We start from the raw sequence: 112,580 nt of genomic DNA on the forward strand, positions 1-112,580 counted from the left end.
GATTCACCCCAAAATCTCGAACGCCCCTTCCGCCAGTACCTCACCATTGACGATCAGTTCCACCGCATGTCGGCCGGGGTAATGCACGCGCGTGGTGAAATCTCGGATGGCGCGGCTGATGGAAAGGTCGATACCGGCACCAGCATGCAGCGTGATCTCCTTCCATTTGAACACCTTTTTCGAGGTGCCGCTTGCTTTCTTCACGTAATGCACCGCGTAATCGACCACGAGCTTTTGTGATGCCTCCGACGTCGAAACGAGATGTGTGGAAATCTTCACCGCGCCGCCGAGTTTCAGAGATGACGGTGTCACCGAGAAATTGTCGACCACCACCTCGGCCTTGTGGCCGGCACCCAGAACATGCAGGGCGCGGGCATCTCCCTTCTTGATCAGCGTGCGCAGGGCCTGCCGGATGATCCAATTGCTGTGCACATTCGTCTGGTCCCAGCCGGCAATCTTTTGCAGCACCCAATCCGGGTGGTCCTTGGTGATGTCGTTCAGATGGTTGGCGACGGATTTGCGGACATAGAGCGCCGGGTCGCTTTTCAGGTTTTCAAGGATGTTTGATACCGGTGCGGGATCGGCGATCAGTTCCTTGAGCTGAAACGACCATGGCAGGCGCGGGCGGCAGCCTTCCGAGGCGAGGCGGCGGACATGCTCGTTGTCATCCTTTGACCAGCCTTCCATGACTTTCAGCGTGCGAAAAAAATCCTTTTGCAGGAAGTGGCGGATGGCGAATTCCGACGAGCCGAACTGCGTGAAGAACGCGAGCGCCTGCATGGAGAGGTCGAAATGATCGTGACCGTAAAGCGCCACATATTCCGGCGGCGTGATCGAGGCAAAGCCGTGGTTGATGCGTGGCGCCAGTGCCCGCAGGATCTCGATATTCTTTTCGTAAGGGCCGGGCAGGGTGGCGTGAAAGGACACGGCGATCTGCCGCAGGCGCTGCATAATGCTGAGACCGTCCAGCCCTTCGGATGCCAGCGCCAGAAACCGTTCGCGGTCGAAGCCCGGATGGATGGCGGCTGTCTCGTTGGCAAAATGCTGCAACCGGTCGCGGTTGAAGATTTCCTTGAGGAGTGGGGCGGGTTCGGGCGAGGTGTCAGTCATCAAGGTGTCCGCAGGTTATGGCAAGGGGCGTTATCCATCTCTCCTCCGTCATCCTAGGGCTTGTCCCTAGGATCCAACCACGTCTGACAATGAAGCTCGGCAGACCCTCGGGACAGGCCCGAGGGTGACGTCGAGAGTGAGGAGAGGCTGTTGTCACCAACTCGCCAATGTTCACTCTTTGTTTTCGTATGCCATTCCCCTCACGCACACAAGCCCAAAACAAAACGGCCGGAGTTTTCACTCCGGCCGTCCCGTCATTCACATGAGGCTGGTGGATCAGCTCATCTGGCTGACATACTTGGTTTCGAGATAGGCCTGAACGGCTTCCGAACCACCTTCCGTGCCATAACCCGAATCCTTGATGCCGCCGAACGGCACTTCCGGCAGGGCAAGGCCGTTGTGGTTGATGGTCAGCATGCCGGCCTCGACCTGACGGCCGAGTTCGTGCGCGGTCTTGACCGAGCCGGTGAAGGCATAGGATGCGAGGCCGAAGGGCAGGCGGTTGGCTTCTGCAACGGCATCCTCGAAGGTCGAGAAACGGTTGACGATGGCGACCGGGCCAAACGGCTCGTCGTTCATGATTTTCGCCGAGGTCGGAACATTGGCGAGAACGGTCGGCTCGAAGAAATTGCCCTTGTTGCCGATGCGCTTGCCGCCGGTCTTCAGCTCGCCGCCGGCAGAGACGGCGTCCTGAATGAGGGCTTCCATGGCCGGGATGCGGCGCTCGTTGGCGAGTGGTCCCATGACCGTGTCGGCTTCAAGACCGTTGCCGACCTTGATGGCGGCGGCCGCCTTGACAAAACCGTCAAGGAACTTGTCGGCGATGCCATCCTGAATGAGGAAGCGGGTCGGCGATACGCAGACCTGACCGGCATTGCGGAATTTCGAAAGCGCCGTGACTTCGATTGCCTTTTCCAGATCGGCATCGTCAAAAATCATCACCGGTGCATGGCCGCCGAGTTCCATCGTGGCGCGCTTCATGTGCTTGCCGGCAAGCGCTGCGAGATGCTTGCCGATCGGCGTCGAGCCGGTGAACGAAATTTTGCGGATGACCGGATGCGGGATCAGGTATTCCGACACTTCGGCCGGCACGCCATAAACCAGACCGATGACACCGGCCGGAACGCCGGCATCGGCGAAGGCGCGGATCAGTTCGGCAGGCGATGCAGGCGTCTCTTCCGGTGCCTTGACGATGATCGAGCAGCCGGCTGCAAGAGCAGCCGAAAGCTTGCGGACGATCTGGTTGATCGGGAAGTTCCACGGCGTGAATGCGGCAACCGGGCCGACCGGCAGCTTGATCGCCATCTGCGAGACGCCGGTGAAACGGGCCGGGATGATCTGGCCATAGGTGCGGCGTGCTTCTTCGGCGAACCAGTCGATCGTGTCGGCGGCGCCGAGCACTTCCATCTTGGACTGGGCGAGCGGTTTACCCTGTTCGCGGGTCATCATGTAGGCGATCGCATCGGCGCGTTCGCGCAGGTTATCGGCGGCCTTGCGCATGATCTTCGAGCGTTCGAAGGCCGACGTGTCACGCCAGATCTTGAAACCCTTGTCGGCAGCTTCCAGCGCCAGATCAAGGTCGGCCTTGCGGGCATGGGCGATCTTGCCGATCACTTCGTCGGTCGCCGGATCGGTCACTTCGATGGTCTCGCCCGCGACGGCATCGCGCCATTCGCCGGCAATGAAAAGCTTGACGTCGGGATAGGTAGTCATGGTGTCCACTTTCGTTCTCAGAAGGGAGGGTCGGCAAGGGCCGGCGCTAGGCCGGCAAATGGAATAGCGGTCTTGAGGTAGGATAGATGGGACCGACAATCAACAGCTTGATGAAAAGTAATACTAAATGATTTCACCGAGGCGACATCGAACGAATCTGCTGCCATGCCGAACAGAAAGTGCAGTTTTTGATGCGCCGCACAAAATAATCAGCAATCCAACTAATTTCGTAAGACATTGTTTATCGCTAAGAATCATATCGAGGCTGCGGCCTGCACATCCGATTTTGATTCATGACACCGGCCCTGGTCGTCTCTCGTTCTGTCTCGGTCAAACACGATGCGCCGCTTCCCAATGACTGGGTAAAAACGTGCTCTGCCAAATCTGAAACCGATGACCTTCGGCACGGGAAGGGAACGGCTCATCTCTTTTGGATCAAAAATGACCATTTTGGAAAAGACCGGAATTCGAACGAAGATCCTTGCGATCATTCTTCTTCTCTGTGCCGCCGGCCTTGGCGCCGTCGCTTATCTGTCCGCTGAGTTCAAGGCATCCGACGAAGCCTATTTCGACTTCATCAGCCGGGATAACCGTGCCACGCTGGAGGTGGCGCGCGCCAACCGCAACCTTATCGGCCTGACGCTGACCGCCTACCAGACCACGTTTTATGACCCGCAGCACCCAATGTACAAGTTTGCGGCCGACGACTACGTTTCCACCAAGGAATATGTGCTGACGCAGCTTGGTCGGGCACGCAATCTGCTGCCGCAGCATGCGCAGCAACTGGATGGCCTTATCACCAGAATGCGTGCCGTTATCGCGCAGACGGATCAGGCGATCGATTTTGCCGCCCGTTCGCAGGATGCGCAGGCGAAAGTGGCGCTGGAAAAGGCTGACGCGCTGGTCAATCCGCTCAGCGACGATATCCTCTCCTTCCTGCTGGCGCGGATGAGCGATGTCGAAGACCGCAGCAAGGCGCTGACCGCAAACAACAGTTCGCTGATCATATCTACGCTGGTTGCCGTCGTCGCCATGTTCCTGGCTGTCATCGGTGCGGCGCTGTTCGTGACGTCTCGGGGTATCACCACGCCTATCGTGCGTCTTCGCGAGCGCATGCTGTCCCTCGCGGCCGGTGATACGGCATCCGAGATCGACGGTATGGACCGCAAGGATGAAGTCGGTGAAATGGCACAGGCCGTGCAGGTCTTCCGCCAGAACGCGGTCGAGCGCGCGCAGTTGGCGCGGGAAACCGAGGCGAACCGTTCGCTCTCTGAAAAGGAACGTATCGAGCGCGAAAAGCAGAAGGCGCAGGAAGCAGCCGATGTGCAGTTCGCCGTCGACAGCCTGGCCGGCGGGCTTGCAAAGCTTTCCGATGGCGATGTGGCCTATCGCATCACCCAGCCCTTCACGCAGAACCTCGACAGCGTCCGTGGCGATTTCAACCAGTCGGCCGAAAAGCTGCAGTCAGCGCTTGTGCAGGTGTCGCAGAATGCCCGCGGCATCAATGCCGGCACGAACGAGATCAAGGCTGCAGCCGACGATCTGGCCAAGCGCACCGAACAGCAGGCCGCCGCCGTGGAAGAAACGGCTGCCGCTCTCGAAGAGATCACCACCACTGTGAAGGATTCGACCAAGCGCGCGCAGGAAGCCGGTGCGCTGGTGTCGCGCACCCGTCAGGAAGCCGAGCATTCCGGTGAAGTCGTTCGCCGCGCCGTCATCGCCATGGAAAAGATCGAACAGTCTTCCGGCGAGATCGGCAATATTATCGGCGTGATCGACGACATCGCCTTCCAGACCAACCTGCTGGCACTGAATGCCGGTGTGGAAGCGGCGCGCGCCGGTGAAGCCGGAAAGGGTTTCGCTGTCGTTGCCCAGGAAGTGCGTGAGCTTGCCCAGCGTTCGGCCAATGCGGCCAAGGAGATCAAGACGCTGATCACCACCTCGAACGAACAGGTTCAGGAAGGTGTCGACCTGGTCGGTGCGACCGGCACCGCGCTGGAAAAGATCGTCGTCGAAGTGCAGGAGATCAACCGCCACGTGGCGGCGATCGTCGAAAGTGCGCAGGAGCAGTCGTCAGGCCTTCAGCAGATCAACACCGCCGTCAACCAGATGGATCAGGATACGCAGAAGAATGCGGCCATGGTCGAAGAATCCACGGCAGCAAGCCATGGTCTGGCCCGCGAGGTGGCGTCGCTCAACCAGTTGCTCGGCCAGTTCAAGCTTGGCTCCGAGATGATTGCATCCGCCCGTCTTGCCCGCCCGGCCGAAAAACCGGTGGCATCACCGGCGCGCGCACTCGGTCGCAAGATCGCCTCAGCCTTCTCCGGCAATGCCGCGATCGATACAGCCAGGGACGAGTGGCAGGAATTTTGACACCTGTCGCATGATCTGAATGGAAAAAAATCCGGGCGCCCATCGCGCCCGGAACTGTTTGCGGGATCAGAAAAACGCCTGAATGCCCGTCTGCGCGCGGCCCAGGATCAGCGCATGGACATCATGTGTGCCTTCATACGTGTTCACCGTCTCGAGGTTCTGCGCGTGGCGCATGACATGGTATTCGATCTGGATGCCGTTGCCGCCATGCATGTCGCGGGCCTGACGGGCGATGTCGAGCGCCTTGCCGCAATTGTTGCGCTTGACGATGGAGATCATTTCCGGCGCCATCTTGTGCGCATCCATCAACTCGCCGACGCGCAAGCTCGCCTGCAGGCCAAGGGTGATTTCCGTCTGCATGTCGGCGAGTTTCTTCTGGTAAAGCTGCATGCCGGCCAGCGGCTTGCCGAACTGTTTTCTGTCGAGCCCGTATTGGCGGGCGCGGAACCAGCAGTCTTCGGCAGCCCCCAGCACACCCCAGGAAATGCCGTAGCGGGCGCGGTTGAGGCAGCCGAACGGACCCTTGAGGCCCGAGACATTCGGCAGAAGCGCATCCTCGGTGACTTCCACGCCATCCAGCACGATCTCGCCGGTGATCGAGGCGCGCAGCGAAAGCTTGCCGCCGATTTTTGGCGCCGACAGGCCCTTCATGCCCTTTTCCAGCACGAAGCCACGGATCTCGTTGTTATGCGCTTCCGACTTGGCCCAGACGACGAACACGTCGGCGATCGGTGCGTTGGAAATCCACGTCTTTGAACCGCGCAGGCGGTAACCGCCCTCGATCTTTTCGGCGCGGGTCTTCATGCCGCCGGGGTCGGAGCCGGCATCCGGCTCGGTCAGGCCAAAACAGCCGATCAGATCGCCGGAGACGAGGCCGGGCAGATATTTCTGTTTCTGCTCATCGGAGCCGTAGGCGAAGATCGGGTAGATGACGAGAGAGGATTGCACGCTCATCATCGAGCGGTAGCCACTGTCGATGCGTTCGATCTCTCGGGCGACGAGGCCATAGGCAACATAGGAGGCGTTGGCGGCGCCAAATTCTTCCGGCAGGGTGACGCCGAGAAGGCCGGTCTGGCCCATCAGCTTGAACAGGCCCTTGTCGGTGGTTTCGTCCAGATAGGCTTCCTGCACACGCGGCAGAAGCTCCGATTTCGCGAAGGCTGCGGCAGTGTCGCGGATCATCCGCTCGTCTTCGCTGATCTGCTCGTCAAGCAGAAACGGGTCTTCCCAGGAAAATGCGGTACGCGTGCTCACGATCATGCCTCCAATATCGTTGTGAGCTTCATTGTCCGCGAGGGTTTGATGATCGGCAAGCGTTGTTTACTCATTTCGCCATGAGGTATAGGAATGGCGGATGATCACTGCGAGCCGCAGATTGCTGCCTTCCACCGGTGCGCTTGCCGCTTTCGATGCGGTGGCGCGGCTCGGCAGTTTTTCCGCAGCCGCCGAAGAACTTTCCCTGACGCAAGGGGCTGTCAGCCGCCAGATTTCCGGGCTTGAGGACCAGTTGGGCGTCATGCTGTTCGAGCGCAGCAGCCGTGGCGTCGGATTGACGGTGGCGGGTGTGGATTACGCCAAATCGATCGGCAATGCGCTGTCGCTGATCCGTTCGGCCTCTCTCAAGGCCATGACGAAAACGCATAATGATCAGCTCAATCTCGCCATCCTGCCGACTTTTGGCACGCGCTGGCTGATGCCGCGCATTCCGCGCTTTGTCGAGCGCCACCCGGAAATCACGCTGAATTTTGCCACCCGTATAGGTGTCTTTGATTTCGAGAAGGATGGGCTGGATATGGCCATCCATATCGGCCTGCCGGACTGGCCGGGGGCGGAATGCACCTTTCTGATGGACGAAATGGTGGCGCCGGTCGCAAGCCCCGCGTTTCTGGCTGCCCATCCCGTTACGGGGGCGGAAGATCTGCGGGCGCTGCCGCTTCTGCACATGGCGTCGCGGCCGGGGGCGTGGAACCACTGGTTCCAGAGCCTCGGGCTTCGGGATGCGCCGTCGCAGGGCATGCGGTTTGAACAGTTTTCCAGCGTCGCGCAGGCCTGTATTGCCGGGCTTGGCGTTGCCTTGATGCCGCTGTTCCTGATCTCATCCGAATTGCGCAATGGCGAGATCACGCAAGCATTTCCGCATCAGGTGCGTAGCCCGAGCGCCTATTATGCGGTAGCACCCGTCGCCAAGACCGATTCCCGTCCTGTCAGCGTTTTTCGCGAATGGCTGGTCGAGGAGATCGGTCGTTACCGCGACGAACCCTATTTCGCGTGACCCGTTTTTCCGGTTGATGGAGAGCCGCATGCAGCCGCACGATTTCTGGCAGGAAGTCTATCCCGCCGACACATTTGACCCGGCAGGCCCGTTCGACACCTTTTATCCGGCGGTGCTGGAGGATGGCCGGCAGATCATGTTGCCGATCCGGCATCTGTCCAACGGCGAAAATGCGCTGGCCTCGCTGATCATCAACCAGGCGAGTTTTGCCGTCCAGGATGCGCTGGCCGATGCGCTTGCGGCCAAGCTGAAACCGTTCGATCCGGAGATCATCGTCGGCCTGCCGACCTTGGGATTGACGCTTGCCGCGGCCGTTGCCCGCCGTCTCGGCCATGGCCGTTACGTGCCGCTCGGGACCTCGCGAAAATTCTGGTACGACGATGCGCTCTCGGTGCCGATGTCGTCGATCACCACGCCGGAATACAGCAAACGGCTCTATGCCGATCCGCGCATGCTGCCGCTTTTGCGTGGCAGCCGTATCGCGCTGGTCGATGACGTGATTTCCAGCGGCTCATCCATTCTCGCTGGTCTGTCGCTGATGTCGGCGATCGGTATCGAGCCGGTCGTCATCGGTGCCGCCATGCTGCAATCGGAGCGCTGGCGCGACACGATCGCCGATATCGATCCCAAATGGCGCGACCATATCGTCGGCGTGTTCAAGACGCCGATGCTTAGCCGAACGGATGATGGTCACTGGACCAAATAAGATGATTTTTTCCGGCTTGCCGAGTGTGTGGAGTTCTGAATAGGATCAGCGCTTCGCATTTGCAGCAGAGATCTGGAAAATTCATGGAACTGGTGTTCGACGGCCATAACGACGTGCTTCTCCGGCTTTGGAGGACCATGAAGGGGGGCGGCGATCCGGTCGCCGAGTTTTTCAAGGGAACCTCCCAGGGGCATATCGATGCGCCGCGCTCGAAAATCGGCGGTCTGGCCGGCGGTATCTGCGCCATCTACATTCCCTCCGGCGACCTGATCCTCAAGGAACCGGATGCCGACGGCCATTACGAAACGCCGCTGGCGGCCCCGCTCGACCATCTGCCATCGCTCAACATCGCCATGGAAAAGGCCTCGATAGCGCTGCGTCTGGAGCGTGCCGGTGCATGGCGTTTGTGCCGCTCGACGGCGGATATCCGCAAGGCGATGGAAGACGGCGTGTTTGCCGCCGTGCTGCATATGGAAGGCTGCGAGGCGATCAGCGCCGATCTCGCCGAACTCGACGTGTTCTACGCTAGCGGCCTGCGTTCGCTCGGCCCCGTCTGGAGCCGTCACAACATTTTCGGGCATGGCGTGCCGTTTGCCTATCCGATGTCGCCGGATACCGGGCCGGGTCTCACCGATCTCGGTTTCGAACTGGTCCGTGAATGCAACAGGCTCGGCATCCTGATCGATCTCGCCCACATCACCGAAAAGGGTTTCTGGGATGTGGCAAAAACCACCGACCAGCCACTGATCGCCAGCCATTCCAACGCGCATGCGCTGACGCAGGTTGCCCGCAACCTTACCGACAAGCAGATGGACGCCATCAAGGAGAGCCGCGGTCTCGCCGGTCTCAACTACGCCGTCACCATGCTGCGGCCGGATGCGCGCGACAATGCCGCCACGCCGCTCTCCGACATGGTGCGCCATATCGATTACATGGTGGAGCGCATGGGCATCGATTGCGTGGCGCTCGGATCCGACTTTGACGGTGCAACCGTACCGGCCGACATTCACGATGCGGCCGGCAACCAGAAACTGGTTGCGGCCCTTCGGGACGCGGGCTACGCTCCTGAAGAAATTGCCAAATTGTGCCGGGAGAACTGGTTGCGCGTGCTGGGAGAAGCCTGGCACGAGAAGGCCTGACCAGCCGAGATTTTCGATCCAAAAAAACAAAGACAATAACGGGCAACAAAACAACGGGACGACCATCATGATGAACTCTCTCAACACACGCATGCGCATTCTGTCCGCAGGCGCCGCCCTTTCGCTGATCACGCTTCTCGCACCGCAGGCCTTTGCCGCGACGCCGGCCGACACGCTGGTCGAAGGTTTTGCCATCGACGACATCATCACGCTCGATCCGGGCGAGGCCTTCGAGCTTTCGACCGCCGAAGTGACCGCCAACAGCTACAGCAAGCTGGTCGGTCTCGATCCGGCAGATACGTCCAAGGTCGTCGGTGATCTCGCCGCCAGCTGGACCGTATCCGATGACGGCCTGACCTATACGTTCAAGCTGAAGCCCGACCTGAAATTCGCTTCCGGCAACCCGGTTACCGCCGAGGATGTGGCTTTCTCGTTCGAACGCGCCGTCAAGCTCGACAAGTCGCCGGCCTTCCTGCTCACCCAGTTCGGCCTGACCGGCGACAACGTGACCGAAAAGGCCAAGGCCACTGACGCCACGACCTTCACCTTCACCGTCGACAAGGCCTATGCGCCGAGCTTCGTCCTCAACGTGCTGACGGCAACGGTTGCTTCCGTCCTCGACAAGAAGCTGGTTTCGGAACATGCCAAGCCGGCAACGCCGAGCGCCGAATACAAATACGATACCGATTTCGGCAATGAATGGCTGAAGACCGGTTATGCCGGTTCCGGCCCGTTCAAGGTGCTGACATGGCGCGCCAACGAGGCCGTCATTCTGGAAGCCAACCCGAATTATTACGGCGAAAAGCCAAAGCTGAAGCGCGTCATCTATCGCCACATGAAGGAAAGCTCGGGCCAGCGCCTGGCGCTTGAAAACGGCGATATCGACGTTGCCCGCAACCTCGAGCCGAACGACCTGAAGGCCATCGAAGGCAAGGACGGCCTGTCGAGCACATCGGCGCCGAAGGGCACGATCTATTATTTCAGCCTCAACCAGAAGAACAAGAACCTCGCCAAGCCGGAAGTGGCCGAGGCGATGAAATATCTGGTCGATTACGATGCGATCGGCGCAACGCTGATCAAGGGTATCGGCGAGATCCACCAGAACTTTCTGCCCAAGGGCCAGCTCGGTGCCAGCACCGAAAACCCTTACAAGCTCGACGTTGCCAAGGCCAAGGAACTGCTGGCCAAGGCCGGCCTGAAGGATGGTTTCACCGTCACCATGGACGTACGCAACACGCAGCCGGTGACCGGCATTGCCGAAAGCGTGCAGCAGACGCTGGCGCAGGCCGGCATCAAGCTGGAAATCATTCCCGGCGACGGCAAGCAGACGCTGACGAAATTCCGCGCCCGCACCCACGACATCTATATCGGCCAGTGGGGTTCGGACTATTTCGACCCGAACTCGAATGCCGAGACCTTTACCGTCAACCCGGACAATTCCGACGAAGGCAAGAACAAGACGCTGGCCTGGCGTAATGCTTGGGACGTGCCGAAGGAACTGTCGGACGCCGGCAAGGGCGCGCTTCTGGAAAAGGACGCCGAAAAACGCGCTGCCATCTATCAGGACCTGCAGAAGAAGGTGGCGGCGGTCAGCCCGTTCGTGATCGTCTTTCAGCAGACGGAAGTGGCAGGTTTCTCGTCGAAGCTGAAGGGCTACAAGCTTGGCCCGAGCTTTGATACGAACTTTGTGTATACGGTCTCCAAGGACTGATTGTAGGGGGATTTTAGCGCGGAAGGCTTGGCGAAGTTATCTTCTCCCCAAGGGGGAGAAGGTGGCCCGAAGGGCCGGATGAGGGGGAGCGAAGCCACTGATATGTGGTGTCGTGTGGCCCCCTCATCGCCTCGCTGACGCTCCGGCACTTCTCCCCGGTGGTGAGAAGATGCTGGCGGCAGTCTTTCGTGTCCCATCGACCATTCGCCTAACGTTCAGACGACGGGCATTCGGCAGTCCTCGCAATACACTCAGGAGATCTTCTTGACTCTCACCGATACGACGGCCGTGACGCGGCGCAACCGGCGCCGTGCTTCCTCATCGGGAAAGGCGATCTTTCGTTTCCTGGTGACGGTCGTCACGACTTTCTTAGGCCTGCTCGCCGTCACCTTTTTCATCGGCCGCGTCATTCCCATCGATCCGGCGCTTGCCATTGTCGGTGACCGGGCGCCCGCCCATGTGGTGGAACGCGTGCGCGAGCAGCTGGGGCTGAACCTGCCGCTTTACCAGCAGTTCTATTTCTATGTGCGCGATGCGCTGACCGGCAATTTCGGCACGTCCGTTCTCACCACCAATCCTGTGATGGACGATATCCGCCGCGTGTTTCCGGCAACCATGGAGCTGGCGACGATCGGCACCATTTTCGGCTCGCTGATCGGCATTCCTCTCGGTGTGCTCGCCGCCGTCAAGCGCGGCTCGATTGCCGACCAGATCGTCCGCGTTGTCGGGTTGATCGGCTATTCGGTGCCGATCTTCTGGCTCGGGCTTCTGTCGCTGGTGCTGTTTTACGCAAAACTGCGCTGGGTGGCCTATCCCGGCCGGCTCGATATCGTCTACGAATTCACGTTTACGCCGATCACCGGTTTCTTCCTGTTCGACAGCGCCATTCTGGGCCAGTGGGACGTCTTCTGGGATGCGTTCCGCCACATCATCCTGCCCGGCGCGCTGCTCGGCTATTTTTCGCTCGCCTATATCAGCCGCATGACACGCTCCTTCATGCTCAACGAGCTGCAACAGGAATATATCGTTGCCGCCCGCGCCAAAGGCCTGTCGGAAACGCGGATCATCTGGTTTCACGCGCTGCGCAATGCAGCCGTGCCGCTGATCACCGTGATCGCGCTTTCCTATGCAGGCCTGCTGGAAGGATCGGTGCTGACCGAAACCATCTTCTCATGGCCGGGGCTCGGCCTTTACATCACCAATTCGCTGCAGAATGCGGACATGAACGCGGTTTTGGGCGGAACGATCATTGTCGGTTCCGTCTTCATCGCCATCAACCTCCTGTCCGACCTTCTTTACCGCACGCTTGATCCAAGGACACGCAGCCGATGAGCGCGACGGTCGATACATTGAAACCCTACAGCCGGGAATGGCTGCTTTCCGACCGTCCCACCTCGCGCCATCAGGCACGGCTTGGCCGCGCCTATGTGATATGGCGGCGGTTTTCCGAGAATCGGCTGGCGCTGCTCGGCCTCGGCATCATCATCCTGCTGCTGTTCGTCGCCGCCTTTGCCGATGTGCTGGCGCCGTATAATCCGGTGCAGGGCGATCTGATGAACTCCCGGCTGTTAGCCCCGGGATCGCCCGGTTACTGGCTCGGCACCGACGATCAGGGCCGCGATATTCTCTCGCGCCTGATCCACGGTTCGCGCCTCACATTGATGGTGATCGTGCTCGTTGCTGTCATTGCAGCGCCGATCGGTCTGATCGTCGGCACCGTTTCCGGTTATGCCGGTGGCTGGGTGGATGCGATCCTGATGCGCATCACCGACATCTTTCTGGCCTTTCCAAAGCTGGTTCTGGCGCTGGCGCTGGTGGCTGCACTCGGCCCCGGCATCGAGAACGCCATTCTGGCCATCGCCGTCACCTCATGGCCGCCCTATGCGCGCATTGCCCGCGCCGAAACGCTGACATTCCGCAATTCGGAGTTCATCTCGGCTGTAAAACTGATGGGCGCTTCGCCTTTCCGCATCGTGCTGCGTCATGTCATGCCGCTCTGCCTGTCATCGCTGATCGTGCGCGTGACGCTGGACATGGCCGGCATCATTCTGACCGCCGCCGGTCTCGGGTTCCTCGGGCTGGGCGCACAGCCGCCGTTGCCGGAATGGGGTGCGATGATCGCCTCCGGTCGCCGCTTCATTCTCGACCAGTGGTGGGTTGCGGCCATGCCGGGTTTTGCCATCCTGATCGTCAGCCTCGGTTTCAACCTGTTGGGCGACGGCCTGCGTGATGCGCTCGATCCGAAGGAGGCCGGCCAATGACGGCTCCTCTCCTGACGGTTGACGACCTGCGCGTCACCTTTCCCACCCGCACCGGCGAGATCCAGGCCGTGCGCGGCGTCTCGTTCACGCTCGGCAAGGAACGCCTTGGCATTGTCGGCGAAAGCGGATCGGGCAAATCACAGACCGGCCGCGCCATCATGGGCCTGACGCCGGGCCATGCCAGGATCACCGCATCGAAGCTGGAATTCGATGGTATCGACCTGTTGAAGGTAACGCCGAAACAGCGTCGGGACCTGCGCGGCAAGCGCATCGGCATGATCCTGCAGGACCCGAAATATTCGCTGAACCCGGTGATGACGATCGGCAAACAGATCATCGAAACGCTGCTGGCGCACGAAAAGATCAGTCGTTCGGAGGCGCGTGATCGTGCGCTAAAAATGCTGGAGCAGGTGCAGATCCGCGATCCGGAGCGCGTGTTCGGGCTTTATCCGAACGAGGTTTCGGGCGGTATGGGCCAGCGGGTGATGATCGCCATGATGCTGATCTGCGGGCCGGAACTGCTGATCGCCGACGAGCCGACCTCGGCGCTCGATGTGACGGTGCAGCTCGACGTGCTCTCGATCCTCGACAAGCTGGTGGCCGAGCGCGGCATGGGGCTGGTGTTCATCAGCCACGATCTGCGGCTCGTCTCGTCATTCTGTGACCGCGTCATCGTCATGTATGCCGGCCGTATCGTCGAGGAACTGCCGTCCGCCGATCTGGCGCAGGCGAAACATCCTTATACGCAAGGCCTGCTCAACTGCCTGCCGACCATCGGCACCGATCGGCATCCGCTGCCAGTTCTGGAGCGCAAGGTGGAGTGGTCGGCGTGATGACTGGAATTATGACAGAGAAAACAGCGCTTTCCGTCCGCGACATGATCGTGACGTTTGATGAATATGTGGCGCTCGATCACGTGAGCGTCGATGTGGCGACGGGCGAGAGCTTTGGCATCGTCGGTGAATCCGGTTCCGGCAAATCCACGCTTTTGCGCGCCGTGGCCGGTCTCAATCGCTTTGACAGTGGCGCGCTCGCTGTCGATGGTCGCAGCTATTCGAGCGGGCGTCGCGACAAGGAATTTTACCGCACCGTGCAGATGGTGTTTCAGGATCCTTACGGTTCGCTGCATCCGCGCCAGACGGTGGACCGGTTGCTGCTTGAACCGCTGGTGATCCACGGTTTCGACGATATCGATGTGCGCATTGCCCGTGCACTGGATGAGGTGGGTCTGGGGGCGGGTTTTCGTTTCCGTTATTCGCACCAGCTTTCCGGCGGCCAGCGCCAGCGCATCGCCATTGCCCGCGCGCTGATCCTCGAGCCAAAGATCCTGCTGCTGGACGAACCGACCTCGGCGCTCGATGCCTCCATCCAGGCGGAAATCCTCAATCTGCTGGAACAGGCGCGCAAGGATCGGAACCTCACCTTCGTCATGGTCAGCCATGATCTCGGTGTCATCAGCCATATGTGCGAGCGCGTGGCGGTGATGAAAAGCGGGAAGATTGTCGAGACGGTACCGGTCGAGGCACTGGAAAAGCGCGAATTTTCCGCCGATTATACGCGGCAATTGCTGGTCGCCAGCGAAGGGTTTCGTCGCGGCTGATTTTGGCCGCGACAGATATTGGATTTTCCGCATGCAGCTTCGCGCCCTGATGTATTTTGACGAGCTGGTGCGCACCAATTCCATGCGTGCGGCGGCGGAAAATATGGGCGTTGCCGCCACCGCCGTCAGCCGCCAGATCGAGAACCTCGAGCACTATTTCGGCACGCCGCTGGTGGAGCGCAACAATCGCGGCATCCGCCTGACGGCTGCCGGCGAATTGCTGGCGGCGCGGGCGGGCAAGACGTTGCGTGAGCTGGAACATGTGCACCAGCTGATCGATGATCTGCAGGGCCTGCAGCGCGGCAAGGTGGTGATCTACGCCAATGGCGCGACGGTGGCGAACCTGCTGGCGCCGGTGCTTGCCGAGTTCAGTCTGAAATATCCAAAGCTTCGGTTCGAGGTGGCGATCACTTCCGCGCGCGAGGCGGTGGAGGCGCTGGCTGCTGCCGAGGCGGATCTGGTGGTGGCGCTGTTTGCGCCCAAAAATTCCGGCCTAAAAGTGCGTGTGCGCTCCGAACTCACCTATGATGTCATCCTGTCTGCCGATCATCCGGCAGCGGGCGCCAAGGAATTCACCCTGCGCGATCTGGTGCAGATGCCACTTGCTCTGCCGGACAAGAGTTTCAGCGCCCGGCAGGCTTTCGAGGACGTGTTCGGCAAGGCCGGACTGGAGCTTGACCCGGTCTTTGTCACCGGTTCACTGGAAATGTTGAAGGAACTGGTGCTGCGGCGTTCGGCCGTGACGCTGCTGCCGGCGCTGTCGGTCAAGCGCGAAATCGATGCCGGGCAGTTGGTGGCGGTGCCGGTCGGTGGCGGCAAGGCGGTAAAAACCTCGATGGAACTCTGCGTTGCGCCGGACCGGCAGCCGTCCTATGCCACGGCAAAGCTGGTCGATTTCATCGAAGGCTTCATGCGTGGTGTCGTGCCGAAAAAGTCGGTCGCCAAAAAGACGCCCTGACAAAATGCCTTGTGTAGCGATTTCGGCTACACAGAGACCACAAAAATCTGCATTGTGTGTGCACTCGCAACATGACACTCTTTTCGTCAATTGCAGGCAGCGGCGGACCTGATCTCCCGGATGACCTGCGCAAGGGGGAATGACGCATGCTCAGAACGATTTCGATGATCGGCTCCGCATCCGGTGCCATCACCCGCCGAGTGGCGCTCGGCCTGATGGTGACAGCCAGCGTGCTTGCCATGGGGCAAAGCAGGGCCGAGGCGGCAAAGGATAACGTCACCATCGGCATGGCGATCGAGCCGGCCGGACTGGACCCGACCGTCGCTGCACCCGTCGCCATCGGTCAGGTGACATGGCAGAATGTGTTCGAAGGCCTGACGACGATCGACAGGCAAGGCAAGGTCGTGCCGCTTCTCGCTGAAAGCTGGACGATTTCCCCCGATGGCCTGACCTATACGTTCAAGCTGCGCGATGGCGTGACATTCCACGATGGCGAGGCGTTCTTCTCCGCGACTGCAAAATTCACGCTCGACCGGGCGCGCGGCGACCAGTCGGTCAATCCGCAGAAACGCTATTTCTCCACCATCGACACGATCGAAACGCCCGACGCCACGACGCTGGTGTTGAAGCTGAAACAGCCGACCGGCAGCCTGCTTTACTGGCTGGGCTGGCCGTCCGCCGTCATGGTCGCGCCGAAAACGGCGGAAAACAACAAGGTGACGCCTGTCGGCACCGGCCCGTTCAAGTTTGTCAGCTGGGCCAAGGGCTCGCAGGTGCAGCTGGAAAAGAATGCCGGCTACTGGAACAGCCAGGTTTCGGTAAAACTGGAAAAGGCGTCCTTCCGCTTCATCGGCGATGCGCAGGCGCAGGCCGCCGCTCTGAAGGCCGGCGATGTCGATGCCTTTCCGGAATTCGGTGCGCCGGAACTGATGGAGAGTTTCAAGGGCGATGCGAAACTGGTGACGGTGATCGGCAATACCGAGTTGAAGGTGGTTGCCGGCATGAACAATGCCACCAAGCCTTTTAACGACAAGCGGGTGCGACAGGCGCTGATGATGGCCGTCGACCGCGCCACCGTCATCGAGGGCGCATGGTCCGGCCTCGGCACTGCGATCGGCAGTCATTACACCCCAAACGATCCCGGTTATATCGATCTGACCGGCACCTATGCTTACGACGTGGAAAAGGCCAAGGCGCTGCTGGCGGAAGCCGGTTATCCGAACGGCCTGACCTTTACCATCAAGGCGCCGCAGATGGCTTATGCGCAGCGCACGTCGCAGGTTCTGCAGGCGCTGTTTTCCGAGATCGGCGTGACGATGAATATCGAAACCACCGAGTTTCCGGCGAAATGGGTGGCGGATGTGCTGAAGGCCGCCAATTACGAGATGACCATCGTCGCCCATGCCGAGCCGATGGACCTCGATATCTACGCCCGCGATCCCTATTACTTCAACTACAAGAACCCGGCCTATAACGCTGTGCTGCAGAAGGTGCAGGAGACATCCGACCCGGCGGAACAGGCCAAGCTTTATGGCGAGGCGCAGAAGATTCTCGCTGATGACGTGCCGTCGCTATTCCTGTTCGTGATGCCGAAGCTGGGTGTCTGGGATGGGAAGCTGAAGGGGCTTTGGGAGAACGAACCGATCCCGTCGAACGTGCTGACGGATGTGCATTGGGTAGAGTGAGGGTGTTGTTGGGGCAGGCTGTGATGCCGCAGTGTTTGTGGCAGAGGGATGATGGCGCCGCACGCCGATCTCCCCCCTTGCGGGGGAGATGCCCGGCAGGGCAGAGGGGGGTGGATCCTCGGACTCCCTCGTTGCTGGAGCGGCAAAACGGTCGCCACCCCCCTCTGTCGGCTCTGCCGACATCTCCCCCGCAAGGGGGGAGACCAGCCCGCGCCTGCCTCGCTGACATCGCCTACTCGACGAACTCGAAAATTATGGTGCTCCACCCATGATCACCATCCTCACCCGCCGCATCCTCAGTCTGATCATCACACTCCTCGCCGTCTCGCTGCTGGTCTTTTCCATCATGAACCTGCTGCCCGGTGATCCGGCGGCGATCATGCTTGGTACGTCCGCCAGCCCCGACACGCTTGCCGCGCTGCAAAAGCAGATGGGGCTCGATCAACCGCTGCCTCTGCGATACCTCGCCTGGCTTTCCGGCATGTTGCAGGGTGATCTCGGCACGTCCTATACCTATAGCGTGCCCGTCGCCGGCCTTATCGTCGAGCGTCTCGCCGTCACGCTGCCGCTGGCACTGATGGCAGTGGTGTTGTCGGTCGCCATTGCCGTGCCGCTCGGCGTCACGGCCGCGCGTTATCGCAATGGGCCGGTGGATCTTATCGTCGGGCTGTTTTCCTATGCGGGCATCGCCATGCCGGCCTTCTGGGTGGGATTGCTGCTGATTCTGCTGTTTTCCTCAAGCCTCGGCTGGATGCCGGCGGGTGGTTTTCCCGGTTGGGATGCCGGTATCGGCGCAGGCCTGAAGGCGCTCGTGCTGCCCGCCGTGTCGCTGGCCTTGGCGCAGGCGGGTGTTTTGACGCGAGTTGCGCGCACATCCGTGATCGAGGTGATGAACGAGGATTTTGTCCGCACGGCGCGCGCCAAGGGACTGGGCGAGGGGGCCGCACTCTGGCGGCATGCGGTGCCGAATGCACTCATCCCGGTGGTGACCATGCTCGGCCTGCAATTCACCTTTCTGGTCGCCGGCGCGGTTCTGGTCGAAAACGTTTTCAACCTGCCGGGTCTGGGGCGGCTGGCCTATCAGGCGTTGTCGCAACGCGACATTATCGTCATGCAGAATGTCGTGCTGTTTTTCGCCGGCCTCGTCATCGTCATGAATTTCCTCGTCGATCTCGCCTATCTGGTGATCGATCCGCGACTGAGGGCGAAGGCGCAATGATGGCAAGGTTTTTGTATCGCCCGGTTCTCGTCACCGGCCTCGTCATCACGCTAGCTCTGGTTGCGGTAGCACTTCTGTCGCTGGTCTGGACGCCGGCCGTGCCGTCGAAAATGCAGATCCTGCTGAAGCTGAAACCGCCGCTCTCTGCCGGCCTGTTCGGCACGGATCAGTTCGGCCGCGATCTCACCTCCATGCTGATGGTCGGCGCCTGGAATTCGCTGTCGACGGCGCTGGTTGCGGTGGCGCTCGGCGCCAGTATCGGCACGGCGGTCGGTGTGTTTCTCGCTGCCCGTCGCGGTTGGGCGGAAGTCATCGGCATGCGCATCTGCGATATCATTTTTGCGCTGCCGCCGATCCTGTCGGCGATGATGCTGGGAGCATTTCTCGGGGCAGGGCGGTTCACCGCCATTCTGGCGATCGCAACCTTCATGGTGCCTGTTTTCGCCCGCCTGACATTTGGCGCGGCGCTGCAGATCTGGACGCGCGATTATGTCTCTGCCGCCATCGGCATGGGTCGTTCGGGGCTTGCCATCACCTTCACCCATATCCTGCCCAATATTTCCAACCAGATCATCGTGCAGGTGACCATCCAGCTTGGTCTCGCCATCCTCACCGAAGCGGGCCTGAGCTTTCTCGGTCTCGGCATGCCGCCGCCGGCGCCGACTTGGGGCCGCATGCTGGCCGATGCGCAGACCTATCTCGGTCAGGCGCCGTGGCTGGCTCTGCTGCCGGGGCTTGCCATCGCGCTTGCGGTGCTCGGCTTCAACATGCTGGGCGATGGCCTGCGCGATCTTTTCGACCCCAGAGAACAGAACTGAGCGAACAAAACTGATCCTTTTCACAGCGAAGATATTGCCATGAACGATCTTCTGAAACTGAGCATTCGCGAACTCGTCGGGCTTTTCGGCGAGAAAAAACTGTCTCCCTCGGAATACTGGCTCGCTGTCGAAGAGCGCGTCGATGCTTTTGAACCGCATGTGCAGGCGCTTTATCTCTACGATCCGCAAGGTGCGCGGGCGCAGGCGAAAGCGTCCACGGAGCGCTGGGCAAGGGGAGAGATTTTGGGCGCTCTCGACGGTGTGCCGGTGACGCTGAAAGAACTGATCGCCACCGAAGGCCAGCCGGTGCCGCTCGGCACGGCGGCGATCGAGTTGACCCCCGCTGCGGCCGATGCACCGATTGCCGCGCGCATGAAGGAAGACGGCGCCGTCATCTTTGCCAAAACCACATGCCCGGATTACGGCATGTTGTCCTCCGGTCTTTCCAGCTTTCATCCCTTGAGCCGCAACCCGTGGGACTTGAGCCAGAACCCCGGCGGTTCCAGTGCCGGTGCGGCATCTGCAGGTGCTGCCAGTTTCGGGCCTTTGCATATCGGCACGGATATCGGCGGTTCGGTGCGTCTGCCGGCCGGCTGGACCGGGCTTTTCGGGTTCAAGCCGAGCCATGGCCGCATTCCCGTCGATCCCTATTATGTCGGCCGTTGCGCCGGGCCGATGACCCGTACCGTTGAAGATGCCGCTTTCTCGATGGCAACGCTGTCGCGACCGGACTGGCGCGACGGCACCTCTCTGCCGCCGGAAAACATCGACTGGTTCGATCTCGATATCGACGTGAAGGGCATGAAGATCGGCCTGATGCTGGATGCCGGTGTCGGCCTTGCGGTAGAGGCGGAGGTGCGCGATGCGGTGATTGCCGTAGCGCGTCGTTTCGAGGAGGCCGGTGCCATCGTCGTTCCGGTCGAACCGGTGATGACGCGGACCATGCTGGACGGTCTCGACGTCTTTTGGCGGGCACGTTTTTGGGGAGACATCGAGGCATTGTCGGCTGAGCGGCGAGCGAAAATCCTGCCCTATATCCTTGAATGGGCCGAGGGCGGGGCGGATGTTTCCGGTGTCGATGCCGTGCGCGGCTTCAATCAGACAATCGAGATGCGAAAAGCCTGCGGAAAACTGTTTTCGATGGTCGATGCGGTGATTTCGCCGACCAATCCGATCGTTTCCTATCCGGCCGAATGGGCCTCGCCCACCAATGATCCGGCCAAGCCGTTCGAGCATATCGGCTTTACCGTGCCGTGGAACATGTCGGAACAACCGGCCGCCTCGATCAATTGCGGTTTTTCATCGTCGGGCATGCCGATCGGCCTGCAAATCGTTGGCCCACGTTTTGCCGATATGACGGTGCTGCGGCTCTCCAGAGCCTTCGAACGCTGGACCGGCGGCGTGCAGGCATGGCCGGAGCCGCCCGTTTCCATCTGATCGGTGCTATCGTCTCTGCCGTTGGAACAAAATCCGACACGCTGCGTTGACTGCGCGAACCGAAGACCGGATTGCCGTGCCTCGATACAGGCTGGCAGCAAGGGGTGGTCGTCGCGGGGGACGTATCGGCGGGTTTTCACCTGTCGGCAAATTTCCTGACATCGCCCTTTTCCGTTTTCGACCACGCGAAGATCGTCAAAGGAGAATGATATGGCGCCCGTAAATTCAACCAAGGATATTCCAGGCGAAGCCGCATCTGCTGTCTACGCGCAGGAAATCGAATTGCAGCTGGCTCAGCTGCGTGAAGATATCGCAGTTCTTGCCCGCACGGTTGCAGCCGCCGGTTCGCAGAAGGCCGAAAATGTCACCCGCCGCGTGAAGCGCGCCACCGACGAAGCCGCCGACGCTTCGCTCAACATTGTCGAAGCTGCGCGTGAACAAGCTTTGTCGCTGGAAAAGGATCTCGAGCGCCAGATCCGCACCAATCCGCTGCAGTCGGTTGCCATCGCCGCCGGCGCCGGCTTCCTGTTCGCCCTCCTGGCGCGTCGCTGATCATGGGGGGGCTGGCCCCTATCCTGGCATCGCTGCTTGCGGTTGATATCGGCGCGTTCACCAAGCGAATGCGCCGCAATGCCGTGCTGTATGCGATTGCGGGATTTTTCATGCTCACGGCCTATGCCGCAGGCGTGACGGCTCTCGGCATCTACCTGGCAACGATGATGCATCCGGCAGCCGCCGCAGCGGCGGTTGCGTTCGCGGCCTTCATCGTGGCGCTGATCTTTTTCCTGGCGATCATGCTGTCCAACCGGGCTGAACAGAAACGCCGGCGTCAGGCTGCCGCTGCCAACAGTGGCAAGGCGATGATGCTGACTGCGGCGATGTCTGCCCTGCCGATGGTGATCCGCTCGAAACCGCTGGCGGCCGTTGCCATTGCAGGTGGTCTTGCGCTGGTGCTCGGCAAGACGCTGGGTGGTTCAGGTCACTCCGACGAGAGCTGAGACCCATTATAATCACTGATCCGAAAAGGGACGCGGCATGGTTGCCGCGTCCCTTTTTTGTCGCCGTTTGGGGCGCAACATGTGCCCAGTGTGTCATTTTATAAAGACCCGCCCCGTTAGGGTGATCTAGACCGTGATGTGGCCTTGCCTCAAATCACCATCAGGATACCTGGAATTTGCTCGTTCTCATTGTCGATCCCGAATATCTCGTTGCTCTCGACGGCGAGCAGGTTCTGTCCGATGCGTTGGAATGCGACGTGCAAATTGCCATGCCGCGCGATTACCACGCAGCACTTGAGACCCATCGTTTCGATGTGGTGCTGATCGACGTTCGTGTCGTTCAGGATGATGTGGCCGATGCGGCGCAGCGTATTGCTGCGGCAGGCGCGAATGTGGTTTTGTCCAGCCTGTCGCATGTGAATGCCAACGGTTTTGCGGCATGGCCGGGAGCGCCGGTCGTTCTGAAACCGTTCGACGACAAAACCCTGATCGAGGCAGTAAAAAACGCCGCGACCAATGATCGCGACGTTTCGTCTCCTCCTGCGTAACTTTTACCGGCTTAGCTTCCGAAAGCGCGCGACGTGATCGCCGCGTCACCCGGATCTGGGCCGAAATCGCCTTCTCCGGAAACACCCAGCAATTCCTGCAGGCGGGTACGGGCGCGGCTGACGCGGCTCTTGATCGTGCCGACGGCGCAACCGCAGATCTCGGCGGCTTCTTCATAGGCAAAACCTGCGGCGCCGACGAGAACGATGGCTTCGCGCTGATCGTCCGGCAGCTTGTCGAGGGCTTTTCGGAAATCCTGCAGGTCAAGGCGACCATACTGTTCCGGGTGCACCGAAAAACGTTCGGAAAACAGGCCATCACTGTCTTGTACTTCACGGCCGCGCTTGCGCATCTGGCTGTAAAATTCGTTGCGCAGGATGGTGAAAAGCCAGGCCCGCATATTGGTGCCGGGCGTGAAGCTGCCCTGGTTGGCCCAGGCCTTCATGATCGTGTCCTGAACCAGATCGTCCGCCTTGTCGTGGCGGCCCGTCAGGGATACGGCGAAAGCGCGGAGATTGGGCAGGGAGGCAAGGAGGTCACGCTTGAAAGCGCGGTCGGCGAGTTCCTGCTCAGTCATTTTACATCCGCCGATTTCGCGTTTTTCTCAGCCTGTTCGAGGCGCTCGAGGAGATCGAGAAAGCGGTCGGGAATGCCTTCTTCCTGCACAGCATCATAAAAGTCACGCAGCTTGCGCGAGATTGCCGAGTTCGGAAGCATTGCGCCGGGCTTGAAATCTTTCGCTTGTGCTGTCGTCATTGTTTTTTCTTTTTTTCTGCTATCTTGTTCACTCATCACTCGGGCAGCCTGTTGCGATATCACTGACAACAGAATGCGCGACGACCAAAAAAGTTCCGTTACCGTCGGAACTTTTTTTGTCGCCGACCGTTTAAAGCCAGTTAGTTGCCCGCTGGGGCTCAGGGGAGAATTTATTTATGTCACTCACCACGCGCGTCGCGTCTCACCTTCCATACCTGCGTCGATACGCTCGTGCCGTCACCGGATCGCAGACATCAGGTGACGCCTATGTTGCCGCGGTCTTGGAAGCCTTGATTGCCGATATCTCGATTTTTCCCGAGACATCCAAGGATCGCGTTTCGCTGTATAAACTTTTCGTTGCGATCTTTGGTTCCACATCCATCGAAATCCGCCCGATCGAATCGCCTTTCGCATGGGAACAGCGCGCCGTCGCCAATCTTTCGTCGCTGCCGTCCAAGGCGCGTCACGCATTTCTGCTGATTTCGGTCGAAGGTTTCACCATCGAGGAAACCGCTGAAATTCTCGATATCGGTATCGATGAAGCGACCCAGCTTCTCGACGAAGCATCGCGCGAGATTTCCCGTCAGGTCGCCACCGACATCATGATCATCGAAGACGAGCCGTTGATCGCGCTCGATATCGAACAGATGGTTCAGGATCTCGGCCACCGGGTTACCGGTGTTGCACGTACCCACAAGGAAGCAGTGTCGCTGTTTCAGACCTCGCAGCCGAAGATGGTTCTGGCCGACATCCAGCTCGCCGATGGCAGCTCCGGTATCGATGCCGTCAACGAAATCCTGCGCACGTCCACCGTGCCGGTGATTTTCATCACGGCTTTCCCGGAACGCCTGCTGACGGGTGAACGCCCCGAGCCTGCCTTCCTCGTCACCAAGCCGTTTAACCCGGACATGGTGAAGGCGTTGATCAGCCAGGCGCTGTTCTTCAACGAGGCGGTCAAGGCAGCAGCCTGACCGGCCTGCGGGAATTGAGACAGATCAGGAACAATAAAGACATGGCGACGTTCTTTCGCGAAGCATCGAAAGGAAAGCGCCATGTTGTATTACGCTCTCGTATTTCTCGTGGTCGCGCTGATTGCAGGCGCTCTCGGGTTTGGTGGCGTGGCAGGAGCAGCGACGGGCATTGCCCAGATCCTGTTCTTCCTGTTTCTGGTTCTGCTCCTGATATCGCTGGTGCTCGGGTTGTTCAGGCGAACATGACATCTTATAAGAAATTCGCTTTATCATACGGATGCCGGCTCCCGGCATTCGGTACTTTCCTTCAGTCAGACAAGCAGGCGGGGTGATGCAGTTGTCGCATCAGCTGACATGGCAGCAGGCCGGTGAGAGTGACGACAAGCTCCATGGCTTCTTCATGCCCGCGCTTGTGGATCTCGGTGCCAGCATCATCATCCAGAATGCGGCGCGCGACTATCTGTTCGTGACCAACCTGCCCGGCGCATGGCATATCTCCAAAGATACGCCGCCGAACGATCGCAGTCTTTTCGGTGACGAGATTGCCGACAAGCTTTCGACCATCAAGGATGCGATCAAAAAGCCGGGCGACAAGTCGCATATCGAGATCGCGGTCGGCTCGGAAGATGTTTTCGAATTCCGCGTTCAGGCCGTCAGCATTTCACGCGGTGAGATGCATCTGGTGACGACGATCATCGACCGTTCGGAAGAACGTCACCGTGAACGGCTTTTGCGGGCGCTTTTGCGCGAAGTGAGCCACCGCTCGAAAAATCTTCTCGCCATCATCCAGAGCATCGCGCTGCAGACGGCACGTTATTCCGGTACGCTCGACGGTTTCCTGCACAAGTTCCGTGGCCGGCTTTATTCACTGTCGCAAAGCCAGGACCTGATTACCGATTCAAGTTGGCGCGGTGCTTATTTCCGCGAGCTGGTCGAGCAGCAGACCCAGAAATACCTGCCGGAGAACGCCCATCTCGTCGTCATCAAGGGCGACGATGTGCTGCTGACGCCGAATGCCTCGCTGCATATCGGGCTGGCTCTGCATGAATTGATCGTCAACGCCGTCAGCCATGGTTCGCTGCTCACCAGCCGCCGCGCCATCGAAGTGACCTGTAGCCGTAAGCTCGTTGACGGGCAGGACAGTCTCGAGGTTTCGTGGCATGAGAAACTTGATCCTTCGACTGACGAAAGCCTTGTCAACGAGGAAACCCTGAAGGGTCATTTCGGCAGTACCGTTCTGGAGCGTGTCGTTCCCGCCTCGGTCAACGGCAAGGCGCAATATGGCATTTCCGACCAGGAAATCTCCTACCGCCTGACTTTTCCGCTCGACGTCGCGGAATGAATTCGGTGGCCGTTTGCGGCCGTCGATCAAAAAATGATCTTCCTCGAATTTTTTCTGTGAACCGGCGGAACCATTATTGGGGACGTCCGTTATCACTACATCTGGAAGCGCCCCGTCCCCCGCCCTTCAAGCTTCCAGATAAACTCTTCATCCCCCTCGAAGAGACGATCTGGCTCGGTTTCCCCCGGAAACCGAGCCAGTTCTTTTTTGTGATCCCGAAAGCTACTGTGCATACGAAAAGGCCGCCCCGAGGGACGGCCTTTGTTTGTTCTGTGTGACTTCAGTGTTTCAGGGCGCGTGGATCAAGCGCATCGCGGATGGCGTCGCCGATATAGTTGACGCTCAGCACCGTGGCCGAGATCGCAAGGCCGGGCCACAGCACGCGTGATGGCGTCAGCTGCAGGAAGTTGGCACCGTCGAACAGAAGACGTCCCCAGGTCGGGAAGTCGGAGGGGAAGCCGAGGCCGAGGAAACTCAGCGCCGATTCCGTGATGATCGCCGAGGCAATGCCAAGTGTCGCCGACACCATGATCGATGACAGGACATTGGGCAGGATATGCCTCAGGATGATGCGATATTCCCGCATGCCGCTGGATTTGGCGGCCAGCACGAATTCCTGGGATTTTATCGCCAGCACATCACCGCGCACGATGCGGGCGGTGTGCATCCAGCTGGTGATGCCGATGACGAAGACCACCAGAAAGAAGATGCCGGTCTCTGGTCCGAAGGCACCGCGCAAGGTGTCGCGGAACAACATGATCACCACAAGCAGCAGCGGCAAAAGCGGCAGTGCCAGAAACAGGTCGGTGAGACGCATCAGCGGCCCGTCAAGCCGGCGGACATAGCCGGAAAACAGGCCGACAATGGTTCCAAGGAACAAGGCCAGCAGCATGGCGGTGAAACCGACGGCAAGCGAGATACGCCCACCGGCCAGAACCTGTGCCAGCATATCCTTGCCCAGATTGTCCGTGCCGAACGGATGCGCCAGCGACGGCCACTGGTTCTTCTCGCGGATATTGAGGGCATTGGGCGCGACGGTGTGAATGTAAGGACCGACGAAAACCGCCAGAACGATGAAGATGAACACACCAAGCCCGATGACACCGCCCCTGTGGGCGCGGAACTGGTGCCAGATATCGCCAAAAGCGGATCGGGCGGGCGTAGAGGCCACGGTTGGTGTGACCGGCGTGGTGGTTGCGATTGTTGCATCAGTCATAACGGATCCTCGGGTCGAGAATGCCGTAAAGTACGTCGGCAATCAGGTTGAAGAGGACGATCAGCACCGCAAAAATGAAGGTGAGCGTTTGCACCAGCGGCATGTCGGCACCCTGTACGGCGGTGATCAGCAATTGGCCCAATCCATTCACGCGGAAAATCTGCTCGGTGATGATGGCGCCGGAAAAGATCGTCGGCACACCAAGCGCAATCACGGTGACGACCGGGATCAGGCTGTTGCGCAGCACGTGAACCAGCAGAACGGCCCTTTCCTTGACACCCTTGGCGCGGGCCGTGCGGACATAATCCTGATGCAGGTTGTCGAGCATGGAGGCACGCACGAAGCGGGTGATCTGCGAGGCGTTGTAAAGCGCCAGCACCGCAACGGGCATGACCATCTGTTTCATCTGCGCCATGAAGCTGGCAAAATCCGTGACCCGCAGATTGGTGTCGTAAACCGACGGGAACCATTGCAGGTAGGAGGAGAAAATCACGATCAGCAGCACGCCGGTGAAGAAGGTCGGGACAGAATAGCCGACCATCGAGATGAACGTGCCGATCTGGTCGAAGATCGAATACTGCTTGTAGGCCGAGATGACGCCGATCGGGATGGCGATCAAGATGCCGAACAGATAGGCGAGGCCGACGACCCAGAGCGTCTGCGGCAGGCGCTGGACGATGAGATCGACCACCGGGCTGCGCGTCGCCCAGGACAGAACCCGCATGCGTTCGCCATCGCCGAACTGCCAGCCGGTGAGGCTTTCAAAAATGTTCAGCGGTTCATTGATGAAGAATTGCTGCAGCCATTTCATGTAGCGGATCAGGAAGGGCTGATCGAGGCCGAGCGAGGCGCGGATCTGCTCGCGCACTTCCGGCGGAATGGTGAGCGGCAGGTCGCCGGTCGGGTCATTTGGCGCCAGATCCAGCAACGCGAAGATCACGAAGCTGATGACCAGCAGGGTCGGGATTGCAAAAAACAATCGCCGCAACGTGTATGTGAACATTCAGGGTCTCCAGGCTGCAGCGCGGCCGACGCCATGTTGCCGTCTCGGGCATGGCTGCAGATTTACAAGACCGCCGCATCATCCAATGACGATGCGGCAGTGCGGAGAGAGTGCGGCCGGGCCTTCAGCGACATGCGCGACCCGGCAGCGAGCATTACTTCTTGCGAGACCAGTCTGCGATGTTCCAGACCTGGCTGTCCCAGGAATTCATCTTCACGCCTTCGAGCGTGACGGAGAAGGACGACTGGTCGCCACGGTGGACGAGCGGGATATGCGCACCTTCTTCGGTCAGCATGTCGTTCAGCTGCTTGGAAAGTTCGGCGCGCTTTTCCAGATCGGCGGTCTTGGAGAGCGTGCCGACCAACTTGTCGAATTCCGGGTTGCAATAACGGGGAATGTTCTGGCCCTGCCAGCCGTTGGCCGGTCCCGGCATCTTGTCGCACAGCCATTCCGCCAGATATTTTTCCGGGTCGGTGCCGTCGAAATTGTTCGTGTACATGATGACGTCGGAATAGAACTTTTGGAACGTATCGGGGCTTGCCGGATCGCCGCCGAAGAAGACGGAAGCCGATGCGTTGCGCAGTTCAGCGCCGACGCCGATCTCCGCCCACATGGCCTTGACCAGTTCCTGGGTTGCCTGACGCACCGAGTTGGTGGAGGTCGAGTAGAGGAAGTTCAGCTTCACGCCGTCCTTGGCGCGAATGCCATCGCCACCCTTTACCCAGCCGGCATCGTCGAGCAGCTTGTTGGCGGCTTCGAGATCCTGCTTCAGGCACCAGCTGTCGTTCTTGGTGGAGGCGACCGCCGCCGGTGCGGGAACGATGTTGCAGGTCGGCTTGCCGGACTTGCCGTAACCGGCCTCGACGATGATGTCGCGGTCGATGGCAAGCGAAAGCGCACGGCGCACGGCCGGGTCCTTGAGGGCCGGGTGCGGGCCGGCTTCCGTGGTGGAGCGCTTTGCGCCCAGCGCCGGATCAGGGTTGGTCCAGTTGAGGTTGATGCGTTCGGTCTGCGTGCCGAAGGAGATTTCGAGGCGACCCTTGCCGGCGGCCATCATGGTTTCCAGCACTTCCGGCTCCACCTGGGCGTTCCAGGCGTAATCGTATTCGCCGGTTTCGAGAACCGCGCGCGCAGCGGAAGCCGCGTCACCGCCGCCCTTGAGCGTGATCGAGGCGAAGGCCGGCTTGGCGGCATCGCGATAGTTCGGATTGGCCTTGTAGGTGATGACGTCGTTCGGCTTGAAATCGGTGACCATGAAGGCACCGGTGCCGATCGGGCCAAAGTTTGCGGCCGTGCAGCCCGGTGCCTTGGTGCCGAGGCAATCCTTGAACTGGGCGGCCTGAATGACCGGAGACTGGGGGCCGACAAAGGCGGAATAGGGGTATGGCTTCGGCTCTTCGAAGGTGATCCTCACCGTATGCGGATCGACGGCCTCGACATTTTTCACGCCTTCATACTGGGCGCGCTGGGCGCAGCCGCCATCCGGCGTCGTGCAATATTTCCAGGTGAAGATAACGTCTTCTGCGGTGAAGGCCGTGCCGTCCGACCATTTGACATCGGGCTTCAGCTTCCATGTCATGCTGAGCAGATCTTTGGCCACGCCGCCGTTTTCGACGGTCGGGATCTCGGAAGCGAGCCACGGTGTCAGCTCGCCTTTTTCATCGGTGCGGGCCAGTGGTTCGATAACGATGGAGGAGGCGAGCACTTCCTTGGTGCCGGCCGAAAGGAACGGGTTCAGTGTCGACACGGCCTGCCAGAACAGGATCTTCAGATCACCATCCGTGCCCCGTTCGGCATGAGCCGTTCCGCCCGCCAAGGCGAGCGCGGCCACCGTGCCGGCCAGAAGCATTTTCACGTTTTTCATTTGCCATTCCCCTTGTTGTTCTCTTATGAGTTGCAAATATGAACATGTGCTGATGTATATTCAGCATGCATGACGACCATAAGGGGCTGTTGTTCAAGCCTCTGCTTTTAAAGTCGAAATGCCGTTACCATTCCTCCTTGCCGGCTTGTGTTCAGTGGCATGATCACCGTGTTCCCATTCGTTAGTGATCAAATTTTGTGCCATCCAAGCACGGGCCTATTTTTCGGTCAAGATGGAAATTTGCAGCTTGCAAAAGGCCTCCGACGCGTCGCAATATCCCCGCCAGCCAGAGTGGGAAATATCGATAAATCAACGAGGTCTCTGAAATGCCAGTGCTCAATCGCGTCGCCGAAATGCAGGAAACCGTGGCCGGATGGAGACGCCACCTGCATGAAAATCCGGAACTTCTCTATGATGTTCACGAGACGGCGGCCTTCGTTGCCGACAAGCTGAAATCCTTCGGCTGCGATACCGTGGAGACCGGTATCGGCCGGACCGGCGTGGTCGGCATCATCAAGGGCAAGCATGGCGACGGCCCGGTTGTCGGCTTCCGCGCCGATATGGATGCGCTGCCGATTTTCGAAACCTCTGGCAAGCCTTGGGCATCCAAAACGCCGGGCAAAGCGCATTCCTGCGGTCATGATGGCCATACAGCCATGCTGCTGGGTGCCGCACAATATCTCGCCGAAACCCGCAATTTCAAAGGCTCTGTCGCGGTGATTTTTCAGCCGGCGGAAGAGGGCGGGGCGGGCGCGCTTGCGATGATCAACGACGGGTTCATCGACAAATATGCGATTTCCCAAGTCTATGGCATGCACAACGAACCAAAGCTGCCGGTGGGCGAATTCGCCACCCGAAAAGGCGGCGTGATGGCGGCGGCCGACACGTTTGAAATCACCATTAACGGTCGCGGCAGCCATGCCGCGCAGCCGCATCGCTCCATCGATCCGGTGGTGGCATCTGCCCATATCATCATCGCGTTGCAGTCGATCGTGTCGCGCGAAACCGATCCGCTGAAGTCGCTGGTCGTCACCGTTGCCACCACCCATGGCGGTGAGGCGAGCAATGTCATTGCCGATTTCGTCAAGCTGACGGGAACGGTGCGCACACTTCTGTCGGAAACCCGCGATTTTGCGCAGAAACGCCTCACGGAAATCGCTGAAGGCACCGCTATTGCCCATGGTGCGACGGCTGAGGTCAACTACCGTCGTGGTTATCCGGTGACGTTCAACCATGATGCGGAGACGGATTTTGCTGTTGGGGTCGCGGCCAAGGTGGCCGGCGATCACGCCGTCGATACCGGCATGGCGCCGCATATGGGCGCCGAGGATTTCTCCTACATGCTGGAAAAACGACCCGGCGCTTTCATCTTCATCGGCAATGGCGACACCGCCGGCCTGCACAATGCCGGTTACGACTTCAACGACGAGGCCTTGCCCTATGGCATCAGCTACTGGGTGACATTGGCGGAGACATCGCTTCCGGCCTGAGGCCGGCAGCTTGCATGACATAAAACAAAAACAGGGGAATTTGCGATGCAGTCTTCGGTGACGCCGGTCCTGTCGGTCGAAAATCTCACCACGTCGTTCCGTGTGAACAACGAGTGGAAATCGGTGGTGCGCAATGTTTCGTTCGACGTTGCGCCCCGCGAGACGGTGGCAATCGTCGGCGAAAGCGGATCGGGCAAATCTGTCACTTCGCTGTCGATCATGCGGCTTTTGCCCAAGGCGACGAGCAAGATCGAGGGCAAGGTTATGCTCGGCGGCAAGGAGCTGCTTTCGCTGCCGGAAGAGCAGATGCGGCGTGTGCGCGGCAACGATATCTCGATGATCTTTCAGGAGCCGATGACCTCGCTCAATCCGATCTTTCCGATCGGCCGGCAGATCGCCGAAGCGCTGACCGTGCATCGCGATATCTCCAATGCGGAGGCGAAGGCGGAGGTCATCCGGCTTCTTGAAAAGGTGCGCATTCCCAACGCCAAGAACCGGTTCGACGAATATCCGCACCAGTTTTCCGGCGGTATGCGTCAGCGCGTGATGATCGCCATGGCGCTTGCGACAAAACCAAAACTGCTGATCGCCGACGAACCGACGACCGCACTCGATGTCACCATCCAGGGTCAGATTCTCGATCTGATCAAGGTTCTGCAGGAAGAGGAGGGTATGTCTGTTCTCTTCATCACCCACGACATGGGTGTGGTGGCGGAAGTGGCTGACCGCACGATCGTGATGTTCCGCGGCGAGCAGGTGGAAACCGGCGCCACCGACGATATTTTTCATCGCGGTCAGCATCCTTATACGCGGGCGCTGCTGTCGGCGGTGCCAAAACTCGGCTCGATGGGTGAGCGAAAACTGCCGCAGCGGTTTCAGATCATCGACACGACCACCGGCGAGCAGATACCGACCGCCGACGTGTCCGACACGGTGGCCAAGGGCAAGACACCGATCCTCGACGTCAAGGATCTGACGACGCGGTTCGATATCCGCTCCGGCCTGTTCGCACGCAAATCCGGGGCCGTGCACGCGGTGGAAAAGGTCTCGTTCCAGCTGTTTGCCGGCGAGACGCTGTCGCTTGTCGGTGAATCAGGCTGTGGAAAATCGACCACCGGCCGTTCGATCACCCGTCTGATCGAACCGACCGACGGCAAGGTGACGCTCGACGGATACGAGGTGATGCAGCTCGACCGTTCGGCCCTGCGCACCATGCGCCGGTCGATCCAGATGATCTTTCAGGATCCGTTTGCCTCGCTCAACCCGCGCATGAGCGTCGGGTCTGCGGTGATGGAGCCGTTCATCGAGCACAATCTCGGCAGCAAACAACAGGCACGCGAAAAGGCGGCCGACCTGATGGCCAAAGTGGGGCTTTCGCCGGACATGATGCGGCGTTTTCCACACGAGTTTTCCGGCGGCCAACGCCAACGCGTGGCGATTGCCCGCGCGCTGATGCTCGATCCGAAAGTAATCGTGGCCGACGAGGCGGTGTCGGCGCTCGACGTGTCGATCAAGGCGCAGGTCTGCAATCTTCTGCTCGACCTGCAGCAGAGCCTGAAACTGGCCTTCCTGTTCATCTCCCATGACATGGCGGTGGTAGAGCGGGTGAGCCACCGGGTGGCGGTAATGTATCTGGGCGAGATCGTCGAGATCGGCCCGCGGGCGGCGGTCTTCGAGAACCCGCAGCATCCCTATACGCAAAAGCTGATCGCCGCCGTGCCGGTGCCCGATCCATCGCGCCGCTCGATCAAGCGCAACATGTCGACCGACGAGATCAAGAGCCCGATCCGCGCGGTGGATTATGTACCGCCGATCAGGCAGTACCGTGAGGTGTCCGAAGGGCATCTGGTGCAGATGGCGTAAGTATTTCGAGTGTGCCGACCGGCCACATGTTTGTCGGCCGGTCGCGCTTCTGATAAGATCTGTACCTCGGAGACGAAGGAGGGTGCAGATGACAGACAAGGAAACGCTGCGCCAACGCACGCTGCAAGCCGCGCATCTGCAGGCGATCGAGGGCAACCCGCTGGATGCTGAGCAGCTTGCCATGTTCGACATGTTTGATCGGGAGAGCTGGTCTAAGGAGCGGCAGCAGGCCTATATTCTTGAGCGCGCTCGAACGGCGGGAAAGAAAGTTATCGACGTGCGCGAGGCCTTCTACGTTCACTCTCTGCCCGATGATATTCTCGCAGACTTGCAAGGCGGCTATCAAGGTGAGCCTAATACCCATCTCGATGAACTCATGAAATGACGTGGCTCTAGAACTATCCCGTACACCATAGATCGGGATGATGCGCCAATGCTGGCTCGCTTGATGCTTGTTATCTTTCAGCATTTGACAGGCCCTCCAAAAACATGTCAGCAAATCGCAAGAGGAGATTTCTGTCATGGCAAAACGGTCGGATTCGCAGGGACGGCTTGACGATGCGGCGCGTGCCGGCTGGCTTTATTACGTCGCGGGGCGCACCCAGGACGAGATCGCCGCTACCATGGGCATTTCGCGTCAGTCGGCGCAGCGGCTTGTATCGCTTGCCGTTGCCGAGCGGCTGATCAAGGTGCGGCTCGATCATCCGATCGCCGCCTGCCTGGAACTGGCAGAGGCGCTGAAAGCCAAACACGACCTGAAATATATCGAGATCGTGCCGAGCGATCCGGCCGCCGTGTCGACCACGGTCGGCATTGCCGAAGCGGCAGCCGCCGAAATCGAGCGCTGGCTGAAGCGGCCAGACCCGATCATCGTTGCCATCGGCACTGGCCGCACATTGAAAGCCGCTGTCGACCAGTTGCCGCCGATGGAATGTCCACAACATCGCATCGTGTCGCTGACCGGTAATATCGGGCCGGATGGATCGGCCGCCTATTACAACGTCATCTTTTCCATGGCCGATGCCATCAAGGCGCGACATTTTCCCATGCCGCTGCCTGTCATGTGCACATCCGTGGAGGAACGCGAGACGCTGCATGACCAGGCCCTGGTGCGCTCCACCATCAAGCTCGGCGCCATGGCCGATGTCACTTTTGTCGGTATCGGCGAGCTCGGGCCGGATGGGCCGCTCTGCCTCGACGGTTTTCTCGAGCGCGAGGAAATGCAGTCTCTGGTTGATGGTGGCGCCGCCGGTGAAATCTGCGGATGGTTCTTCGACCATGACGGAAAACTGCTCGATAACCCCATCAACGGACGCGTCGCTTCCGTGCCGATCCCATCGCGCGATACCTGTTCGGTTGTGGGAATCGCGCAAGGCCGACGCAAGATTCCCGCCATGGCTGCAGCCCTGAAGGGCAAGTTAATCAATGGTTTGATCACCGATGAAGCGGCTGCTGAGCAGTTGCTCTCCCTGTGAGCAAAAATTTATCACAACAAAATCAATTATTTAAAACGTTTTAATCGCAGTGCAGCGACGAATCCGCATTGACTTCTGTCATCCGCTGATAAGTAATTGCCCACGAGCAAAGCGAATGCTCGCATCCAATCTTCTCGGGAGGAAGATATGACATTGAAGACCGTTCTGCTGGGCGCCTGCTCGGCGCTGGCGTTTGCCGGCATGGCCTCTGCCGAAACCCTCACAATTGCAACCGTCAACAATGGCGACATGGTCCGTATGCAGGCCCTGACGTCCGAGTTCACCAAGGCGAACCCCGACATTCAGGTCGAGTGGGTCACTCTGGAAGAAAACGTGCTGCGTGAGCGCGTGACGACCGACATCGCCGCCGGCGGTGGCCAGTACGACATCGTCACCATCGGCAATTACGAAGTTCCGATCTGGGCCAAGCAGAAGTGGCTGCTGCCGCTCGACGGCCTTGGCGACAAGTACGACATCGATGACCTGCTGCCAGCGATCCGCGGTGGCCTGTCGCTTGACGGCAAGCTTTATGCGGCACCGTTCTACGGCGAATCCGCGATGATCATGTACCGCAAGGACCTGTTCGAAAAAGCCGGCCTGAAAATGCCGGAAAAGCCGACCTGGGAATTCATCGCTGACGCGGCCCGCAAGACCACCGATCGCAAGGCCGATATCAGCGGCATGTGCCTTCGCGGCAAGGCCGGCTGGGGCGAAAACATGGCCTTCGTTTCGGCTCTGAACAACTCGTTCGGCGGTCGCTGGTTCGATGAGCAGTGGAAGCCGCAGTTCGATCAGCCGGAGTGGAAGGCAGCACTTCAGTTCTACGCCGACCTGATGAAGGATGCCGGCCCGGCTGGCGCTTCTTCCAACGGTTTCAACGAAAACCTGACGCTGTTCCAGCAGGGCAAGTGCGGCATGTGGATCGACGCGACCGTCGCCGCATCCTTCGTGTCGAACCCGAAGGACTCGAAGGTTGCCGACCAGGTTGGCTACGCGATGTTCCCGAACAAGGACGGCGTCGACAACCATGGCAAGTGGCTGTGGTCGTGGAACCTCGCCGTACCGGCTTCCTCGAAGAAGGCTGAATCGGCGCAGAAGTTCATCTCCTGGGCAACCAGCAAGGACTACACCACGCTCGTCGCTTCCAAGGAAGGCTGGGCCAACGTTCCTCCGGGCACGCGCACCTCGCTCTACAAGAGCGCGGATTACCAGAAGGCCGCTGCCTTCGCTGCTCCGACGCTTGCCGCGATGGATGCTGCCGACATCACCAAGCCGACCGTCAAGCCGGTTCCTTACACCGGTGGCCAGTTCGTCGCGATCCCTGAATTCCAGGCTCTCGGCACGACTGTCGGTCAGCTGTTCTCGGCTGTCATCGCCGGCCAGTCCACGGTCGACGACGCGCTTGCCGCCGCTCAGGCAACGGCAACCCGCGACATGACCCGCGCCGGTTACATCAAGTAACGTCCTCCCAAGGACCAAGGCTGCCCGGCTGTTTTGCCGGGCGGTCGCCCCCGAGCCCCCGGTTGCGGGCAAAGCCATAACAAGAAGATGAAAACCATGCGAGCGCTCCCCGCCGGAGCGGAACGTGTGGCTACTCAAGGGAGGGTCGCTGAAATGGCAACGCAGAATACGAAGACGTTGGCGCGGCTGATGATGGCGCCCTCCGTCATTGCCCTACTGGTCTGGATGGTCATACCGCTGTCGATGACGCTGTATTACTCCTTCCAGAACTACAATCTGCTGACACCCCAGAATGTCAGCTTCGGTGGTTTCTTCAACTACCAGTATTTCTATACCGATCCGGCTTTCTTCACGGCGATCTGGAACACGCTGATCCTGGTGGTCGGTGTGCTGGCCATCACCGTGATCGGCGGCATTGCCATCGGTCTGCTGCTCGACCAGCCGATCTTCGGCCAGGGCATCGTGCGCATTCTGGTGATCTCGCCCTTCTTCGTCATGCCGCCGGTGGCAGCGCTGATCTGGAAGAACATGATCATGCACCCGTCCTACGGGGTGCTGGCCGATATCGCCCGTTTCTTCGGGGTTCAACCGGTCGACTGGTTCGCGCAATATCCGCTGTTTTCGGTGATCGTCATCGTCGCGTGGCAGTGGTTGCCGTTCGCAACGCTGATCCTTCTGACGGCCCTGCAATCGCTTGACGGCGAGCAGAAGGAAGCCGCCGAAATGGACGGCGCCAACTTCCTCAACCGCTTCATCTACCTGACGCTGCCGCATCTTTCCCGCGCCATCACGGTCGTCATCCTGATCCAGACGATCTTTCTGCTCGGCATTTATGCGGAAATCCTCGTCACCACCAATGGCGGCCCCGGTTACGCCTCCACCAACCTGACCTTCCTGATCTACCGCACCGCGCGTCTCGGTTACGACGTCGGTGGTGGTGCTGCAGGCGGTATCATCGCTGTCGTTCTCGCCAATATCGTCGCCTTCTTCCTGATGCGCGCCGTCGGCAAGAACCTGGACAAGTAGGAGAGACGATCATGGCTCGCAAAACAACGACGCAAAGCAAGATCGTCTGGACCGTCATCGCATGGGTCGTGGCGCTGGTGATCTTTTTCCCGATCCTCTACGCGGTCATCACCAGCTTCAAGACGGAGCCGGAAGCGATCGACGGGTTCAGCCTGATCCCGTCGGGCACGTTCGAGAACTACATCACGGTGCAGACGCAGCGTGACTACTTCAAGCCGTTCATGAACTCGGTGATCCTGTCGATCGGTTCGACCATCCTTGCCCTGATCTTCGCCATTCCGGCGGCCTGGGCGATGGCGTTCGCGCCGACCAAGCGCACCAAGGACGTCCTGATGTGGATGCTCTCCACCAAGATGATGCCGGCCGTTGCGGTGCTTCTGCCGATCTACATCCTGTTCCGCAACTTTGGCCTGCTCGATACCCGTATCGGCCTGACGATCATGCTGACACTGATCAACCTGCCGATCGTGGTGTGGATGCTCTACACGTATTTCCGCGAAATTCCGGGCGAAATTCTGGAAGCGGCCCGTATGGATGGCGCCAATCTGTGGAAGGAAATCGTCTACGTGCTGACGCCGATGGCGGTGCCGGGTATCGCCTCGACGCTGCTCTTGAACATCATCCTTGCCTGGAACGAAGCCTTCTGGACCATCCAGCTGTCGACCACCAATGCGGCACCGCTGACGGCCTTCATCGCCTCGTTCTCAAGCCCGCAGGGTCTGTTCTGGGCAAAGCTTTCGGCGGCCTCCACCATGGCGATTGCGCCGATCCTCATCCTCGGCTGGTTCAGCCAGAAGCAACTCGTTCGCGGCCTCACGTTTGGCGCGGTTAAGTAAGGAATTCGTCTCATGGGCAGCATTACTCTCAAAAACGTCCAGAAGCATTTCGGCGAAGCCAAGGTCATTCCTTCCGTCGATCTGGAAATCACCGATGGCGAATTCGTCGTCTTCGTCGGCCCGTCGGGCAGCGGCAAGTCGACCCTGCTTCGCCTCATCGCCGGTCTCGAAGATGTCTCCGGCGGTTCGATCACCATCGACGGCAAGGATGTGACGGAAGCGGCACCGGCCGCGCGTGGCCTTGCCATGGTGTTCCAATCCTATGCGCTCTATCCGCATATGAGCGTGCGCAAGAACATCGCCTTCCCGCTGAAGATGGCGAAGATGGAACAGTCGGCCATCGACAAGAAGGTTGCCGATGCCGCCCGCATCCTCAACCTCACGGACTATCTCGAGCGCCGTCCCGGCCAGCTTTCGGGCGGCCAGCGCCAGCGTGTCGCCATCGGCCGTGCCATCGTTCGCGAACCGTCGGCCTTCCTGTTCGACGAACCGCTCTCCAACCTCGATGCGGCTTTGCGCGGCACGATGCGTCTGGAAATCAGCGATCTGCACAACCAGCTGAAAACGACGATGATCTACGTCACCCATGACCAGATCGAAGCCATGACCATGGCCGACAAGATCGTTGTTCTCAATCGCGGCAATATCGAGCAGGTCGGTTCGCCGATGGACCTCTACAACACGCCGCGCAACCTGTTTGTCGCCGGCTTTATCGGCTCACCGCGCATGAACCTCATCGAAGGTGAATACGCACAGGCGAAGAATGCCAAGACCGCCGGCATCCGCCCCGAACACCTGACGCTGTCCAAGGAAAGCGGCACCTGGAAGGGCACGGTTTCGGTTGCCGAACATCTCGGCGCCGACACGTTCCTGCATCTCGATGTCGATGGCATCGGCAAGATGACGGCACGCGCAAGCGGCGAATTCGGCGCCCATCACGGCGATACCGTCTATCTGACGCCGGATGAGACGAGGCTGCACCGTTTCGACGACAAGGGCCTGCGGATCGCGGGCTGAGACTAGAATTGTCATATCAAGGATAAAGACCGTGACAGGCAGACTGGAAGGCAAATCGGCGATCATTACCGGATCGGCGCGCGGCATTGGCCGGGCGTTTGCGGAAGCCTATGTGCGCGAAGGCGCAACCGTGGCTATCGCCGATATCAATATCGAACGCGCCGAGCAGACGGCCAAGGAAATCGGGCCGAATGCTTATGCGGTCCAGCTCGATGTCACCGATCAGGCGTCGATCGATGCGGCCATCCGCGCGGTCGAGGAAAAGACCGGTGGCGTCGATATCCTGATCAACAACGCGGCGCTGTTCGATCTGGCGCCGATCGTCGAGATCACTCGTAAAAGCTACGACACGCTGTTTTCGATCAACGTCGCCGGTTCGCTGTTCATGCTGCAGGCCGTCGCCAAGTCGATGATTGCGCGCGGGCAGGGCGGCAAGATCATCAACATGGCCAGCCAGGCCGGCCGTCGCGGCGAAGCGCTGGTTGGCGTCTACTGCGCCACCAAGGCCGCCATCATCAGCCTGACGCAGTCCGCCGGTCTCGACCTGATCAAGCACGGCATCAACGTCAACGCGATCGCCCCCGGCGTCGTTGACGGTGAGCATTGGGACGGCGTCGATGCGCTGTTTGCCAAGCATGAGAACCGTCCGCGCGGCGAAAAGAAGAAGCTGGTGGGCGAGGCCGTTCCGTTCGGCCGCATGGGCACGGCGGAAGACCTGACCGGCATGGCCGTGTTCCTCGCCAGCCGTGATGCCGAATACGTCGTCGCCCAGACCTACAACGTCGATGGCGGCAACTGGATGAGCTGAGGCTCTCGCTGACCGCCCGTTTGTGGCGATCATGCATGTATTTGATATTTAAGGACCTTCGAGGACCGAGACATGACCGTAAAACTTTCGCTGGCCACGCTGAATGAGGCCAAGGCAACAGCCGCCATTCCTGCCTATGATCCGAAGACACTGAGCCATGGCATCGTGCATTTCGGCGTTGGCAACTTTCACCGCGCGCATCAGGCGATCTATCTCGACGACCTGTTCAACACCGGCAAGGGCCATGACTGGGCGATCACCGGTGCCGGCGTCATGCCGTCCGACGCCGCCATGCGCGAAAAGCTCAAGGCACAGGATTTCCTCACCACCGTTGTCGAGCAGGACAACAACAAGACCGGTGCCCGTGTCACCGCCCCGATGATCGATATCATCGCACCGGGCGAAACGGCGGCGCTGATCGAAAAGCTGGCAGACCCCGCCACCCGCATCGTCTCGATGACGATCACCGAGGGTGGCTATTTCATCGACGCTGCCGGCAACTTCAATCCGGCGCATCCGGCCATGGTGGAGGATGCCAACAACCCGACCGCCCCGAAGACCGTGTTCGGTCTTATCCTCGCCGGCCTCAAGGTTCGCAAGGAACGCGGCATCGCCCCCTTCACGATCATGTCCTGCGACAACATTCCGGGCAATGGTGAGGTGACGGAAAGCACGGTCATCGGTCTGGCAAAGCTGTCGGATGCGGATTTCGCCCACTGGATCCATGAAGACGTTGCTTTCCCGAATTCCATGGTCGACCGCATCACGCCGGCCACCGGCCAGCGCGAAATCGACATTCTGAAGAACGATTTCAACATCGACGATAACTGGCCGGTGTTCTGCGAAGAGTTCAAGCAGTGGGTGATGGAAGACAAGTTCCCGCTCGGCCGTCCGGCGCTGGAAGAGGTCGGTGTGCAGTTCGTGCCCGACGTTGCCCCTTACGAGCTGATGAAGCTGCGCATCCTCAACGGTGGCCATGCGACGATCGCCTATCCGGGCGAGCTTCTGGACATCCACTTCGTGCATGAGGCGATGGAACACCCGCTGATCCGCGCCTTCCTTGCCAAGCTGGAAAAGGAAGAGATCATCCCGATCGTGCCGCCGGTGCCCAATACCAGCCTCGACGACTACTTTGATCTGATCGAGCGCCGTTTCCTCAACCCGAAGATCGGCGACACCATTCCGCGTCTGGCGCAGGATGGCTCCAACCGCCAGCCGAAGTTCATTCTGCCCTCGACGCGTGATCGCCTCGCCAAGGGTGACGACATTATCGGCCTGTCGCTGGTCTCTGCCCTGTGGTGCCGTTATTTCGCAGGCACGTCGGACAGCGGTCGCAAGATCGTCTTCAACGATGCCAGCGCCGAAAAGCTGCAGGCCGCTGCGATCAAGGCCAAGGACGATCCGGATGCCTTCCTCGTCTTCGACGAGATCTTTGGCGAGGTGTCGGGCAACGAGCTGTTCCGCAAGCGTTTTGCGCATGCGCTGAAGACGCTGTGGGCTGAGGGTACGGCAAAAACGCTGGAACTCTATCTCGCCGACGAACTGGTCAAGTAAGGGCCGATGCCATGAATGACCTGCCGCTGGTGATTTTCGATTGTGACGGGGTTCTTGTGGATAGCGAACCGGTTTCGGTTCGTGTTCTCGTCGCAGCGCTCAATCGCCATGGCATCGATATGGCCGAGGAGGAAGCTTACGGCCGCTTCCTCGGCCGCAGCCTCGCCACCATGACCCAGGTCATGGACGAGGAATACGGTTTTCACACCGGGCCGGACTTTCTCGAAAGCCTGCGTGTCGATCTCTACGAGCGCTTCCACACCGAATTGCAGGCCATAAAAGGCATTGCCAATACGATCGACAGGCTCGGTTGCGCCCATTGCGTCGCATCTTCCAGCCAGCCGGAACGTATCCGCCTGTCGCTGTCGCTGACCGGGCTTCTCGACAAATTCGAGCCGAACATTTTCAGCGCCTCGATGGTCGAAAACGGCAAGCCTGCGCCCGATCTCTTCCTCTTTGCAGCGGAGAAGATGGGCTATGACCCTGCCAACTGCATCGTCGTGGAAGACAGCCCGGCCGGCATCGAGGCAGCACAGCGGGCCGGCATGACGGCGCTCGCCTTCACGGGCGGCTCGCACACCCACGTTGCCGGATATCGTGAACGGATCGAAGCACTTCAGCCCGACGCGATATTTGACGCCATGCCGGATTTGCTCCACCTTGTCCAAAAACAATTCAACGGTCACAAGGGACCCGTTGCCAGCCGTTCGCTTTGAGCGGTAAAGGTTCGGCGGGGGCATAAGGGGCAGGAAACCAATCCGTATGCGTGATCATATCGTCGCGGTGGATGTCGGCACCACGAGCGCGCGGGCTGCGGTTTTCGATCGCGCCGGGCACCTTTTGGCGCGCGCCAAACAGCCGATCGAAATGATCCGGCCACGCGAAAACCACGCCGAACACGATTCAGAAAACATCTGGTCTGCCTGTTGCGGCGCCGTGCGTGCTGCTTTGACTGAAGCAGGTATTGCTGCAAAACAGGTGGCGGCACTGGGTTTCGATGCGACCTGTTCGCTGGTCGTGCGCGATAAAAAAGGCAAGCCGTTGCCGGTTTCGCCGCGTGGCGAAAACCGGTTCGACACCATCGTCTGGCTCGATCACCGCGCCATCGGTGAAGCCGAAATCCTCAATGCCTCCGGCCACCCTGTACTGAAATATTCCGGCGAAACGCTGTCGCCTGAAATGCAGATGCCAAAACTGATGTGGCTGAAGCGGCATCATCAGGATACCTGGGCGAAGACGGGCTTCATCTTCGATCTCGCCGATTTTCTCACATGGAAGGCGACCGGCTCGGCAGCGCGTTCGCGCTGCACGCTGACCGCCAAGTGGAACTATCTTTCCCATGAAAAGCCCGGTTGGCAGGCGGATTTTTTAGGCGTAGCGGGTCTTGAGGACCTGCTGGAGCGGGCCAGCCTGCCGGAGGAAACCGTGCCGGTCGGTGGCGTCATCGGGCATCTGACCAAAGCCGCTGCCGCCGACCTCGGTCTCGACACCAAATGCGTGGTCACATCCGGCATGATCGATGCCTATGCCGGCGCTCTTGGTGCACTCGGCAAGGCGGCGGATGAAAACGCTAAAGATGTCGGGGCGCTGGAACAGAGCGTGGCGCTGATCGCCGGCACATCCAGCTGCATCGTTGCTCTCAACGGCCAGTCCAAGCCGGGTCAGAGCCTGTGGGGGCCGTATTACGATGCGCTTCTGCCGGGCCACTGGCTGGTGGAAGGCGGGCAATCGGCCACCGGCGCGTTGCTCGATCATATCGTGCGCATGCATGCGGCGGGCGGCGAACCGACGCTCGACTTGCATGCCCGCATCGTTTCGCGGATCGGCGAACTCAGGGCAGAGGAGGGCAGCGATCTCGCGCCCGATCTCAATATCCTGCCGGATTTCCATGGCAATCGCTCGCCGCTGGCCGATCCGCGTGCGACAGGCGTCATTTCCGGGCTGACGCTCGATACGTCCTTCGACGGCCTCTGCCGCGTCTACTGGCGCACCTGCGTGGCCATCGCGCTCGGCATCCGCCACATCCTCGAGGCGCTGGCGCAATACGGTTATCGATTCGAGACGCTGCACATTACCGGCGGCCATGTGCAGAACCCGCTTCTCTTGGAACTCTACGCAGATGTGACCGGCCGCAAGGTGGTTGTGCCAAATACGAAAGATGCCGTTCTGCTGGGCACGGCAATGGCGGCGGCAGTGGCCGGCGGCTTGCATGAAAACCTGCATGCGGCGGCCGGTGCCATGGATCAGGGCTGGGCGGAACATGCCGCCGATCCTGAGCGAACCAAGGCCTATGGCCGCGATTACAAGCGGTTTCTTGCCATGGTCCGGCATCGCGAAGAATTGCGCAGGCTCGACGATGACGCCTGATGAACTCGCCGACATCTATCGCGCTTACATCGACTGCCTGAACCGGCAGGACTGGGACAATCTGGGTGATTTTGTCGGTGAAAACGCCCATCATAATGGGCGGTTTCTCGGGCTTGCCGGATATCGCGCCATGCTGATCAACGATTTCGAGCAGATTCCCGATTTGCGCTTCAACATCGATCTTCTGGTCTGCGAACCGCCGCATGTCGCCAGCCGGCTTGCCTTCGATTGTTCACCGAAGGCAAGTTTTCTGGGTCTCGACGTGAACGGCCGCCGCATCCGGTTTGCGGAAAACGTGTTCTATCGTTTCGAGGATGGTCGCATCGCCGATGTTCGTTCCATGCTCGACAAGGTGGCTATCGAAGCGCAGCTTTGATGCTCAACCGACCTCGGCAGGATCAGCCTGCTTCCGGTGGCGCACGGTCGAAAAACAGATAGATGGCGGCAATCCGTCCATCGCGGACAACCCCGATATCCGTTCCGGCATAGGCGGCTGGTTTTCCCGGCGGGCCTGAGACCCACTGGATGCGTCCTGCCGTGTCATTCAGCTGTTCGGGCGGACGTGTGACGGTATAGACGAAATCGGGATGAAAGGACCGGATCACCCCGGCGATTTTGGCGATGTCGTCGCGACCGCGATGAACGCCGCTCGGTTCGTGGAACGCGGCATCCTCGGTAAAAATCTCCTCGACCACCGCCCGGCGACGGGCGTCATCGCCCTCGCCGAACACTTCGTGAAGATTGCGGGTGAGCAAAGCGATGATGTCAATTGGCATGACTGATCTCCTGTTTTGAAAAGCAGTGCATTATCCCTGTCAGGCCCGATCTCAGATCTGTGCCTGACCGCCGTCGACAAACAGTTCGACGCCATTGACGAAGCTCGCATCATCGGAGGCGAGGAACAAGACGGCCTTGGCGATCTCTTCCGGCTGGCCGACACGGCCGGCTGGGATGAGGCCGGCAAGGTAATCCTTGGTTCCGCTCGCCTGCTCGCCGCCACCGAAAAGTTCGTTGAGACCGGCCGTATCGGTGACGCCGGGGCTGACGGCGTTGACGCGGATATGCCGGTCCTTGAGGTCAAGGATCCAGTTGCGGGCGAAACTGCGGATGGCGGCCTTGGTGGCGGAATAGACGCTGAAGTTCGGCGTGCCGGAGATGCTGGTGGTCGAGGAGGTCAGCACGATCGAGCCGCCGTCACGCAGCAGCGGCAGTGCCTTTTGTACGGTGAAGAGCACGCCTTTGACATTGGTATCGAACGTGCTCTGGTAATGCTCTTCGGTGATCGAGCCGAGCGCTGCGAACTCGCCGCCGCCGGCATTGGCGAAGACCACGTCGATCTGGCTGTGGTTCTGCTGGACGGCATCGTAAAGGCGGTCGATGTCGGCAAGTTTGCTCATGTCGCCCTGCACGCCGGTGACGCGGCCGCCGATCGTCTTTACGGCTCCATCGAGCGTTTCCTTGCGGCGACCGGTGATGAAGACGGACGCGCCTTCATCGGCAAAGGCTTTTGCGGTGGCAAGTCCGATGCCGCTGGTGCCGCCGGTCACGATGACGACCTTGTTCTCAAATCTTTTTGCCATTGTCTTTCTCCTTGTGTTGGCGGCTCAACGTCCGCCCCATAGAGATGCGCCCGGAACGATGATGGCGAAAGTGCGCAAATGTGCTACTCAGCGTTCCATTGGAGGAACGATGATGCGTGTCGATCTCAATGATCTCGTCTATTTCGCGGAAGTGGTGACGCATGGTGGTTTTGCCGCGGCCGGGCGGGCGCTGCACGAGCCGAAATCGAAACTCAGCCGTCGGATCGCCGGGCTGGAGACACGGCTCGGCGTGCGACTGATCGAGCGTTCCAGCCGTCGTTTCCGCGTCACGGATGTAGGCCAGGTGTTTTACCTGCGCTGCAAGGCGATGCTGGCCGAGGCGGAATTGGCGCAGGCGCTGGTGGCCGAGGCGCAATCCGAGCCGCATGGCCTTGTGCGGTTCAGTTGCCCGACCGGCATGGTCGAGCCGATTTCCGGGCTGATCCCCGGTTTTCTCGACCGCCATCCCAAGGTGCAGTTGCAGCTCGTGGCGATCGACAGGCCGGTGGACCTGATCGAGGAACGTATAGACGTGGCGCTGCGCGTGCGCATCTCACTCGACAGTGACGCGTCGCTGACCATGCGTTCGCTTGGGGTATCCGTGCGCATTCTGGTGGCCAGCCCGCAGCTGGCCAGCCGCATCGGCAGTGTCGAACAGCTCGCGTCGGTTCCGACACTCTCCAGCAGCGATGACGCCAGCGAAGTGGATTGGCAACTGGAGACGGATGACGGCCGCGAGCATGTGCTGCACCATCAGCCCCGCATCGGCTGCGCCGATTTTGCGGCCGTGCGCGCCGCTGCCATCGGCGGGCTGGGGGTGGCCTTGCTGCCGGACCATAGCTGCCGACAGGCACTGGATGCCGGCACGCTGGTGCGCGTGCTGCCGGCATGGCGCGGCCGCCGGGGCATCGTGCATGTTGTGTTCACGACCCGGCGGGGCCTGCCACCGGCCGTGCGCAAATTCATCGATCATCTTGCCGCCAATTTTCCGCGTGATGCGCTGGATGTCGTCGTGCCGCGTGTTGATCGTCGGGATTAACAGTATCGGGCGTCTTGCTGCATTTCGCGTGGCATCCTACATCTGCGCGGAACCAAGGAGACGCCGATGATCCTCGACGCCGCACGCCGCTCGCTGACCAACCTTTTCGCCCCGGAAAGCAGATCCGTCTTTCTGAAAATGCTGGGGCTGACGCTGCTCATTCTGGCCGGCCTGTGGTTCGGGCTGCGCGAAGTCCTGCTGACATATGTGTGGCCGTGGTTCGCGGCTTTCCTGCCCTCCATGCCGGAATTCGGCGGCTTTCTGGCCTTGATCGCCGGCATCCTGTTCGGTGTCGGGCTTGCGCTTGCGCTGGCCCTGTTGATCGCGCCGGTCACCGCGCTGATCGCCGGCCTGTTTCTAGATGATGTGGCAGAGGTGATCGAAAAGCGGGATTATCCGACCGACGCGCCGGGCAAGGAACTGCCGCTCGGTCAGGCGATCATCGGCTCGATCCAGTTTCTCGGCGTCGTTATCGTCGGCAACATCATCGCGCTGCTGATGCTGTTCATTCCCGGCGTCAACCTGATCGCGTTTTTCCTCGTCAACGGTTACCTGCTCGGTCGCGAATTTTTTGAATTCGCTGCCATGCGTTTTCGACCGGTGGCTGAGGCCAAGGCGTTTCGCGCCAAACATTCCTCAACCGTATTCCTCGCCGGCATGCTGATTGCCGGTTTCCTGGCCATCCCCTTCGTCAACCTGCTGACGCCGCTGTTTGCGGCCGGCCTGATGGTGCATCTGCACAAGGCGCTGTCGAAGCGTGATCCCGGTTTCGTGGGGTAACTCAGCTCTCGCTCAGAGCCTCGGCAATGGCGCCGCCGATCACCTGCGGCGGCAGTTCCACCAATGGCGCGGGGATGTCGTTGCTTTTTCCCGGAAACTTGCAAAGGTCGGCAATCACGCAGCGTTCGCATTCGGCGCGGCGGGCCTTGCAGGTGTAACGACCGTGCAGGATCAGCCAGTGATGCGCGTGATAAAGATACTGTTCCGGTATCACCCGCATCAGATTGTCTTCGACGTCGTCCGGCGTGTTGCCGGGCGCCAGTTTGATGCGGTTGGCGATACGGAACACATGCGTGTCCACCGCCATGGTCGGCACGCCAAAGGCCATGGACATCACCACATTCGCCGTCTTGCGGCCGACGCCGGGCAGCATCACCAGTTCCTCGCGGGTCTTTGGTACTTCACTGCCGAACTGCTCAATGAGCATGCGACAGAGCGCGATGACGTTTTTGGCCTTGTTGCGAAAAAGCCCGATCGTCTTGATATGGGCGATCACGCCGTCTTCGCCCAAGGCCAGCATCTTTTCCGGCGTGTCGGCAATTCTGAACAGTTCGCGCGTCGCCTTGTTCACCCCGGCATCCGTCGCCTGCGCCGACAGCGCCACCGCCACGACCAGCGTGAACGGGTTCACATGTTCCAATTCGCCTATCGGCTCCGGCCGCTGGATGGAGAAACGGCGAAAGATTTCCACGCGCTCCTCTTTCGAATAGGCGGAACGGGGCAGCACCTTCTTGCGGCGGCTGGGCGGCGTCGGATTTGACGTTTGCAAGGTTTGCGCGCTGGATTTATGCTTGGGAATGGCCATGCCTTTTACTGCCATTCGACCCGGAGAAAAGCAACGTGGATGCCGACCCTGATCATCGGGACGACACGCCGGTTTTTGCCGCTGAACTGACTGCCCATCGCTCGCTCGGACGAAAGGGTTTTCGCGTGCTGCTGTGCGTGTCGGGCGCGGTTTGCCTGTTCTATGGCCTGTTTTTTATGGTGAGCGGTGCCTGGCCGGTGGGACTGTTTTTCGGGCTGGATTTTCTGTTGCTCTATGGTGCCTTCCGGCTGAATTATCGCTCGGGCCGTGCACGTGAAGAAGTGACGGTGACGCGCAGCAATCTGTCGATCAAAAAAATCTCGCCGGCGGGGCGGGCAGTCGAGCATCGGTTCAATCCGTTCTGGGCGCGCTTTGGTGTGAACCGTCACGAGGAATTCGGTATCACCGCCATGTATGTGTCGGGTGAGGGCCGGCGCACCGATGTCGGCTCGCTTCTCAACCCGGATGACCGGGAAAGTTTTGCCAAGGCCTTCAAGGCTGCTCTTGCTACGGTGAAACGGCGAATTTAGCGGGTAACCAAAACATATCGCAAGAAACGGGTGGTGCGCAGGCTCGTTCACGGCCATCTTCCGGGCAAAGGAGAGACGAGATGAACGCTCTTGCCAACATTTCCAGTCAGCCGGTCGATGTGACACCCGAGGGCATGGATTACGATATCGTGCGCCGGGTGATCGAGTTGATCACGCTGGATTATCGTGCGCAGCCGTCGCTCGAAACCATCGCAGCCGAACTCGGACAGTCGCCGACGCAGTTGCAGAAAGTGTTTACCCGTTGGGCCGGACTTTCTCCGAAGGCGTTTCTGCAGGCGGTGACGCTGGATCATGCCAAGCGGTTACTTGGTGCGGAACAGTTGCCGCTGCTGGAAACCTCCTATGAGCTTGGCCTCTCCGGCCCCGGCCGCCTGCATGATCTGTTTGTCACCCACGAGGCGATGTCGCCGGGCGAATGGAAGGCAAAGGGCGGCGGGCTGACGATCCGCTATGGTTTCCATCCCTCGCCCTTCGGCCGGGCGCTGGTGATGGCGACCGATCGTGGTCTGGCCGGTCTCGCCTTCGCTGACGGTTTCGAGGATCAGCAGGCCTGTCTCGACGACATGACAAGGCGCTGGCCGAATGCCGCTTATGTCGAGGACGCCGACGCGACGGTGGATTATATCGCCCGCATCTTTGATCGTGCGCAATGGTCCAACGATCGTCCGTTGCAGGTGGTGCTGATCGGCACCGATTTTCAGGTGAAGGTCTGGCGCAGTCTGTTGAAAATCCCGTTCGGCAAGGCGGTCACCTATTCGCATGTCGCCTGCGATATCGGCCAGCCAACCGCGAGCCGGGCGGTGGGGGCGGCGGTTGGCGCCAATCCGATCTCCTTTGTCGTGCCCTGCCACCGGGCGGTCGGCAAAAGCGGTGCGCTGACCGGTTACCACTGGGGTCTGACCCGTAAACGCGCCATTCTCGGCTGGGAGGCGGGGCAGGCGTAAGCCCGGAACCCCAGGCGCGCGGGAAAGCTCTATGTCGTAAAATGAGTAATTACGCATATATTGCAAGAAGTTACGGGGGCTTTTCCGGGGTTTTCCGATAGTTGCTCGCAGGTCTACAGGGTCTCCAGCAGCAATGGAGATCAAGCCGGTGCAGGAGCGCAAGTTTCCCCGATCGAGGGCGTTTCTCGGCGCCAAGATCTTATTCAACGACGGCCACTCGTCTTATGATTGTATCATCAAGGAATTGTCCGAGGGTGGTGCGCAGATCAAGGTCGAAAATGCGCTGGCTGTTCCACAACAGTTCAACCTGCTTTTTTCCGATGGCCGCAATTTCGATTGCGAGGTTCGCTGGCGCCGCATTAATGCCATCGGCGTCGAATTCCAGAAAGGCTGAATTCCGGCTGGCCTGACCGGGCGTTTGGCATCCACCCGCTGTAAAGCGCGTCGACCCGAAAACCGAATGCGGCTTTCGGGTCGAGGTTTAGCAAGACGGTTTACTTCGAGCGGCAGCGGCCGGTCTTCGTCACTTCCTTGTCGCCATCGTCATAGGCGATGCCGATCTTTTCGCCGGCAAGCGAGGAAATGGTGCCGCGGTACCAGTCACCCTGGCCCTTGAAATTGCATTCGACTTTGGTGCCGATCGCCCAGTTGTAGGGACGCACATCGGCCAGCGCGACGGTTTCCTTGTCGCCATCGTCATAACGGATCGTCACCTTGCCGCCGGCGATCTTGTCGATGATGCCGGGAAACCAGTAGCCGGCGCCCTTGTAGTTGCCGAGGACCCAGTCGCCGGTCGTCTGTGCGCTAACGGTGGCTGCGCTGGCCGCCAGCATGGCCGCAGCGAGAATTGAAATTTTCCTGATCAAGTGGTTTTCCTCCCGAGGGGACAATGGGCCGAACACCTGTCTGGATCAGACAGTTCGACGACTTGATATAAACCTGGAATTCCCTGAATTTCGCGTGAATTAAATTCGGATTTATTTCCGGTTGAAGTATTGTTCGCCGATTTATTTTTGGTTTCATCTGGCGGTAACATTCCGATGGCCTGTCCGGTGACCATGTTGCGCCTTCAGCATGCTGTCAGCTTGCTTCCCTAATCCGATTTCCAATGGCGGGCATGAGCCTGCCGCGTATCGGAAGGAGTGTAGCGGATGGTCTTGAAAACGGGGTGGCGGCGGGTGTCTGTCCGGTATTTTGTTGCCGGGTTTCTGGCGCTGATACTTTTCGCTGGTGGTTACATCGGCCTGCTGCATCTCAGCGGCAATTTCCACACTGTGATTTCCGGCGAACTCTATCGTTCGGCGCAGCCGACGCCCGACCAGATCGAGCGGTATGCGCAGCAATATGGCATCCGTACCATCGTCAATCTGCGTGGCGAGAACGATAGCCAGGCCTGGTATACGGATGAGGTCGCCACTGCCCGCAAGCTCGATATTCGCCATATCGATTTTCGCATGTCGGCCCGCAAGCAATTGACGGGCCCGGAAGCCGACAGGCTGGTGGCCTTGCTCAAGGATGCCCCTAAACCGATCCTCATCCACTGCCTGTCGGGTGCGGATCGAACCGGACTGGTATCCGTCATCTACAGCAATCAGGTTGCCGGATTGCCGGAACACCAGGCGGAACGGCAATTGTCCATCCTGTTCGGCCATGTGGGCATTCCGTTGATTTCGGCGGCTTACGCGATGGATGAAAGCTGGCATCAGCTGGAACGGCATTACGGGATCGATGGGTGAGGCGTGGCCGTGGCTCAAGCCGGACACGATTTCTCTTTGCCGGTTTTCGGGAGTGTGCCAAAATCGCGCCATGAAGAGCAGTGTTGAACTTTCCGAGGATATGTCACGGCGGATCGATCGGCTGGCCGAGCGAACCCGTTTGACGCCGGCCCAGATTGTTGATGACGCGCTGTCGAACGGTCGTTCACTGGCATGGCAGGAAAAATGGGCGGCCGGCGTGCAGGCCGGCATTCAGGATGCAGACGAGGGCAAATTCGCCTCCGATGCCGAGATTGCGAATGTTCTCGGTAAATACGATACGTCGGCCTAGCCGTGCGGATATATTGGTCGCAACGTTATCTGTGTGAACTGGAGGCGATCGGCGACTATATCGCGGAAAGAAACCCGCGCGCTGCTGCGAGTATCGTTCGCGACATTCATTCAAAAACGGCAGCTCTTCTCTCCGAAAATCCTCTGATCGGCAGGGTGGGTGAAATATCAGGCACGCGCGAACTCGTGCTGGCCGGAACGCCCTATATAGTCGCCTACCGCATCAAGGATGACCGAGTTGAAGTGCTGTTCGTGCAGCATGGTGCCCGGTTGTGGCCTGACGAAATCTAGCCGCTTTCCGCCAGCCGCAACAATTCCACTGCCGCTGCCTCATCCGTGATCAGCGTGTTGCAGCCGACCCGCCGGATGGTGGCGCGGATGGCGGTGGCGCGGTGGGCGCCGCCGGAAGAGAGCACGACGTGCTTTGCCTTTTTCAGTGTGTCGAGATCGACCGACATCACCCGCTCGTTGAGCTTGGCATCGACCGATTTTCCGTCCGCATCCAAAAAATTGAACATCGTATCGCAGACGCAGCCGGCGGAGATCAGCCGATCGAGTTCGGCTTTCGAAATGAAACCTTCCGACAGCGAGGTGGAATGCGGGCCGATATCGCCGCAACTGACCACGGCGAGATCGAGGTTTTCGGCGAGGTTGTAGACGGCATCGAGGCCGCATTTTTCGATCAACGCGCGTTTGGTGGCGACGCTGTCGACCAGAAGCGGCGCCAGAAACATGAAACATTCCGCACCCAGCTGGCCGGCAAACCGCCAGGTGAAATCGATCGGATTGGTCTTCTGCACCGCGACGATGCCGCCGAGCAGCGACACGACCTTGCAACCTTCCCGGCGCGGCGGGCGAAAGCTCGAAAGCGAAGCCGTCATGGTGCGGCCCCAGCCGACGCCGATCGTCATATCGTTCTGCACGACTTCCGACAGGAACTGCCCGAGCGCGAGGCCGACGGCGCTGGCCAAGGCTTCGGCGCTGTCGTCTTTGGGAGCCGGCACGAGGACCGCCTCATCCAGCCCGTAAGCGCGTTCCAGCCGGGTCGCCAGCTCGAGACAGCTATCGACGCCCTCGCTGATCCAGATCTGCACTTCCGAACGTTTCATCGCCTCATCGAGCATGCGGATGACGGTTGAGCGGCTGATGCCGAGCCGTTCTGCCACGTCCTTCTGGGTAAGTCCCTGATTGTAATAGAGCCAGGCGGCGCGCAGCCGCTGCGATCCCGAATCTGAGGCGGCGGTGTGGGTGTCGCGTCTGAGTTTGACCAAGGCATCCTCGCATTCGCCCGCAGGCGCACTATCTCTTGTCGACGCCATGATATCGTCATGGATGGAACATATGTCAATTCAAGAAGACAAATGTCTTGACTTCTTATCCTGTCCCGGCTGTTATCCATGTAACTGTCGAGGGATCAGAAACGCCTGTCGGGCGTTGGGTTTTAAAAGCGAGGATTTTCCGGATGACATCGAAACTAGAGCAGCTGCGCGCCATGACCACCGTTGTCGCCGATACCGGTGACATCGAAGCCGTTGCCCGCCTGAAGCCGGTGGATTGCACCACCAACCCGTCGATCGTCCTGAAGGCGATCAACACCTCCATCTTCGCCGACAAGGTGAAGGAAGCCGTCGCCTGGGGCCGCACCCAGGGTGGCGATGCTGATGCCGTTGCCGCAGCCGTGGCTGACCGTCTGGCCATCGATGTCGGTGCAGCACTTGCCGCCATCGTTCCGGGTCGCGTGTCGACCGAAGTCGATGCCGACCTCTCTTTCGACACCGACGCTTCGATCAAGAAGGCGCATGAGATCATCGCCGCCTACAAGGCGCGCGGCATCGAGCGCGAGCGCATCCTCATCAAGCTGGCCTCCACCTGGGAAGGCATCAAGGCTGCCGAAAAGCTGCAGGCCGAAGGCATCGACTGCAACCTGACTCTTCTGTTCTCCCACGCCCAGGCAGTCGCCTGCGCCGATGCCAAGGCATTCCTGATCTCGCCCTTCGTCGGCCGTATTCTCGACTGGCACAAGAAGGCGACCGGCCAGGATTACACGTCGGAAACCGATCCGGGCGTCGTTTCGGTTCGCTCAATCTACAACTATTACAAGGCCAACGGCATTTCGACGATCGTCATGGGCGCCTCGTTCCGCAATGTCGGCGAAATCGAAGCGCTGGCCGGTTGCGACCGCCTGACGATTGCGCCGAACCTGCTCGACGAGCTGGACAAGGCCGAAGGCACGCTGGAGCGCAAGCTGTCTCCTGAAAAGTTCGAGGCTGTCGCCCCGATCAAGATGGACGAAAAGACGTTCCGCTGGATGCTCAACGAAGACCAGATGGCAACGGAAAAGCTGTCGGACGGTATTCGCCTGTTCGCCAAGGACCTCGTCGCGCTGCGCGATCTGGTCAAGAAGGAACTGCAGCTGGCTGCTGCTTAAAACATCCGTCCTTCGTCATGCTCGGGCCTGTCCCGAGCATCTGATACAGTTGCTGTTTGGCAATGTGATTAGATCCTTAGGACAAGCCCAAGGATGACGAAAATGAACAAAACTGCCTTGCGAAAGGCCCGCCATTGGCGGGCCTTTCTGCGTTCAAGCGGCAGACACTCTCTTCGCCGAAACCACCGTTTTGATAAACGCCAGAATGAACATCGCCGTCATCAGCAGCACGATGGTCGGGGCAGGGGCGCTGTCGAGGAAGAAAGCCAGATAAATGCCGCCGAGCGAGCAGCCGAGCGCCACCGCAACTGCGGTGATCATCATCGTGGTAAAACGGCGGGTCAAAAGGAAGGCGATGGCACCGGGGGCGACCAGAAGCGCGACCGAGAGGATGATGCCGATCGCTTTCAATGCTCCAACCACCGTCAGCGACAGGACGGCGAGCAGGCCGTAGTGCAGCAGTCGGGTCGGCAGGCCGATGGCTTTCGCGTGCTGTTCATCGAAGGCGTGGACGAGCAGATCCTTGCGGAAGATCAGCAGAAAGATCGTCGAGGCGATGGCGATCAGGGTGGTTTCGATCAGGTCGGAGGGCAGGATGCCGAGCATGTCGCCGAACAGGATATGATCGAGATGCACATCGGCCTGCACCTTGACGTAAAGCACCAGACCCAGCCCGAACATGCCGGAAAACACTATGCCGAGCACGGTATCTTCCTTGATACGGCTGTTTTCCTTCAGGAATCCCGTCGCCAGCGCACAGATCATGCCGGCCACGAATGCGCCGATCGAAAACGGGATCGCCAGAATATAGGCGATGACGACGCCCGGCAGTACGGCGTGGCTGACCGCATCGCCCATCAGCGACCAGCCTTTCAGCACCAGAAAACAGGAAAGGATCGCCATCGGCAGCGCGATCATCAGCGTCACCGCAAAGGCCGTGCGCATGAAATCGATCTGAAAGGGGAAGATCAGGAGGTCGATCATGTCGCTCATTGTGCTGCCTCCAGCGAGGCCTTGAGGCGGCGGCGCGCGGCGAGCATGCCGTGTTTGGGGGCAAACACGAAGGCGATCAGGAAAATCACCGTCTGGGCGACGACGATGATGCCGCCGGTGGCGCCGTCGAGGAAATAAGACAGGTAGGCGCCGAGAAAGCTGGTGCCGGCACCGATGGCAAGCGCCATCAGGATGACGCGCTGAAAACGGTCGGTGAGCAGATAGGCGGTGGCGCCGGGTGTCACGACCATGGCAACGACGAGGAACGCGCCGACCGTCTGCATGGCGGCGACGGTGGAGGCGGCCAGCAGCGCAAAAAACATCACCTTCAGCGCATCGGGTTTGAGGCCGATTGTGCGGGCGTGGTTTTCATCGAAAAAGGTGACCATCAGGTCTTTCCATTTCAACGTCAGCAGAATGAGGCTGACAGTGCCGATGATGACCAGTTGCAGCGTATCGCCGGGAGAGATGGCGAGAACATTGCCGAGCACGATGGTCTGGATATCGACCGAGGTGGGCGACAGCGACACCATGAACAGGCCAAGCCCGAAAAAGGAGGTGAAGATCAGGCCGATGATCGCGTCTTCCTTGAGCCGGGTGCGCTGGTTGAGGAAAAGCATGGCGAGTGCCGCAAGGCCGCCGGATAAAAATGCGCCGATGGCGAAGGGCAGGCCGAGCATATAGGCGCCGGCAACGCCCGGAACGATGGAGTGCGAGAGCGCATCGCCGATCAGCGACCAGCCTTTCAGCATCAGATAGGCGGAAAGGAAACCGCAGACGCCGCCGACCAGAGCCGACACCCAGATGGCGTTGAGCATGTAGCCGTAGGTGAAGGGCTCAAGAAGCGTCTGGAGCATTATCGGCCTCCGTCTGCTTCTTTTCCTTGCCGTTCCCATAGGTCACGTAAGGACGCTCGTCGTCGGTAAAGACCTTTACATGGCGTGGATCTTCATCGTCATGCAGGTCGCGGCCGCCGAGAATGAAGTGGCGCAAAACGCCGCCAAAGGCCTTTTCGAGATTGGCTTCGTTGAACGTGTCCTCCGTCTTGCCATAGGCGAGAACGGTGCCCTTGACGAAGACGGTACGGTCACAGAAATCCGGCACACTGCCGAGATTGTGGGTGGAGACCAGCATGACGCGGCCTTCGTCACGCAATGCCTTCAGAAGCGTGATGATCTGCTCTTCGGTGGTCACATCGACGCCGGTAAACGGTTCGTCGAGCAGGATCACCTGACCTTCCTGCGCCAGCGCGCGGGCGAGAAACACACGCTTGCGCTGGCCGCCGGAAAGCTCGCCGATCTGGCGCTTGCGGTATTCCTCCATGTTCACCCGCTTCAGGGCGTCGGTGACCATCTCGTGGTCCCGGCGGGAAGGAATGCGCAGGAAATTCATGTGGCCGTAACGGCCCATCATCACCACGTCCTCGACGAGGACGGGGAAATCCCAATCGACTTCTTCCGACTGCGGCACATAGGCGACGAGGTTCTTTTTCAATGCCTCGCGGGCCGACATGCCGAGGATCTCGACCGTGCCCTCATTGACGGAAACAAAGCCCATGATGGCCTTGAAGAGGGTGGATTTGCCGGCGCCGTTGACGCCGACAAGGGCGGTGATCGTGCCCTTTGGCACTTCGAAACTGGCATGTTTCAGCGCCGTGTGGCCGTTGCGATAAGCGACGCTGACATTGTCGAGGCGGATGCCGTCCACCGGTGGTTTGGCCTTGCCCATCATCATTGTGCAAGACCCTTTGCGATTGTCTCGGAGGTGACGCGCAGCAGGTCGAGATAGGTCGGTACCGGGCCGTCGGTTTCACTCAGCGAGTCGACGTAAAGCACGCCGCCATAAGTCGCGCCGGTTTCGGATGCCACCTGCCTGGCCGGCTTGTCGGAGACGGTGCTTTCCGAAAAGATCACTTTTACATCGTGTTCGCGCATGGCGTCGATAACGGCGCGCACCTGCTGCGGCGTGCCCTGGCTGTCGGCATTGACCGGCCAGAGATACAGTTCCTTGAGGCCGAAATCGCGGGCGAGATAGGAGAATGCGCCTTCACTCGTCACCAGCCAGCGGTGGTTTTCCGGCAGTTTTGCCAGTTCATCGCGGATCGGCTGGCTCATTGCCCTTATCTTGTCCGAATAGGCCTTTGCGTTGGCGGCATAGACGTCGGCGTGGGCCGGATCGACCTGCGCCAGACCCTTGCGGATGTTTTCGACGTAGATCAGCGCATTGTCCGGCGACATCCACGAATGCGGGTTGGGTTTGCCCTGATAGGCGCCACCGGCGATCGACATCGGCTCGACGCCGTCAGAGACCGTCACGCTCGGCACGTCGCCGATGTTTTTGAGGAAACGTTCGAACCAGAGTTCGAGATTGAGACCGTTGCGCAGCACCAGATCGGCATCGCGGGCGCGCAACAGATCGCGCGGCGTCGGCTGGTAATTGTGGATCTCGGCACCCGGCTTGGTGATGCTTTCGACGGTGGCGGCATCACCGGCAACGTTTTTCGCCATATCGGCAATGATGGTGAAGGTGGTGACGACCTTCGGCTTTTCCTGTGCGTGGGCCGCCAGCGGCAGGGCGAAAAGACCGGTAACGAGGCATGCAATTCTAAAAAGGGACATGGAAACCGTTTCTGCTGTTGCAAGTCATTTGCATTAGAGACTAGCGCAGATTTTATGACTGTCAATGCTATTGCGAATTATTCGCAATAAGAAAGTGATATCCTATCCTGCCTGGGTGGCGGCCGCGGATGGCAAAGTGTTCGGCTGTGAACTGAGATGGTGAGAACGGCCGGTGGGCATGGTGGGGGAAATGCGGGCATCTGGATCATTCTGATACGGATGCAACCAATATTGACCGCAATTTCGCGTGGAAAACATTAGAGAATTAAAGTTTCCTCAATAGGAATGAGTGAGTATCGGGCCTGTATTCCAGACGTGTAGTGAGTAATTGGGGTAAACCATGCCGGGGCTTGGTACGTGAAAGGCATCAAGATCCGGCTCTCGCGCAAGCTTGCCCTGATCCTCGGTGGCATCGTCGTGCTCGGCGGTGGCAGCGGCGCGGCTGCGCTTTACGCCAGCCATGCCGGCTATCTGGGCGCTTCCATTGCAAACCTAAACGGCCTTACCTGTTCCACCGTGCAGACGGTGAAGATCAAACGCGATCATCAATACTGGGTGCGCAAATACGTTGTTGCCGATACCGGTGACGGTATGGCGCGGGTGCGCACCGCCGTGCGTGTCGCCAAGGCGGTGCAGAAGGCGGAAAAGGCCGATCTGGTGCAGATCGCCATTCTCGACAAGGCGGGCCCGACCGACCGGGCCGCCATGCGCGGCCGCGCCATCGGGGCGCAGGTCATTTATACGCCCGATCCTTCGAAAGTGCCGGACGGCGTGATGAACCATCCGCTGGCGGCCTTCTATCTCGATGGCAGCGCGGATGGTACGGGCCAGTATTACGGCATGCGTGTCGATCTGCCTTACGAAGATATCGATGGCATGGCGGCAAGCCTGAGCGATTTTGCCGATTGTATCGAACCGGTCGTTGCCGGCGCCGATGGTGGGCATGGCGGTGCACCGTCCGCTCACGGCAAGAGCCCTGATGCCGGGCATGGCAAGGCGGAAGCTGGCGACCACGGTGGTGGACATGGCGAAACGCCTGCCGCCGAAGGCCACGATGCCGCGCCGGCAGAAGGCCATGATGCACCGGTTGCCGAAGGGCATGGCACACCTGATGGTGGCGAAGTGGTCGCCTCGACGCCGCAGGACAAGGGTTTTCTTAGCTCCATTACCGGCATGTTCTTTGGTGACAAAAAGGACGAAGCGCCTGCTATCGACGGTAGCACGACGGCGGCGTCGGGCGATCATACGCCGGTGACGGAACCTGCTCCGGCCGGTCATTGAAGACATCGCCGGATATCGGCAATCCTCTTATTGCTGTTGAGGTGAAAACGTCTCCGCCGTCATCCTCGGGCTCGTCCCGAGGATCTGCAACTGCCCGATATCATTGACGTGCTTAGATCCTCGGCTTAAGGCCGAGGATGACGTCCCCCATCGAAAGCGGTGCTTTATAAACAAACGGCGCCGCTTCATCAGCGGCGCCGTTTGCGTTTTGGCTGATCGGCGCGCCCCATTGGATGCGCGCCTTTACGAAAATCAGTCTGCCTTGGCCTTGCGGGCCGGGAAGAGGATGACGTCGCGGATCGACGGGGCGTTTGTCAGGAGCATGGTCAGACGGTCGACGCCGATGCCGAGGCCACCGGCCGGCGGCATGCCCTGGTCGATCGCGTCCAGAAACTCGTCGTCCAGCTGCTTGTCCTTTTCGCCGCGGGCATGGGCCTGTTCCAGCTGTTCGACCATGCGCTTGCGCTGTTCTTCAGGGTCGTTCAGTTCGGAGAAGGCATTGCCCAGTTCCCAGGCGTTGCAATAGGTCTCGAAACGCTCGACGAGGCGCGGTTCGCCCGGCACTTCCTTGGCGAAGGGCGAAATGTCCTTCGGGAAATGGGTGACGTGGCTCGGCTGGATGAGCGTGCCCTCGACCTTCTCCTCGAAGATGAAAGCTAGGCATTCGCCCCAGGTCCAGTCCTTTTCGATTTCGAAACCGGCGGCCTTGGCGGCAGCGCGGGCTTCCTCGTCGGTCTTCATGGCGAGGAAATCGATGCCGGTAACTTCCTTGACGGCGTCTGGCATGGGCACGCGTTTGAACGGGCCCTTGAAGGACATTTCCTTGTCGCCGTACATGAACTCGGTCGAGCCGTGGATCTTGACCGCCAGTTCGGCGAACATGCGCTCCACGAGGTCCATGATGTCCTCGTAATCGGCATAGGCCCAGTAGCATTCCATCATGGTGAATTCAGGATTGTGCCGGGTGGAGACGCCTTCGTTACGAAAATTGCGGTTGACCTCGAACACCTTGTCGGTGAGGCCCGAAACCAGCGTGCGCTTCAGGAACAGTTCCGGCGCGATGCGCAGGTACATGTCCTGCTTCAGCGTGTTGTGGTGGGTCTTGAATGGGTCAGCCGTGGCACCGCCATAGACGGAATGCAGCATCGGTGTTTCGACTTCCATGAAGCCGTCTTCTTCCATGAAGCGACGGATGCCGGAAACGATCTTCGAACGCTGCTGGAAACGCAGCTTGGATTCGTCGTTGCTCATGATGTCGAGGTGGCGCTTGCGATAGCGGATTTCGACATCGGCAATGCCGTTCCACTTTTCCGGCATGGGGAGAAGCGACTTGGTCAGCATGGTGATTTCGCGGGCGCTGATCGACAACTCGCCACGCTTGGTGCGGCGCACGATGCCGGTGACGCCGATAATGTCGCCGAGGTCGATCATCGCCAGCATGTTGCGGGCTTCTTCCGGGGTGACATCCTTGTGGGAGAAGATCTGGATCTTGCCGCCGGCGTCATGGATATCCATGAACATGCCGGAATTGCGCGAGGAATAGACGCGGCCGGCAACGGTGACGACATCGGTGGTTTCGACGTCGGACTCGAGATCCTTGTATTTTTCCGCCAGTTCCGCGTTGGTGATGGTGCGGTGGAAATGCGCCGGATACACGTCGCCGATGGTTTCGCGCAGCTTGGCAAGCTTCTGGGCGCGCACTTCGGTGGCGTCGGAGGAGAGGGCGGTTTCGGTCTTTGTGTCGGTCATCGTGTTCGCCTTTAGGGCTGTGTTCGTTAGGTTTACTGGGTGCATTCTGGCGCCGTATGGACGAAACCTCTCCGCATCCGTCATCCTCGGGCTTGACCCGAGGATCTAATCACATTTCCGCCAGGCCGCCTCGCCTCACCCTTAGCTAACCTTGCAGATCCTCGGGTCAAGCCCGAGGATGACGGCTGAGGGCGGAGCGGCGTCTGTGCAAAATCGCCGCCTGGGCAATTACTTTCCGTCGCCCACCATCGAGGCGACGACCGTTGCGGCAATCTTCAAACGCTGGCGCACCACCGAGCGGCCAAGAATGGCCATGCTATCGAACAGCGGCAGCGAGCGCTGCGAGCCGGACATGGCGATGAACAGTGGCGGGGTGACGACGCGCAGTTTCTTCTCCAGCTTGTCGGCGACAGCGCGCAGTTCGGCGTCGATCGCTTCCACGTTCCATTCGATCATCTTTTCGATGTCGGCCTGAACAGTGTTGATGATCACAAGCGTATCTTCCGGAGACGTCTTCAGGCCCGCAAACGAGGCCGGCGTCAGGTTGACGTCGGCGGCGAGCAGGAAGCCGGCAAGGTTCGGCAGGTCGCCTAGCTTGGTGATACGGCTCTGCGAGTGCTTCAGGCCTTCCGTCAGACGCTGGTTTTCCAGCGCCCATTCCAGCGTGCGGGCAACAAATTCTTCCGGCGTGAGTTTCTCGCGCAGCCAGCGGCCGTTCAGCCAGTCCAGCTTCTGCAGGTCGAAGATCGCGCCGGCCTTGGACAGCGCTTCCGGATCGAACTTGCCGATCAGCTCTTCCATGGTTAGCAGCTCTTCGCCTTCGGCGATCTGCACGAAGAACAGGCCGAGGAAGTTCATGAGCGCTTCCGGCAGGTAGCCCAGAGCGGAGTAATAGCTGATGGATGTGGGGTTCTTGCGCTTCGACAGTTTGGATTTGTCGGCGTTGCGCATCAGCGACAGGTGCATCCACACCGGCGCTTCCCAGCCAAAGTAGCGGTACAGCAGGATATGCTTCGGCACCGATGCGAGCCATTCCTCGCCGCGCGCGACATGGGTGATCTTCATCAGGTGGTCGTCGATGACGTTGGCCATGTGATAGGTCGGCATGCCGTCGCCCTTGATGAGCACCTGCATGTCGACCGAGTCCCACGGGATCGACACATCGCCGTAAACGCCGTCGGTGAAATCGCACGAACCTTCGGTCGGGATTTTCATGCGCACGACGGACTGCTCGCCGGCTGCCAGTTTCGAGGTGACTTCCTCGGCGCTGTAGCTGAGGCACAGGCCATCGTATTTCGGCGGCTTGCCGGCAGCGCGCTGGCCTTCGCGCATCTGCTCAAGCCGCTCGGGCGTGCAGAAGCAGCGGAAGGCATGGCCCTTGTCGAGCAGGTCCTGCGCGTAAGGCTGATACATGTCCTTGCGCTCGGACTGGCGGTACGGACCATAGGGGCCGCCGACATCCGGGCCTTCCGCCCAGGTCAGGCCGGTCCATTTCAGCGCGTCCAGAACGCGTTCCTCGAATTCGAGCGTCGAGCGGGTGGCATCCGTGTCTTCAATGCGCAGGATGAACTCGCCACCGTGCTTCTTGGCAAAGAGGTAGTTGAAAAGGGCGATATAGGCGGTGCCGACATGGGGTTCGCCGGTCGGCGAGGGAGCGATACGGACGCGCGGGGTCGGATGGATCATTGTGCTGCTCTTTTTCAAGGCGCGCTACCCGTAGAGATAGGGCGGCGCCAAGCCTGTTCCGGGAATAGGGATTGGTGCAGGCTTAGGCCATATTCAGCTGGCAGCGTCAAGAATTTTAGGCCTAACGGCCCTAGCAGTGTCTTACCAGCATCAACTGACTGGCCAGACATAGAGCAGCGCCGGGATGCTCACCAATATGATCAGGAAGGATAATGGCAGACCAAGCCTCGGATAATCGGAGAATTTGTAGCCGCCGGGGCCGAAAACGAGCGTGTTGCACTGGTGGCCGACAGGGGTGAGGAAATCGCAGCCGGCGCCGATGGCCACCGCCATCAGAAAGGCTTCCGGCCTGAAACCGAGATTGGTGGCGAAACTGGCGGCGATCGGCCCCATGACCAGCACGGTTGCCGCGTTGTTGAGGAAGGGCGTGACGGCCATGGCCGTGACGAGGATAAGGCCGAGCGCGCCCCAGGCCGGCAGGGTGGCCGCCGCCTGACCCAGCCATCCGGCGATCAGTTCGCTGCCGCCTGTCGTGCGCAGACTGTCCGACACCGGGATCAGCGCCGCCAGCATGACGAGGATCGGGCCATCCACCGACTTGTAGAAATCGGTGAGCGGAATGGCGCGGAAAACCACCATACCAAGCGCCGCCGCGAAAAACGCAACCGGAACCGGCGCGAGACCGACGGCGGTGGCGGCCATGGCGAGTGCGAGAATGATCAGCGGAATGACGGCGCGGCGGCGCGTGCCGAGCAGCACTTCGCGCTGGGCCAGCGGCAGAAGCGAAAAGTCCTGCATGATGGTCGGCATGTTCTTGCGGCTGCCCTGCAGCACGATGATATCGCCGGCCATCAGCGTCAGGGTGCCCAGCCGCTCCTTCAGCCGCTCACCGTGCCGGCTGATGGCGAGAAGATTGACGCCGCGCGTGTAGGACAGTGACAGATCTTTTGCCGAGAGCCCGCGCAGGGACGATTCCTGGCTGATGATCGCCTCGATGGAGATGACATCGGCCTGATCCTTGCCGTTTTCCATCAGTGGCTTGCCGGAAAGCTGCAGCTTGGCACCGGAGACGATGCGATCAAGGGCCTTGGACGGGCCTTCGAGCAGCACGATATCGTTGTCGCGCAATGTCAGGTCCGGAAAAGGCGCCATACGAGAGGGACCGCGCAGAACGGCATTGGCGATGACTTCGCCATCGCCCAGTTTCAACAGTTCGCCGAGGCGTTTTTCTAGCACGGTCGATTGCGGTGTGATCGTCACTTCGGCGGTGTAATTGCTGATCTCGACCGCTTCCTCGAGGGAATTGTTCTGCTTGGTCCGGCTCGGAACCAGCCAGTGGAAAAAGAGCAGGAAGGTGATGCCGACGACGGCGAGCAGCGCGCCCATCGGCGTGAAATCGAACATCGTGAAGGATTGGCCGGTCAGTTCCTCGCGAATGCGCGACACGACGATATTCGGAGAGGTGCCGATCTGCGTCATCAAGCCGCCGAGCAGCGCCGCAAAGGCCATCGGCATCAGGTATTTCGATGGTGATGCACCGGATTTCTTGGCGAACTGGAAGGCGACCGGCATCATTATGGCGAGCGCGCCGATGTTCTTGATGAAGGCGGACAACAGCGCCACCACGATCATCAGCAGTGCAAGCTGGGTGTGCAGCGAATTGAGATTGGGAAAGAATTTCTTGATGGCGGCATCGACGATGCCGGAGCGCGCGACGCCGGCCGACACGATCAGTGCCGAGCCTACGATGATGACGATATCATCGGAAAAGCCGGAAAATGCCTGGTCGAACGGCACCACGCCCACCGTGACGGCCAGAACCAGCGCGCAGCAGGCGACGACGTCATAGCGAAAGCGATCCCAGATGAACACGGCCATCATCGCCGCGATAACGGCAAAGGCAAGGATCTGCTGCGTGGTCATGGGGCTCCGGAGGCGACTGCGAGGGGAGGTAGGAAATTTGCGTGATAATGCCTCAGCCGCAAAAATGTTTCAAACAACTGCGGCGGGTTAAACGGTTTTTGCCATGCTGGACAATGGCCGGGCGCGGGATAGGATGCGTCATCCGCATCGCCGCATCAGGAGAATTTCATGACAGATATTCTGTCCATCCCCGTCACTCTGGCCGACGGGCGCCAGACTTCGCTGTCCGAATACAAGGGCAAGGTCATTCTGGTGGTCAACGTCGCTTCCAAATGCGGGCTGACCAAGCAGTATGAGGGGCTGGAAAAGCTTTATGAGGAGAAGCGTGGCGAAGGCTTCGAAATCGCGGCATTCCCGGCCAACAATTTCAAGGAGCAGGAACCGGGCACGGATGCGGAGATCGTCGAGTTCTGCCAGCTGACCTATGACGTGAAATTCCCGATCTTTTCAAAGATCTCGGTGAAGGGCCGGGACCAGCATCCGCTCTACAAGGCGCTGACCTCCGTTGAATTGCCGACCACCGGCGACGGGCCGATGAAGGAGAGATTGCGGGCTCTGGGTCTGGAATTGAAGGATGGCGGCGAGATCGTCTGGAATTTCGAAAAGTTTCTGATCGGTCGCGATGGCAGGATTGTTGCCCGTTTTGCACCGGATGTGGAGCCGCAGGACAACCGGCTTGTGTCGGCACTGGAACGGGAGCTGGCGAAGGGGTAGATTCTAGTCGGCTCTTGAAGATTTATAGCGATAATGCTATATAGCGTAAATGAGATGGATTGTCGAAATTGACAAGGCAGCTGATCCTGAGATCGAGGCTTTGCCGCCCGGTCTTCAGGCCAGATTGATCCGTCTCATCGAAGCAATCGAAAATGTTGGTCTGGATAATCTCCACGAACCGCATGTGAAGCATCTCGAAGGCAAGCTTTGGGAACTTCGTGCGAAGGCGTCGGAAGGCATTGCGCGCGGTATCTACGTGACAGTGACAGGGCGAAAAGTTCTGGTTCTGCATGTGTTTATCAAAAAAACACAGAAAACACCCATGCGCGCTTTGGAAATTGCCAGAAAACGAATGAAGGAAATAAAGCCATGACGCGGATAGCAGAACTCAAGAAGAAGCTGATGGCTAACCCGGAGTTTCGTGCGGAATATGAAAAGGCCGATGCCGAATTCAGCCTGATCGAAGCACTGGTCCGCGCGCGTAGCAACGCCAATCTCTCACAAGCGGAGCTTGCCAAGCGGATCGGCACGACCCAGTCCGCCATTGCCAGGCTTGAAGGCGGTGGAGTGTCTCCCTCGCTTTCGACATTGCGGCGTTATGCAAAGGCGACGGGATCGCGGTTGGAGATCAATCTCATCCCGCAATAGGAAAGGGCGCCTCGCGGCGCCCTTTGTATTTTGTTTTAATGCAGCGTCGTCTCACCGCTCTTTTTCTTCTTGCGGGCGTTGCGTGAGACCATGTTGAGGATCTCGACCAGCGCGGAAAAGGCCATGGCAGCGTAGATGTAGCCCTTCGGCACGTGCACGCCAAAACCTTCGGCGATCAGTGTCGCGCCGATCATCAGCAGGAAGCCCAGAGCCAGCATGACGATGGTCGGGTTCTTTTCGATGAAGTTGGCGAGCGGGTTTGCGGCCAGCAGCATGACGGTGACGGCGGCAACGACGGCGACGATCATGATCGGCAGGTGCGGCGTCATGCCGACGGCGGTGATGATGCTGTCGATCGAAAACACCAGGTCGAGAATGAGGATCTGGGTGATGGCGGCGGCGAAGGTGATCTGCACGACCTTTTCGCCAGCGCCGACCATGTCGTCCTTGTGGTCGACCGGATCGACACTGTGATGGATTTCCTTGGTCGCCTTGTAGAGCAGGAACAGGCCGCCGGCGATCAGGATCATGTCCTTCCACGAGAAGGGATGGCCGAACACTTCGAAGACCGGGTTGGTGAGCTGCACGATCCAGGCGACGGTGCCGAGCAGGCCGAGGCGCATGACGAGTGCGAGGCCGATACCGATCTTGCGGGCCTTGTCACGGTGTTCCGGCGGCAGCTTGTTGGTCAGGATCGAGATGAAGATGAGGTTGTCGATGCCAAGCACCACCTCCATGACGACAAGGGTGACGAGCGCCACCCAGGCGGTCGGATCCTGGATGAGCAGCATGATGTCTTGCATGGGGTAGTGTTCTCCTGAAACGTCGGGGCTTTATGGACAAGATATATTGTCGCCGGTTTCAGAGAAACAAGCGCACGTCTGGGGTATACGTGCGCGACATGACTATTATTCCGCAGCTCAGCTGGTTTTTTTTGTCCCATAGGCTGCCATGAAAACATGGATGGCGCCGCGGATGACGCGCTCTATCTCTTCGCGCGGCGGTGCTTCCGGCATTGTGCCGAACAGGCGGAACTTGAAAAAGCTGCCGCTGGCGAGATCGAGGAACTGACCGGAGGCCAGATCGATGTCGTCGATCTTGAGTGAACCCGCCTCGACATGCAGGGTGAGAAAATCCTGCAACACGGTGCGCAGGTTCTGCGGGCCACGGAAAAAGCGGGCACAGAGATCCGGCATCCGTTCGCGCACGCCCAGCACGGTGCGCATGGCGTTGACGATCTTTTCGTCGGTCAGATGTTCTAAAAACTTGATGCCGAACTCGGTGAGACCCGTCTCGACATTCTCGTTGCCGGCAAGAACGGTGCGCAGTGCCGCCAGAAAGGCGGCGCGCTCGCGTTCCACCATGGCAATGAAGAGATCTTCCTTGTTGGCAAAATAGACGTAGATCGTGCCCTTCGAGACGCCGGCCTCGCGGGTGATATCGTTCATGCTGGCGGCATCGAAACCTTTCTGCATGAAGACGCGTTTAGCACCGTCGACGATCTGCTCGCGTTTTGCCGGGTCCGCGCCGGCGGCAAAACGGCCTGCGGGCGAAGACGTCTCGGTAATCGGCAATGTCTTGGAACTGTCCATTTTACCTTTTTTCATCATTTCGAACCGATCGGTTCGATTGGCCCTTGATATGTGGTTTGCAAAGTTCTAAGTCAAGCCCGATTAAACCGATCGGTTCGATTGGTGCCCCGCTCTCCCTATGTAGATGGTCGATACCATGAACGCATCTCAAAATTCCGGCGCTGCACGCGCTGTCAAGCTCGAAGCCGTCGAAGACGACAAGGCCGAAGCCCGCACGGAAGCGCCGGCAAGCCCGCCGACTGCACCGACGGCTGCTGCTGCCGCGACCGCCGAACAGAAGGCCGAGCCGAAGAAAAAGAAGCGTGGCGTGGTTCTGCCCATCGTCGTGCTGGCGCTTCTCGCCGGTGGCGCGTGGTATGGTTACGAGTGGTGGACGACGGGCCGCTTCATGGTTTCGACCGATGACGCCTATATCGAAGGTGATATCGCCACCATCACGCCGAAGGTGACGGCTTTCGTCTCCAAGGTGAATGTGGTTGCCAACCAGCAGGTCAAGGCCGGCGATACGCTCGTCACGCTCGACAATGGCGATTACCAGAACGCGCTCGATCAGGCCAATGCCGCCATCGAAACGCAAAAACTGTCGCTGTCGCGCATCGATGCGCAGATTGCCGCCGGCAATGCCAGCGTCGAACAGGCGCAAGCCCAGCAGGTTGCCCTGCAGGCCGCCGTGCGCGGTGCTGAAATCACCCAGAAGCGTCAGGCGGAATTGCAGGCCAAGTCGGCCGGTACTGCCGCCGATCTCGACAGCGCCAATATCGCGCTTGATCAGGCCAAGGCGAACCTCGTCGGTGGCCAGGCCGGCATTGCCAGCGCTGAAGCCAATATCAAGATCCTCGACGCCCAGAAGCGCGAGGCCGAAGGCCAGATCCGCGGCCTTGAACTTCAGCGTGACAAGGCGGCCCGCGATCTTTCCTTCACCATCCTGAAGGCGCCGTATGACGGTGTCGTCGGCAATCGTTCGGTGCAGGAGGGCGATCTCGTTTCTTCCGGCCAGCGGCTGATGGCGCTGGTGCCGACGCGCCAGCTCTATATCGACGCCAATTTCAAGGAAACGCAGATCCAGCATCTGGAGCCGGGCTCCAAGGTGAAGGTGCATGTGGATGCCTATAGCGACGATGCGATCACCGGCACTGTGGAATCGATCGCGCCGGCTTCGGGCTCTGTGTTCTCGCTGCTGCCGCCGGAAAACGCCACGGGCAACTTTACCAAGATCATCCAGCGCGTGCCGGTGCGTATCGCCCTGCCGCAGGATGCGCTTGATAGCGGCCGTCTGCGGGCGGGCCTGAGCGTCGTCGTCGATGTCGACACGCGCACGGCACCGCAGAACTAACCCGGTTCGGATCTAACAGCCCTGATCAAGGGCGGAGGTGGTCCCATGGCTGGGAGCGCAACGACGACTGCAGGATCGACGCCCGCGGCAGCGATGCCGGCGGATGCCCCCATGGACCGGAGAAAGCTGATCGCTTTCTTCGCCATGGTGCTCGGCATGTTCATGTCGATCCTCGATATCCAGATCGTGTCGGCATCGCTGTCTGAAATCCAGGCGGGTCTTTCGGCCGGTTCGGACGAGATCGGCTGGGTGCAGACATCCTACCTGATCGCGGAAGTGATCATGATCCCGCTGTCGGGCACCTTGGCGCGTATCGTCTCGACCCGGTATCTTTTTGCCTTCTCGGCCGCCGGTTTCACCATCGCGAGTGCGCTTTGCGCCACGGCGACCAATATCGACCAGATGATCGTCTACCGCGCCATCCAGGGCTTTATCGGCGGCGGCATGATCCCGTCCGTGTTCGCGGCGGCCTTCACCATCTTCCCGCCGTCGAAACGCGCTATCGTCTCGCCGATCATCGGCCTGATCGCAACGCTGGCACCGACCATCGGCCCGACCGTCGGCGGTTATCTGTCCCATGCCTTTTCGTGGCACTGGCTGTTTCTGGTCAACATCATTCCCGGCATTATCGTGTCGATCGTCACCTGGAATTTCATCGATTTCGACAAGCCGGAACTGTCGCTGTTCAAGAAATTCGACTGGACCGGTCTGGCCGCGATGGGCATTTTTCTCGGCGCGCTGGAATATGTGCTGGAAGAGGGCAATTCCAACGACTGGTTCAACGACCACATGATCGTCATCGGCGCGGTTGCTTCGGTTGCCGGTGCGGTCGTGTTCTTCTACCGGGCCTTCACCTCGGAATTTCCGGTGGTGGATCTGACCGCTTTTGCCAACCGCAACTTTGCCTTCGGCTCGATCTTTTCCTTCGTCATGGGCATCGGGCTTTACGGTCTGACCTATATCTATCCGGTCTATCTCGGTCGTATCCGCGGTTATGACAGCCTGATGATCGGCGAGACGATGTTCGTTTCGGGTCTGGCGATGTTCTTTACCGCGCCGATTGCGGGCAAGCTTTCGACCATCATGGATCTGCGGGCCATGATGGTGCTCGGCTTCATCAGCTTTGCGGCCGGCACCTATATCATGACCGGCATTACCGCCGACTGGGATTTCTACGAGCTGTTCATTCCGCAGATCCTGCGCGGTTTCGGGCTGATGATGTGCATGGTGCCGATCAACAATATCGCACTCGGCACGCTGTCTCCCGCCCGTATCCGCGGCGCATCCGGCCTGTTCAACCTGACGCGTAACCTCGGCGGCGCCGTTGGCCTCGCGGTCATCAGCACGCTTTTGTCCAACCGTCAAGACGTGCATTACGAACGGCTGCGCGAAAATCTCGATTGGGGCAATCAGGCCGCCGTCGATCAGCTCAACAGCATGGCCGCCAACCTCAATGCCTATGGCCTTGATGGCGCGACCGGCGCCATCAAGCAGATGGTGCAGCTGGCGACCAAACAGGCCGTGGTGATGTCGTTCAGCGACGTCTTCATGATCCTCACCGTGCTGTTTGGCCTGATGATCCTGGGTGTTGCCGCAATCGCCAAACCTGCGCCGCAGGGTGGCGGAGGCGGTGGCGGCGGCCACTGAGAATTTGTAAAAGATCCACCGCGCGTATCGGGGTCGCTGTTATAAGCAGCGGCCTCTTCCCTTTAGTGTCCTTCTGCTCTGTTTCCCGTCCCGGAAGATGAGTTTCCTTGTTGTGTAAGGTCGCGTGCCGCAGCAATATTCAGTACATTTCCGTATTGTGATTCCCACCCGTCTATTTTTGTTGATAGTTGCCTTTGTTTTTCATCATTTAAATTATTTATGCAGTCAATTTTATATATTTCTGTAGAAATGTCCCTGTGAAGTTGACCCAGGCTGGTGGATGCCTGTTTTGCTCTCGCATATTTTTCTGTTGGATTGTAAAATGCAACTACTTTTGCCAGAGCTGTTCCTATTGCCGGAAGTAATATTGCTAAAATTTGAACTGTTGCCGAAATATTACTTTCGTCTTTAAATATTTTTGATGAACTCAAGCTTATGAATGCGGTCGTTAACATTCCTATTATTATTGTTGCGAACGTTGAATATTGCATATATTTATAATTTCGATCATTTTCATTTTGAAATTCATATCTTTTTTGAACTATCTCCGCAGACATGAATGATATTCTTCTTTCGCTTGTGTTTAGATCTATTATAGCATATGAAATATTAATTTCTTCATTTCTTATGGATGGTCTGAGTATGCGCTTGTCGCTCTCTTCCAATTGCTTTTCGTTAGTAATTTTTCTGCAAGTTAATATGCGGGCAACCGCTTTCTCATGATTCATAACTCCAGAGTCTGCATCGGATGGCCCTCTGTATCGGGTGTATGACAACCCTAGTGATCTAAGAGCGTCTTCCGCCAACCTACTTCCTAATTGTTCTGGAATAAGAATGGACAGCGTCCATGTAATGATGGCAGCAGTGATTATGAGCGTAATTAATACACTCGCAAAGCTGATCACTGTGATTATGATTCTTGATGCAATCTTCATCGTATTCACCGCGACATTACTTAATTCTTCCATAAGTTGTATTCCAAGGCAAGAGTTATCAAAAATCTGATTTACGTACCTCAGCTTTTTCGCTACCACACGCAGCGGAGGAGTGCGCATGAAGCCGACGGTCCATGACATCGCCAGAAGTGCCGGCGTCAGCCTTGCCACCGTCGATCGCGTGCTGAATGCGCGGCCAGGTGTGCGTGAAGGCACGCGGGTGCGGGTGGAAGAGGCCATTGCCGCCCTCGGTTATGTGCGTGATGTCGCCGCCGCCAATCTTGCCAAAAGCCGCGTTTATCCCTTCGTTTTCATTCTGCCGGTCAACGAAAACCCGTTCATGCTCGGCCTGCGCCGCGAGGTGGAAGCGGCCATCGGGCGTTCCAGCACTGAGCGCACGCGGATCGAGGTGATCGATGTGCCGGCGCTGGAAAGTACGGCACTTGTTGCGGCGCTGGACAAGGTGGCGGGCGGTGATGCTGCCGGTGTCGCCTTTGTCGCCGTCGATGCGCCCGACGTGCGTGACGCCGCTGCCCGCGTGGCCGCCGCCGGCATTCCGATGGTGACGCTGGTCTCCGATCTGGGCCAGTCGCTGCGCGATCATTATGCCGGTATCGACAATATCGCCGCCGGACGCACCGCCGCCACGCTGATGGGCCGTTTTCTTGGGCAACGGCAGGGCAGGATCGTGCCACTTGCCGGCTCGCTGATGGTGCGCGACCACCGCGAACGTCTCGATGGCTTTTCCGAAGTGATGGCCCAGAATTTTTCGCACCTCACGCTGCTGCCGGCCGTCGAGGGCCGCGATGATCCGGCTCTGGTGGAAAGGCTGATCGGTGAGACCCTGCGCCAGCATCCCGACATTTGTGGCATCTACAGTCTCGGTGCCGGTAATCGTGGTCTGCTGCCGGTTCTGGAACAGCGGCCGCTTTCGCCCGCTCCGGTCGTCATCCTGCATGAATTGACGGAGGCCAGCAGCGCCGCGCTGGTCAATGGCACGATCGATGCCGTGCTCAATCAGGATGCCGGACACGAGGTGCGCAGCGCCATCCGCGTCTTGAAGGCAAAGGCCGACGGCCTACCTGTGATCGCTGCGCAGGAACGTATTCGCATAGACATTTTCTTGAAGGACAACCTGCCCTGAAGGCGGCGGGAGGAAAGGAAACAGCATGTATCTCGGTCTCGATCTCGGCACGTCCGGCGTCAAGGCGCTGCTTATCGACGGCGATCAGAAGATCATCGGTTCGGCCAATGGTTCGCTCGATGTCTCGCGCCCACATCCCGGCTGGTCGGAGCAGGATCCGCAGCATTGGGTGCGCGCGACGAAGGAAGCGGTTGCCGGGCTGAAGCAGAAGTTCCCCAAGGAGCTGGCGGCCGTGAAAGGCATCGGCCTTTCCGGCCAGATGCATGGTGCGACGCTGCTCGATGCCGATGACAAGGTTTTGCGCCCCTGCATCCTGTGGAACGACACGCGTTCGCACAAGGAAGCAGCTGCGCTCGACGCCAACCCGATTTTTCGAAAACTCACCGGAAATATCGTTTTTCCGGGCTTCACCGCGCCAAAACTGGCATGGGTGAAGAACAACGAGCCGGAGATTTTTGCCAAGGTCGCCAAGGTGCTTTTGCCAAAAGACTATTTGCGTCTTTGGCTGACGGGTGAGCACATTTCCGAAATGTCCGACTCTGCCGGCACGTCGTGGCTTGATACGGGTGCGCGAAAATGGTCGGCGGAGCTTTTGGCTGCGACCGATCTTTCCGAACAGCAGATGCCGTCGCTGGTGGAAGGCACGGATCAGGCCGGCAAGCTGCGCGGCGAACTGCTGTCCGAATGGGGCATGGCGGACGGTGTCGTCGTTGCCGGCGGGGCAGGGGACAATGCTGCCTCGGCGATCGGCATGGGCACGGTTTCGCATGGCAGCGCTTTCGTATCGCTCGGTACGTCGGGCGTGCTGTTTGCCGCCACCGACAGCTACCTGCCCAAGCCGGAAAGTGCCGTGCATGCCTTCTGCCACGCGCTGCCAAAGACGTGGCACCAGATGGGCGTCATCCTCTCGGCCACCGATGCGCTGAACTGGCATTCGAAGGTGAGCGGCAAGCCCGCCGCCGATCTGGTGGCGGAACTGGGCGATGAGCTGAAGGCACCGTCGGGCGTCACCTTCCTGCCCTATCTTTCCGGCGAGCGTACGCCGCACAATGATGCGGTCATTCGCGGTGCCTTCCTCGGGCTGGAGCATGAGTCGAGCCGGGTGGTGCTGACGCAGGCCGTGCTGGAAGGCGTGACCTTTGCCATCCGTGATAATCTCGAAGCGCTGAAATCGGCCGGTACGCAGATCGACCGCGTTACCGCCATCGGCGGCGGTTCGCGCTCGCGTTACTGGCTTGCTTCCATTGCAACCTCGCTCGGCGTGCCGGTGGATATCCCGGCCGATGGCGATTTCGGTGCCGCCTTCGGTGCTGCGCGTCTGGGGCTGATCGCGGCCACGGGTGCCGATCCGCTTGCCGTCTGCACCGCACCGAAGACGGAAACCACGATCGATCCGGTTGCTGGTCTGTCGGAAGCGTACGAGGCGGCTTATGGCCGGTATCGTGCGGCCTATCCGGCCATCCGCGCGTTGGCGGGGTGATTTTTCGGGAGGAGTGATCCTCGGGGTTGGCGGGAGGATGTGGAATGCAAAGGGTGCGTCTAGCCGATCTCCCCCCTTGAGGGGGAGATGTCCGGCAGGACAGAGGGGGGTGTTTCTGGCGCCAATGCCGCTTTCGAAACATTCGCCGCGCCGTTGCTCACCCCCCTCTGTCACCTTTGGTGACATCTCCCCCTCAAGGAGGGAGATTGTTGGGAGCAAGAGGCATCGCCCAACTGATACTAGCCTGCTTTCGGCGGCGAGTGCGCAACAGCCCGCCACCACCACTTTCAAAACCGAAGATCGCTGCCCTGCGGCGATTTTTACCTTGCAATGAGGTACGTACGTCATATTCTGATTTACGTACCTCAGGTCAATGCAGAAACCATCACAATCATCTTTTCAGGGAGGAGACCCATATGAAGACCGGCTTTTTCGGAGATATCCAGAAAATCAAATATGAAGGCCCGGACAGCACCAATCCGCTGGCTTACCGTTTCTATAACCCCGACGAGATCGTTGCCGGCAAGCGGCTGGAGGATCATCTTCGTTTTGCCGTCGCCTATTGGCATTCGTTTGCCTGGGAAGGCGGCGACCCGTTTGGCGGCCGCACGTTCGATCGTCCCTGGTATGACGGCGAGATGGAAAAGGCCAAGCTGAAGGCCGATGTCGCCTTCGAAATGTTCTCGCTGCTCGGCGCACCCTATTATTGCTTCCACGACGCCGACGTGCGCCCGGAAGGCAAGACGTTTGCCGAGAACACCAGAAACCTCGAAGAGATCGTCGATTATTTTGCGCAGAAGCAGGACGAAAGCGGCGTCAAGCTGCTCTGGGGCACGGCGAACCTGTTTTCCAACCGCCGTTTCATGTCGGGTGCTTCCACCAATCCGGATCCGGATGTGTTTGCTTATTCGGCCGCCACCATCAAGACCTGCATGGACGCGACGAAAAAGCTCGGCGGCGAGAATTATGTGCTCTGGGGTGGTCGCGAAGGCTACGAGACGCTGCTCAATACCGACCTTTCCCGTGAGTTCGACCAGATGGCGCGCATGCTGCACATGGTTGTCGATTACAAGCACAAGATCGGCTTCAAGGGTGCGATCCTTGTCGAACCGAAACCGCAGGAGCCGACCAAGCACCAGTATGACTACGACGTCGCCACGGTATACGGGTTCCTCAAGAAATACGGCCTCGAAAACGAGGTGAAGATGAACATCGAGCAGGGCCACGCCATTCTGGCCGGCCATACGTTCGAGCATGAACTGGCACTGGCCAATGCGCATGGCATCTTTGGTTCGATCGACATGAACCGCAACGATTACCAGTCCGGCTGGGATACCGACCAGTTCCCCAACAACGTGCCGGAAATGGCGCTGGCCTATTATCAGGTGCTCTTGGCGGGCGGTTTTACCACCGGCGGCACCAATTTCGACAGCAAGCTGCGCCGCCAGTCGATCGATCCGGCAGACCTGCTGATCGGCCATATCGGCGGCATGGATTCATGCGCTCGCGGCCTGAAGGCGGCGGCAAAAATGCTGGAGGATGGCGCGCTGTCGAAGCCGCTTGCCGAGCGTTATGCCAAGTGGGACAGCCCGGAAGCACAAAAATTGCTGCGCGGCGATTACACGCTGGAAGAGATCACCGCCAGGGTGGAGCGTGAAAACATCAATCCTGAGCCGAAATCCGGCCGTCAGGAATTTCTAGAAAATGTCGTCAACCGTTACGTTTGACGATGACAGGCTTTGCCTGAAACGGATTTACGGGCAGAAACGATCTCCGTTTCTGCCCGTAAACCTATGAAGTCTTTCATGCAGGTGACCCGCGCCAGAAGCCCGACGCCTCCTTTGAGGGGGTCCGCCGCGCCAGGCTCATGGCTGCGATTTCAGTCAAATGCAATTTATATTAGAAATACCTAAATCGTCAACGTGAACTTTCAGGGAATGAGCCTGTCGGCGCGCAACTGCTCGAACAGGGCGAAGAAGGCGTCGTCGGTCGGCTGGTATTCCAGAAAGCCGAGACGGCGGCTTTTCGACATGTCGGTGACCACTTCGATCGGCCGGCCGAGATCGGCGTCGGTGTGCCATGGCGATGCCAGACGGTGAATGTCGGGCTCGGCAAGGTTGTGGCGGGCGGCGATGTCACGCCAGATTTCCGCGTCATCGGCCATCTGCGTTTCGAGCGGTTGCGCACTGCCATCGAACTCGGCCGGGGTGATGCCGAACCATTCGGCGATGCGGTTCCACATCCACTTCCAGCGAAAGATATCACCGTTGACGACGTTGAAATCCTGATTGGCGGCGGCGGGTGTGGTGGCGGCCCATAGAAGATGGCGGCCGAGCAGGGTGGCATCGGTCATGTCGGTCAGGCCGTTCCACTGCATGTCGGCGCCGGGGAAACGGAAGGGGCGGCCGGTTTCCTTGCAGATCGTCGCATAGACCGCCAGCGTCGTGCCCATGTTCATGGCATTGCCGACCGCCTTGCCGATGATGGTGTGCGGGCGATGGATGCTCCAGGCAAAGCCATCACGCTTGGCTGCCGCAAACACTTCGTCTTCCTGGGCGTAATAGAAATTGTCGACATCGATGCGGCCCTGTTCCTCGCGGAACGGCGTTTGCGGCAGCGAGCCTTTGCCATAGGCCTCGAACGGGCCGAGATAGTGTTTCAGTCCGGTGACAAGCGCGACATGACGCACCGAAGCGGCGGGCGACAGCGCGTCGAGCAGGTTGCGGACCATGGCGGAATTGACGCGGATGTTTTCGGTTTCCGTCGGCTGCCTCAGCCAGCTGGAAATGAATACCGTCGATGGGGTAATGCCTGACAGCGCCGTGGCCAGCGATGCCGGATCGAGAAGGTCGGCTGCCACCGGTGTGACGCCTTGCTTCTGCGTCGGCTTGCGGGCCAGGCCAAAGATCTGCCAGCCGTCTTCGGCCAGAACCTTTGCGGTTGCGCTGCCGACAATGCCGCTGGCGCCGACGATCAATGCTGTCTTGCTCATGCTTGTATCCTTTCGTTGTCGGCTTCATCTAGTCTTTTGGCCGCCACCATGCCAGAAGGCACCCTTTGGGGACATAGACACCCTGACGTAACCACTCTGGAGAGGCCCGATGCAGCCCGGTTCGCCCGATCATGAATGGCGCGAGGATTGCGCGCCGCGCCGCGTGCTGGAGATCTTTTCCAGCAAATGGACAAGCATGATCCTGCATGTGCTGCACACGCGGCTGAATGGCTGCGCCCGTACCGGCGTGCTGTTGCGCAGTCTGCCGGGCATTTCCAAGAAGATGCTGACCCAGACCCTGCGTGACATGGAGGCGGCCGGCCTCGTGACCCGGCATGTGCATGGCACCGTGCCGCCTGCCGTCGATTACACGCTGACGCCGCTCGGAACACGCTTCGTCGAGCCTGTCGAACTGCTCTATGGCTGGGGCCGTGACAACGCCGACGCACTCGATGCGCTGATCGCAAAGAACCGCGGCTGACTTGCGACAACCGGGCGGTTGTCACAACAAAGTCAGCGATCGGCTATTTCAGCAAATCTTGCTTTACGTACCTCATAATCTTGGCTAGCCTCCCGATCAGGAGGACTATCAATGCATTCGACCGCTTGCGAGGAGGCTGGCGTTCGATGTGCGTTTCCATTCGAACGCGTATCGACGCACTTTAAATGCGTGGCCGGACCATGAGCGTTACTGCGCCCGTGGCTTCGACGGTTCATACAGTTCCGCTGCTTGAGGGCGCGGGGCTTTCCAAGACTTTTGGCATTGTCGAGGTTCTGAAGGACATCGACCTGACGGTGCGCGCCGGCGAAGTGCATGCCATTATCGGCGAAAACGGTGCCGGCAAATCCACCCTGATGAAGATCCTCGCCGGCAACCATCAGCCGACCCGTGGCGAGCTTCGCATCAATGGCGCGCCGGTCAGTTTTTCCGGGCCGGTGGATGCTGAAAACCATGGCATCGTGCTGGTGCATCAGGAAATCCTGCTGGCGCCGGATCTCACCGTTGCCCAGAACATCTATCTCGGCCGCGAACTCGGCAAGGGTCTGGCGCTCGATGACCGGGTGATGAACGAGGGTGCGACAAAAGCGATCCGCGAGCTCGGCGGTGATCTCGATCCCAACGCCATCGTCTCGCGCCTTTCCATCGCCCAGCGGCAGCTGGTGCAGATCGCGCGCGTGTTGCTGGTACCGCACCGTATCGTCATCTTCGACGAACCGACCGCGTCATTGACACCACACGAGACCGAGGCGCTCTTGAAAGTCATCCGCGATATCCGCGCCAAGGGTGTCGGCGTGCTCTACATCTCGCACCGCCTGCCGGAGGTGAAGGAAATTGCTGACCGCGTCACCGTGTTGCGCGATGGTCGTCTGGTGGCCTCGCACGAGACCTCCGAGCTTCAACCGGCCGATATGGCGCGGTTGATGGTGGGGCGCGATGTGGCAAAACTTTATCCCGACCGTCATGCGGCAGAGGCACGCGAAACCGTGCTGAATGTCGAAAATTTTGACGTGCCGGGTTATGCGCAGGGTGCTTCCTTCACGCTGCGCAAAGGCGAAATCCTCGGTTTTGCCGGGTTGATCGGCGCCGGCCGTACCGAGCTGATGGAAGGTCTGGTGGGTCTGCGTCCGGGCAAGGGCAAGGTGACGTTGCGCGGTCATCCGGTGGCTTTCACCGATGTCCATTCCAGCCTGAAAGCCGGCGTCGCCTATCTCTCGGAAGACCGCAAGGGCAAGGGCCTGCTGCTGACAAAAGACCTGCGCACCAACCTGACGCTGGCCTCGCTTTCAAAATTCATTCGCGGGTTTCAGATCGACCGCAAACGCGAAGCGCAAGCGCTCGACACGGCGATCGAGGATTTCGATATCCGCACCGGCAACAAGGATATCCTTGCCGGCCAGCTTTCCGGTGGCAACCAGCAGAAACTGCTGCTGGCCAAGATGATGCTGCTCGATCCGCAGGTCGTCATCATCGACGAGCCGACACGCGGCATCGATATCGGCAACAAGGAACAGATCTATAAATTCATCGCCGCTCTGGCCGAAGAGGGGCGGTCGATCATCGTCGTTTCCTCCGAAATGCCAGAGCTGATCGGCATCTGCGACCGCATCCATGTGATGCGGGCGGGGCGGATCGTCGGCGAGGTGGAGGGGGAGCACATGACGGAAAACGAGATCGTGCAGCTGGCGACGGGTGTGAATGCGGGTGCGGGGGAGGCGGCGTGAGGAAAGATCCTTCTCCAACCTCTCGCCCAAAGAGCAGTGTCCGCGCCCGCGGGGTGGTGACAGTGCCACAACCCTCTTCTCCCCATCGGGGAGAAGTGCCGGAGCGCCAGCGAGGCGATGAGGGGGCCAGATGGCATGGCGCTCATCGTTGCGTCGCCCCCCTCATCCGACCCTTCGGGCCACCTTCTCCCCGCGGGGGAGAAGATAGTTGGAGTGACTCGCAACCGCTCACGATCTTCCCAACGAGGGTGGCAGCATGAGCACAGTCGCAACAGACACGACCAAGGCTCCCAAAACCTCAAAAGACTGGGACATGGCGGCCATCGCGCCCTTCGTGGCGCTGGCGCTGCTGCTGGTGCTGGGCTATTTCGCCAATCCGAATTTCGTTTCGCTCGCCAATCTCACCAATGTCATCACCCGCAGCGCCTTCATCGCCATCATCGCGCTGGGGGCCACTTACGTGATCTCGTCGGGCGGGCTCGATTTATCGGTCGGCGCGATGGTGGCCTTTGTCGCCAGCCTGATGATCCTGTTCATGAATTCCGGCGCGGTCGCCGATCCGATGCTGATGCTGATCGCGGCTATGATGCTGGCGCTGATCCTCGGGGCGGCCTGTGGGCTGACCAACGGACTGATCACCACGGTCGGCAAGATTGAACCGTTTATCGCCACGCTCGGCATGATGGGCATCTATCGCGGCCTGACGACATGGCTGTCCCAGGGCGGCTCGATCACGGTGCGCGACCGTGAATTGCAGCAGCTTTATCGCCCGGTCTATTTTGGCGATGTGTTTGGCGTGCCGATCCCGATCATCGTGATTTTCGTCACCGCCGCGATTGCCGCCTTCGTGCTCTACCGCACGCGGTATGGCCGGCACGTGATTGCCGTCGGATCGAATGAGGAAGTGGCGCGCTATTCCGGCATTTCGGTGAAGAAGGTGCGCACCATTGCCTATGTCATTCAGGGGCTCTGCGTCGCCGTTGCCGTGATCATCTATGTGCCGCGTCTGGGATCGACCTCGGCCACCACCGGCATTCTCTGGGAACTGCAGGCGATCACCGCCGTCGTGGTCGGTGGCACGGCGCTTCGGGGTGGCGTCGGGCGTATCTGGGGCACGATCTGTGGCGCCTTCATTCTGGAAATCGTCGGCAACATCATGCTGCTGTCCAATTTTGTCAGCGAATATCTGATCGGCGCGATCCAAGGGGCGATCATCATCATCGCCATGCTGGTGCAGCGCACGCTGATGCGGAAATAGGAGAGTTCTTAAGAATACGCCGGGCCATCTGGGGCGGGTCCGGTCGGGAGGAGAGACCCCGTTTTTCTTGGGAGAGAGAACATGCGTAGAAGAACTTTTGGGATAACCGCGGCAGCACTTGCCGCATCGGTGGTGATGGCGCCGACGCTCGGCTGGGCGCAGGAGGCGAAAAAGGTAACGATCGGCGTGTCCATTCCGGCCGCCGACCATGGCTGGACGGCCGGCGTGGTCTTCCATGCCGAACGTGTCGCGAAACTTCTCATGGCCGAACACAAGGGCCTCAATGTCATCGTGAAAACCTCGGCCGATCCCGCCAGCCAGGCCAATGCCGTGCAGGATCTGGCGGTGCAGGGCATCGATGCGCTCGTCATCCTGCCGACCGATCCGGATCAGCTCGTGTCGGCCATCCAGCAGGTCAAGGACGACGGAAAATTCGTGGCGCTGGTCGACCGCGCACCTTCCGTCAACGACAACACGATCCGCGATCTCTACGTGGCCGGCAACAACCCGGCGCTCGGCGAAGTCGCCGGCCAGTATATCTCCAAGACGACGCCGGAAGCCGAGGTCGTCATCATTCGTGGCCTGCCGATCCCGATCGATCAGCAGCGTCAGGATGGTTTCGACAAGGGGATTGCCGGCTCGAAGGTGAAGGTGCTGGATCGCCAGTACGGCAACTGGAGCCGCGATGACGCATTCCGCGTGATGCAGGATTATCTCACCAAATATCCGAAGATCGACGTGGTCTGGTGCCAGGATGACGACATGGCTGTCGGCGTGCTGGAAGCCATCCAACAGGCCAAGCGCACCGACATCAAATATGTCGTCGGCGGCGCCGGTTCCAAGGACATGATCAAGCGCGTGGCCGACGGCGACAAGATGGTGCCGGTCGACGTGCTCTACCCACCGGCCATGGTGGCGACCGCCATGCAGCTCACCGCCGGCGGTTTTTACGATCAGGTACCGGTCAGCGGCAATTACATTCTCGATGCCACGCTGGTGACCAAGGACAACGCCAAGGACTTCTATTTCCCTGACTCGCCGTTCTGACCGGCTTTTTCCGGGCGCGTCTGGTTGTCGACCTGCGCGCCCGTTCCATGTTCTGAATTGTATAAGCGGAGGTATTTTTCATGAAGACGATCAAGGGCCCCGGCATCTTTCTCGGGCAGTTTGCAGGCGACGCGGCACCGTTCGACAGCTGGGACGGCATCACAAAATGGGCGGCGGACAAGGGCTATCTCGGCGTGCAGGTGCCCACATGGGCGACCCATCTGATCGACCTGAAAAAGGCCTCGACCTCCAAGGATTATTGCGACGAACTGGCCGGTGTGGCGCGGAGTAACGGCGTCGAGATCACCGAGCTTTCCACGCATCTGCAAGGCCAGTTGGTGGCCGTGCATCCGGCCTATGACGAAGTATTCGACGGTTTTGCCGCACCGGAAGTGCGCGGCAATCCGAAGGCGCGGCAGGAATGGGCGGTCGAACAGGTCAAGATGGCGATCACCGCGTCACGCCATCTCGGGATCAAGGCGCATGCGACCTTTTCCGGGGCGCTGGTCTGGCCGTATCTCTATCCGTTCCCGCAGCGCCCTGCAGGCCTCGTGGAAACCGCATTCGATGAACTGGCGAAACGCTGGACGCCGATCCTCAACCATGCCGACGAAAACGATGTCGACGTGTGCTACGAGATCCATCCCAGCGAAGACCTGCACGACGGCATCACCTTTGAGATGTTTCTGGAGCGCGTGAAAAACCACCGCCGCGCCAACATGCTCTACGATCCGTCGCATTACGTGCTGCAATGCCTCGATTATCTCGACAATATCGACATCTACAAGGACCGGATCAAGATGTTCCACGTCAAGGACGCGGAATTCAATCCGACCGGGCGTCAGGGCGTGTATGGCGGTTTCCAGAACTGGGTGAACCGTGCCGGCCGTTTCCGTTCGCCGGGTGATGGTCAGGTCGATTTCGGTTCGATCTTCTCGAAAATGGCGGCCAACGACTTTGACGGCTGGGCTGTGGTCGAATGGGAATGCGCGTTGAAACATCCGGAGGACGGGGCGCGCGAAGGTGCCGAATTCGTCAAGGCGCATATCATCCGCGTCACCGAACACGCCTTCGACGACTTTGCCGCCGGCGGTACCGACGAGGCGGCCAACAGGCGGATGCTGGGGCTCTAGCAAGACCCCTCCCAACCAACCAGGGTCGAGACACGTGTCTCGTCCCGTCCTTACGGACCCCCACAAGGGGGAGGGCTTAACCCAGCCGATCCGCTTTGGCTCAATTGGGGCAGGCGAGTTGCTGCGAGTTTTCTCCCCCCTTGTGGTGGGGTCCGCAGGACGCCGGCAGGCCAGAGGGGGACTTTGGCGCAAAGCGCAAATATTCAAGGGAGATTTTAATGGCAATCGAAGGCAAACAGGAAGCGGCACGGCAGCCGCGCATCCGGCTCGGCATGGTCGGTGGCGGTTCGGGCGCCTTTATCGGCGCGGTACATCGCATGGCGGCACGGCTGGATGACCGGTTCGACCTGATCGCAGGCGCCCTGTCGTCGACCCCGGAAAAAGCGGCGGCATCCGGTCGCGAACTGGGGCTGGATGCGGCGCGTACATACGGCTCCTACAAGGACATGGCGATCCGCGAGGCGCGGCTGAAGGATGGTATCGAGGCAGTGTCGATCGTCACGCCCAACCACGTGCATTACGAGGCGGCGCGCGAGTTCCTGAAGCGCGGCATCCATGTCATCTGCGACAAGCCGCTGACCTCCAATCTGGCCGATGCGAAGAAGCTGAAGAAGCTGGCTGATGAGAGCGATGCGCTGTTCATCCTCACCCACAATTACACCGGTTATCCGATGGTGCGCCAGGCCCGCGAAATGATTGCCAATGGCGATCTCGGCAAGCTGCGTGTGGTGAATGTGGAATATGCGCAGGACTGGCTGACGGAAGCCGCCGAACAGACCGGCGCAAAACAGGCGGTGTGGCGCACCGATCCGGCGCAATCGGGTGCGGGCGGTTCGACAGGCGATATCGGCACGCATGCCTATAATCTCGCCTCTTTCGTCACCGGCCTGACGCTGGAAAGCCTCGCCGCCGATCTCGACAGCTTTGTGCCGGGGCGGAGACTGGACGACAATGCGCATGTGATGCTGCGGTTTGCAGAGGGCGCCAAGGGCATGTTGTGGTGCAGCCAGGTGGCGCCGGGTAACGAGAATGGCCTGAAGCTGCGGGTCTATGGTGAAAAGGGCGGGCTGGAATGGTCGCAGGAAAACCCGAACCTGCTCTGGTACACGCCGTTTGGTGAGCCGAAACGGCTGATCACCCGCAATGGTGCCGGTGCAGGGGCGGCCGCCAACCGCGTGTCGCGCATTCCCGGTGGCCACCCGGAGGGCTATCTCGAAGCGTTTGCGACGATCTATTCCGAAGCAGCCCTTGCTATTCACGCCAAGAAGAATGGCACCAAGCTGGACAAGGCGGTGATCTATCCCACCGTCGATGACGGCGTGAAGGGCGTCGCCTTCGTCGAGGCCTGTGTGGCGTCTTCGAAAAAGAATGGCGCCTGGGTCAAGCTGTGATCTGAAACCCGATGGCTGGGTGATCGATGGTCCTTAACGGAACATCGAGCCCAGCCGCAGGATCAGTTTGCGGTCGAACATGTGTGGCTGGTCGTACATCCAGGTCAGGGCGTCGGCCGTAGTCCATGCCTTCTTGTAGGGGCGCACGCTGGTCAGCGCGTCAAACACGTCGCAAACGGTGCAGATGCGTACGACCTGGATGATCTGATCATCCTTGAGGCCGAGCGGATAACCGCTGCCGTCGAGCGCTTCATGGTGCAGGCGGCAGACGTCGAGGATCAGGTCGGAAACGCCGCCGAGATCCTTCATGTGGCGATAGCCGATTTCCGGATGGCTGCGGATCATCCGCCATTCGACAGCGTTCAGCTTGCCGGGTTTGTTCAGGATGGCGTTGGGGATAAGAAGCTTGCCGATGTCGTGAAGAATGCCGGCGCGGCCGATCTCGTCGACCATCTCGTCGTCCATCTCCAGCAGCACGGCCATCTGCGCCATCAGGCCGGCCACGACGACCGAATGCAGGTAGGTGGCCTTGTGCTTGGCCTTGAGGCGGGTCATTTCCACGAAAAGTTCCGGGGCGCTTTCGACGCCGCGACGGGCGGCAATGGCCGCTTCGGTGATATGCGCCATGTCGATATTGCCATCGACCATGGCTTCGAGACCCTGCCGCATGGCGTCCATGGCGCCTTCGAGTGCAGCGCTTGTTTCCAGCCGCAGGGGTTCGCTCAAGGGGGCGGGTTTGAAGTAACCGGCGGGCGCGCGCTCCAGAAGTGCTGCGACATCCACCCGGCTTTTCTGCTGGCTGACAAGCACGTCAACCGCCGACGACAGCAGGATGGATTTCAGATCTTCCTCGGATTCCAGCATGAACCGCCGCCGTGGAAATTCGGCACTCGGGCACTCCACGGCCTCAATATAAAGGCCGGCCTGAACAAGATTTTTGGGGAAACGAAGTATCACGACAATCATTCCTCGAATTACGAGGTGATTTGGCAGTCAAGACTATAAATAAATTACTTAAATAGGCGGTCACATTTTTACGTTGTGTCGAAAGAAGGTATTTTTCGCCTTTTTGTGATCGTTTTTATTATAACTTATCATATTATTTTCGCGTAATTGTTTGATTTTGAAGTGCTAATTAAATTCAGGGTATGCATTTTGAACATGTTCAAAATGGCGTGTTTCGATGAAAAACACGCCATTTTCGCCCCGCCATTGATGGAACGGCGGGGCCTGTTTTCAGTGATGTGCGAGGTCGCGGACGGCCTTCACATCGGCCGCCGAAACAGCCGCTGCCTTGTTGGTCCAGCCTTCACGCAGGAAGGTGGCAAGGGCTGCGATTTCTTCGTCCGACAGTCGCTGGTCGTAACCCTGCATGCGCATCTTCATCGGACGGTCTGCCGTGGAGGGCAGTTCCGCGCCGTGCAGGATGACGCTGATCAGGCCCTTCGGCGACTTCGCGGTGACGAGCGAGTTGCCGTCGAGTTCCGGGAAGGTTTCGCCTGCACCCTTGCCGGTGACGAAATGGCAGCCACCGCAATTGTCGAGATAGAGACGGGGGCCGAGCGGCATATCCGCTTTGGCTTCCGTCAGCATCTTCTGGGTTTCGGTGACGACCGGTGAAGCCGGAGCCGCCGCCGCATTCTCGCCGCCGGTGCCGATCTTCTTGAGGTAGGCGGCAATCGCCATGTTGTCCTCTTTGGTCATGTACTGGAGCGAGTCACGCACGACGAGCATCATTTCGCCGGTTGCCGTCGAATGGGCGTTACGGGCCGTCGAGAGGTAGGCTGCCGTCTGCTCGGTCGTCCACTTCTGCGGGCCGCTTTCCGGACCACGAAGGTCAGGTGCGGTATAACCGTCGATTTCGCCGCCGGTCAGGAAAGCCTTCGACGTTTCGTCGATGCCGTCCTGTGCCATGAACAGGTTGCGCGGGCTGTGGCAGGCGGCGCAGTGTGCGGCGCCTTCTACCAGATATTTGCCGCGGTTGAACTGTTCGTCCTGGCCGGCGTTCGGCTTGAAGCCGGGCGCGTAGCTGGCGGCAAGCCAGTTCCAGGCTCTGAGACCGAAGCGCATGTTGAACGGGAAGGCGAGCTTGGTTTCCTCGACCTTGTTGGAGACCGGCTGAACCTCATGCATGAAGTAGTCGTAGAGGGCGACGATGTCCTCCTCCGACATCTTGCGGTAGTTCTCGTACGGCATGGCCGGGTAGAGATGCGTACCGTTCGGGGTCACGCCATCGTAAAGGGCTGCGCGAAAATCATCGAGCGACCAGTTGCCGATGCCGGTTTCCTTGTCGGGCGTGATGTTGGTGGTCCAGATCGTGCCCATCGGGCTCTGGATGGCACGGCCGCCCGCAAAAGGCTTGCCGCCTTCGTTGGTGTGGCAGGCCATGCAGTCGCCGGCGCGCATGACATATTCACCCTGACCCTTGGCCGGCTTGAAGTCGGCAGCCAACTGGGTGGCCGGGCCGGTGCGCTGCACCGGCACGAAGATGAAGGCGGCAAGGGCAACAAGGCCCAGAACGACGAGGACGCCGAGAACGCGAATAAGCTTTTTCATCGTTTCTCTCCTCACACCAGCGGACGCGGATTGGGCAGGTAATCCTTGCGGATGGCGTTGACGGCCCAATAGGCGAGGCCGCCGACCATGCCGGTCGGGTTGTACTGCGTGTTCTGCGGGAAGGTGTTGGCACCCATGACGAACAGGTTATGGCAATCCCAGGACTGCAGATAACGGTTCAGAACCGAGGTCTTCGGATCGTCGCCGGTGACCGTGCCGCCCGTGTTGTGGGTGGTCTGGTAAGGACGGACGTCGAACATGGCGCCTTCCTTCTTGAAACCTTCCTGCAACGTCGTCGGGTTCATCGACTTGGCGATCGGTTCCATTTTCTGCTTCATGAACTGCGTCTGGCGGATTTCGTTCGGATGCCAGTTGTAGGTCATGCGCAGCATCGGACGGCCGTGGCGGTCCTTGTAGGTCGGGTCGAGGTCGAGATAGTGACCACGATAGGACATGACAGAGCCGTGGGCGCCGATGTTCATCGCATGGCCGTACCACTCGCCGATGCCCTTCTTCCAGCCAGCGCCCCAGCTCGGGGTGCCGGAAGGCAGCGGCATGGTGTGGCCGGGCTGACCGTTCGTCTGGCCCGCACGCCAGTAGGCGCCGCCGACAAAACCTTCCTTGGCGAAGTCGATATTGTCGATACCGAAATCGTCGATGCAGAAGCCGTTGGCGCCGGTGCCGATGAACGGGTTGAAGTCCTCGTCCTTGAAGAACAGCGTGTAGCCACCGGTGATCTGGTAGGCGTAGTTACGGCCGACGACACCTTCATTGGTGTTGGGGTCGTAAGGCTGGCCGATACCCGAAACGAGCATCAGGTGGACATTGTTCAGCGCAAAGGCGGTCAGGATGACCAGATCGGCCGGCTGGAAAACCTCTTCGCCGGTCTTGTGGTCAAAGTACGTGACGCCGGTGACTGTCTTGCCGTCGGTCGACTTTTCGACGCGCAGCACTTCCGAATTGACGCGGTATTCAAAGTTCTTCTTGCGCTTCAGGGCGTCGATGATCGCCGTCTGCGGGGAAGATTTCGAATAGTTGTAGCAGCCGTAACGCTCGCAGAAACCACAGTGGTTACACGGGCCCATCTGCATGTTGTATTCGTTGACATAGTCCTTGGAGGCAATGCCGCCCGGCGATGGGAACGGGTGATAGCCTGCTGCCTTGGCGGCGTCGCGGAATTTCACGCCATCCCAGGTAGAAGGCATGGCCGGCATCGGATATTCATCCGAACGCGGTGCTTCGAACGGGTTGCCGCCCTCGATGATCTTGCCGTTGACATTGCCGGCGGTGCCGGAAATGCCGGCGACTTTTTCGAAGCGGTCGAAATGCGGCTCGAGCTCGTCATAGGTCATCGGATAGTCCTGGATCGTCATGTCTTCCGTCATGACGCCTGCGCCGAACTTTTCGGTCACGTAGGACTTCAGGCGATATTCCGACTGCATCGGACGCCAGTTCAAACCGTTCCAGTGGGTACCGGCGCCACCGACACCGGTGCCGAGCAGGAAGGTGCCGAGGCTGCGATAGGGCAGGGCCTCTTCGTCCAGCGAACGGCGGATGGTCACCGTCGTGTTGGCCGGCTTTTCCATCATGCCGTAACGGATGCCGTATTTCAGCTCGTCAATCATGTTGGGATACTGGAAGTCCGGAACGGTCGCCTGATCGTGACCGCGCTCCAGCGCCAGAACATCGAGGCCTTCATTGGCAAGCTCGATGCCCATGATCGCGCCGGTCCAGCCGAAGCCGACGAGGACGACGTCTTTTTTCTTTTCTGTCCGTGCCATGGTGCTTAACCCCTTTCGCCGGAAATGGAGACGGGGCCGAGCGGATATTTCACGTTATGCTTGCCGACCCATTCCCTGTAGGAGCCACGGGCGCCCGGGAAGCCGATATATTTCCACGCCGCCATGCCATGGTTGCCGCCATACATCGGGTCGGAGAAATAACCTTCCTTGGTGTTGGCCAGCAGGATGCCGAAAAATTCGCGCAGTTCCGGCTTGATCTTCATCTCGTCCTTCTGGAGCGAGGTGAGCGCCTTGTCCTGGGTTTCCGCATCAAGCTCGGCAAAGATCTTGCCGTGGGTGGTCTTGCACCAGTCGTCGAACAGGGGGATCGCCTGCTGGTAGATTTCCAGCGGTGCCAAGGGTGTCTGCCAGCCGCGCAGCGGGCTTGCTGCAGGCTGGTAGGGGCCAACCATGTACCAGTCGGAAGCCTTGCCGTAATCGCCGGCGAGCTGCTTGTCGATGAAGACCGGGACACGCGTCTCGATCGCGCCGGGGCCTTCGCCGTCCGACGGGATCAGTCTTGCTACCGCTGCCATCACGAAAGCCCACTCACTGGGCTTGAGACAGTCCGGTTTGTACTCGGTGAGCGCCACCGGTTCGGGTTTGACTTCGGCCTTGGCGGGAACCGCCGCAATGCCTGCAATGGCTGCGCTCGCTGCCGATGCCTTCAGGAAGGTTCGGCGCGATGGCAAGCCCGGAACGTCTCTCATTTTTTGCTCCTTCGTCCGCTGGAAATGCCTTGCGCGGCGCGTCGGGAGGGGCGCGTCATTTTAGCGCAGGAGGCAATCTGACGCTGCGGCTCTACGCCGCAGTTTGATGAAGGGCAAGTTAGCTGTGGTTGAAATTGATGTATTTACATCTATTGGCAGGTAAACTTTTGCGCATATTCAAAAAACGGTGCAAACTGTGTGCTTATCTGGTGCATCCGTTGGAAGTTTTGCTCTTTTTTCGCGAAATAAGATGCCGGTCCGTGGCTTTCGGAACGACTCTTGCCTGTCGCGGGAAAATTGCCGTTCTTTCCCTGTACAAGCCGCTGCCGTTTGCCTAGATCGCCGATATCTTCCCATAAGAAACAGGTGCGTTCCCATGACCGACCCCAAGCAGCTTGCCGCGCGGTTTCCCAAGGACTTTCTGTTCGGCGTCGCCACTGCCGCCTTCCAGATCGAAGGTGCGGCGAAGGAAGATGGTCGAAAGCCATCGATCTGGGACGCTTTCTGCAACATGCCGGGGCGCGTGTACGAGCGCCATAATGGCGATGTCGCCTGCGATCACTATCATCGTTTCGAAGAGGATCTCGATCTCATCAAGGATATGGGCGTCGAGGCCTACCGCTTCTCCATCGCCTGGCCGCGCATCATTCCGGAAGGGTCTGGGCGCATCAACGAGAAGGGGCTCGATTTCTACGACCGCCTGCTGGACGGTTTGAAGGCGCGCGGCATCAAGGCTTACGCGACGCTCTACCATTGGGACCTGCCGCTTTCGCTGATGGGGCAGGGCGGCTGGACGGCGCGCTCGACCGCTTACGAATTCCAGCGTTACGCCAAGGTGGTGATGGCGCGTCTCGGTGATCGCATGGATGCGGTGGCGACCTTCAACGAACCGTGGTGCTCGGTCTGGCTTTCGCATCTCTATGGCGTGCATGCGCCGGGTGAGCGCAACATGGAGGCGGCGCTGGCCGCCATGCACACCACCAATCTTGCGCATGGTCTTGCGGTTCAGGCAATCCGCCACGTCACGCCAAAAATGCCGGTCGGGCTGGTGCTGAATGCCCAATCGATCTTGCCGGGATCCGACAGCGCTGAAGATGCCGCCGCCGTCGAGCGTGCCTTCGATTTCCACAATGGCGCGTTTTTCGGCCCGGTGTTCAAGGGGGAATACCCGGCCTCGCTTCTTGAGGCGCTGGGCGACCGTATGCCGCCGGTGGAAGAGGGGGATCTCGCGGTCATCAGCCAGAAGCTCGACTGGTGGGGCCTGAATTATTACACGCCCGCCCGCGTTTTCGCCGACACGACCGAAGGGGCAGCCTATCCTGCGACTCAGCCGGCATCCTTCATCAGCGAACAGACCACCGATATCGGCTGGGAAATCTATGCGCCGGCGATGAAGTCTCTCGTCGAGGATCTTTATCGCCGCTACGACCTGCCCGACTGCTATGTCACCGAAAACGGCGCCTGCGACAATACCGAACTGGTCGATGGCAAGATCGAGGACGACATGCGCCTCGATTATTACGCCGACCATCTGGGCGTGGTCGCCGATCTGGTGAAGGCCGGGTATCCGATGAAGGGCTATTTCGCCTGGAGCCTGATGGACAATTTCGAGTGGGCGGAAGGCTATCGCATGCGGTTTGGTCTGGTTTATGTGGATTACGCCACGCAGACGCGGACTATCAAGAAAAGCGGCAGCTGGTATAGCGCGCTCGCCTCGAATTTCGGTTCGTCAAACGAATAGGCGTCGCCTGAGCAAAGAGGGAAGATTATTTCCTGCCGCACTGCACAAACGGAAAACCATCCCTGTGCAGGGATCAGCGCTGACGGCATAAGTTTCGGTCAAGAGAGGTGCAAAAGCCTCGCTCACAACCGCCCGAACCGAAAGCCGTCAAAATGCTTCCCGTCTGTGTCCGTCTTCGAATGTGCTGCCTGATTGGCTAAAACGTGCACAAGCGGTTATAGAGCCGCCAGTTCAAGAAGACCAACACCCGAGAGTAAGACATGACAATCCAACAAGCGGTGGCTAGAGGTTCAGGCCGCAGCGCGCCAGAGGCCGATCGGTCGGCCGGCACGCAGCCCGCGCCGATGGTTGCCTTCGAAGGCATCGGAAAGCGTTTTGGCCCGGCCGGTGACGGCGGTTTCACGGCACTTGCGGATATCGACCTCACCGTCGCACGCGGCGCCATCACCGGCATTATCGGCCGCTCCGGCGCCGGCAAATCCACCCTCATCCGCCTCGTCAACGGGCTGGAAAAGGCAACGACCGGCAAAGTCGTGGTCGATGGCGTGGAGGTCGGTGGTCTCGGCGAAGACGGTTTGCGCGGTTTGCGTCGCCAGATCGGCATGATTTTCCAGCATTTCAACCTGCTATCGTCGCGCACCGCGTTCGACAATGTGGCGCTGCCGCTGGAAATCGCCGGTATCGATAAAAAGGCGATCAAGGCCAAGGTCGGGCCGCTGCTCGATCTCGTCGGTCTTGGCGACAAGGCGGGCCGTTATCCGTCCGAGCTTTCGGGTGGTCAGAAACAGCGTGTCGGCATTGCCCGCGCGCTGGCGACCGATCCAAAACTGCTGCTTTCCGACGAAGCCACATCGGCGCTCGACCCGGAAACCACGCAGTCGATCCTCGAGCTTCTGAAGCGCATCAATGCCGAGCTGAACCTCACGGTTCTGCTGATCACCCACGAAATGGAAGTGGTAAAAACCATTGCCAGCCACGTGGCGGTGATTGATGCCGGCCGTATCGTCGAAGCCGGTCGTACATTCGATGTCTACGCCAATCCGCAACACGAAACGACGCGCACGCTGCTGGCTTCGGCCCTGCACCTGCCGGAATGGCTGCGCAACAGCATCAAGCAGGTTCCCTCCGAGGGGGATCGTGTTCTGGTGCGTCTGGTGTTTTTTGGCGAAACCGCCTTCAAGCCGTTGACGGCTCGTCTGGTGTCCGAGCTGGGGTCGGACGTCAACATTCTGGCCGGTGGCATCGAGGAGATCGGCGGCGAGCCTTTTGGTTCGCTGGTCGTCTCCTATTCCGCCGATCCGGCCGTCGTTGCCCGCGCCAATCAATTTTATGCCGAGACCGGCCTGACCACGGAGGTGCTCGGTTATGTCGCTTGATATGCTTATCAGCCTGATGTCGAAATCGCTGGGCCAGACCCTGCAGATGGTGGCGATTGCCGGCCTGCTCGGCTCGCTGATCGGTCTGCCGATCGGCATTTTCCTTGCCACCAGCGGCAAGGGCGAACTGTTCCCGGCACCGGTCGTCAACCGCATTCTCGGCCTGATCGTCAATGCCGCGCGCTCGACGCCTTTCATCATCATGGTCGTGGCGATCATTCCGTTCACCCGTTTTGTCACCGGCACCTCGATCGGCACCAATGCGGCGATCGTGCCCCTGACCATTGCGACGATCCCGTTTTTTGCCCGTCTGGTGGAAGCTGCGATCCGCGAGATCGACAAGGGTCTGGTCGAGGCCGCGCGTGCCATGGGTGCCACGCCGATGCAGATCGTCTTCAAGGTTCTGCTCGCCGAAGCGCGTCCTTCGCTGATGGCGGCGCTCACCATGACCATGGTCAGCCTGATCGGCTATTCCGCCATGGTTGGCGCGGTCGGCGGCGGTGGCCTGGGCGATCTCGGCATCCGCTACGGTTACCAGCGTTTCATGCCGGAAATGATGCTCGCCGTCGTCGTGGTGCTGATCGTGCTGGTGCAGCTTGTGCAGAGCGCCGGTGACGCGCTGGCGCGCAGTTTCGACAAACGCAATCGCAAGAACTGAATTTTCAAGAGGGGTAAGATCATGAAGAAACTGATTGTCGCGGCCACGTTCGCCGCTCTCTTTTCCACCGGTGCGGCTTTGGCCGAAACCAAGAAGGTTGGCGTCACGCCCGGCCCGCATGCGCAGCTGGTCGAAAAGGTCAAGGAAGTCGCGGCGAAGAAGGGCCTCGACCTCGATATCGTCGAGTTCTCCGATTACGTCGTGCCCAATCAGGCACTGGCTGATGGCGATCTCGACATCAACTCCTTCCAGCACAAGCCTTATCTCGACAATCAGGTGAAGGAGCGCGGGCTGGATCTCGTCAACGTTGCCCAGTCGGTGAATTTCCCGATGGCCGGTTATTCCAAGAAGATCAAGGCGTTGTCCGAACTGAAGGACGGCGCGTCCGTTGCCATCCCGAACGACCCGAGCAATGGCGCCCGCGCGCTGCTGCTGCTCGCCGACCAGAAGCTGATCACGCTGAAGGACGGTATCGGTGTGAAGGCTTCGGTTGCCGATATCACCGGCAACCCTAAGAACCTCAACATCACCGAACTGGATGCCGCCCAGCTGCCGCGTTCGCTCGATGACGTCGATCTTGCCGCCATCACCACCAATTATGCGCTTGCCGCCGGCCTCAACCCGAAGTCGGACGGCATTTTCCAGGAAAGCACCAAGGCGCCTTACGTCGGCATCATCGCCGTGCGCGCCAAGGACAAGGATGCCGCCTGGGTAAAGACCTTCGTCGAGAGCTATCACAGCCCGGAAGTGAAGGCGTTTATCGAGGAAAAATTCAAGGGCGCCATCACGCCCACCTGGTAACGGGCAGACCAATTGCGCCGCCTCTCTCCCAAGCGGCGGCGCCATGAGAATCAAACAAAAAACGTGAGGAAACATCCAATGAAGAAGCTTATCATTGCCGCAACGCTCGCAGTTCTCGCTGCCGGCTCTGCTCTTGCCGAAGACATCAAGGTCGGCGTATCGGCCGGCGAACATGCCAAGATCATGGAAAAGGTCAAGGAAGTCGCCAAGACCAAGGGCCTCAACATCGATATCATCGAGTTTTCCGATTATGTCGTGCCGAACCAGGCGCTGAACGACGGCGATATCCAGGCCAACTCGTTCCAGCACCAGCCTTACCTCGACAACCAGATTGCCGACCGCAAGTTCGATCTGGTCAGCATCGGCAAGACCATCACCACCCCGATGGGCGTCTATTCCAAGAAGGTGAAGAGCCTCGACGAACTGAAGGAAGGTTCGACCGTCGCCATCCCGAACGACCCGACCAATGGCGGCCGCGCGCTGCTGGTTCTGGCTTCCAAGGGCCTGATCAAATTCAAGGACGATGCCGGCATCAAGGTCACGCCTGCCGATATCATCGAGAACACCAAGAAGATCGAGTTTGCCGAAATCGACGCCGCCCAGCTGCCGCGTTCGCTCGATGACGTCGATGCCGCCGTCATCAACACCAACTACGCCATGGAAGCGGGCCTCAACCCGAAGAAGGATGCCATCGCCATCGAAGGTGAAAAGTCGCCTTACGCCAACGTCATCGTTGTTCGCACCGCCGACAAGGATGCATCCTGGGCCAAGACGCTGGTGGAATCCTACCATGATGAAAGCATCCGCAAGTTCATCAATGATGAATACAAGGGCGCTCTGATCGCTTCCTGGTAAGTCCGGGCAAGTATTCCACGATAATAAAGGGCGGTTCGGCTTTGTCGGGCCGCCTTTTTCGTCGGCGGGGTTTGCGCCCGCGATTTCGCCGCGATAAATAAAATTTGAACCTTCGCAACGTATCTTGGGTTCGGGGGAAAATATGCGGGTTCTATCTTCGCGTCCGAAGCAGTCATCTGCCGCACAGCGCCGGTCGCTTGTGCGCTCGCTGCTTGTCATCTTCGCGGCTGTCATGGTGATCGTCACCAGCATGGTGCTGACCGCGCTCGACCGTGTCGGCGATCACGCCAACCGGCTGGATGACGAACGCTCGCGTGAAACCACGATCGGCGCGCTGCAGACCTTTCGCAACCATCTCGGCGCCACGTTGAACGATTATGCCGCCTGGGATGATGCCAACCGTTACGTTTACGCCGCCGACGGCATGGACTGGGTGGTCAGCAATTTCGGCGACATGACCGCCAACAACAATCTTTTCGATGCAGCCATTCTGCTTGATGCGCAGGGCCGCGCCTTGATGACCTATGAGGCGGGTACCGCGGCGGACTGGACCACCGAGCGCTATTTCGATGCGTCGTTTCCGCTGCTGTTCGACAGCGTGCGCAATTCGGCCGCCGAGGCAACGCCGGAGGCCAATGCCTTTATCCGCACCGAGCGCGGCATCGCCGCCGTCGCCATCGGTCTGGTGCGCCAGAAGAGCGGCCACATCGACCACGAACCGGCCGCGCGTCGTTACCTCGTGTTGCTGCGGCATCTGCATGATAACGATATCAAGGGGATGGCGAGGACCTATGTGGTCAGCGGTCTGCGGCCTGTCGCTGCCGGCGAAAATCCTGCCCATCACGTCGAGATCCACGATGGCAATGGCCAGCCGATCGGCTCACTGACCTGGACATCGCGTCTGCCGGGTTATGCCAGTCTCGCCCAGGTGCAGCCGCTGGTTCTCGGCGCGATCGCCATGGTGGCGATCTATTTCATTCTTCTCTTCGTCAGCGGCTCACGGCTGCTGCGGCAGATCAAGGCGGAGGAGGCGGCGGCGGTGGAACTGTCGCGGCTCGATCCGCTCAGCGGGCTTGCCAACCGATTTGGCCTGTTCGCGAACCTGCGCGAACTGGTTTCTCAGGCCGAAAGCAGCAATGACGACGTTCTTCTGCTTTACCTCGATCTCGACGGGTTCAAGGAAGTCAACGATGCCTATGGCCATGGTACCGGCGACAACCTCATTCGTGGCGTGTCTGCCGGCCTCTCGGCGCTGATCGGCGGGCAGGCGACCATTGCCCGCGTCGGCGGCGACGAATTCGCCATCGCCATGAACACCCGCGCTCAGGAAGCGGTGGTGCCGGAACTGTGCGAGCGCATTCTCGGCTTTTTCGGCGAGCCTTTCGTGATCGGCGAGCGTGTCGCCGTGGTCGGTACCAGCATCGGCGTTGCCGTTTCGGCGCGTGGCACGGTATCGGGTGACGAATTGCTGCGGCGGGCCGATATGGCGATGTACCGTTCCAAGGAGGCCGGTCGAGGCCGCTGGACCGTTTATACGCCGTGCATGGATGCCGAGCGCGAAGAGCGTAACCAGCTGGAAATCGACCTGCGCAAGGCGATCGAGAACAGCGAGATCGGTGTCGTTTATCAGCCGGTCGTCGATGCGCGTGACGGGCGGATGGTGTCGGTGGAGGCGCTCGCCCGCTGGAACCGGCCGGGACATGGTCCCGTCAGCCCGGAAATCTTCATCGGTGTTGCCGAACAGACCGGCATGATCGATCAGTTGGGCCTCAGTGTTTTGCGCATTGCCTGCCGGGCCGTGCGGCAATGGCCGGACCTGCGGCTGGCGGTCAATATCTCGCCCGGCCAGTTCCGCGATCCTGCCTTTGCCTGCCATGTTGCGACGACGTTCAGCGATATCGGCGTTGATCCCAACCGCATCACGCTGGAAATGACCGAGAGCTATTTCATCCGCAATCCGGCCCGTGCATTGGCTGCGATCAACAGTTTGAAGGCGATCGGCGTCAAAATCGCGCTCGACGACTTTGGTTCGGGTTTTTCCAGCGTCGGGTATCTGCGCCAGTTCGGTTTCGACCGCATGAAGATCGACCAGTCGCTGGTGGCGACGGTGTCGGAAGGCGGCAGCGCCGTCGATCTCTTGCAGGCCACGGTGGCACTGGCGCGCGCGCTCGACATTCCGGTGACGGCGGAAGGCGTGGAGACCGAGGATCAGGCCAAGATATTGCGGCTGAGCGGTTGCGACGAGCTGCAGGGGTATTTCTTCGGCAGACCGATGGCGGGGGATGCGATCGGGCGGATGCTGCGGGAGCAGCGGGAGGTTGGACGCTGATGCCTGCCGGTTCAGCAAGAAATGCCATCGTCTCATTGATCTTCTGTCTCTCGGCGATGATTGCTGTCGCATCTGCATTGGGTTTTGCGATCTATTCCGGCTTTTTTGCCGGGTCTACCGAGACACTTTTTCGATGCAGCGAGCTGTTTTCATCCGGTGGTGATGACGAAGTCGCAATGCTCTTTTCGATCGTTGTCGTTCCGTCCATTCTCTGGCGGTTATTCCGCTGGAACCGAGAGATCTCGAATGGCGAGGTGGTGGCTTTTTTTGCTCTGAGTATCGGTGCACTGGCGCTGATGGTGATGAGCCTGGAATGTGGTGAGTTTTTCTTTACTGCATTCGGCGTTGGCGATCGGTATTTGCAGGTTTTTTGTGTTTTCAGCGTGGTCGCCGCGGGTGCTTTGATCGCTCAGAAAGTGGTTGGGGCAGCCAAGCAATAGATGGCAGGCGGTCGATCTGTTTCAGCCTTACGATGCAGGATCAGGGCGCGATGTTGGTTTGTTGCTGCTGCTGGAAGCTGTGCAACTGGTTCCTGATTTGCGTCATCTGATCACCGACAAGCCACCATAACATGCTGGCAAACAGCACGATGACAATCCCGGTGCCAAACGTCACACCTTCGAAGCGGGAAATCTTGCTTCTGACTTTGTCGAGCCGATCGTCCAGCCTGCCGATATCGGTGATGACGCGATCCGTTTTCGTCGCAACCGAAGACAGTTCGCGCTGAATCTCCATCAGCGACTGCATGATCTGCTCGTTGAGCGGGTGAGTTGGGTTATCCTTGGCTGGCTGACTGGGACGCTGTGCACTCATCTTGCTTCACCTATCGCAATCCGACGCGTTACAGAGCTTGGAATGCGACTATGTGTTCAAAGACAGATGCCTGCAACCCGTCTTTTTGAGGGGCGGATAGCACGAACTTTTCCGTCCCCGCACCCTCACAAATACCGCCCCACCTTCGCCTTCAAAAGCTCGACGAGGGCCGGCTCCATGAACTGGTAATTGTCGGGAATATCGAGGCAGATCAGCTTGGCATTTTTCATTGCCGCACGGTAGCGCGTTTGCAGTTTCGTGCGGTGCGTCCGTTCCATCACAAAAATGATGTCCGCCCACTCAACCAGTTCTGACGAGAGCGGGTTTTCCGCGTCATTGTTGGTGCCGGCCGAGGCGGTTTCCACGCCCGGCCAGTCGGAAAACACCTGTTCGGCCGTGGGGCTGCGCAGCTTGTTCTGGCTGCAGACGAACAGGACGTTTTTCATCAGCCGCCGATATGTTTCTGGCCACGCTTCTTGGCGAGCGCGATCTGCAACTGGCGCTGACGGTAACGCAGGCGGTCTTCTTCCGTGCGGCTGTCGTAGCAGCTGGAGCAGGACACGCCTTCCTCGTATTTTTCCGAGGTCACTTCCTCCGCGGTGATCGGGTTACGGCAGGCGTGGCAGAGCTTGTGATTGCCTTCCTTCAGGCCGTGTTCGACGGAGACGCGCTCGTCAAATACGAAACAGGCGCCTTCCCACAGGCTTTCTTCCTGCGGCACTTCCTCGAGATATTTCAGGATGCCGCCCTTGAGGTGATAAACTTCCTCAAAACCCTCTTCCTTCATGAAGGCCGTCGCCTTCTCGCAGCGGATGCCGCCGGTGCAATACATGGCGATTTTTGGCTTGTTGTGCAGGCCGGTATTGTTGCGCACCCAGTCCGGAAACTCGCGAAACGTCTTGGTGTTCGGATCGACCGCGCCCTTGAAAATGCCGATCGCCGTTTCATAGTCGTTGCGGGTGTCGATCAGGATGGTTTCCGGATCGGAGATCAGCGCGTTCCAGTCCTTTGGATCGACATAGGTGCCGACGATGCGGTTGGGGTCGATATCCTCGACGCCCATGGTCACGATCTCTTTCTTGAGCTTCACCTTCATGCGCACGAACGGCATTTTCGACGCCCGGCTTTCCTTGTGCTCCAGCGCCGCAAACTCGGACATGGCGCGCAGATGCGCAAGCAGCTTTGTGATGCCCGCATCCGTTCCGGCCACCGTGCCGTTGATCCCCTCACGCGCGATCAGAAGCGTGCCCTTGATGCCGTTTTCATCGCAAAAAGCCTGCAGCGGCTTTTGCACGCTTTCAAAGCGCTCGAAGCGGGCGAAATGATACAGGGCAGCCACGAGAAATGCGCCCGTGGCTTCAGGGCGTGGGAGGGTCTGGTTTTCGGTCATGCGGCACGAAATACAACCTTGGCCGCGCTTTCGCAACGGCCTATCTTCCGACAATCGATCAGGATTTTGCCGCCGCCTGCCAGAGCAGGGTTATGATCCGGCTTTCCTGTTCGCCATCGTCAGCAAACACGGCGTCGGCGACCTCAAGCGCCTGGCTGCGCAGCATCTGCTGCTTGGCGATGACGGCGCCCAGAAGCCGTGCCATCGTGTCGCCATTGCCGAAAAGCTCCGGCTGTTCGTTGATTAGCTGCGTCAGTACAGAAAGATCGTGCTCATGGCCGAGGATTTCGACCAGATATTTGGCATCGTCATGCTTGGCGCGCATCGCAGATGGCCAGAGGTCCCCCAGCAGTGACAGATGCATCCAGTAGGTTTGGCCGGCCTTGCGCAACTCGTGAAAAACGTCGGCTTCCGGGTGGGCGTGGCAGGCGGCGAGCGCCGATGCTGCAGCGTCACGTTGCTTGCGCCAAGCCTTGCCGAGACATTTTGCTGCTTTGCCGGCACTGTCGCCCAGATCGAGTGTCGGGAGCGCATCGATGGCCGCGTGGCACTGTCCGATCGCGTTGGTGATCTTGTCGTCAAGATCGGTTTCATCAGCCACGATCCGGTCACGTCGTGCGATCAGTGCGTTGGAGGCGAAGGTGAGGGCGGCGATTTCTTCGGCCGAGATCGCGGCACTCACCAGATATTCGGTGGTCTCGACCAGTGCCGTGGCATCGCGGGCGGCGGACAGGGTATGTGCGATGTCACGGATGCGGGCATTTTCGACTTTGCGAAAAGCCTTCGCATCCGGTTCGATCAGCCGATAAAGCGCGCGCACCCGCTTGAAACGCTTGCGGGCATCGTGAATGGCCTTGTGCTGCCCGTCCGGTTTTTCTTCCAGAAGAGCAATCGCCTTGTTCAGCTGCTTTTCGGTGACGCGCCGGATTTCCCCGGCAAATGGCTCAGAGGGGCGGATTCGATAGGCCATGGCCCAACTCCGCGCTCAGGTTCTCGTTGGTCGCCATCGACATGTTGGAATAACGTTTATCGCCGGTCACTTCGCGGCCTAGCCATGCGGGCAGTTCGGGCTGGTCTTCGGTGGACTGCATCTCCACCTCGGCGACGATGAGGCCGTGATAGAAACCGGCAAATTCGTCCACTTCAAAGGTGAAGCCGCGATATTCCACCCGGTGCCGTGTCTTTTCCAGCACGATGCCGATCGCCGCCTGCATCAGTTCTTCCGCGTCGGCGACCGGGATGTCGTATTCGAATTCGTCGCGCACCAGAAGATCGCGACCGATCTTGATGGTCAGGCGGGCGCTTGCGCCATCAATGATGCGCACGCGGATCGAGCGATCGTCGCCGGTTGCGACATAGGCCTGCAGGAATGCGCTGGTCGCGTTGACGCCAGCCTTCCAGCCGTCATTTGCCACCAGAAACTTGCGTTCGATTTCCTTGGCCATGAATACCCCGTTCGTTGACAGCAAACCTATGGCAATGCGACACTTTCGACCAGCCCCGCATTGTGTCGCAATGGCATTTTCCCTCGACATCAACCATCGCGAGGCGTATTCGAAAACACACTTTAATCGTTTCAAACGGATAAGATGATGAGCGGTAAGACAGAGAAAGTCCTTTCCATCCTCAAGCTGCAGCCGGTCGTTCCGGTGCTGATCGTGGACGACGCGAAATCTGCGGTCGGTCTTGCCAGGGCGCTTGTCGCGGGTGGTCTGCGCGCCATCGAGATCACGCTGCGCACGCCGGCAGCGCTCGACGCCATCAAGGCCGTTGCCGATGAAGTGGAAGGCGCCAATGTCGGTGCCGGAACCATCATGAATTCCAGGGATTACGAAGCTGCCGTCAAGGCCGGCTCGACCTTCATCGTTTCGCCGGGCATCGCGCCGAGCATTCTTGCTGCCGCAAACGATTCTCCGGTTCCGCTGCTTCCCGGCACGGCAACGCCGAGCGAAGTGATGACGCTGCGCGAAGCCGGTTATGACGTGATGAAGTTCTTCCCCGCCGAACAGGCCGGGGGCGCTGCCATGCTGAAGGCGTGGTCCTCGCCGCTCGCCGGCACGTTCTTCTGCCCGACCGGCGGCATTTCGCTGAAGAACGCCAAGGATTATCTGGCGCTGCCGAACGTCGTCTGCGTCGGCGGCTCGTGGGTCGCGCCGAAGGAGCTGGTTGCCGCCGGTGATTGGGCCGGCATCACCAAGCTTGCCTCGGAAGCCTTTGCGCTGAAGGCCTGAGCCTCGGTTATTCGGTCGATTTCGATGTGGCGGTCGCTCCTGCTTCCGCCACATGACATTTTCGTCATCCTTTTTGATTTTGCCGCGACAATCCCTATCTCCGGGTCAGTGTTTCACGATCAGGAGATTTGAATGTTCGACGCCAAGAAGCTTCTAGACCAGTTCCTCGGTTCGCAGGTGCCGGGCCTTTCGGGAAGCGTCCGTGACAAGGCCGGCCAGTTCGGTGGCATTGCGAAGAACAATCCCCTGAAGTCCGCCGGCATCGCCGCCGCCATCCTCGGCACCAAGACCGGCCGCAAGCTGGCCGGCAATGTCGCCACGATTGGTGGTATCGCCGCCGTCGCAGGCCTCGGTTACCTTGCCTACAAGAATTATCAGTCGGGTCAGTCGCCGCAGGCCGCTCCGCAGCCGACCCCGGCTGGCAACCAGCCGATCGCACTGCCGCCGCCGGATAGCGCCTTCAGCCTGGAATCGCCGCAACTGACCAATGATTTTGCCCTGACGCTGATCCGCGCCATGATCGCCGCCGCCAAGGCTGACGGCCATATCGATGCGGCTGAACGTGCCAACATCATGGAAAAGGTGCACGAGGTTGATCTCGGCTCAGAGGCCGAAGCCTTTATCCGCAACGAGCTGGCAAACCCGGTCGATATCGACGAGCTGGTCGCTGCCGCCCGTACAGAGGAACAGAAGGTCGAGCTTTACACCGCGACCCGACTGACCATCGAGCCGGATACGCGCGCCGAGCGAGGTTATCTTGACTTGCTCGCCGGTCGTCTCGGCCTGCCGGATGCATTGCTCGATCATATCGATGCGACCGTTTCGGCGGCCAAGGTTCAGGCGTGAACCGCCTGAAATTCCAGACATAAAAAAGGCCTCCCGCAGATGATGCGGGAGGCCTTTTTCGTTTGGGGTGACAAAGCTTACAGTTTGATTTCGAGCTTCAGCGAATAGTTCGAAAAATCCTGAAACGCGCCGGGGTTCTTCAAGGTGGAGGCCGGCAGCGAGGTCGGCGGACGGTTGTCCGGACGCCACGAGGCGGTCAGCGTCATATCCTTGTTGATGTTCCAGGCCAGGTCGAGTTCGCTTGTCTTGGCGCCACTATTGTTCGCATGGCGTGCCGAGGCAGAAAAGTCGCCGTAACCGGCGCCCGCCCGGTAACCCATCTGGCTGCCATTGCCGTTGCGATCCATGCCCACGAAACCCGTGAACGCACCGTTGCGGCCTTTTATGTCGTAAGACTGCTTGGTCACGCGGTGGTTGAAATCGCTTTCGACGCTGGCGCTGACATCGATGTATTTGTTGGGATTGTTGGCGGCCGGGTCATCGGCGACGCGGAAACCGAAATCGTAGACAATCTTCTTGTCGCCGACATAAACGCCGGCGCGCGGGTTGGTGCCATTGGTCTTTGCGCCAAGCACGCCTGAGCTTTTTGCATCTGGCATGAGGCGGCGTTCGGAATTTTTCAGAAGGCCTGCCAGGATTTTTTGCTGCGCCGTGCTCGGTGCTTTCGGCTTGCCGTCAATATCGAACGCGCCCATCATCGTGCGATACGCGCCATTGATGCGGCTGTTGACGGCAAAGATCGTCGTTCCGTCGTCCGTAATGCCGGCCACGCCTTCGTAATGCGAGCCCTTCAGGCTATATTTACCGCCGCACTGGAACTGGCTGTTCAGGTAGCTGTCATCGGCGGAAGAACCATCAAAGGTCAGGCCTGTTGCTGTCGCCCCCGGACCGCAGCCACTGAGGACAGGATTGACGTTGAGATTGATTTCACGGAAGCCCTGAGGCGCTTTCGACTGCTGCTTTGTCGTCTGTGCCGCAAGCTTCGCCGCCTGCATTTGTGCTCCTGGTCCCATCGTGTTTCCCGTCCGTTTCTGTTGATTGGATTGGCGAAAAAATCTTTCGTGAGCGCCGCACGGTCGTTGCCGCCGACGAAGGTGACAAAAAATTGTCTTTCTACAACGGTGCGCAAATTAGGTTTCTGTCCCCGTTTGTCCACCCCAAAACGACCCGGGAAAATACCCTGAATTGGCCGGCCAAGCTTTGTCGTTGCCTTTGCCCGGAGCCTCGCTTAGCTTCGAAAAATCAATTGCAGAGGCATTCATGCGCGATCTTTCCAGCTACAAGCCTGCCGCTCCGGCACCCGTCACCCTCAAGGGCCGTTTCGTGGCCCTCGAACCTTATGAACGGGCAAAACATCTGGCGGATCTCTGGGATGCGCTGGGCGGAGCGGATGCCATCAACGAGCTGATCCGCTATTTTCCGAACGACCATTACGACACACCGGAAGCCTTTGGTGCATGGCTGGACAATGTCCGCGACAATTCCGGTTTCGTGACGCTGGTGGCGCGTGAAAACACGAGCGGTAAGGTGGTCGGCATGGCGAGCTATATGCGGCCGGACCCGAAAAACGGCGTGGTAGAGGTGGGATCGGTGGCCCATGGCGCGGCGATGAAACGTTCGCCGATGTCGACAGAGCTGCATTACCTGATGGCGAAACACGTGTTCGAGGATCTCGATTACCGCCGTTACGAATGGAAATGCCACAACGAAAACGAGCCGAGCAAGGTGACGGCCAAGCGTTACGGTTTTTCCTTCGAAGGCGTCTTTCGCCAGCATCTGATTTCGCGTGGCGAAAACCGCGATACCGCCTGGTTCTCGATGATCGACAGCGAATGGCCGGTGATCGGCAAGGCCTTCGAAGCCTGGCTTTCGCCCGACAATTTCGACACGGATGGCAAGCAGAAGCGCAAGCTCGAAGATCTTCGCGCCGAAATCGCCGGGACACCCGACGCATGACCCCGGAAGCGAAATCACAGGCGCTAGCCGCCGCCCTCATTCTCGGCGGCGCGGGCGTCGTCATCTATTTTCTGCCGTCGCTGGTGCTGTGGATCGGCAATTATTCGCCGGTGCTGGCGGTGATTGTCGGCGCCGTCCTGATCCTCGGGTTTTTCTGGATTTTCTGGCTGCGGGCGCGGTATCAGCGGCGACGGGACGGGAAATAATCGAGCGTCACGCCTGCAGCGAGGCGCCGAGCAGCGACAGGCCCATCAGCATCAGGAAAATGGCGGCGATGATCTCGACGCTGATCGTGATCTTTTCCGCACGGTTGGAGCCTGCGCCGGCAAACCGGACTGCGATATCCTTGGCCGTGACGGCGAGCGTTGCGAGGATCGAGACGGTGATGGCGGTGCCGATCGACATGGCGAGCACCGACAGCGCGCCGCCGAGATAAAGTCCGTTCAGCAGCGAAAACGTCATCACCAGAATGGCGCCGGAGCAGGGACGCATGCCGACAGCCAGGATGGCCGACCATGCCTCGTGCAGGCTGAAATCCTTCCCTCCCATGGCGGTCGCATCTGGCATGTGCATCTGGCCGCAATCGACGCAGACATTCCCGGGCTCTAGATCGGAATGGTCATGCACTTCGACGGCTTCGAAGCGCAGGCCGGTCGGGCCGGTCGGGGCCGCCATGCTGAGACCCTTGAGCGCGGCGGGGCGACGCAACGACCAGAGTTTTCGCGTCAGCAGCCATGCGCCGAACAGCGCAATCATGGCAAAACTTGCGACTTCCATCACCCATGTGGCGCGCGTCAGCGTGATGCCTGTGCCGCGTAGGGCGAAATAGGCGACGATGACAAGCAGGATGGCAGCGAAGCCCTGCAACAGGGCGGATACGAAGGAGATCGCCATGCCGCGTTTCAGCGCGGTTTCATTGGCGATCATGTAGGACGAAATCACCGCCTTGCCGTGGCCGGGGCCGGCGGCGTGGAAAACACCGTAGGCGAAGGACAGGCCGATCAGGCCCGACAACGCCCAGGGGTCTTCACGCATCGCCTTCAGCGCGTTGGTCAGCGCCCGGTAAAACGTCTGCTGGTGCTCATTGATCCATCGAAAAAAACCGCCAAGTGGTCCGCCGATGGAAAAACTGGGTTCGGCCGAACCGACGCCGAGCGGCGATTGTGCATGGGCGACGGTGGCCAGCAGCAGCGTGCCGACAATAATGAGCGCGAGGCGTCGCAGGCTCAGCATGTCACCTCCATGCGGGTTGCGAACAGTTTGGTCATGTCGGTGCCGGTCGGATCGTTGAAGAAGGCGTCGGTCAGCGTGTCCTTGTTGGAGGCGATCACCTCGTCGGGATCGGGACGCACGACGGCATGTTTGCAGGCGGCAAAACCCTTGCCTTCGACCTTGAGATCGTTGTCGGTCGGAAAGTTGACGGCGGTGTACATCGACGGGTCGTAGATGCCGAAGGCGAGCTTGCCCTTGAGCGGCACCGGTTTCGATGGCTTGACCGCGAAGATCACGAGGATCTGGCCGTGCTGCCATGACACGTGGATGATGCCCGGCTTGGTGACCGGCACATCCTTGCCATCGACAGAGATCGTCGTGAAATAATGAAAATCTTCCATCGAGGCGCGCATGGTCTCGCCGAGTTCGGCCAGTTCCTGATTGTCGAGCTTCAGGTCGGAATTCTTGTCGAAATCGAGCAGCACACTGGAGGAAAACACTTCGTCGAACCGCCAGACATTGCGCAGCTCGGCGAGATTGCCGTCATCGCCGGCGATCACTTCCAGCCGCGCATCGAGAAAGATGTGCGGATGCGCCAGGGCGGGCAGGGGCAGGGCGCAGAGTGCCGCGGCAGCGATGATAGAACGAAGATATTTCATGGATGCGTTTCTTTGCCCTGTAACCGATATGCGGAAGTGACCCGCAAATAAGACGGAATTTCGGCTCCCTGATGACAGTGTCGTCAGGGGCGCGACATTCGGCTCCGATCACTCACCCTTGTTGCGGAACCATGCGGTAAGAAAATCCACAAAACTGCGCACCTTGGCCGGCAGGTAACGGCGGTGAGGATAGACCGCATATATGCCGCGGTCCTTGACGATATAGTCGTCGAACAGCGTCACCAGCGCGCCGGACTGGATATACGGCAGCACGATGAAATCCGGCACGATGGCAGCACCGATGCCGGCCAGAGCCGCGCGCAAGGTTGCCTGCGGGCTGTTGACCTCGATGGGGCCTGCGACTGGCACCGACAGCGCACCGCCATTCGGGTCCTGAAAGCGGATATTGTTGTGCGAGCGGGTGTTGGTATCGACGATAAAGGGTTTGCCGGTGAGGTCGCTCGGGTGATCGAACGGGCCGTAGCGGGCTACGAAATCCGGCGTGGCAACAGCATAAACCCGGAAATCCGACAGTTTTCGCGCAATCAGGCCGGAATCTTCCAGCTTGGTGATTCGGATGGCGAGATCGAAACTTTCCTCGATCAGATCGACAAAGCGGTCTTCCGCGACGATCTCCAGCGCAATTTCCGGATTGGCGGCGGCGAAATCGATCAGCGACTGGCCGACCGGCGCATCGATGAAGGTGCGCGGCACCGAGACGCGAATGCGGCCTTTCAGATCGGCATTGTTCTCGCGCACGAGGTCGGCGAGGTTGTCGATCTCTTTCAGGATATCGGCGGCGGTGCGGAAATAGGTGTGTCCCGCCTCCGTCAGCGAGAACTGGCGGGTCGTACGATTGAGCAAAAGCGCGCCAAGATCGTCTTCCAGTTCACGTACATATTTCGACAGAAGCGCCTTGGAACGGCCGGTTCGGCGGGCAGCGGCGGAAAACCCCTCCGCCTCGACCACGTCGATGAAGGCGCGCATACGGGTCAGTGTATCCATCGAAGTGTTTGCTCCGGTTCGCAAATTGGCTTTCGAAGCCAGAAAGACGTCAGTCGCGCCGGAAACACAAGGGGCGCTTTTCCGTAAGCCTGTCTAATTCCGCCCCATTCCTCGTGCAAATTCCGCTTGCCTGCGTCGTGTTAAGATTTTTGGCCAAGGTACAAAAAACCGCTTGATTATGACGGCGAATATTCTTATCTCCCGGCTTGCCCAAAGTCGCACGTGCCCATGGGTGTCCGCCGACCCTCGAATTGAGATTTATCTCTAAGGTGAGGTCATCGGTAAGGTACCTGGAACTAACCCCTCCAGTCGCTATTCCGGCCAACCGGGAAATGCGAGGACGCATGAAGCAACGACGGTGCGGGCCTTTTAAGTCTCTGCATGCTTTCCATCAGCATGCAATTCTGTAGAGGCACACCTGAATTGCCGGAAGTGCGGTAGGGACAACCCTCCAATCAATGGCAGACAAAGCGGATCAAAGCTCTTGGCAGGGCGTTGGTCCATCGATCGCGCGTTTGAGCGTGCAAGGCAGCGGTGTCTCCAAAAACCGCTGCTGCCGCATCCTCATCCGTCCTTTGTCCTCTTGCCGGAGCGTGGTGCTCCAGAGGGTTTGAACGATGACTGCACGTATCCTCGACTTCCTCCGTACCGAGCGTCCCGAAGGCCCTTGCCTCGTTGTCGACCTCGACGTCGTGCGCGACAATTTCAAGGCTTTCCGCCACGCGCTGCCGGACAGCTCGATCTACTATGCCGTCAAGGCTAACCCGGAACCAAAGATCCTCGAACTGCTCGCCTCCATGGGCTCGAGCTTCGATTGCGCTTCGGTTGCCGAAATCCAGATGGCTCTTGCCGCCGGCGCAACCGCTGACCGCATCTCCTTCGGCAACACGATCAAGAAGGAACGCGACGTTGCTCGCGCTCATCAGCTCGGCGTTGGCCTGTTCGCCGTCGACAGCCACGAGGAAGTCGAAAAGATCGCTCGTGCCGCTCCCGGCGCAAAAGTGTTCTGCCGCGTCCTGACCGATGGTGAAGGGGCCGAATGGCCGCTGTCGCGCAAGTTCGGCTGCGTACCGCAGATGGCCGTCGACGTTCTCGTCTATGCTCACCAGCTGGGTCTGGAAAGCTACGGCGTTTCGTTCCATGTCGGTTCGCAGATGACCAAGGTCGATGCCTGGGATTCGGCTCTGGCCGATGCCAAGCGCGTCTTCTCGTCGCTCGCCAAGCAGGGCATCGTCCTGCAGATGGTCAACATGGGCGGCGGTTTCCCGACCAAGTACCTGCGCGACGTCCCGAAGGCCGAGGAATACGGCCAGGCGATCTCCGCTTCGCTGCGCAAGCACTTTGGCAACAACCTGCCGAAGACGATCATCGAGCCGGGTCGCGGCATGGTCGGCAATGCTGGCGTCATCAAGGCGGAAGTCGTTCTCGTCTCGCGCAAGTCGGACAATGACAACCATCGCTGGGTTTTTCTCGACATCGGCAAGTTCGGCGGTCTCGCTGAAACCATGGACGAGGCGATCCGTTACCCGATCCGCACCACGCGCGATCAGGACCAGATGGAGCCTTGCGTTCTCGCCGGCCCGACCTGCGATTCGGCTGACGTCATGTACGAAAAGAACATGTATCCGCTGCCGCTCACGCTCTCGATCGGCGACGAAGTTCTGATCGAAGGCACCGGCGCCTACACGACGACCTATTCGGCGGTTGCCTTCAACGGTTTTGACCCGCTCAAGGCCTACGTCATCTAAAGACTTTTAGCCTTGCGTCCCTGACGCGAAAACAGTTCGCGGTTCCCGATCCTCCAGGCGGGGGCCGCAAATCCACAATGATCCGAAGACACCATTTGAAATGGTTTTGAGTGCGGGAGGCCAAGATGGCCGCTGTTCTTGATTCTGTACGCGCATTCCTTGCGCCGAAATCCAAATCCTTCACGATCGCCGCTGAAAATGCGGCCGATATCGTGGCCCGCGAAAACCTGCTTGATCGCGCCATGGGCACCGATCGCCGCAAGAAGTCGTCGGAAAAGATCCGCAACAACCGTCTGCCGGCCGAAGGCCTGGCGCTGGTTGCCCGCGATACGAGCGGCCATGTCATCGGCACGGTGCGTCTGTGGAACATCGAGGCCGGCGTTGCCGCCGATGGTACGCCGGTCGATGCGCTGCTGCTTGGCCCGCTCGCCGTCGATCCGGCCCGCGAAGGCAAGGGTATTGGTGCAGCACTGATGCGTGCCGCCATCTCGGAAGCCGGCAAGCGTGGCCATGGCGCCATCATCCTTGTCGGTGATGCGCCCTATTACCAGAAATTCGGCTTCCTGGCCGAAAAGACCCGGCATCTTGTCATGCCCGGCCCCTGCGATCGCGCCCGTTTTCTGGCGCTGGAGCTGAAGGCCGGCTGGCTGGATGATGCCGCTGGCATGATCGTGGCGAGTGGACGCAAGCTGGCCTGACACGTGTCACAGTGAAGACCGGCGGTGTTCAGCCTTTCGGGCTTCGCGCATGGTGACATGAGACAGGGAAGCCGGTGTGGCGGCACATCCTTCGAAAGAGGGGGGCTTCTCAGCTTTGCGTATCTCCGATCCTGCCCGACCCCGTCTCCTGAAAGGGAGGCGGGGTGTTTTGTTTTGGCGCTTGACCCTGCTCCTGATGATCGATTGAAAAGATCTGACCCATCCTCGGGTTCAATTTTTTCAAAATCATAAGAGGGGTTCATGCGTATTCCTGCATTTTTCACCACATCCGTTTTTGCCGCTTCGATGACATTGGCGGCGCTGCCGGTCGCGGCGGCCGAGCCGATTGCGCCAAAGGTCATGGTCATCACCATGTTCGGTGGCGAAGCGAAGCCGTGGCTGACCGGGCGCAAGCTGGAGACCAAGGTCGCGGTTCCGGGCCTTTCCAAGGAATATCCCGAAATTGCCTGCGATGCGGCCGGGCTCTGCGTCATGACGACCGCCATGGGGTTTGCCAATGCTGCAAGTTCGGTTTCGGCGCTGGTCTATAGCCAAAAATTCGATCTGAAGGACACCTATTTTCTGATTGCTGGCATTGCCGGTGTCGATCCGAGCGATGGTACGCTGGGGTCCGCGCATTGGGCACGGTATGTGATCGACGGTGGCCTGCGTCACGAAATCGACCCGCGCCAGGTGCCGGCAGAATGGCCGAATGGCGTTGTGGCGCTGGGTGCAAAAAAGCCCGGCGAAAAGGCCAGCTGGGGTTCGGGCACCGAAGTTTACCAGCTGAACGAGCCGCTGCTGCAGAGGGCGTTTGCGCTGAGCAAGGATACCGAGCTTTCCGACAACGACGATTCGAAGGCCTATCGTGCCGCCTACAAAAAGGGTGAGCCGGGTAGTGCAGCACCCATCGTCAGCATTTGCGATACGCTGTCCACCGACACCTATTGGCACGGCACCAAGATCGCCGAGGGCATGGGTGACTGGGTATCGCTGATGACCGAGGGCAAGGGCAATTACTGCACGACGCAGATGGAAGACAATGCCACGCTGACGGCCTTGAAGCGCGGTGGCGATGCCGGGCTTCTGCAATTCCACCGCATTGCGGTTCTGCGCACCGCGTCGAATTTCGACCGTGAGCCGGAAGACAAGACGGCGGCCGAATCGCTGAGTGCCAAGTCCGGCGGTTTCATGCCATCCACCGTCAATGCCTACCGGGTGGGTTCCAAGTTTGCCGATGCCGTCATTGCCGATTGGTCTGTCTGGCAGAAGGGCGTTCCCGCCAACTGATCATGTCCGCAAGCAGCGCCGACTGTGACTTTTTAGCCGCAGTCGGTGCGCCGCGCCCGTGTGTTTGATCCGGATCAAACGTCACTCTGTCGCATGCGCCTAATCCTTGATCATCATTGATTTGAAGGAGAGGGACATGAACATCAATCGAGCACGGGTTCTCAGCTGTCTGGCTGGCGCAAGCGTTGCATTTTTCGCGATGGGCGCCGCTGCTGCCGATCTCGCGGCGCCGCAGGCCGCACCCGTTGCGTATGATGCGCTGTCGGCCAAAAGCCCGTGGCAGATCCGCGTTCGCGCGCTGGGCGTCATTACCGAAGACGAAGGTTCCGTAAACGGTGTGTCGGGTGTCGGTCTCGAATATAGCGACACGGTCGTTCCCGAGCTGGACATCACCTATTTCTTCACCGAAAATTTTGCCGCCGAACTGATCCTCGGCACGACCTATGCCAAGATCAACACCACCGGTGCGCTCGGCGATCTGGATGTGGGCAAGACGTGGCTGCTGCCGCCATCGCTTATGCTGCAGTACCACTTCACCGATTTCGGCGCGTTCAAGCCCTATGTCGGTGCCGGTGTGAACTACTCGTTTTTCTATAACCAGTCAGACAGGGGCGCCTTCTCCAACGTCGACGTTGAAGACGATTTCGGCGCCGTCCTGCAGGTTGGTTTCGACTACATGTTCGACGAGCATTGGGGCCTGAACTTCGATGTGAAGAAGATCTTCCTCGAAACCGAATGGACCGCCACCCACGATACGCTCGGCCCGCTGTCCGGCAAGGCCAAGATCGATCCGTGGCTGATCGGCGCAGGTGTCACCTACCGGTTCTGACGCGAGAACAAACCGGTAGGAGGCCGGCCGGCGCAACGGAGGCGGCGCCGGCCACTTTCTTTCTGAAAATATCGAACACGGGGCGCCGAAAGGTGGCCTCGTGTTTTGCGTTCTGCTGAGCAGAAAAAAGATGTTCACGACCGTTTGACATTTATTCGACTTGTAATCATATTTTCGAAAGTACAAATATGTTGTGTCCTCGTGGGGACACTTGGGCATGATGCCCTGAAGCCCCGTCCTGACATGATGTTGGGGCGGGGTTTTCATTTTCGGTCGTCACAGCCTTTCACCTTGCCGTGAATCCCGCTGCTTTGCCATGACGCTGCCCAGCCGCTGCTCTAGCTTTGCTGAATGCTTACACGTCGCTCCGCTCTCATTTCGCTGCCGTTCCTCATCCCTGCCGCGCAAGCGTTTGCGCAGGGTGCACCAGCCGGTACCGGCCTGAAGGCGGTGCTCGACAATGCGTCGAACCTGTCTCCGCTGAAGGTCGTTTTGGTAAACCGTGAGGGCAAACTGCTCGTCGAGCGTGCTTTCAATGGCAATTCCCTCAATGGCTCCACCAATATCAAGTCGGCGTCGAAATCGATCATCTCCGCCATGATCGGTATCGCGATCGGCAAGAAGCTGCTGGACGGGCCGGATCAGAAGATCGCACCGATCCTCAAATCTGCCCTGCCATCCGATCCTGATCCGCGGCTTTCCGAAGTCACCATCGGCAATCTTCTCTCCATGCAGGCCGGGCTGTCGCGCATGTCGGGGCCGAATTACGGGCGCTGGGTGTCGAGCGGTAACTGGGTGCGGTTTGCGCTGTCGGAACCATTCGACGGGGATCCGGGCGGGGCCATGCTCTATTCCACCGCTTCGACGCATCTGCTTTCCGCCATCCTGACACGTGTGGGGCGCAAGTCGACGCTGGAACTGGCGCGCGAGTGGTTCGCGCCGGTGGATGATTTCCGCATCGGTTCGTGGGAGCGTGATCCGCAGGGCATCTATCTTGGCGGTAACCAGATGGCGATGACGGCGCGGTCGCTGATGGCTTTTGGCGAGCTATACCGCAATGGCGGCAAGACAGCGGAGGGACGGCAGGTGATCCCGGCGGACTGGATCGCCACCTCATGGCAGGTGCGCACAAACTCGCGCTTTTCCGGCGATGGTTATGGCTACGGCTGGTTCAACCGCACTATCGGCGGCGAAAATGTCTGGTTCGGCTGGGGTTATGGCGGCCAGATGGTCTATATCGTGCCGTCGCTGCAGATGACGGTAATAATGACCTCGAATGAAAGCGGCCCGTCGGCACGCAACGGTTATCGCGACGATCTGCATGCGTTGCTCGGCAATATCATCGGCGCCGTGCGCTCGGCCTGAGATCAGGCCGTCGCAAGCCAGATCATGTGGCGTGCGCCGCCGCCCTTACCGCGGCCATTGGCATGCACGCGGGCTTCCTCGACTGTAAAACCGCAGCCCTGCAGGCGGCGGGTGAATTTTGTATCGGGTGCCGACGACCAGACCGAGAGCACACCGCCGGGCGTCAGAGACGTTCTG

At 59.6% G+C, this 112,580-nt stretch carries 111 protein-coding genes (1 of these 111 running past the window's edge); 73 read left to right on the forward strand and 38 right to left on the reverse strand.

Going from position 1 to position 112,580, the window contains the following annotated elements:
- Positions 1–3: 3 nt before the first annotated feature.
- Together AAIH70_RS06540 and AAIH70_RS06545 are read right to left on the reverse strand one after the other, a co-directional pair.
- Complete coding sequence (locus AAIH70_RS06540) at positions 4–1,110, reverse strand: DNA alkylation repair protein (protein ID WP_132271388.1); 1,107 nt, start codon at positions 1,108–1,110, stop codon at positions 4–6.
- Between the two features lie 276 nt (positions 1,111–1,386).
- Positions 1,387–2,823: an NAD-dependent succinate-semialdehyde dehydrogenase gene (locus tag AAIH70_RS06545; RefSeq protein WP_132272516.1), complete on the reverse strand. Its 1,437-nt coding sequence runs from the start codon at positions 2,821–2,823 to the stop codon at positions 1,387–1,389.
- Positions 2,824–3,264: 441 nt separating this feature from the next.
- Between AAIH70_RS06545 and AAIH70_RS06550 the strand changes: the two genes are divergently transcribed.
- On the forward strand, positions 3,265–5,196 hold the full coding sequence (locus AAIH70_RS06550; RefSeq protein WP_132271389.1) for a methyl-accepting chemotaxis protein: 1,932 nt from the start codon (positions 3,265–3,267) through the stop codon (positions 5,194–5,196).
- Between the two features lie 66 nt (positions 5,197–5,262).
- On the opposite strand, the gene AAIH70_RS06555 is transcribed toward AAIH70_RS06550, so the two are convergent.
- A complete protein-coding gene (locus AAIH70_RS06555) occupies positions 5,263–6,450 on the reverse strand; it encodes an acyl-CoA dehydrogenase (RefSeq protein ID WP_132271390.1) in 1,188 nt (395 codons plus the stop codon).
- Between the two features lie 100 nt (positions 6,451–6,550).
- Between AAIH70_RS06555 and AAIH70_RS06560 the strand changes: the two genes are divergently transcribed.
- The 16 genes from AAIH70_RS06560 (at position 6,551) to AAIH70_RS06635 (ending at position 22,548) form a co-directional block, all read left to right on the forward strand.
- Positions 6,551–7,468 (forward strand): LysR family transcriptional regulator, encoded by a 918-nt coding sequence (locus tag AAIH70_RS06560; protein WP_132271391.1) that lies wholly within the window; start codon positions 6,551–6,553, stop codon positions 7,466–7,468.
- Positions 7,469–7,496: 28 nt separating this feature from the next.
- The gene (locus AAIH70_RS06565) at positions 7,497–8,174 is read left to right on the forward strand and encodes a phosphoribosyltransferase (protein WP_132271392.1); all 678 of its coding nucleotides are present in this window, start codon (positions 7,497–7,499) and stop codon (positions 8,172–8,174) included.
- 83 nt (positions 8,175–8,257) lie between these two features.
- Positions 8,258–9,313, forward strand: coding sequence for a dipeptidase (locus tag AAIH70_RS06570; RefSeq protein WP_132271393.1), 1,056 nt, complete (start codon positions 8,258–8,260; stop codon positions 9,311–9,313).
- Between the two features lie 67 nt (positions 9,314–9,380).
- Positions 9,381–11,024: an ABC transporter substrate-binding protein gene (locus AAIH70_RS06575; RefSeq protein ID WP_132271394.1), complete on the forward strand. Its 1,644-nt coding sequence runs from the start codon at positions 9,381–9,383 to the stop codon at positions 11,022–11,024.
- Between the two features lie 264 nt (positions 11,025–11,288).
- On the forward strand, positions 11,289–12,356 hold the full coding sequence (locus AAIH70_RS06580; RefSeq protein WP_132271395.1) for an ABC transporter permease: 1,068 nt from the start codon (positions 11,289–11,291) through the stop codon (positions 12,354–12,356).
- A complete protein-coding gene (locus tag AAIH70_RS06585) occupies positions 12,353–13,285 on the forward strand; it encodes an ABC transporter permease (protein WP_132271396.1) in 933 nt (310 codons plus the stop codon). Before AAIH70_RS06580 ends, AAIH70_RS06585 begins: the two co-directional genes overlap by 4 nt.
- Positions 13,282–14,118, forward strand: a complete 837-nt coding sequence (locus AAIH70_RS06590; protein WP_132271397.1) for an ABC transporter ATP-binding protein — start codon at positions 13,282–13,284, stop codon at positions 14,116–14,118. Before AAIH70_RS06585 ends, AAIH70_RS06590 begins: the two co-directional genes overlap by 4 nt.
- Before the next feature lie 11 nt (positions 14,119–14,129).
- Positions 14,130–14,885, forward strand: a complete 756-nt coding sequence (locus AAIH70_RS06595) for an ABC transporter ATP-binding protein (protein ID WP_132271398.1) — start codon at positions 14,130–14,132, stop codon at positions 14,883–14,885.
- Positions 14,886–14,916: 31 nt separating this feature from the next.
- Complete coding sequence (locus tag AAIH70_RS06600) at positions 14,917–15,843, forward strand: LysR family transcriptional regulator (RefSeq protein ID WP_132271399.1); 927 nt, start codon at positions 14,917–14,919, stop codon at positions 15,841–15,843.
- Between the two features lie 215 nt (positions 15,844–16,058).
- The gene (locus tag AAIH70_RS06605) at positions 16,059–17,528 is read left to right on the forward strand and encodes an ABC transporter substrate-binding protein (protein WP_430033820.1); all 1,470 of its coding nucleotides are present in this window, start codon (positions 16,059–16,061) and stop codon (positions 17,526–17,528) included.
- A 268-nt stretch (positions 17,529–17,796) separates the two neighbouring features.
- Positions 17,797–18,747, forward strand: coding sequence for an ABC transporter permease (locus tag AAIH70_RS06610; protein WP_132271401.1), 951 nt, complete (start codon positions 17,797–17,799; stop codon positions 18,745–18,747).
- The gene (locus tag AAIH70_RS06615; RefSeq protein ID WP_132271402.1) at positions 18,747–19,565 is read left to right on the forward strand and encodes an ABC transporter permease; all 819 of its coding nucleotides are present in this window, start codon (positions 18,747–18,749) and stop codon (positions 19,563–19,565) included. Before AAIH70_RS06610 ends, AAIH70_RS06615 begins: the two co-directional genes overlap by 1 nt.
- A 39-nt stretch (positions 19,566–19,604) precedes the next feature.
- Positions 19,605–21,002, forward strand: a complete 1,398-nt coding sequence (locus tag AAIH70_RS06620) for an amidase (protein ID WP_132271403.1) — start codon at positions 19,605–19,607, stop codon at positions 21,000–21,002.
- A gap of 210 nt (positions 21,003–21,212) precedes the next feature.
- Entirely contained in the window at positions 21,213–21,554 is a 342-nt protein-coding gene (locus AAIH70_RS06625) for a DUF883 family protein (protein ID WP_132271404.1), read from the forward strand.
- A 2-nt stretch (positions 21,555–21,556) separates the two neighbouring features.
- Positions 21,557–22,000, forward strand: a complete 444-nt coding sequence (locus tag AAIH70_RS06630) for a hypothetical protein (protein WP_132271405.1) — start codon at positions 21,557–21,559, stop codon at positions 21,998–22,000.
- A gap of 176 nt (positions 22,001–22,176) precedes the next feature.
- A complete protein-coding gene (locus AAIH70_RS06635) occupies positions 22,177–22,548 on the forward strand; it encodes a hypothetical protein (protein ID WP_132271406.1) in 372 nt (123 codons plus the stop codon).
- A gap of 11 nt (positions 22,549–22,559) precedes the next feature.
- On the opposite strand, the gene AAIH70_RS06640 is transcribed toward AAIH70_RS06635, so the two are convergent.
- Both AAIH70_RS06640 and AAIH70_RS06645 read right to left on the reverse strand, forming a co-directional pair.
- Positions 22,560–23,123 (reverse strand): RNA polymerase sigma factor, encoded by a 564-nt coding sequence (locus AAIH70_RS06640; RefSeq protein WP_132271407.1) that lies wholly within the window; start codon positions 23,121–23,123, stop codon positions 22,560–22,562.
- Positions 23,120–23,302, reverse strand: coding sequence for a NepR family anti-sigma factor (locus tag AAIH70_RS06645; protein ID WP_132272517.1), 183 nt, complete (start codon positions 23,300–23,302; stop codon positions 23,120–23,122). The genes AAIH70_RS06640 and AAIH70_RS06645 overlap by 4 nt, the downstream gene beginning before the upstream one ends.
- A gap of 176 nt (positions 23,303–23,478) precedes the next feature.
- Here AAIH70_RS06645 and AAIH70_RS06650 point away from each other — a divergent pair, with 176 nt between their 5' ends.
- The 3 genes from AAIH70_RS06650 to AAIH70_RS06660 all read left to right on the forward strand — a co-directional run bounded on the left by AAIH70_RS06650 (position 23,479) and on the right by AAIH70_RS06660 (position 25,615).
- A complete protein-coding gene (locus AAIH70_RS06650; RefSeq protein WP_132271408.1) occupies positions 23,479–24,273 on the forward strand; it encodes a response regulator in 795 nt (264 codons plus the stop codon).
- Positions 24,274–24,354: 81 nt separating this feature from the next.
- Positions 24,355–24,519 carry a DUF1328 domain-containing protein gene (locus AAIH70_RS06655; protein WP_132271409.1) on the forward strand — a complete coding sequence of 55 codons (165 nt, stop codon included), beginning with the start codon at positions 24,355–24,357 and terminating at the stop codon, positions 24,517–24,519.
- An 85-nt stretch (positions 24,520–24,604) separates the two neighbouring features.
- Positions 24,605–25,615: a sensor histidine kinase gene (locus tag AAIH70_RS06660; RefSeq protein WP_132271410.1), complete on the forward strand. Its 1,011-nt coding sequence runs from the start codon at positions 24,605–24,607 to the stop codon at positions 25,613–25,615.
- 280 nt (positions 25,616–25,895) lie between these two features.
- Here the strand turns inward: AAIH70_RS06660 and AAIH70_RS06665 are convergent, their stop codons facing one another.
- The 3 genes from AAIH70_RS06665 to AAIH70_RS06675 all read right to left on the reverse strand — a co-directional run bounded on the left by AAIH70_RS06665 (position 25,896) and on the right by AAIH70_RS06675 (position 29,698).
- Positions 25,896–26,831 carry an ABC transporter permease gene (locus AAIH70_RS06665; protein ID WP_132271411.1) on the reverse strand — a complete coding sequence of 312 codons (936 nt, stop codon included), beginning with the start codon at positions 26,829–26,831 and terminating at the stop codon, positions 25,896–25,898.
- Positions 26,824–27,834 carry an ABC transporter permease gene (locus tag AAIH70_RS06670; protein ID WP_132271412.1) on the reverse strand — a complete coding sequence of 337 codons (1,011 nt, stop codon included), beginning with the start codon at positions 27,832–27,834 and terminating at the stop codon, positions 26,824–26,826. The genes AAIH70_RS06665 and AAIH70_RS06670 overlap by 8 nt, the downstream gene beginning before the upstream one ends.
- A gap of 154 nt (positions 27,835–27,988) precedes the next feature.
- Positions 27,989–29,698 carry a peptide ABC transporter substrate-binding protein gene (locus AAIH70_RS06675; RefSeq protein WP_132271413.1) on the reverse strand — a complete coding sequence of 570 codons (1,710 nt, stop codon included), beginning with the start codon at positions 29,696–29,698 and terminating at the stop codon, positions 27,989–27,991.
- A gap of 326 nt (positions 29,699–30,024) precedes the next feature.
- On the opposite strand from AAIH70_RS06675, the gene AAIH70_RS06680 reads away from it, so the two are divergent.
- The 13 genes from AAIH70_RS06680 to AAIH70_RS06740 all read left to right on the forward strand — a co-directional run bounded on the left by AAIH70_RS06680 (position 30,025) and on the right by AAIH70_RS06740 (position 43,971).
- Positions 30,025–31,188: a M20 aminoacylase family protein gene (locus AAIH70_RS06680; RefSeq protein WP_165931912.1), complete on the forward strand. Its 1,164-nt coding sequence runs from the start codon at positions 30,025–30,027 to the stop codon at positions 31,186–31,188.
- Positions 31,189–31,233: 45 nt separating this feature from the next.
- A complete protein-coding gene (locus tag AAIH70_RS06685; RefSeq protein ID WP_132271414.1) occupies positions 31,234–33,051 on the forward strand; it encodes an ABC transporter ATP-binding protein in 1,818 nt (605 codons plus the stop codon).
- Between the two features lie 88 nt (positions 33,052–33,139).
- Entirely contained in the window at positions 33,140–33,436 is a 297-nt protein-coding gene (locus AAIH70_RS06690; protein WP_132271415.1) for a hypothetical protein, read from the forward strand.
- Between the two features lie 136 nt (positions 33,437–33,572).
- Positions 33,573–34,526 (forward strand): sugar-binding transcriptional regulator, encoded by a 954-nt coding sequence (locus tag AAIH70_RS06695; protein ID WP_132271416.1) that lies wholly within the window; start codon positions 33,573–33,575, stop codon positions 34,524–34,526.
- A 147-nt stretch (positions 34,527–34,673) separates the two neighbouring features.
- Positions 34,674–35,987 (forward strand): ABC transporter substrate-binding protein, encoded by a 1,314-nt coding sequence (locus AAIH70_RS06700; RefSeq protein WP_132271417.1) that lies wholly within the window; start codon positions 34,674–34,676, stop codon positions 35,985–35,987.
- Between the two features lie 153 nt (positions 35,988–36,140).
- Complete coding sequence (locus AAIH70_RS06705; RefSeq protein WP_132271418.1) at positions 36,141–37,013, forward strand: carbohydrate ABC transporter permease; 873 nt, start codon at positions 36,141–36,143, stop codon at positions 37,011–37,013.
- Between the two features lie 11 nt (positions 37,014–37,024).
- Entirely contained in the window at positions 37,025–37,849 is an 825-nt protein-coding gene (locus AAIH70_RS06710) for a carbohydrate ABC transporter permease (protein ID WP_132271419.1), read from the forward strand.
- A gap of 12 nt (positions 37,850–37,861) precedes the next feature.
- A complete protein-coding gene (locus tag AAIH70_RS06715) occupies positions 37,862–38,866 on the forward strand; it encodes an ABC transporter ATP-binding protein (RefSeq protein ID WP_132271420.1) in 1,005 nt (334 codons plus the stop codon).
- Between the two features lie 31 nt (positions 38,867–38,897).
- Positions 38,898–39,674: an L-iditol 2-dehydrogenase gene (locus AAIH70_RS06720; protein WP_165931913.1), complete on the forward strand. Its 777-nt coding sequence runs from the start codon at positions 38,898–38,900 to the stop codon at positions 39,672–39,674.
- 72 nt (positions 39,675–39,746) lie between these two features.
- The gene (locus AAIH70_RS06725; protein WP_132271422.1) at positions 39,747–41,228 is read left to right on the forward strand and encodes a mannitol dehydrogenase family protein; all 1,482 of its coding nucleotides are present in this window, start codon (positions 39,747–39,749) and stop codon (positions 41,226–41,228) included.
- Between the two features lie 11 nt (positions 41,229–41,239).
- The gene (locus AAIH70_RS06730) at positions 41,240–41,944 is read left to right on the forward strand and encodes an HAD family hydrolase (protein ID WP_132271423.1); all 705 of its coding nucleotides are present in this window, start codon (positions 41,240–41,242) and stop codon (positions 41,942–41,944) included.
- Positions 41,945–41,990: 46 nt separating this feature from the next.
- Positions 41,991–43,595, forward strand: a complete 1,605-nt coding sequence (locus AAIH70_RS06735; protein WP_132271424.1) for an FGGY-family carbohydrate kinase — start codon at positions 41,991–41,993, stop codon at positions 43,593–43,595.
- Entirely contained in the window at positions 43,585–43,971 is a 387-nt protein-coding gene (locus tag AAIH70_RS06740; protein WP_132271425.1) for an ester cyclase, read from the forward strand. Before AAIH70_RS06735 ends, AAIH70_RS06740 begins: the two co-directional genes overlap by 11 nt.
- Before the next feature lie 22 nt (positions 43,972–43,993).
- On the opposite strand, the gene AAIH70_RS06745 is transcribed toward AAIH70_RS06740, so the two are convergent.
- Together AAIH70_RS06745 and AAIH70_RS06750 are read right to left on the reverse strand one after the other, a co-directional pair.
- Positions 43,994–44,371 carry a nuclear transport factor 2 family protein gene (locus tag AAIH70_RS06745; protein ID WP_132271426.1) on the reverse strand — a complete coding sequence of 126 codons (378 nt, stop codon included), beginning with the start codon at positions 44,369–44,371 and terminating at the stop codon, positions 43,994–43,996.
- Positions 44,372–44,422: 51 nt separating this feature from the next.
- Positions 44,423–45,175 (reverse strand): SDR family NAD(P)-dependent oxidoreductase, encoded by a 753-nt coding sequence (locus tag AAIH70_RS06750; RefSeq protein ID WP_132271427.1) that lies wholly within the window; start codon positions 45,173–45,175, stop codon positions 44,423–44,425.
- A 109-nt stretch (positions 45,176–45,284) separates the two neighbouring features.
- On the opposite strand from AAIH70_RS06750, the gene AAIH70_RS06755 reads away from it, so the two are divergent.
- Together AAIH70_RS06755 and AAIH70_RS06760 are read left to right on the forward strand one after the other, a co-directional pair.
- Positions 45,285–46,214, forward strand: coding sequence for a LysR substrate-binding domain-containing protein (locus tag AAIH70_RS06755; RefSeq protein WP_207908209.1), 930 nt, complete (start codon positions 45,285–45,287; stop codon positions 46,212–46,214).
- Positions 46,215–46,280: 66 nt separating this feature from the next.
- Positions 46,281–46,994: a sulfate transporter family protein gene (locus AAIH70_RS06760; protein ID WP_132271428.1), complete on the forward strand. Its 714-nt coding sequence runs from the start codon at positions 46,281–46,283 to the stop codon at positions 46,992–46,994.
- 1 nt (position 46,995) lies between these two features.
- On the opposite strand, the gene nth is transcribed toward AAIH70_RS06760, so the two are convergent.
- Entirely contained in the window at positions 46,996–47,799 is an 804-nt protein-coding gene (nth, locus tag AAIH70_RS06765; RefSeq protein ID WP_132271429.1) for an endonuclease III, read from the reverse strand.
- 35 nt (positions 47,800–47,834) lie between these two features.
- On the opposite strand from nth, the gene AAIH70_RS06770 reads away from it, so the two are divergent.
- The 3 genes from AAIH70_RS06770 to AAIH70_RS06780 all read left to right on the forward strand — a co-directional run bounded on the left by AAIH70_RS06770 (position 47,835) and on the right by AAIH70_RS06780 (position 49,688).
- Complete coding sequence (locus AAIH70_RS06770) at positions 47,835–48,329, forward strand: DUF2244 domain-containing protein (RefSeq protein ID WP_132271430.1); 495 nt, start codon at positions 47,835–47,837, stop codon at positions 48,327–48,329.
- An 80-nt stretch (positions 48,330–48,409) separates the two neighbouring features.
- On the forward strand, positions 48,410–49,294 hold the full coding sequence (locus AAIH70_RS06775; RefSeq protein WP_132271431.1) for a methylated-DNA--[protein]-cysteine S-methyltransferase: 885 nt from the start codon (positions 48,410–48,412) through the stop codon (positions 49,292–49,294).
- 133 nt (positions 49,295–49,427) lie between these two features.
- Complete coding sequence (locus tag AAIH70_RS06780) at positions 49,428–49,688, forward strand: PilZ domain-containing protein (RefSeq protein WP_132271432.1); 261 nt, start codon at positions 49,428–49,430, stop codon at positions 49,686–49,688.
- 100 nt (positions 49,689–49,788) lie between these two features.
- Here the strand turns inward: AAIH70_RS06780 and AAIH70_RS06785 are convergent, their stop codons facing one another.
- Positions 49,789–50,160, reverse strand: coding sequence for a tudor domain-containing protein (locus tag AAIH70_RS06785; protein WP_430033661.1), 372 nt, complete (start codon positions 50,158–50,160; stop codon positions 49,789–49,791).
- Between the two features lie 285 nt (positions 50,161–50,445).
- Here AAIH70_RS06785 and AAIH70_RS06790 point away from each other — a divergent pair, with 285 nt between their 5' ends.
- The 3 genes from AAIH70_RS06790 (at position 50,446) to AAIH70_RS06800 (ending at position 51,630) form a co-directional block, all read left to right on the forward strand.
- Complete coding sequence (locus AAIH70_RS06790; RefSeq protein ID WP_132271433.1) at positions 50,446–51,030, forward strand: dual specificity protein phosphatase family protein; 585 nt, start codon at positions 50,446–50,448, stop codon at positions 51,028–51,030.
- Positions 51,031–51,100: 70 nt separating this feature from the next.
- A complete protein-coding gene (locus AAIH70_RS06795; RefSeq protein WP_132271434.1) occupies positions 51,101–51,340 on the forward strand; it encodes a CopG family ribbon-helix-helix protein in 240 nt (79 codons plus the stop codon).
- Between the two features lie 2 nt (positions 51,341–51,342).
- Positions 51,343–51,630, forward strand: a complete 288-nt coding sequence (locus AAIH70_RS06800; RefSeq protein ID WP_132271435.1) for a type II toxin-antitoxin system RelE/ParE family toxin — start codon at positions 51,343–51,345, stop codon at positions 51,628–51,630.
- On the opposite strand, the gene AAIH70_RS06805 is transcribed toward AAIH70_RS06800, so the two are convergent.
- Positions 51,627–52,610: a sugar-binding transcriptional regulator gene (locus AAIH70_RS06805; RefSeq protein WP_132272521.1), complete on the reverse strand. Its 984-nt coding sequence runs from the start codon at positions 52,608–52,610 to the stop codon at positions 51,627–51,629. The two genes, AAIH70_RS06800 and AAIH70_RS06805, sit on opposite strands and share 4 nt — an antisense overlap.
- A gap of 191 nt (positions 52,611–52,801) precedes the next feature.
- Here AAIH70_RS06805 and tal point away from each other — a divergent pair, with 191 nt between their 5' ends.
- On the forward strand, positions 52,802–53,767 hold the full coding sequence (gene tal, locus AAIH70_RS06810) for a transaldolase (RefSeq protein ID WP_132271436.1): 966 nt from the start codon (positions 52,802–52,804) through the stop codon (positions 53,765–53,767).
- 153 nt (positions 53,768–53,920) lie between these two features.
- Here tal and AAIH70_RS06815 read toward each other — a convergent pair whose 3' ends face one another.
- Genes AAIH70_RS06815 through AAIH70_RS06830 form a run of 4 tightly spaced genes read right to left on the reverse strand, consistent with a single transcriptional unit; the run spans position 53,921 to position 57,378 of the window.
- Entirely contained in the window at positions 53,921–54,760 is an 840-nt protein-coding gene (locus AAIH70_RS06815; protein WP_132271437.1) for a metal ABC transporter permease, read from the reverse strand.
- Positions 54,757–55,617, reverse strand: coding sequence for a metal ABC transporter permease (locus AAIH70_RS06820; RefSeq protein WP_132271438.1), 861 nt, complete (start codon positions 55,615–55,617; stop codon positions 54,757–54,759). The genes AAIH70_RS06815 and AAIH70_RS06820 overlap by 4 nt, the downstream gene beginning before the upstream one ends.
- Positions 55,598–56,494: a manganese/iron ABC transporter ATP-binding protein gene (locus AAIH70_RS06825; protein ID WP_430033665.1), complete on the reverse strand. Its 897-nt coding sequence runs from the start codon at positions 56,492–56,494 to the stop codon at positions 55,598–55,600. Before AAIH70_RS06825 ends, AAIH70_RS06820 begins: the two co-directional genes overlap by 20 nt.
- Positions 56,491–57,378: a metal ABC transporter substrate-binding protein gene (locus AAIH70_RS06830; protein WP_132271439.1), complete on the reverse strand. Its 888-nt coding sequence runs from the start codon at positions 57,376–57,378 to the stop codon at positions 56,491–56,493. Before AAIH70_RS06830 ends, AAIH70_RS06825 begins: the two co-directional genes overlap by 4 nt.
- 357 nt (positions 57,379–57,735) lie before the next feature.
- Here AAIH70_RS06830 and AAIH70_RS06835 point away from each other — a divergent pair, with 357 nt between their 5' ends.
- Positions 57,736–58,659: a hypothetical protein gene (locus AAIH70_RS06835; RefSeq protein ID WP_132271440.1), complete on the forward strand. Its 924-nt coding sequence runs from the start codon at positions 57,736–57,738 to the stop codon at positions 58,657–58,659.
- A 252-nt stretch (positions 58,660–58,911) separates the two neighbouring features.
- Here AAIH70_RS06835 and lysS read toward each other — a convergent pair whose 3' ends face one another.
- The 3 genes from lysS to AAIH70_RS06850 all read right to left on the reverse strand — a co-directional run bounded on the left by lysS (position 58,912) and on the right by AAIH70_RS06850 (position 64,017).
- A complete protein-coding gene (gene lysS, locus AAIH70_RS06840; RefSeq protein ID WP_132271441.1) occupies positions 58,912–60,408 on the reverse strand; it encodes a lysine--tRNA ligase in 1,497 nt (498 codons plus the stop codon).
- 228 nt (positions 60,409–60,636) lie between these two features.
- Positions 60,637–62,094, reverse strand: a complete 1,458-nt coding sequence (gltX, locus tag AAIH70_RS06845) for a glutamate--tRNA ligase (RefSeq protein ID WP_132271442.1) — start codon at positions 62,092–62,094, stop codon at positions 60,637–60,639.
- 150 nt (positions 62,095–62,244) lie between these two features.
- Positions 62,245–64,017, reverse strand: a complete 1,773-nt coding sequence (locus AAIH70_RS06850; RefSeq protein ID WP_132271443.1) for an SLC13 family permease — start codon at positions 64,015–64,017, stop codon at positions 62,245–62,247.
- A gap of 168 nt (positions 64,018–64,185) precedes the next feature.
- Here AAIH70_RS06850 and AAIH70_RS06855 point away from each other — a divergent pair, with 168 nt between their 5' ends.
- From AAIH70_RS06855 to AAIH70_RS06865, 3 genes are read left to right on the forward strand one after another with little or no spacing between them, the layout of a single operon-like run.
- Complete coding sequence (locus AAIH70_RS06855; RefSeq protein WP_132271444.1) at positions 64,186–64,731, forward strand: glutathione peroxidase; 546 nt, start codon at positions 64,186–64,188, stop codon at positions 64,729–64,731.
- Positions 64,732–64,780: 49 nt separating this feature from the next.
- A complete protein-coding gene (locus AAIH70_RS06860; protein WP_132271445.1) occupies positions 64,781–65,104 on the forward strand; it encodes a type II toxin-antitoxin system RelE/ParE family toxin in 324 nt (107 codons plus the stop codon).
- Positions 65,101–65,379 (forward strand): helix-turn-helix domain-containing protein, encoded by a 279-nt coding sequence (locus AAIH70_RS06865; RefSeq protein ID WP_132271446.1) that lies wholly within the window; start codon positions 65,101–65,103, stop codon positions 65,377–65,379. The genes AAIH70_RS06860 and AAIH70_RS06865 overlap by 4 nt, the downstream gene beginning before the upstream one ends.
- 35 nt (positions 65,380–65,414) lie before the next feature.
- On the opposite strand, the gene AAIH70_RS06870 is transcribed toward AAIH70_RS06865, so the two are convergent.
- Together AAIH70_RS06870 and AAIH70_RS06875 are read right to left on the reverse strand one after the other, a co-directional pair.
- Entirely contained in the window at positions 65,415–66,182 is a 768-nt protein-coding gene (locus tag AAIH70_RS06870; RefSeq protein WP_132271447.1) for a TerC family protein, read from the reverse strand.
- A 117-nt stretch (positions 66,183–66,299) separates the two neighbouring features.
- Positions 66,300–66,971, reverse strand: a complete 672-nt coding sequence (locus AAIH70_RS06875) for a TetR/AcrR family transcriptional regulator (RefSeq protein WP_132271448.1) — start codon at positions 66,969–66,971, stop codon at positions 66,300–66,302.
- A 136-nt stretch (positions 66,972–67,107) separates the two neighbouring features.
- Between AAIH70_RS06875 and AAIH70_RS06880 the strand changes: the two genes are divergently transcribed.
- Positions 67,108–68,304, forward strand: coding sequence for an HlyD family secretion protein (locus AAIH70_RS06880; protein WP_132271449.1), 1,197 nt, complete (start codon positions 67,108–67,110; stop codon positions 68,302–68,304).
- 45 nt (positions 68,305–68,349) lie between these two features.
- On the forward strand, positions 68,350–69,951 hold the full coding sequence (locus AAIH70_RS06885) for a DHA2 family efflux MFS transporter permease subunit (RefSeq protein ID WP_430033670.1): 1,602 nt from the start codon (positions 68,350–68,352) through the stop codon (positions 69,949–69,951).
- A gap of 62 nt (positions 69,952–70,013) precedes the next feature.
- Here the strand turns inward: AAIH70_RS06885 and AAIH70_RS06890 are convergent, their stop codons facing one another.
- Positions 70,014–70,886, reverse strand: a complete 873-nt coding sequence (locus tag AAIH70_RS06890) for a hypothetical protein (protein WP_430033672.1) — start codon at positions 70,884–70,886, stop codon at positions 70,014–70,016.
- Between the two features lie 118 nt (positions 70,887–71,004).
- Here AAIH70_RS06890 and AAIH70_RS06895 point away from each other — a divergent pair, with 118 nt between their 5' ends.
- From AAIH70_RS06895 to xylA, 3 genes are all read left to right on the forward strand, one after another.
- The gene (locus AAIH70_RS06895; protein WP_132271452.1) at positions 71,005–72,030 is read left to right on the forward strand and encodes a LacI family DNA-binding transcriptional regulator; all 1,026 of its coding nucleotides are present in this window, start codon (positions 71,005–71,007) and stop codon (positions 72,028–72,030) included.
- Positions 72,031–72,055: 25 nt separating this feature from the next.
- Positions 72,056–73,510 carry a xylulokinase gene (xylB, locus tag AAIH70_RS06900; RefSeq protein ID WP_132271453.1) on the forward strand — a complete coding sequence of 485 codons (1,455 nt, stop codon included), beginning with the start codon at positions 72,056–72,058 and terminating at the stop codon, positions 73,508–73,510.
- Between the two features lie 416 nt (positions 73,511–73,926).
- A complete protein-coding gene (xylA, locus tag AAIH70_RS06905; RefSeq protein ID WP_132271454.1) occupies positions 73,927–75,237 on the forward strand; it encodes a xylose isomerase in 1,311 nt (436 codons plus the stop codon).
- A gap of 203 nt (positions 75,238–75,440) precedes the next feature.
- Here the strand turns inward: xylA and AAIH70_RS06910 are convergent, their stop codons facing one another.
- Positions 75,441–76,502 carry an SDR family oxidoreductase gene (locus AAIH70_RS06910; protein ID WP_132271455.1) on the reverse strand — a complete coding sequence of 354 codons (1,062 nt, stop codon included), beginning with the start codon at positions 76,500–76,502 and terminating at the stop codon, positions 75,441–75,443.
- Positions 76,503–76,611: 109 nt separating this feature from the next.
- On the opposite strand from AAIH70_RS06910, the gene AAIH70_RS06915 reads away from it, so the two are divergent.
- The 6 genes from AAIH70_RS06915 to AAIH70_RS06940 all read left to right on the forward strand — a co-directional run bounded on the left by AAIH70_RS06915 (position 76,612) and on the right by AAIH70_RS06940 (position 83,554).
- On the forward strand, positions 76,612–76,983 hold the full coding sequence (locus AAIH70_RS06915; protein WP_132271456.1) for a winged helix-turn-helix transcriptional regulator: 372 nt from the start codon (positions 76,612–76,614) through the stop codon (positions 76,981–76,983).
- Between the two features lie 200 nt (positions 76,984–77,183).
- Positions 77,184–78,725: a sugar ABC transporter ATP-binding protein gene (locus AAIH70_RS06920; RefSeq protein WP_132271457.1), complete on the forward strand. Its 1,542-nt coding sequence runs from the start codon at positions 77,184–77,186 to the stop codon at positions 78,723–78,725.
- 256 nt (positions 78,726–78,981) lie between these two features.
- Positions 78,982–79,983, forward strand: a complete 1,002-nt coding sequence (locus AAIH70_RS06925; RefSeq protein ID WP_132271458.1) for an ABC transporter permease — start codon at positions 78,982–78,984, stop codon at positions 79,981–79,983.
- Between the two features lie 81 nt (positions 79,984–80,064).
- Positions 80,065–81,030, forward strand: a complete 966-nt coding sequence (locus tag AAIH70_RS06930) for a substrate-binding domain-containing protein (RefSeq protein WP_132271459.1) — start codon at positions 80,065–80,067, stop codon at positions 81,028–81,030.
- A gap of 80 nt (positions 81,031–81,110) precedes the next feature.
- Positions 81,111–82,163 carry a sugar phosphate isomerase/epimerase family protein gene (locus AAIH70_RS06935; protein ID WP_430033678.1) on the forward strand — a complete coding sequence of 351 codons (1,053 nt, stop codon included), beginning with the start codon at positions 81,111–81,113 and terminating at the stop codon, positions 82,161–82,163.
- Between the two features lie 218 nt (positions 82,164–82,381).
- Entirely contained in the window at positions 82,382–83,554 is a 1,173-nt protein-coding gene (locus AAIH70_RS06940) for a Gfo/Idh/MocA family protein (RefSeq protein ID WP_132271461.1), read from the forward strand.
- Positions 83,555–83,587: 33 nt separating this feature from the next.
- Here the strand turns inward: AAIH70_RS06940 and AAIH70_RS06945 are convergent, their stop codons facing one another.
- The 4 genes from AAIH70_RS06945 to AAIH70_RS06960 form a co-directional block, all read right to left on the reverse strand.
- The gene (locus tag AAIH70_RS06945; RefSeq protein ID WP_165931915.1) at positions 83,588–84,418 is read right to left on the reverse strand and encodes an HD-GYP domain-containing protein; all 831 of its coding nucleotides are present in this window, start codon (positions 84,416–84,418) and stop codon (positions 83,588–83,590) included.
- 372 nt (positions 84,419–84,790) lie between these two features.
- On the reverse strand, positions 84,791–86,110 hold the full coding sequence (locus AAIH70_RS06950) for a cytochrome c (protein WP_132271463.1): 1,320 nt from the start codon (positions 86,108–86,110) through the stop codon (positions 84,791–84,793).
- Between the two features lie 11 nt (positions 86,111–86,121).
- Entirely contained in the window at positions 86,122–87,891 is a 1,770-nt protein-coding gene (locus tag AAIH70_RS06955) for a GMC family oxidoreductase (RefSeq protein ID WP_132271464.1), read from the reverse strand.
- 5 nt (positions 87,892–87,896) lie between these two features.
- Entirely contained in the window at positions 87,897–88,601 is a 705-nt protein-coding gene (locus tag AAIH70_RS06960; RefSeq protein ID WP_132271465.1) for a gluconate 2-dehydrogenase subunit 3 family protein, read from the reverse strand.
- A 376-nt stretch (positions 88,602–88,977) separates the two neighbouring features.
- Between AAIH70_RS06960 and AAIH70_RS06965 the strand changes: the two genes are divergently transcribed.
- The 7 genes from AAIH70_RS06965 to AAIH70_RS06995 all read left to right on the forward strand — a co-directional run bounded on the left by AAIH70_RS06965 (position 88,978) and on the right by AAIH70_RS06995 (position 96,801).
- Complete coding sequence (locus tag AAIH70_RS06965) at positions 88,978–90,342, forward strand: GH1 family beta-glucosidase (RefSeq protein ID WP_132271466.1); 1,365 nt, start codon at positions 88,978–88,980, stop codon at positions 90,340–90,342.
- Positions 90,343–90,686: 344 nt separating this feature from the next.
- The gene (locus tag AAIH70_RS06970; RefSeq protein WP_132272523.1) at positions 90,687–91,718 is read left to right on the forward strand and encodes a methionine ABC transporter ATP-binding protein; all 1,032 of its coding nucleotides are present in this window, start codon (positions 90,687–90,689) and stop codon (positions 91,716–91,718) included.
- Positions 91,708–92,376 (forward strand): methionine ABC transporter permease, encoded by a 669-nt coding sequence (locus tag AAIH70_RS06975; RefSeq protein WP_132271467.1) that lies wholly within the window; start codon positions 91,708–91,710, stop codon positions 92,374–92,376. The genes AAIH70_RS06970 and AAIH70_RS06975 overlap by 11 nt, the downstream gene beginning before the upstream one ends.
- A gap of 21 nt (positions 92,377–92,397) precedes the next feature.
- A complete protein-coding gene (locus tag AAIH70_RS06980) occupies positions 92,398–93,177 on the forward strand; it encodes a MetQ/NlpA family ABC transporter substrate-binding protein (protein ID WP_132271468.1) in 780 nt (259 codons plus the stop codon).
- Positions 93,178–93,255: 78 nt separating this feature from the next.
- Positions 93,256–94,032, forward strand: coding sequence for a MetQ/NlpA family ABC transporter substrate-binding protein (locus tag AAIH70_RS06985; protein WP_132271469.1), 777 nt, complete (start codon positions 93,256–93,258; stop codon positions 94,030–94,032).
- A gap of 142 nt (positions 94,033–94,174) precedes the next feature.
- Positions 94,175–96,361, forward strand: coding sequence for a putative bifunctional diguanylate cyclase/phosphodiesterase (locus tag AAIH70_RS06990; RefSeq protein ID WP_132271470.1), 2,187 nt, complete (start codon positions 94,175–94,177; stop codon positions 96,359–96,361).
- A complete protein-coding gene (locus AAIH70_RS06995; protein WP_132271471.1) occupies positions 96,361–96,801 on the forward strand; it encodes a hypothetical protein in 441 nt (146 codons plus the stop codon). The genes AAIH70_RS06990 and AAIH70_RS06995 overlap by 1 nt, the downstream gene beginning before the upstream one ends.
- Positions 96,802–96,841: 40 nt before the next feature.
- Here AAIH70_RS06995 and AAIH70_RS07000 read toward each other — a convergent pair whose 3' ends face one another.
- The 5 genes from AAIH70_RS07000 to AAIH70_RS07020 all read right to left on the reverse strand — a co-directional run bounded on the left by AAIH70_RS07000 (position 96,842) and on the right by AAIH70_RS07020 (position 100,009).
- Positions 96,842–97,108, reverse strand: a complete 267-nt coding sequence (locus AAIH70_RS07000; protein ID WP_132271472.1) for a hypothetical protein — start codon at positions 97,106–97,108, stop codon at positions 96,842–96,844.
- 191 nt (positions 97,109–97,299) lie between these two features.
- Positions 97,300–97,620 carry a low molecular weight protein tyrosine phosphatase family protein gene (locus tag AAIH70_RS07005; RefSeq protein WP_132271473.1) on the reverse strand — a complete coding sequence of 107 codons (321 nt, stop codon included), beginning with the start codon at positions 97,618–97,620 and terminating at the stop codon, positions 97,300–97,302.
- Positions 97,620–98,564, reverse strand: coding sequence for a rhodanese-related sulfurtransferase (locus AAIH70_RS07010; RefSeq protein ID WP_132271474.1), 945 nt, complete (start codon positions 98,562–98,564; stop codon positions 97,620–97,622). Before AAIH70_RS07010 ends, AAIH70_RS07005 begins: the two co-directional genes overlap by 1 nt.
- Positions 98,565–98,622: 58 nt before the next feature.
- Positions 98,623–99,534: a CHAD domain-containing protein gene (locus tag AAIH70_RS07015; RefSeq protein WP_132271475.1), complete on the reverse strand. Its 912-nt coding sequence runs from the start codon at positions 99,532–99,534 to the stop codon at positions 98,623–98,625.
- Positions 99,509–100,009 carry a CYTH domain-containing protein gene (locus AAIH70_RS07020; RefSeq protein ID WP_132271476.1) on the reverse strand — a complete coding sequence of 167 codons (501 nt, stop codon included), beginning with the start codon at positions 100,007–100,009 and terminating at the stop codon, positions 99,509–99,511. Before AAIH70_RS07020 ends, AAIH70_RS07015 begins: the two co-directional genes overlap by 26 nt.
- A 147-nt stretch (positions 100,010–100,156) precedes the next feature.
- Between AAIH70_RS07020 and AAIH70_RS07025 the strand changes: the two genes are divergently transcribed.
- Both AAIH70_RS07025 and AAIH70_RS07030 read left to right on the forward strand, forming a co-directional pair.
- Complete coding sequence (locus tag AAIH70_RS07025) at positions 100,157–100,795, forward strand: 2-dehydro-3-deoxy-phosphogluconate aldolase (protein ID WP_132271477.1); 639 nt, start codon at positions 100,157–100,159, stop codon at positions 100,793–100,795.
- A 132-nt stretch (positions 100,796–100,927) separates the two neighbouring features.
- Positions 100,928–101,641 (forward strand): tellurite resistance TerB family protein, encoded by a 714-nt coding sequence (locus tag AAIH70_RS07030; protein WP_430033686.1) that lies wholly within the window; start codon positions 100,928–100,930, stop codon positions 101,639–101,641.
- Between the two features lie 77 nt (positions 101,642–101,718).
- Here the strand turns inward: AAIH70_RS07030 and AAIH70_RS07035 are convergent, their stop codons facing one another.
- Positions 101,719–102,636: a hypothetical protein gene (locus AAIH70_RS07035; RefSeq protein WP_132271479.1), complete on the reverse strand. Its 918-nt coding sequence runs from the start codon at positions 102,634–102,636 to the stop codon at positions 101,719–101,721.
- A 265-nt stretch (positions 102,637–102,901) separates the two neighbouring features.
- On the opposite strand from AAIH70_RS07035, the gene AAIH70_RS07040 reads away from it, so the two are divergent.
- Complete coding sequence (locus AAIH70_RS07040) at positions 102,902–103,597, forward strand: GNAT family N-acetyltransferase (protein ID WP_132271480.1); 696 nt, start codon at positions 102,902–102,904, stop codon at positions 103,595–103,597.
- The gene (locus AAIH70_RS07045) at positions 103,594–103,803 is read left to right on the forward strand and encodes a hypothetical protein (RefSeq protein WP_132271481.1); all 210 of its coding nucleotides are present in this window, start codon (positions 103,594–103,596) and stop codon (positions 103,801–103,803) included. The genes AAIH70_RS07040 and AAIH70_RS07045 overlap by 4 nt, the downstream gene beginning before the upstream one ends.
- A 7-nt stretch (positions 103,804–103,810) precedes the next feature.
- Here AAIH70_RS07045 and AAIH70_RS07050 read toward each other — a convergent pair whose 3' ends face one another.
- The 3 genes from AAIH70_RS07050 to AAIH70_RS07060 form a co-directional block, all read right to left on the reverse strand.
- Positions 103,811–104,830, reverse strand: coding sequence for a nickel/cobalt transporter (locus AAIH70_RS07050; RefSeq protein ID WP_132271482.1), 1,020 nt, complete (start codon positions 104,828–104,830; stop codon positions 103,811–103,813).
- Positions 104,824–105,468 carry a DUF1007 family protein gene (locus AAIH70_RS07055; protein ID WP_132271483.1) on the reverse strand — a complete coding sequence of 215 codons (645 nt, stop codon included), beginning with the start codon at positions 105,466–105,468 and terminating at the stop codon, positions 104,824–104,826. The genes AAIH70_RS07050 and AAIH70_RS07055 overlap by 7 nt, the downstream gene beginning before the upstream one ends.
- 108 nt (positions 105,469–105,576) lie before the next feature.
- Complete coding sequence (locus AAIH70_RS07060) at positions 105,577–106,473, reverse strand: LysR family transcriptional regulator (RefSeq protein ID WP_132271484.1); 897 nt, start codon at positions 106,471–106,473, stop codon at positions 105,577–105,579.
- 617 nt (positions 106,474–107,090) lie between these two features.
- Between AAIH70_RS07060 and odc2 the strand changes: the two genes are divergently transcribed.
- The 5 genes from odc2 to AAIH70_RS07085 all read left to right on the forward strand — a co-directional run bounded on the left by odc2 (position 107,091) and on the right by AAIH70_RS07085 (position 112,403).
- Positions 107,091–108,221 (forward strand): ornithine/lysine decarboxylase, encoded by a 1,131-nt coding sequence (gene odc2 / locus AAIH70_RS07065; protein ID WP_132271485.1) that lies wholly within the window; start codon positions 107,091–107,093, stop codon positions 108,219–108,221.
- Positions 108,222–108,346: 125 nt separating this feature from the next.
- A complete protein-coding gene (locus AAIH70_RS07070; RefSeq protein ID WP_132271486.1) occupies positions 108,347–108,919 on the forward strand; it encodes a GNAT family N-acetyltransferase in 573 nt (190 codons plus the stop codon).
- 261 nt (positions 108,920–109,180) lie between these two features.
- A complete protein-coding gene (locus tag AAIH70_RS07075; protein WP_132271487.1) occupies positions 109,181–110,209 on the forward strand; it encodes a purine-nucleoside phosphorylase in 1,029 nt (342 codons plus the stop codon).
- Positions 110,210–110,345: 136 nt separating this feature from the next.
- The gene (locus tag AAIH70_RS07080) at positions 110,346–111,038 is read left to right on the forward strand and encodes an OmpW/AlkL family protein (RefSeq protein WP_132271488.1); all 693 of its coding nucleotides are present in this window, start codon (positions 110,346–110,348) and stop codon (positions 111,036–111,038) included.
- 351 nt (positions 111,039–111,389) lie between these two features.
- Entirely contained in the window at positions 111,390–112,403 is a 1,014-nt protein-coding gene (locus AAIH70_RS07085; RefSeq protein WP_132271489.1) for a serine hydrolase domain-containing protein, read from the forward strand.
- Positions 112,404–112,405: 2 nt separating this feature from the next.
- On the opposite strand, the gene AAIH70_RS07090 is transcribed toward AAIH70_RS07085, so the two are convergent.
- A protein-coding gene (locus AAIH70_RS07090; RefSeq protein WP_132271490.1) for a hypothetical protein crosses the window boundary here: on the reverse strand, positions 112,406–112,580 show its 3' portion. The gene runs 503 nt beyond the window's last position; only the last 175 of its 678 coding nucleotides appear in the window; the start codon falls outside the window, past its right edge; it ends in the stop codon at positions 112,406–112,408.

Source organism: Neorhizobium sp. BT27B, assembly GCF_050455485.1.
In the GTDB taxonomy this organism is placed as follows: domain Bacteria; phylum Pseudomonadota; class Alphaproteobacteria; order Rhizobiales; family Rhizobiaceae; genus Neorhizobium.

Bases quoted from the DNA above. Each gene is read 5' to 3' on its own strand.
- AAIH70_RS06540 (WP_132271388.1), bottom strand. From the start codon at position 1,110: ATGACTGACACCTCGCCCGAACCCGCCCCACTCCTCAAGGAAATCTTC.
- AAIH70_RS06545 (WP_132272516.1), bottom strand. From the start codon at position 2,823: ATGACTACCTATCCCGACGTCAAGCTTTTCATTGCCGGCGAATGGCGC.
- AAIH70_RS06550 (WP_132271389.1), top strand. From the start codon at position 3,265: ATGACCATTTTGGAAAAGACCGGAATTCGAACGAAGATCCTTGCGATC.
- AAIH70_RS06560 (WP_132271391.1), top strand. From the start codon at position 6,551: ATGATCACTGCGAGCCGCAGATTGCTGCCTTCCACCGGTGCGCTTGCC.
- AAIH70_RS06565 (WP_132271392.1), top strand. From the start codon at position 7,497: ATGCAGCCGCACGATTTCTGGCAGGAAGTCTATCCCGCCGACACATTT.
- AAIH70_RS06570 (WP_132271393.1), top strand. From the start codon at position 8,258: ATGGAACTGGTGTTCGACGGCCATAACGACGTGCTTCTCCGGCTTTGG.
- AAIH70_RS06575 (WP_132271394.1), top strand. From the start codon at position 9,381: ATGATGAACTCTCTCAACACACGCATGCGCATTCTGTCCGCAGGCGCC.
- AAIH70_RS06585 (WP_132271396.1), top strand. From the start codon at position 12,353: ATGAGCGCGACGGTCGATACATTGAAACCCTACAGCCGGGAATGGCTG.
- AAIH70_RS06590 (WP_132271397.1), top strand. From the start codon at position 13,282: ATGACGGCTCCTCTCCTGACGGTTGACGACCTGCGCGTCACCTTTCCC.
- AAIH70_RS06595 (WP_132271398.1), top strand. From the start codon at position 14,130: ATGACAGAGAAAACAGCGCTTTCCGTCCGCGACATGATCGTGACGTTT.
- AAIH70_RS06600 (WP_132271399.1), top strand. From the start codon at position 14,917: ATGCAGCTTCGCGCCCTGATGTATTTTGACGAGCTGGTGCGCACCAAT.
- AAIH70_RS06605 (WP_430033820.1), top strand. From the start codon at position 16,059: ATGGTGACAGCCAGCGTGCTTGCCATGGGGCAAAGCAGGGCCGAGGCG.
- AAIH70_RS06610 (WP_132271401.1), top strand. From the start codon at position 17,797: ATGATCACCATCCTCACCCGCCGCATCCTCAGTCTGATCATCACACTC.
- AAIH70_RS06615 (WP_132271402.1), top strand. From the start codon at position 18,747: ATGGCAAGGTTTTTGTATCGCCCGGTTCTCGTCACCGGCCTCGTCATC.
- AAIH70_RS06620 (WP_132271403.1), top strand. From the start codon at position 19,605: ATGAACGATCTTCTGAAACTGAGCATTCGCGAACTCGTCGGGCTTTTC.
- AAIH70_RS06625 (WP_132271404.1), top strand. From the start codon at position 21,213: ATGGCGCCCGTAAATTCAACCAAGGATATTCCAGGCGAAGCCGCATCT.
- AAIH70_RS06630 (WP_132271405.1), top strand. From the start codon at position 21,557: ATGGGGGGGCTGGCCCCTATCCTGGCATCGCTGCTTGCGGTTGATATC.
- AAIH70_RS06640 (WP_132271407.1), bottom strand. From the start codon at position 23,123: ATGACTGAGCAGGAACTCGCCGACCGCGCTTTCAAGCGTGACCTCCTT.
- AAIH70_RS06645 (WP_132272517.1), bottom strand. From the start codon at position 23,302: ATGACGACAGCACAAGCGAAAGATTTCAAGCCCGGCGCAATGCTTCCG.
- AAIH70_RS06650 (WP_132271408.1), top strand. From the start codon at position 23,479: ATGTCACTCACCACGCGCGTCGCGTCTCACCTTCCATACCTGCGTCGA.
- AAIH70_RS06655 (WP_132271409.1), top strand. From the start codon at position 24,355: ATGTTGTATTACGCTCTCGTATTTCTCGTGGTCGCGCTGATTGCAGGC.
- AAIH70_RS06660 (WP_132271410.1), top strand. From the start codon at position 24,605: ATGCAGTTGTCGCATCAGCTGACATGGCAGCAGGCCGGTGAGAGTGAC.
- AAIH70_RS06665 (WP_132271411.1), bottom strand. From the start codon at position 26,831: ATGACTGATGCAACAATCGCAACCACCACGCCGGTCACACCAACCGTG.
- AAIH70_RS06670 (WP_132271412.1), bottom strand. From the start codon at position 27,834: ATGTTCACATACACGTTGCGGCGATTGTTTTTTGCAATCCCGACCCTG.
- AAIH70_RS06675 (WP_132271413.1), bottom strand. From the start codon at position 29,698: ATGAAAAACGTGAAAATGCTTCTGGCCGGCACGGTGGCCGCGCTCGCC.
- AAIH70_RS06680 (WP_165931912.1), top strand. From the start codon at position 30,025: ATGCCAGTGCTCAATCGCGTCGCCGAAATGCAGGAAACCGTGGCCGGA.
- AAIH70_RS06685 (WP_132271414.1), top strand. From the start codon at position 31,234: ATGCAGTCTTCGGTGACGCCGGTCCTGTCGGTCGAAAATCTCACCACG.
- AAIH70_RS06690 (WP_132271415.1), top strand. From the start codon at position 33,140: ATGACAGACAAGGAAACGCTGCGCCAACGCACGCTGCAAGCCGCGCAT.
- AAIH70_RS06695 (WP_132271416.1), top strand. From the start codon at position 33,573: ATGGCAAAACGGTCGGATTCGCAGGGACGGCTTGACGATGCGGCGCGT.
- AAIH70_RS06700 (WP_132271417.1), top strand. From the start codon at position 34,674: ATGACATTGAAGACCGTTCTGCTGGGCGCCTGCTCGGCGCTGGCGTTT.
- AAIH70_RS06705 (WP_132271418.1), top strand. From the start codon at position 36,141: ATGGCAACGCAGAATACGAAGACGTTGGCGCGGCTGATGATGGCGCCC.
- AAIH70_RS06710 (WP_132271419.1), top strand. From the start codon at position 37,025: ATGGCTCGCAAAACAACGACGCAAAGCAAGATCGTCTGGACCGTCATC.
- AAIH70_RS06715 (WP_132271420.1), top strand. From the start codon at position 37,862: ATGGGCAGCATTACTCTCAAAAACGTCCAGAAGCATTTCGGCGAAGCC.
- AAIH70_RS06725 (WP_132271422.1), top strand. From the start codon at position 39,747: ATGACCGTAAAACTTTCGCTGGCCACGCTGAATGAGGCCAAGGCAACA.
- AAIH70_RS06730 (WP_132271423.1), top strand. From the start codon at position 41,240: ATGAATGACCTGCCGCTGGTGATTTTCGATTGTGACGGGGTTCTTGTG.
- AAIH70_RS06735 (WP_132271424.1), top strand. From the start codon at position 41,991: ATGCGTGATCATATCGTCGCGGTGGATGTCGGCACCACGAGCGCGCGG.
- AAIH70_RS06740 (WP_132271425.1), top strand. From the start codon at position 43,585: ATGACGCCTGATGAACTCGCCGACATCTATCGCGCTTACATCGACTGC.
- AAIH70_RS06745 (WP_132271426.1), bottom strand. From the start codon at position 44,371: ATGCCAATTGACATCATCGCTTTGCTCACCCGCAATCTTCACGAAGTG.
- AAIH70_RS06750 (WP_132271427.1), bottom strand. From the start codon at position 45,175: ATGGCAAAAAGATTTGAGAACAAGGTCGTCATCGTGACCGGCGGCACC.
- AAIH70_RS06755 (WP_207908209.1), top strand. From the start codon at position 45,285: ATGATGCGTGTCGATCTCAATGATCTCGTCTATTTCGCGGAAGTGGTG.
- AAIH70_RS06760 (WP_132271428.1), top strand. From the start codon at position 46,281: ATGATCCTCGACGCCGCACGCCGCTCGCTGACCAACCTTTTCGCCCCG.
- nth (WP_132271429.1), bottom strand. From the start codon at position 47,799: ATGGCCATTCCCAAGCATAAATCCAGCGCGCAAACCTTGCAAACGTCA.
- AAIH70_RS06775 (WP_132271431.1), top strand. From the start codon at position 48,410: ATGAACGCTCTTGCCAACATTTCCAGTCAGCCGGTCGATGTGACACCC.
- AAIH70_RS06780 (WP_132271432.1), top strand. From the start codon at position 49,428: ATGGAGATCAAGCCGGTGCAGGAGCGCAAGTTTCCCCGATCGAGGGCG.
- AAIH70_RS06790 (WP_132271433.1), top strand. From the start codon at position 50,446: ATGGTCTTGAAAACGGGGTGGCGGCGGGTGTCTGTCCGGTATTTTGTT.
- AAIH70_RS06795 (WP_132271434.1), top strand. From the start codon at position 51,101: ATGAAGAGCAGTGTTGAACTTTCCGAGGATATGTCACGGCGGATCGAT.
- tal (WP_132271436.1), top strand. From the start codon at position 52,802: ATGACATCGAAACTAGAGCAGCTGCGCGCCATGACCACCGTTGTCGCC.
- AAIH70_RS06815 (WP_132271437.1), bottom strand. From the start codon at position 54,760: ATGAGCGACATGATCGACCTCCTGATCTTCCCCTTTCAGATCGATTTC.
- AAIH70_RS06820 (WP_132271438.1), bottom strand. From the start codon at position 55,617: ATGCTCCAGACGCTTCTTGAGCCCTTCACCTACGGCTACATGCTCAAC.
- AAIH70_RS06825 (WP_430033665.1), bottom strand. From the start codon at position 56,494: ATGATGATGGGCAAGGCCAAACCACCGGTGGACGGCATCCGCCTCGAC.
- AAIH70_RS06830 (WP_132271439.1), bottom strand. From the start codon at position 57,378: ATGTCCCTTTTTAGAATTGCATGCCTCGTTACCGGTCTTTTCGCCCTG.
- lysS (WP_132271441.1), bottom strand. From the start codon at position 60,408: ATGACCGACACAAAGACCGAAACCGCCCTCTCCTCCGACGCCACCGAA.
- gltX (WP_132271442.1), bottom strand. From the start codon at position 62,094: ATGATCCATCCGACCCCGCGCGTCCGTATCGCTCCCTCGCCGACCGGC.
- AAIH70_RS06850 (WP_132271443.1), bottom strand. From the start codon at position 64,017: ATGACCACGCAGCAGATCCTTGCCTTTGCCGTTATCGCGGCGATGATG.
- AAIH70_RS06855 (WP_132271444.1), top strand. From the start codon at position 64,186: ATGACAGATATTCTGTCCATCCCCGTCACTCTGGCCGACGGGCGCCAG.
- AAIH70_RS06860 (WP_132271445.1), top strand. From the start codon at position 64,781: ATGAGATGGATTGTCGAAATTGACAAGGCAGCTGATCCTGAGATCGAG.
- AAIH70_RS06865 (WP_132271446.1), top strand. From the start codon at position 65,101: ATGACGCGGATAGCAGAACTCAAGAAGAAGCTGATGGCTAACCCGGAG.
- AAIH70_RS06870 (WP_132271447.1), bottom strand. From the start codon at position 66,182: ATGCAAGACATCATGCTGCTCATCCAGGATCCGACCGCCTGGGTGGCG.
- AAIH70_RS06875 (WP_132271448.1), bottom strand. From the start codon at position 66,971: ATGGACAGTTCCAAGACATTGCCGATTACCGAGACGTCTTCGCCCGCA.
- AAIH70_RS06880 (WP_132271449.1), top strand. From the start codon at position 67,108: ATGAACGCATCTCAAAATTCCGGCGCTGCACGCGCTGTCAAGCTCGAA.
- AAIH70_RS06885 (WP_430033670.1), top strand. From the start codon at position 68,350: ATGGCTGGGAGCGCAACGACGACTGCAGGATCGACGCCCGCGGCAGCG.
- AAIH70_RS06890 (WP_430033672.1), bottom strand. From the start codon at position 70,886: ATGAAGATTGCATCAAGAATCATAATCACAGTGATCAGCTTTGCGAGT.
- AAIH70_RS06895 (WP_132271452.1), top strand. From the start codon at position 71,005: ATGAAGCCGACGGTCCATGACATCGCCAGAAGTGCCGGCGTCAGCCTT.
- xylB (WP_132271453.1), top strand. From the start codon at position 72,056: ATGTATCTCGGTCTCGATCTCGGCACGTCCGGCGTCAAGGCGCTGCTT.
- xylA (WP_132271454.1), top strand. From the start codon at position 73,927: ATGAAGACCGGCTTTTTCGGAGATATCCAGAAAATCAAATATGAAGGC.
- AAIH70_RS06910 (WP_132271455.1), bottom strand. From the start codon at position 76,502: ATGAGCAAGACAGCATTGATCGTCGGCGCCAGCGGCATTGTCGGCAGC.
- AAIH70_RS06915 (WP_132271456.1), top strand. From the start codon at position 76,612: ATGCAGCCCGGTTCGCCCGATCATGAATGGCGCGAGGATTGCGCGCCG.
- AAIH70_RS06920 (WP_132271457.1), top strand. From the start codon at position 77,184: ATGAGCGTTACTGCGCCCGTGGCTTCGACGGTTCATACAGTTCCGCTG.
- AAIH70_RS06925 (WP_132271458.1), top strand. From the start codon at position 78,982: ATGAGCACAGTCGCAACAGACACGACCAAGGCTCCCAAAACCTCAAAA.
- AAIH70_RS06930 (WP_132271459.1), top strand. From the start codon at position 80,065: ATGCGTAGAAGAACTTTTGGGATAACCGCGGCAGCACTTGCCGCATCG.
- AAIH70_RS06935 (WP_430033678.1), top strand. From the start codon at position 81,111: ATGAAGACGATCAAGGGCCCCGGCATCTTTCTCGGGCAGTTTGCAGGC.
- AAIH70_RS06940 (WP_132271461.1), top strand. From the start codon at position 82,382: ATGGCAATCGAAGGCAAACAGGAAGCGGCACGGCAGCCGCGCATCCGG.
- AAIH70_RS06945 (WP_165931915.1), bottom strand. From the start codon at position 84,418: ATGCTGGAATCCGAGGAAGATCTGAAATCCATCCTGCTGTCGTCGGCG.
- AAIH70_RS06950 (WP_132271463.1), bottom strand. From the start codon at position 86,110: ATGAAAAAGCTTATTCGCGTTCTCGGCGTCCTCGTCGTTCTGGGCCTT.
- AAIH70_RS06955 (WP_132271464.1), bottom strand. From the start codon at position 87,891: ATGGCACGGACAGAAAAGAAAAAAGACGTCGTCCTCGTCGGCTTCGGC.
- AAIH70_RS06960 (WP_132271465.1), bottom strand. From the start codon at position 88,601: ATGAGAGACGTTCCGGGCTTGCCATCGCGCCGAACCTTCCTGAAGGCA.
- AAIH70_RS06965 (WP_132271466.1), top strand. From the start codon at position 88,978: ATGACCGACCCCAAGCAGCTTGCCGCGCGGTTTCCCAAGGACTTTCTG.
- AAIH70_RS06970 (WP_132272523.1), top strand. From the start codon at position 90,687: ATGGTTGCCTTCGAAGGCATCGGAAAGCGTTTTGGCCCGGCCGGTGAC.
- AAIH70_RS06975 (WP_132271467.1), top strand. From the start codon at position 91,708: ATGTCGCTTGATATGCTTATCAGCCTGATGTCGAAATCGCTGGGCCAG.
- AAIH70_RS06980 (WP_132271468.1), top strand. From the start codon at position 92,398: ATGAAGAAACTGATTGTCGCGGCCACGTTCGCCGCTCTCTTTTCCACC.
- AAIH70_RS06985 (WP_132271469.1), top strand. From the start codon at position 93,256: ATGAAGAAGCTTATCATTGCCGCAACGCTCGCAGTTCTCGCTGCCGGC.
- AAIH70_RS06990 (WP_132271470.1), top strand. From the start codon at position 94,175: ATGCGGGTTCTATCTTCGCGTCCGAAGCAGTCATCTGCCGCACAGCGC.
- AAIH70_RS06995 (WP_132271471.1), top strand. From the start codon at position 96,361: ATGCCTGCCGGTTCAGCAAGAAATGCCATCGTCTCATTGATCTTCTGT.
- AAIH70_RS07000 (WP_132271472.1), bottom strand. From the start codon at position 97,108: ATGCAGTCGCTGATGGAGATTCAGCGCGAACTGTCTTCGGTTGCGACG.
- AAIH70_RS07005 (WP_132271473.1), bottom strand. From the start codon at position 97,620: ATGAAAAACGTCCTGTTCGTCTGCAGCCAGAACAAGCTGCGCAGCCCC.
- AAIH70_RS07010 (WP_132271474.1), bottom strand. From the start codon at position 98,564: ATGACCGAAAACCAGACCCTCCCACGCCCTGAAGCCACGGGCGCATTT.
- AAIH70_RS07015 (WP_132271475.1), bottom strand. From the start codon at position 99,534: ATGGCCTATCGAATCCGCCCCTCTGAGCCATTTGCCGGGGAAATCCGG.
- AAIH70_RS07020 (WP_132271476.1), bottom strand. From the start codon at position 100,009: ATGGCCAAGGAAATCGAACGCAAGTTTCTGGTGGCAAATGACGGCTGG.
- AAIH70_RS07025 (WP_132271477.1), top strand. From the start codon at position 100,157: ATGAGCGGTAAGACAGAGAAAGTCCTTTCCATCCTCAAGCTGCAGCCG.
- AAIH70_RS07030 (WP_430033686.1), top strand. From the start codon at position 100,928: ATGTTCGACGCCAAGAAGCTTCTAGACCAGTTCCTCGGTTCGCAGGTG.
- AAIH70_RS07035 (WP_132271479.1), bottom strand. From the start codon at position 102,636: ATGCAGGCGGCGAAGCTTGCGGCACAGACGACAAAGCAGCAGTCGAAA.
- AAIH70_RS07040 (WP_132271480.1), top strand. From the start codon at position 102,902: ATGCGCGATCTTTCCAGCTACAAGCCTGCCGCTCCGGCACCCGTCACC.
- AAIH70_RS07045 (WP_132271481.1), top strand. From the start codon at position 103,594: ATGACCCCGGAAGCGAAATCACAGGCGCTAGCCGCCGCCCTCATTCTC.
- AAIH70_RS07050 (WP_132271482.1), bottom strand. From the start codon at position 104,830: ATGCTGAGCCTGCGACGCCTCGCGCTCATTATTGTCGGCACGCTGCTG.
- AAIH70_RS07055 (WP_132271483.1), bottom strand. From the start codon at position 105,468: ATGAAATATCTTCGTTCTATCATCGCTGCCGCGGCACTCTGCGCCCTG.
- AAIH70_RS07060 (WP_132271484.1), bottom strand. From the start codon at position 106,473: ATGGATACACTGACCCGTATGCGCGCCTTCATCGACGTGGTCGAGGCG.
- odc2 (WP_132271485.1), top strand. From the start codon at position 107,091: ATGACTGCACGTATCCTCGACTTCCTCCGTACCGAGCGTCCCGAAGGC.
- AAIH70_RS07070 (WP_132271486.1), top strand. From the start codon at position 108,347: ATGGCCGCTGTTCTTGATTCTGTACGCGCATTCCTTGCGCCGAAATCC.
- AAIH70_RS07075 (WP_132271487.1), top strand. From the start codon at position 109,181: ATGCGTATTCCTGCATTTTTCACCACATCCGTTTTTGCCGCTTCGATG.
- AAIH70_RS07080 (WP_132271488.1), top strand. From the start codon at position 110,346: ATGAACATCAATCGAGCACGGGTTCTCAGCTGTCTGGCTGGCGCAAGC.
- AAIH70_RS07085 (WP_132271489.1), top strand. From the start codon at position 111,390: ATGCTTACACGTCGCTCCGCTCTCATTTCGCTGCCGTTCCTCATCCCT.